Raw genomic sequence first — 84,202 nt, 5'->3', positions numbered from 1 at the left:
CACAGCTCGAAAGAGCGCCACTATTCCTTCGCTGTGTCGCCTTGCCTGAGGCAATTTCAGGCTGCTCTGCTGTTCGCTTATTAAACTATATGGTGCTCTTGTGCTTGCTGATAACTGTGCAGCGGATCTTCCGGCAAACCGGGGCGGGCGAACGGGATGCAATTGATAAATAACGAGAATAATTCGGCTTGTGAGCCAATCTCCAGTTTGCGGTAGATGTTTTTGCGATGGATTTTGACAGTGCCGTCTGAGGTTTGTAGTTTCTCCGCCGTCAGCGCTGAAGAATAACCGCGCAGCAGATACCAGAGCACATCACGCTCGCGTGGCGTCAATAAAGAGCTGGCGAAATTAGACAGCGTGGCTTCGACCTGTAAATGGGTTTGGTCTGAGCTATTGGCAAGTGGCAAGGGGGTGGCCAGCTGATGGTGGCGGGTCAGCGCGGCGTCGAGCACCGGCATCACCATATTCAGTGCCTGCACATCGGCGCGGCTGAAGGTATTGCTGTTGATATTGCGCTGCATGAAAAAATTCAGCGCTGTGTTGTCGTCAATGCGCCACAGCACATCAATCGAATCGGCCACACCGATTTTGCTGTAAAAGGCAGTGTAATAACTGCTTTGATAAAAATCGTCTGGCGCCACGTCAGCCAGCCAATAAGTGCCGCTTGGGCAGCCTTTTAAAAACAGCTGATACTGTGGGTCCAGCGCATAAGGCCCGGTGGAATAAATATCGGCGTGTAAACTGCGGTCAAACGGATGGAAGCGATGCAGCAGGCTTAACGGTTTTTGCTGGCGGTAAAACACCAGAAGTCCGCTGGAGTCGACCGGACAGACGGCTTCGAGCACATCCAGCACAGCAGCAAAAAAGCCCGGTTTACCCAGCTGCTGCCACAAAGCGACCTGCGCATCCAGCATGCGTTGATCCCAAATCAGCGCCAGCGAACCCCGATGATAAACTTCCGATTTTGCGCGCACACCGTCTCCCTGTCACATAAGCCAAAGCTGAAGTGTCACCTTAACGCTTTTTTCTGTGACTGCCTATAAGCCAAAAGGTGGGGTTGAGATGAGTGTTTTGAAATTGTCGTCAGACGAGAACCGCCCAGACAATGAAGAGCTGCAACGAGTAATTGAAGGATAGCAGCCGGAATGCTGCTATCCATGCGGTATTAGAGTTGCAGTGTTAATCATTCCGCATGTGGACAATTTTCAGTTGCTCTGACACTTGGGCAGCCTTCACTCTTTTTCGATGCTGTCACAAAGTCCTTTAGCCTGGCAAAAAGGGGCTTTGAAAATCCGAATATCCGATTGATTATCGCGAACTGTGACTGCGCCGTGCCCTAAGGTCATTTCCAGAAATACTGAGTCGCCAACGTTTTTTCCATCCAACGCCCGGATCGGCACCAGTACATCAGGTCGGATATTGGCGTTGTACCGGACCGCTTCTGGTACTTTGACGGCCATATCAAATCCCAGCGACTCTACGATACGGCTCACCAGTCGTTTGGCTTCTTCCTGTAGTTTTTTGATAATTTGTGGTGTAAGTCGATCAAGTACCTTCAGAATGTATGGCAACTTTACATCCACAGTGACAACCGGATTCAGCTTGTCCCGGTCGGGATGTGCGTAGAGGCGTTTGGTGAACACGTTGTATTTGCCATATAACTTCATGTCATCGAGACGGAACGTGACGTAGAGATTTACCACAGAGTCAGTCATTTTCGCGTTGGCTTCCAGGCCAAAGTTGTCAAAAATGACCGGGACAAACCCCTCGTTGTCGACGGTACCATTGATTAACAAATGTATGGAGCCATTATATTGCGCATCCAGCCGGACTATTTTGTCCATATTGGCATTCGCCTGAAAATTGTAGAATTCCTGCGTCATGCTTTCTCTAAAGTTGTCGAGGATATAGCTGGTTTGTTCTGCCGCAACACTGTGCAGCTCGTCGTAGACTTGGTTAGGGAAACTGTCTCGGGTCGTAATACCTTGCACGTAGCATTCACGATTGGAGATTAATACTGGTCTAATCACGTAGTTCTTCGGAGAAGTTTTCAAAGTATCAACGATGTTTGCATTCACTTTGCTGCAGGACTGGGTTTGTGGCACCCCGGGAACAGCATTTGCAGCAAAACTCAAGGCGATGCCTGTCATAGCCGCCAGATATTGCAGCCTGTATTGGGTGGTCTTCATGATTATGCTCCATGCACAGTAACGGGAAATATCAATCAGGGTCTGATTGGCATGATATGGACTCATTGCTGAAAAATTCAGCAGCGCCAGCTTAGATTAAGTTTTAGGGGCGGTGGCTATTTGGCGAAGCGATGTAAGGAAATTATATGCTTTTTGTAAATTTATTGGTTTTAGCTGCATGGTGCAAAGTTGAGGGTTTTCACCTTTGACACAATCTGAAGGCATCTTAGGGCCGTTTTGTCTCCTTTCGTCGCTCAATGCGATGGCGATGCAGTCCTGTTGCACCATATATAAAAAAACAGCGGCCGAAGCCGCTGCAATTGATTTTTTAGTCCGTCACTGACAGGATAAACTGGCTTTACCAGCCAAACCCGGCACTAAGCGGATATCCGACAGTTGCACTTTATTGGCGGCTTTGCTGCTTAACACAAAACTTTGCTGCACTTTGCCAAAGTCGGTGCCTTTAAAGCAGGCGAGGTCAATGCTGAGGGTTTGCCAGCCGGTTTTGCCCTTAAGCAGCGGCGTCAAGTCCACCGAGCCGCCACATTGTTCACCGCAGCCGAGGCTTAAGTTCAGGCCTTGCACGGGTTGTAATGGGTTGATTTGTAATTCCAGCACGGCGTTGCTTTCACGGTAGCCACGCAAATCGCGCGGGAAATTACTGGCCAGCGCCACGGCGTTATCTAACTTGCCACCGAAGCTGATTTCGCGGCCATCTTCCTGCACACGCCGGTCTATTGATTTAAAGCTCAGGTCTCCCAGTGTCTGCACATTGGCGCTGACCGGGGCCATTTGTTCACCGCTTTTGAGCCAGAACTGCCACGGCGCTTTGGCTGCACGTTCAAATAACGGCAGCGGCTCGTGCGCGCCATTGCCACCGGCGGCCTGTTCCGGCAACGTTTTACTGAGTGGCCCGCTGTCTTTGCTGGCGTAGCTTAAGCCAAAACCATAAGGGAGCAGGGGCGTCTGACCGTCGTTCAGATTCACTTTAAATTGCGTCGGCGCTGCCGGCCAGCTGTAGCTGAGCTTGCCGTGGAAGTCATATTGCACTTTATCGTTGGCGGATTTCAGCAAGACATCGGCGATGCCGGCGCCTTCACTGCCCGGTAACCAGGCCGCGACAAAAGCGTCGGACTGATTCAGCTCGGGATTGATCCACAGCGGCCGGCCACTTAAAAACACACTGACCACCGGAATGCCTTGTTGTTTCAGTGACTTTAATAACGCTAACGCCGTTTTATTGCCACGCTGGAATTCCAGATTGTCGATATCACCGTTGCCTTCGGCATAAGGCTCTTCGCCAAATACCACCACAGCCACATCGGGTTTTTGCTGGAAACTGCCGTCTTTGGACAAACTGATTTGACCGCCGGCGGCTTTGACCTGTGCGGCAAAACCCTGATAAATCGAACTGCCGCCGGGGAAGTCGCTATTAACGTTACCAGTGCCTTGCCAGCTAATAGTCCAGCCGCCGCTTTGTTGGCCGATGTCATCAGCGGCAGGGCCCGTCAGCAGGATCTTCGCTTTGGGGGATAACGGTAACAGCGACTGATTGTTTTTCAGCAATACCAGCGATTTACGCACTGCATCCCGTGCCACAGCGCGGTGCTCAGCGGCGCCTATCAGTTCCAGTTTGCCGGATAACGCGCGCTTGGCCGGGCCTGGCCGGTCAAACAAACCGGCGCGTAGTTTCACCCGCAGAATACGCCGCACCGCATCGTCGATGCGGCTTTGCGCAATTTCGCCACTTTTCAGCTGCGCCAGCAGATTGTGATACAGCGGTTTCCAGGCGCTGGTTGGCACCATATAAACATCGAGGCCGGCATTGGCAGCCTGGGCGCAGTTTTCGTTAGTACAGCCCGGAATTTGGCCGTGGCCGTTCCAGTCGCCGACCACTAAGCCGTCAAAACCCAGCCGTTGTTTTAATACTTGTGTCAGTAAATACGGGCTGCCGTGGTTTTTCTCGCCATGCCAGCTGTTAAAAGATGCCATGACGGTTTGCGCACCAGCCTGCAGACCGCCGACATAACCCTGGGCGTGAATGTCGATCAACTGTTGTTCGCTGGCGATATTGTTGCCCTGATCAACACCACCTTCCGTGCCGCCGTCACCGAGGAAATGTTTGACCGTGCTAATCACATGGTGATCGGTAAGGAATTTCCCCCCCGGCTCACCCTGTAAGCCGCGGACTATGGCCGCAGCATAATCGCGCACCAGCGCCGGATCTTCGGCGTAGCCTTCATAAGTGCGGCCCCAGCGGTCATCCTGTGGCACTGCAACTGTCGGAGCGAAGATCCAGTCAATACCGGTAGCCCGGACTTCAACCGCGGTGGCACGGGCAATTTGTTCAATCAGTTTGGGTTCTCGCGCAGCACCGAGGCCAATATTGTGCGGGAAAATGGTCGCGCCGATGACGTTGTTGTGGCCATGCACTGCATCTGTGCCCCACATAGTCGGAATACCGCTGCCGTCCTGACTGGCATCAATAGATGCCTGATACATGGCTTCGGCCAGTTTAATCCAGTCGGCTGGTGTCGCGTGTTTGTTATTGGCCGGGAACGAGCCTCCGCCATTGAGATAAGAACCAAAGCCATATTTGCGCATGTCTTCGACGCTGATATCGCGGATCTCCGGTTGGATCATCTGAGCAATTTTTTGCTCCGGCGTCATGGCGGCGAGGATTTTCTCCAGCCGTTGTTCCAGTTTGGCATCGACCGGCACGGCAGAAGTCAGCACCGGCCAGCGCTGAATATCCCGTGCGGACGAGGTCGCACTGTTTGCTGCCGCGGCTGTGGCGTTTGCGGAACCAGCGGTTAACGCCAAAGTGACCGCCAGGGTCAATGGCGCAAAGCGGTGAGTGAATGTCGCAAAGCTATGGGTGGCAGATGCCACAGAAAAAACCGGCAATGCAGGCAGCATAAAACAAAGTCCCCATGATGAAGTTGGCCGGACGCCGTGCTGCGGTATCTGCTAACAGCAAGTTGCGTGGCCATAATGATGTTTTGAAAGCGCTTACAGATATAGCATCAAATGCAGCGCTGTCAAAGTGCTTTTTCCGTCGGGGCTGGCAGTGGGGTGGGCATAACTTCAACAGATAACGCTGGATATGTAACCGGTTACTAGAATATAAGTCTTTATAAAACATATGGATACTATGCATTACGTTTTTTGTATTGACGGGTTATAAAAAATCAACTAATGTCCTGAAAGCGCTTTCAGAAGTGTGTCAGGGCAGTATCAACACCAAAGAAAAAGGCGCAAGGTCTGCAGTTCAGGCAGACAAACGAAGCCAGATAATAAAAGTCGACAGGGAAACTAAATGAATCCAACTACATTTCACAAAAGCAGACTGGCCACCAGCATTGCACTGGTGCTCGGCGTCGCGATGCCCGGTTATGCTGCGGCGGACGATGCTGCGGCAGCCAAAGAAGACAAAATTGAGGTGATTACGGTCACCGGTATTCGCGGCAGTCTGATCAAATCGATGGACACCAAACGCGAATCTGAAGGTATCCTCGATGCGATTTCAGCTGAAGATATCGGTAAATTCCCTGACACCAACCTGGCAGAATCGCTGCAGCGTATCACCGGTGTGTCGATTGACCGCGTCAACGGCGAAGGCAGTAAGGTGACGGTGCGTGGTTTTGGCCCGGATTTTAACCTGGTAACCTTAAACGGCCGCCAGATGCCGGTGACTACAGGCTCGCGTTCGTTTGATTTTGCCAACATTTCTTCTGATTCGATCAGCGGTGTGGAAGTGCACAAAACCGCGCTGGCGTCGAACCCAACCGGTGGTATCGGCTCTACTATTGACGTGCAGACGCTGCGTCCGCTGGACTCACCAGGTCAGAAAGCCATTGCGAGCGTCGCAGCTGTCGATGACCGCTCGACTGATAAAGGCAGTGCTACACCAGAAGTGTCAGCGTTGTATTCGAATACCTTTAACGACAACAAATTCGGTATTTTGCTGTCAGGTTCTTATCAGGAACGTGAAAGCGGTAACCAACAAGCCAACGTCGGCACCGGCTGGCGCAGCTTCTTAGGCAAAGTGGATGATAACTGGGGCGCCGGTACCGCAGAATGGGGCGGCGTGCCACAAGGTAATCAGGTCAACCGTCCAAGCGCTGACGAAGTGTATTCAGTACCGCAAACCACCATCTACAAATTTGAAGAACAACAACGTAAACGCACCAATGGCCAGTTAGTGCTGCAATACAGCCCACGCGATGAGATCAAAGCGACGCTGGATTACACCTATATGCGCAACGATATCGACACCCAATATAACGACGTGTCGGCCTGGTTTACTTTTGCCCCTTCATCCAGCGTCTGGACCGACGGTCCTATTTCTTCGCCGCTGGTATATTCCGAAACCTATGATGCCAAACAAGATTTGTCGATGGGTGCCGGTGATTATGGCGTGCGCAATGAAAGCGGTTCTTTAGGCTTTAACCTGGAATGGGAAGTCAACGACAATCTGAGCCTGACCTTTGATGCGCACAAATCTGAAGCCGAAAACAAACCAAACAGCCCGAACGGTTCCAACAGCAGTTTAAGTACTGCAGGTTTTGTCCGTACTTATGCCGCGACGGATTTCAGCGGTGATTTACCAGTGCTGGCAGTCGGTGGCGGCAATGCCGTGACGCCGCAGGATATGCGTGTGACCGGCTCGGTATTTGGTAATGCCCGCAATAAATCTGAGATCGATCAGGTGCAATTTGACGGTGATTACACGCTGAATGATGAATCGAATATCGATTTTGGTATTGCGCTGACGACTGTCGACAACCATTCACAGTCCGTCAACGTGCAGCGCAACGACTGGGGTGGCGTCGGTAAAGCCGGTGATTTAGATCCAAGCTGGTTCCCGGCTGAAACTATCCACGACAAATTCACCGCCAATGGCGGCAATTTCTCCGCGTTTTCTGGCAAAAGCTTTGATGTGCTGAACAAAATCTTTATGTGGGATTTTGAGCGGGTGCGGGCACAAGCGGAAAAACTGTACACACCAGCGGGTTACAAAGGCAAAGGTGACTGTGGCACAGATTTCTGCCCGTCTTCTGACTACGCCAGTGATGTCGACCGTTACACCGAAGAAGAATCACAATCAGCTTATGTGCAGTACAACTACCGCAATGACTGGAAAGGCAAACCGTACGATCTGCATGTCGGTTTACGTTATGAACAAACTGACGTGACCTCGACTTCTGCCGTTGCAGCATACGATCGTGCCGACTGGATTGCCGATACCGAAATTGCGCTGCATGCCAGCGGTAAACGGGAATTCCAGACGCAACAAGGTGATTACGATTACCTGTTGCCAAGCATCAACTTCAATATCGAAATCGTTGAAGATGTGATGTTGCGTGCGGCGTATAGCGAAACCATTGGCCGGCCGGACTATGTGTCGATTCAGGGTGGTACTGTGGTCGGCACGCTGGCGAACCGTTCAGGCGGCGGCGGCTCTGCCGGTAACCCAAGCCTGTTACCACTGGAATCGCAGAACTATGACTTCTCGGCCGAATGGTACTATGCCGAAGCAAGTTACTTGTCTGCTGGTTATTTCCGCAAAAACGTCACCAACTTTATTACCAACCTGAAAGTCGATTCGACCATTTATAATCTGGCGAACCCGGCAGATGGTAAAAAGTATCGTGAAGCTTTAGCCGCCGTAGGCGCTGATGCGGCAGCGATCCGCAACTGGATCTTTGCGAATTACCCGAACGACCCGAGCGTGAACGTGCCAGGTAAAGTCATCAGCGGTAAAACCGGTGAAGACAATACGATGATCTTTAAAATCGACACACCATCGAATGGCACTGAAGAAGAGACCATCGACGGCTGGGAGTTTGCCATTCAGCACGCCTTTGGCGAAAGCGGTTTTGGCACTATCCTGAACTACACCATGGTCGATTCAGGCGTGGAATATGACAACTTTATCCTGAAAGACCAGCCGGCGCTGGTTGGGTTAAGTGATACCGCTAACGCTATTCTGTTCTATGAGAACAATGGTCTGCAGGCTCGTATTGCTTACAACTGGCGGGATGAGTTCCTGAACTCCCGTGGCCAGGATACCGGCTCAAATCCGAAATACACTGAAGCTTATTCACAAATTGACGCGTCGGTCAGCTATGACCTGCCGCAAGTCAAAGGCTTAACTGTGTATCTCGAAGCGCTGAACATCACTGACGAGTACATCCGTGTGCATGGCCGGGCGAAAGAGCAGGTGCTGAACCTGACTGAAGCCGGTGCCCGTTATAGCATCGGTGCCCGTTACAGCTTCTAATTGAAGCTGTAACAGCAGAGCACAGGATGTGCTCTGCTGAATTGTAAGCGCTCTCTTGTTTGCAACCATACTTTGTTGCATGCTGCAGAGCGCTTTTTTTTCGGCTGAATTCTTTGGGATTTGCCATGTTCTACTCATGCATAGTTGTAAAAGGTCATGCCGATGCCTAGCTGTCCTCCTGCAAAAACTGAAGTGCTGATTGTTGGTGGTGGTGCTGCCGGCTGGTTGACGGCTGCGGTGTTGAGTGCCACCCACAACCTCGATGAAGGTGTACTGGCGGCGCAGCCGCGGGTGCAGGTCACTGTGCTGGAATCGCCTGATGTGCCGACTATTGGCGTGGGCGAGGGCACCTGGCCTTCAATGCGCCAGACGTTAAAGCTGATTGGCCTGTCTGAAACCGAATTCTTCCGCTGCTGCGACGTCAGCGCCAAACAAGGCTCTTTGTTTGTCGACTGGTCTGAGCCGGGCAGTCATTATTTACACCCATTCACGTTACCTGCGGGCTGGCCGGAATTTAATCTGGCCAGTTGCTGGTTACCTTTTGCCGGCGACATCGCTTTTGCCGATGCCGTTACCACGCAATATCAGTTAAGCCGTGCCGGCCTCGCGCCGCGTTTGCCGCAGGCGCCGGATTATCAGCCGGTACTGAATTACGGTTACCACTTAAACGCCGGGAAATTTACCGAGTTGTTGCAGCGCCATTGTCAGGACAAACTCGGCGTCCGTTATGTGCCGGCGCACTTAAAAGAAGTCGTGCTGCGCGCTGACGGCGCTATCGACAACCTGCTGGCGACCCCTGCAGGTAGCTCAGATCTCTGTGCTTATCAGGCTGATTTGTATGTCGATTGCACTGGTATGCAATCCTTGTTGCTCGGAAAAGCACTGCAGACGCCGCTCACCAGCGTCAAACATATCCTGTTTAACGACCGCGCTTTGGCGGTGCAGGTGCCGTACCCTGATGCAGAGACACCGATAGCCGGCAATACAATATCAACGGCCCAAGACAGCGGCTGGGTGTGGGATATTGGCCTGCCGACCCGCCGTGGTGTCGGTTTTGTGTATGCCAGCGACTATTGCAGTGATGACGAAGCGGATGCATGTCTGCGCGCTTATCTGAAAAAAACGGCGGGCAGCGCTCAAGCCACGCTGTTTTTTGCAGAGCAGGCAGAGCCGCGTCAGCTGCAATTTCAGCCGGGTTATCGCGCTGCGTGCTGGCAGCATAACTGTGTCGCCGTTGGCATGGCGGCCGGTTTTATTGAACCACTGGAAGCCTCTGCGCTGGCCTTGGTGGAGTGGAGCGCGAAAACGCTGGCTGCCGCTTTACCGCTGGACCCGGCCTTGTACAGTCTGGCTGGCGCCAAAATGAACCGGACTTTCCTGCGCCACTGGCAACAAATTATCGAATTCCTCAAGCTGCATTATGTGTTGTCCAAACGCGACACGCCGTATTGGCGGGCGCACCGCGACAGCGCGTCTATTCCGCAGACTTTGCAGGACCAGCTGCAGCTTTGGCAGCAGCAAGTGCCGCAACCGCTTGATTTTGCATATCAGGATTTGCTGTTTCCCGCCGCCAGCTATCAATATGTGTTGTATGGCATGGGTGCGCTGACACAAACCTTGCCGGCCAAACCGTCGCAACAGGCACGTGCCCGCGCGTTGTTTGCGCAAAACTATCAGGATTTAACCAGGCTGCAGCAACTGCTGCCGGATAACCGGCAATTGCTGCAACAGCTGGCGCTGAAAAACCAAAACTAAAAACCAAAACTAAAAAATATGAAGAGAAGGATTGCCGCATGACCAACACTGTTTTATTAAATGCTGCCGACCACGCTGAGCTGCGGGTGATCACGGCGCGTGGCGCTGAATACGGCGACAATCAATGGTTTGCCACCACATTCCCGCTGGAGTTTCGCAGTTGTGCCGCCTGTTATCCGCTGTTCTTCTTTCGAGACAACCAAAGCCAACAGCAAACTTCGCAAATATATCCAGTCGCGCTGTTTGGCTTTCGCCATGGTGAAAATCTGTTTTTACAAGATGGCTGGCAGGAACAATATCTGCCGCTGTCGGTACGCCGTCAGCCGTTTTTAATCGGCCGTCAGCAAGTGCGGGAAGATGGCATGGTGCGTGAACAACGCGTTTTGCATATCGCTTTGGATCATCCGCGGGTCAGTAAAAATGAAGGCGAACCACTGTTCCTGCCTTATGGTGGCCAGACGCCGTTCCTGCAGGATATGGCTGGCATGCTGGAAACTTTGCATTTGGGTATGCAGGATGCGCATAACTTTGTCGCGCTGCTGGAGCAATATCAGCTGCTCGAACCGGTGACGGTCAATGTCACTTTAAAAGACGGCAGCAGCCATCAGCTGGTCGGTTTTTTAACCATTGCCGAGGAGCAGCTGGCCAATCTTGATGGCGCAGCACTGGCGCAATTGCATCAGCACGGTTATCTGCAGGCGATTTACCTGATGATTGCGTCCCAAGCGCAGATCCGCCAGCTGGTGACGCTGAAAAACCAGCAGTTGGGGTTGTAAAGCATGCAGCCGGTGACGGAACTGCAGCTCAATCACGAGCCAGGCAAGGTGCCGGATGCGGCTCTGCTTGCCGGCACTTTACAAATGCATCTGCAAAACGCCGAAGTGCCGCTGGTGCTGCGTGGTCTGTGTCGCGACTGGCCGCTGACACAGGCCGGCTTAAAAAGTCCGGCGGCGGCTTTGGAATTACTGCAAATCTACAGTGCCGGTTTACCGGTGAGCGCCTGTTATTTGCCGCCTGAAACCCAGGGCCGGGTGTTTTATAACGCGGATTTTTCTGGCTTTAACTATCAGGGCGGCCCGCTGCCATTTGCTGATTTGTGCCAGCGCCTGCTGGACCCGGCACTAAGCGCCAGCGGCGCCTCGATTTATATGGGCTCAACTGAAGTTGGTCAATATTTCCCTGGCATCCGCGAACAGCATCAGTTGCCGCTGGAAGGCTTGCTTAATGGGGGGCCGGGCGCAGCGCAGGCTTTAGTCAGTATCTGGCTTGGCAGCAAAAGCCGCATTGCAGCACATTATGATTTCCCGCATAACCTCGCCTGTAATCTGGTTGGCCACCGTCGTTTTACTTTGTTCCCGCCTGAGCAGGTGGTGAATTTGTATCCGGGGCCAATGGAATTTGCGCCGGGCGGGCAGGACGTCAGTCTGGTCGATTTCGCGGCGCCGGATTTTGGCCGTTTTCCGCGTTTTGCCGACGCTTTGGCCGCTGGTTTTCAGGTGACGTTAGCGCCCGGCGATGTGCTGTTTATGCCGTCGATGTGGTGGCACCATGTTGAAGCGCTGGATGACTTAAATTTACTGCTGACGCACTGGTGGCGCGACACGCCGGCATATCTGGGGCGGCCGAATAATGCGTTGCTGAGTGCCATGCTCAGCATCCGGCATTTACCCAGAGCGCAGCGTAAAGCCTGGCAGGCGTTATTTGACTACTACATTTTTGCTGACGAGCCAGGCGGTGGCGCTGAGCTGCCACCGGCGGCGCAGGGCTTATTGCGTCAACCGCTGGATGAAGCCACGGCGCGAGCGCTTCGAAGCCTGATTATTCAGAAATTACAACGATAAAAACAACAGGATTGGACAGATGCAGATGATGAAAAAACAACGGGTAGTGATCGCTGGTGGCGGCACTGCAGGCTGGATGACCGCGGCAGCGCTTGGCAAACTGATGGGCAAACAGCTGGATGTGACGCTGGTCGAGTCTGACGAGATTGGCACTGTCGGTGTTGGCGAAGCGACTATTCCGACTTTGCATCTGTACCATCGCCTGCTCAATATCAACGAAGCCGACATGATGGCTGCGACCAACGCCACTTTTAAGCTCGGCATCATGTTTGAAAACTGGCGCGACGTGGGCAAAGACTATCTGCACTCCTTTGGTTTTTTAGGCAAAGATTGCTGGGCCTGTGGTTTTCAGCATTTCTGGCTCAAAGGCCGTGACATGGGTTTGGCCTCCGAGATTGGCGATTATTGCGCTGAGCATCTGGCGGCGCGCGAAGGCCGTTTTGCGGCGCTGGCCGGGCAAGACCAAAACCATGCTTACCATTTTGATGCCAGCCTGTATGCCAAATTTCTGCGTGGCATTGCCGAAACCCATGGCGTCAAACGCATCGAAGGGAAGATTGCTGAGGTACAACAACATGTATACGGACAACAGCATCCGCAAAACGGCTTTATCAAAGCGCTGTTGCTCGAATCCGGTCAGCTGCTCGAAGGCGATTTATTTATCGATTGCACCGGCTTCCGGGCCTTGTTGATTGAACAGACCTTAATGACGGGCTACGACGACTGGACGCATTGGCTGCCGTGCGACAGCGCTGTGGCCGTGCAAACGGTGTCGAATGGTACACCGGTGCCTTACACCCGCTCGATTTCGCATCCGGCCGGCTGGCAATGGCGTATTCCGCTGCAAAGCCGGGTCGGCAATGGTCTGGTTTATTGCAGCAAATATCTGTCCGATATGGACGCAAAAACCTTATTAAAAGCCAATATACAGGGTGAGATGCTGACCGAGCCGCGGCTGATTAAATTCCGCACCGGCACGCGGCGTAAACACTGGAATAAAAACTGTATTGCCATTGGTTTGTCGAGCGGGTTTCTGGAGCCGCTGGAATCGACCAGTATCCACCTCATTCAGCGCAGTATTATTCGTTTGCTGCAGATGATGCCGGCCGGCGATGTGGTGCAGGCTGATGTCGATGAATTTAACCAACAGACCAAAATCGAGATGGAAAACATCCGCGATTTTATTATTCTGCACTACAAAGTGACGGAGCGCAGCGACAGTGCCTTCTGGCGGCATTGCGCGGCGATGGAGGTCCCGCCATCGCTGGCTCACCGCATCGAGATGTTTGGTGAGGCTGGTAAAGTCTATAAATTTGCCCAAGAACTGTTTGGTGAAAGCTCCTGGCTGCAGGTGATGCTGGGGCAGGGCCTGATGCCGAAACAACATCATCCGATTGTTGATTTGATGCCGCAGTCTGAACTTGCGCAGTTCCTCAGCAATATCAAAACCAATGTGGCGCGGCAGGTACAGGCCTGGCCGCCGCATTATGATTTTGTACAGCATTACTGTAAAAGCCGGATGATGTGAGGTGTATGCCTTTAATCCACAAGCAAAGCTGCACTGGCTGGAACTGGGCCAAAGCCGTACACGTGCTTTATTGATTGACGATGCGCTGCTGGACCTCACGCAGATCCGTCGTGACGCCGCAGCAGCGCAATTCAGCCATGACGCGGGGTCTTATTACCCCGGTGTTCGCGCCGAGTTGCCGCAGGCTTATGCCCGTACAGTGCTCGAAGCCGTGTATCCGCTGTTGCTGCAGCTGGTGCAGCCACCGCCGGATCACCGGTTGGTGCCGCAGCAGTGGTATTTGTCGTTGCTGACGACGCCGGCAGAGCAGTTGCAACCGCTGCAGCGCCTGCCGCATTTTGACAAAGCCGAACCGCTACATCTGGCGATTTTGCATTATCTGGCCGAAGGTCCGCATGGCGGCACCGGTTTTTTTCGCCACGAAGCGACTGGTTTTGAAAAAATTGTGCCGACGCAGCAACAGCAATATTTCAGCACACTACAGCAACAGCTAATGGCTCAAGGCGGGGCAGCATCTGGTTTTCCTTCTGCTGAAACACCGTTTTTCAGCCTGTATCAGCAGCTTGCTTATAAACCCAACCGCTTATTGATTTATCCTGGTCATTTGCTGCATTCCGCTCTGGTGAAGCCGGCGACCGACTTGTCGGCAGATCCGCTGAACGGCCGGCTGACCGCCAACTTGTTTGTGCAGTTTCAGCCCAAAGCTTCCCAGTGATTTTTTCGCTTATCTAGCACTGTACTGAAAGCGCTAACAAAGCGTTTTTTTACGCCAATTACTGAATAAAAGCCGCGAAATTTCAAACTGCTTGCTTTGTCTGCTTGACCATTCGCTGAGCAGTTGTTACAGTCAATTGAAAGCGCTTACAAATTAAAGTCTGTGACCTGCCAACCATGCAGTGTCACAGCCGAACCCGGTCCTGGGATCTGACAACACGACCTTGCAGCAAAAGCAAAGAGACAAGCATGACATTAAAACTGCCCGCGGATTCCCGCATTTTAAACACCGATTTTGTCTTTGGTGTTGCCACATCTTCTTTTCAGATTGAAGGCGGCCTGGACAGCCGTTTACCTTGTATCTGGGATACCTTTTGCGCAACTCCTGGCGCTATTCGCGACGGCAGTCACGGCGCTTTGGCTTGTGATCACGTCCGTCTGTGGCGCGAGGATGTAGAGCTCATTCAGTCACTTGGCGTGGATGCCTATCGGTTATCTTTGTCCTGGCCGCGGGTGATGCTGCAAAATGGTGAACTCAATCCAAGCGGGGTGGCTTTTTACCGCGACCTGCTCGGTGCGTTAAAAGCGCAGGGCATCCGTACTTTTGTCACGCTGTATCACTGGGACTTACCGCAACATCTGGAAGACCAGGGCGGCTGGCGCAATCGCGACACCGCCTACGCTTTTGCCGATTACGCCGACAAAATCTCCAAAGCGCTGGCGGATCTGGTTGATGCCTGGGCCACGCTGAATGAACCGTTTTGCAGCTCTTATCTCGGTTATGAAATTGGCGTGCATGCGCCAGGCTTAAAAAACAAAGGCTGGGGCCGGCAAAGCGCGCATCATTTGCTGTTGGCGCATGGCCTCGCCATGCCGAAATTGCGGCAAAACGCGCCGCAGGCACAGCATGGCATTGTGTTAAATTTCACGCCTTGTTATGCCGAAACGGATGCGCCGGCTGACGTGGCGGCGGCAGATTATGCTGACCAATATTTTAATCAGTGGTATATCAAGCCTTTGTTTGATAAAGCTTATCCGGCTTGTTTCAGTCAGCTTTCGGCCGAAGAACAGCCGCAAATTCAACCTGGCGATTTTGACATTATCGCCGCGCCGCTGGATTATCTTGGCATCAACTTCTACACCCGCCATGTCTACCGCGCTGATGCGGAACTGGGTTTTGTCGTGGTCGATCAGGTTGGTGTCGCCAAAACCGATATTGGCTGGGAAATTTATCCGCAGGCTTTTACCGACCTGCTGCTGGATTTACACCGTCGTTACCCGTTACCGCCGCTGTACATCATGGAAAACGGCGCCGCCGGTGCTGATGAACTGGTCGATGGCCAGGTGCAGGACGACATGCGGCTTGGTTATTATCAGCAACATTTGCTGGCGCTGGATACTGCGATGCGGCAAGGTGTGGATGTGCGGGGCTATTTTGCCTGGAGTCTGATGGATAACTTTGAATGGGCCGAAGGGTATCTGAAGCGCTTTGGTATTGTTTATGTGGACTACGCCACACAGCAGCGCGTGATCAAACAAAGCGGTTTAGCCTTTCGCGACCTCAGCTTAAGCCGCAAAGGCTAAGCGCAAATAATAAAAAACGGCGCCAACGATGCGCCTGATAAAACTACAACAAATCAACAACTTTGACAGGGTGGCTTATGCTCAGCAAGCGGGAGAAGATCGCGTACGGTCTTGGCGACACCGCCAGTAATATCGTGTTCCAGACGGTCATGATGTTTCTGACTTATTTTTATACCGATATTTTTGGCTTAGCGCCGGCTTATATTGGTTTTATGTTCCTCGCCGTGCGCATTATTGATGCAGTCACAGATCCTATTATGGGCGCCATCGCCGACCGCACCCACAGCAAACACGGTAAGTTCCGGCCTTATATCCTGTGGGGCGCTATTCCTTTTGGCATTTTAAGTGTGCTGGCTTTTACCACGCCGGATTTGTCCGACCAGGGCAAAATGATATATGCCTTCGTCACTTACACGCTGTTGATGCTGGTGTATACCGCGGTGAATATCCCATACTGCGCTTTAGGCGGAGTGTTAACGGCCGATCCGCAGGAGCGGGTGTCGGTGCAGTCGTATCGGTTTGTCTGTGCTTTTATCGGTGGTCTGTTGGTGTCGGCTTTGACTTTGCCGCTGGTAGATTATTTTGGTGACGGCGATAAAGCCAAAGGTTATCAGCTGACTATTCTGCTGATGAGCGTGGCGGGTGTGGTGATGTTTTTACTCTGTTTTGCCGGCACGAAAGAACGGGTGCAGACGGTGGTTGAGCGCAAAACCAATTTCCGCGAGGATTTTAAAGCCTTGTGGCAAAACGACCAGTGGCGGGTGTTATCGGTCGCCGCGCTGTTTTTGTTGACCGGTAACGTGCTGAAAAACACCATGGCGATTTATTACGTTAAATATTATTTGGGCGCGCCGGATGACATCACCTTATTCATTACGCTGGGCATGTTCGGCAGTATGCTCGGGTGCATCGTCGCCAATCCGCTGGCGAAAAAAGTCGAAAAAGTGAAGGCTTACATTGGTTTACAACTGGCGGCGGCGTTTTTCTGTGCGCTGAGTTACTGGATCGCCGCGGATCAGCTAAGCCTCGCTTTTGCCGTCTTTATCGCCTGGAACTTCTGTTTTAATGCGGCCACGCCGTTGTTGTGGGCCAAGATGGCTGATACGGTCGATTATGGCGAGTGGAAAACCGGCATCCGCACCACCGGCATGGTGTATTCGTCGATTATTTTCTTTATTAAACTCGGGCTGGCACTGGGTGGTGCCGCAGCTGGCTGGCTGTTGGCTGGTTATGGTTATCAGGCGGATACGGAGCAAACGGAGACGGCCCGCAATGGCATTTTATTGTCATTCAGCTTGTTCCCGGCTATTGGTTCAGTCATTGTTGCCATCGTGATGCGGCATTATCTGCTGGATACCGCCAAAGTGACGGCAATTCAGGCGGAACTGAAGCAAAGCGCCGGCTAAATTGTCAAAGAGGCACAGCTAAAAAGCTGATACTATTGGGTTTATCAAAGCACAGCTTGGGGGCTCATCACACCGATGGCTACGATTTACGATGTCTCACTGCGCGCCGGCGTGTCGCTGGCGACAGTGTCCCGGGTCATTAACAAAAACAGCAATGTCAGCGAAAAAACCCGGCAGAAAGTGCTGGATGCGATGGCAGAGCTGGATTACCGGCCCAATACCATTGCCCAGTCGCTGGCGTCCAATGTGTCCAATAGTGTCGGTGTGCTGGTATCACAACTGGACGGTCCGTACTACGGCCCGATGATGGCGGAAATTGAAGCCGCACTGCGTGCGCAAAATAAACATGTGATCATCGCAGTAGGTCACAGCGACGCGGCGGTGGAGCAGGACAGCGTCGAGTTTCTGCTGAGTCGCGGTTGTGATGCGCTGATTCTGGATGTTGAAGCGGTGTCGGATGAGTATCTGGTGCAGCTCAGCCAGCGCTCAGTGCCGATTGTGCTGATCAACCGCTACATTCAGGCAATGGAACCACGTTGTATTTACCTCAATAACGAATTAGGCGGTTATCTCGCCACTCGCCATCTGGTGGATTTAGGCCATCGCAGTATTGCTTATATCTCAGGGCCAAAAAATAAACACGACGCGATGGAGCGTTTAGTTGGTCATCAGCGCGCCTTGGCTGAAGGCGGTCTGGTGTATGACCCGGCGCTTTATATCGAAGGTGATTATAAAGAAGAAGGCGGTGAGGCTGGCATGCTGGCATTACTGCAAACCGGTAAGTCGTTTACAGCGCTGGTCTGTGCCAACGACCAGATGGCCTCCGGTGCTATCGCGGTTTGCCTGCAACGCGGTCTGGTGATCCCACGGGATCTGTCCGTCATTGGTTACGACAACATTCCGTTCGCAAAATACATCTCGCCGAAACTCACCACCGTCAATAACCCTATCCATGAAATGGGCAAGATGGCGGCGTTGTGGGTGTTGCGCCATGTGTATGCCGACGACCAGACGCAGGTTCATAACGTGTTTGAACCAGAATTGGTGGTGCGTGGCTCGGCCATTCGCGCGTAATAATACATTTCGGAGCCTTGAACCATGACTGCGTCCCGCCGGTTTACTGCAAGTCTGCTTGCCCTGTTATTGTTTCCTTTCGCCGGACTTGCTGCAGTGCAGGCTGCAACACCCTGGCCGGCCGAGCTGCCACAACAGCCGGTGGAAGTGCGGGACACGGCGATGCTGCAGGTGATTGATGCGGGCGCAACACTGGAGATTTTGTCCAGCGGCCATCAGTGGGCAGAAGGGCCGGTGGCAGAACCCGGCAGCGGCGCTGTGTTGTTTTCTGATGTGCCAAAAAATCAAATCTGGCGCTGGGCGCAAGCCACAGGTGCAACCTTATATCTGAGCCCGTCTGGCGCGACCGGCTATAAGCCATCGGTGCTGAAAGAAGGCAGCAACGGGCTGATTTTTAATAAAAAAGCTGAGCTGGTGCTGGCGCAGCATGGTGACCGCCGGTTGGCAGTGCGCACCGCGCAGCAAGGACAACAAGCGACTTTCCGCACTCTGACTGAGCACTATCAGGGCAGAGCTTTTAACAGTCCAAACGATGTGATTGAACTGAAAGATGGCCGCTATTTATTTACTGACCCACCTTATGGTTTAAAAGACGGCGACCAGTCCACTGACAAACAACAAGCATACAATGGGGTGTATCAGCTCGCGTCCGATGGTGTGGTGAGCCTCATCAGCAGTGTGTTGACCCGGCCAAACGGGCTGGCGGTCTCCGCGGATGAACAGTTTTTGTATGTGGCCAATTCTGATCCCAAGGCGGCGCAGTGGTGGCGTTTTCAGCGCAACAGCAATGGACAATATCAGCATGGCGTTGTATGGCTGGATGTGACCGCAGAAGTGGCCAAAGCCGAAGGCTTACCGGATGGTTTAAAAGTGCTGCCGAATGGCATCTTACTGGCAACAGGGCCTGGTGGTGTGTGGGTTATTAACGCAGATCGGCAAGTGCTGGGACTGATCAAAACCGGCGTGGCGGCGGCTAACGTGGCGCTGAGCCTGGACCGGCAATATCTCTATATCACCGCCAGTCAATATCTGTTGCGGATTAAGCTCAAAACTTAAGCGCAATATTTAATAGGCGACATTTCGCATTGACGCTCTGGTCTGCATGGTTTTTGTCAAGCAACTCTGGCATAGTGCTTTTCAGCTCCGCAGTTGTCAGGGTTTTCGCCGATGCGTCGTTTTTTCTGCACTGTTCTGTTTTTTATCGCAGGCCCTTTGTATGCGGCTGCCACGCTGCAGCTGCTGACCGAACATTTTCCGCCCTATAACTATCAGGATGGCGACCGCATCACCGGCATCAACGCCGAAATTATTCATCGCCTGTGTGAAATCACTAATACAGAATGCGGCATGCAGCTTTATCCCTGGTTACGGGCTTATGAGTATGCATTGCAGAATCCGCAAGGTGGCCTCTTTACCACATCGCGCACGCCGGAGCGACAGGCTAAGTTTCAGTGGGTTGGGCCATTGGCATCGTCCAGAGCTTTTTTATACCGCTTAAAAAGCCGTCCGCAGGTCAATCCCAAGGATTTACAGCAAGCACAGCAATTTGGCATCGCAGTGGCGCGGGGCGACGTTTACGAAGAATTTCTGCTGCAGCATGGTTTTGTCCGCGGCAAAAATTTGTTGGACTTCCCATCAAAGTCTGCACCTATTGCACTGTTTTTACAGGGGAAAGTCGATTTGATTATCGGCTCCGAACTGGTGATGCCGGCCTGGCTGGCGGCGCATCAGGCCAGCGTCGACCAGGTAGAGCCGGTGCTGGAGCTGGAAACCAAAGGCGATAATTATCTGGCGCTGAATCTGGCGGTACCGCCGGCGCAGGTCGACGCCTTACAGCAGGCGCTGGATGAGATGAAACGCAGTGGCGAATATCAGCGCATTGTGGCGCGGCTATTTGTCGAAGCGATGCCGAAAGTACAGGCTAATAAAATTAAAAACTCCGTAAATAACTGAATTGAATTAATTTATTTAATTACGCTGAGATCTGCTGTCATTGAATGCTGACAGTGGTCAAGCGGTCTGTTTTGCCGCTTTGGCCGCGACTTTGATCTATATCAACAAAATCCCCCGCTGTGGCCTTTATCGTGAAGTGGTTATTAAATTTACAATATATTCACTTTTTGGAGCCGACATGCAGCTTAATCCACTGGGTCTGCGGGGCATCGAATTTACCGAATTCGCCGCCGCCGACAGCAGCTATTTACATCAGGTTTTTCAGGCTTTTGGTTTTTCCAGAACCCGGCAGTTCAAAGGGAAAGCCATTGATTATTATCAGCAAAATGACATTCATATCTTATTAAATCGTGAGCGCAGTGGTTTTTCAGCCGACTTCAGTCGCGCCCATGGCCCAGCTATTTGTGCTATGGGCTGGCGGGTTGATGATGCTGTTGCCGCAAGGCGTATCGCGCTGGAGCGTGGCGCCCGTGGCGCAGATCCGGCAGCGACTGACCTGCCATATCCGGCCATTTACGGCATTGGCGACAGCCTGATTTATTTTATTGACCGCTGTCACGCCACAGGTTCGATTTATCAGCGTGATTTTGAGCCACATGATGAACCGGCGATTGTTGAAGATTTAGGCTTCAGCTGTATCGATCATCTGACCAACAACGTGGTGAAAGGCACCATGCAGCATTGGGCAGATTTTTATAAAAATGTGTTTGGTTTCACTGAAGTGCGTTATTTCGATATCAAAGGCCAGCAAACGGCGTTGTTGTCTTATGCATTACGCTCGCCGGACGGCAGTTTTTGCATTCCAATCAACGAAGGTAAAGGCGATGATCGCAACCAAATCGACGAATACTTGCGTGAATACAATGGCCCCGGTGTGCAGCATATCGCTTTTCTGACCGACAACATTCTGGATTCACTCGACAAGCTGGATCATCAGGTGATTGATACGCTGGATATCCATGACGACTATTACGCCAAAGCTTTTGCCAGGGTGCCGCAGGTGCGAGAAGACAAACAGCGGATCCAACAACATCAGGTGCTGGTGGATGGCGATGATGACGGTTATTTGCTGCAAATTTTCACTAAAAATCTGTTTGGGCCGATTTTTGTCGAAATTATTCAGCGCGTCGACAACTTAGGGTTCGGTGAAGGCAATTTCCAGGCGCTGTTTGAATCCATTGAACGCGACCAGCAAAAACGGGGGTTGTTATGACCATGCCTTTAACCAGCAGTATTAAAGTCCGGCAAATCCATCATGTGGCCTATCGTTGCCATGACGCAAAAGAGACAGTGCAATTTTATCATCAGGTGCTGGGCATGAATTTTATGCTGGCCATTGCTGAAGATCAGGTGCCCTCGACCAAAGCGCCGGACCCTTATATGCACGTGTTTTTAGACGCCGGGCAGGGCAATATTCTGGCGTTTTTTGAATTGCCAAATTCACCCAAGATGGGTAAAGACCCACATACACCGGACTGGGTGCAACATATAGCGCTGCAAGTCGAAGATGAGGCTGCCTTACTGGCCGCCAAAACGGAGTTGGAACAACGCGGTATCGCCGTTGTCGGGCCGACCAACCATGAAATTATCCGCTCGATTTATTTCTTTGACCCCAATGGCCATCGCATTGAACTGACCTGTGTCACTGCGACTGCTGCCATGCTGCAACAGCTTGATGCGGTGAAGTGGCAGATGCTGGAGGAATGGTCGCAAACCAAAAAGGCGCCGAAACAGGCGGCCTGGCTGCATCAGCAGGAATTTACCGAACCTGCCTGAATCCCATCATTTAAAACCACAGTTTGAGGCCTTGTACCAGCGCGGGATAAATCTGCTTCCGCGCTTTTCTCGTCAGAAACTGCGCCGGATCAATATTTGCGACAGGCAGAGCTGGCAAAATCATCCATACTGCAATTCGGTGCGTAAATGTTATGGATTTGGGCGCAAACCAAATCCCGACAGCCGTTTCTGCCAAACATTTTTCGACAGCAAACAACAAAAACCTGATATCTACCGTGCAACAGGAGCAAGCAATGTCTCAACTTGATCGTCGTTCCTTTTTAAAACTCTCTTCCGCAACATTAATTGGCGTCACTATGGGCGGCGTCAGCCTCAATGCCGTGGCGCAGGAAGCCGTCAAAGCTGATGATCCGATGGCTGTGGCCATGAAATATGTCGCTAAATCCACCACTGCGGACCAAACCTGCGGCAACTGTATGCATTTTGCCAAAGATGCCAAAGGCGATACCGGCGGCTGTGCTATCTTCAGTGGCAAGTTAGTGGCCAAAGGCGGCTGGTGTGCAGGCTGGATGAAAGCCGCTTAATTGCAATCTGTCACAGCCCGATAAAAAAGCGCCGCCGGCGCTTTTTTTCTGCCGCAAAACCTTGCAGGCAATACCAGACATAAATGCTTTGCTGATCGAACTGCGGTTTAACTGCGTAAAAGCCGCGCTGTTGTGCACAGTCCGCCTCGCCGGAACTGGCTAACTTCTGGCATAATTCAGTGAGCATCTGCTCTGGAGTCTCTATGACGGGAATGGTTTTGATCACCGGTGCGGCGCAGCGGGTTGGGTTACATTGTGCACTGGGGCTGCAACAGGCCGGCTATCAGGTGATTGCGACTTACCGTCAACCAAAAGCCGGCGTGGAGCAGTTGCGCCAGGCCGGGGTTATTTGTCTGGCGCTGGATATTGAGCCGAACAGCGATTTAGCACTGCAGGTTGCTGAAATTGCCGCTGCAGTCCGCAATTTGTGTCAGCAGTATGAGTTGCCACTGCGCGCCGTGATCCACAACGCCTCCAGCTGGGCCGGTGAAGCCGAATCCGATAGCGATTTACTGACGCAGCTTAGAGCCGACGCTGCAGTTTTTGACGAGATGTTCCGCATCCATACCAAATTGCCTTATCTGCTGAGCCGTGCGCTGGCACCGCTGTTAACTGCAGCTCAGGGGCAACTGGCTGACATTATCGCCATCAGCGATTTTGCCGTGAATACCGGCAGCTGTAATCATATGGCGTACGCGGCTTCCAAGGCCGCACTGGAGAATCTGGTACTGTCACTGGCGCGCCAGTTGGCGCCACAAGTGAAAGTCAATGCGATAGCGCCGGCCTTATTGATGTTTAATGACGACGACAGCGCCGAGTACCGCGCTTTTACGCTGAAAAAATCGCTGATGGAAATAGAGCCAGGGCCAGCGGAAGTGCTGCAAAGTATTTTGTATCTGCTACAAAGCCGGTATATCACCGGCCGTGTGCTGGCGCTGGATGGCGGCCGGCATCTGAAGTTGCCCTGACCCCGATGCAGCAGCATGCGCCGCTGCCGCGTATTCAGCGGCCGTATTTTCGTAATGGCCCGCAGCACCGTGCCGGCGCAGATGTCAGTTTTGGCGATATCGTCAAAATCTTTGATTTTCGCCGGATTAAAATCGGCCGCTGGGTTAACGCGATGGAGACCCAGCTGGCGGCTAATCTGTTTTTTGATGCACTATCGGACCTGCAATTGTTATTGCAGGTGCCGCCGCAGGTTATTTCGCTGAATGGTTCACTGGCGCTCAGTTTTGGGATTGGTGGCGAACCCGGCACCTGTGCCTTTTATCAACCACAAGGCCGGTTGCTGGCTTTGTCTAAAAACGCCGGTGGCGGTTCGCTGGCGCACGAGTGGTTTCATGCTTTTGACCACCATATCGCCAGCCGTTTGTGCACCGACGTCAAAGCCACAGCTTTCGCCAGCAGCAGCTGGTTGCATGGCGCAGCCATACAGTCACACCCGCTGAATCAGTTGTTAGCTGCAGGTTTCGCGCATTGTTTGCTTTCGCCGGATGGCGAACAGCCGTCGGCGTATTTTCAGCGTAGTGCAGCCGCCGACCGCAGCAGGGGCACTTTGTACTACGCGCTGCCGGAAGAGCTTTGCGCCCGCGCTTTTGAAAACATGTTGCAGCGCCAGAGTCTGCAAAACAGTTTTTTGGTCAGCGGCACGATCTTCTCATCACGCCGGGGAAAACACAGCACAGAGCCATCACAACTGCAGCTACAACAACAGCATGCGGCGCTGTATCCGGATGCCAATGAAAGCAGTCAGTTAGCGGCTAGTTGGCTACAGTATTTTCAGCGCCTGGGTCAGGCGCTGTCTCGCCCCGCAGTGAATCAGAACGTCCGCTAAAGCTGCCTGGCCAGCAAACTGACATAGTTTTTCATTTTGTGGTCATCCAGATGCTGGCGCAGCGCCGCTTCCGCCTGGTTGGCATCACATAACACCTGGTCCAGCAGCATCAGCCAGCGCGGCGGATTAAGCTGCAGCTGGTCCAAATCATCAAAATAATACAGCTGGCCGCTGTGCCGGTAATCAGGCAACGGCGGCAGTTTGGGCACTATGTCGCGTTGATTCACGTAACGGCGATAAAACGGCAACAGCTGCGCTGTGATGGCCTGACTTAACTGCACATCACCGACTTTAGGCTGGCCAAAAGTCACCACACCGGCAAGTTTGCTGCCGGGTTTTTGACTGAGTTTAAGCGCCAGTAAAATGGCCAGTGCGCCACCTAAACTATGGCCGGTGATCCACAGCGGCCGCTCCAGTCCTGCCTGTGGCTGTTGTTGTTGCAGATCCGCAAGGATAGCGTCGGCCTGAGTACAGAAGCCCTGATGGGCTTTGCTGTTACTACCCAAAGGCCAGTTGACCAGTGGACACTGCGCATCGGTACGGATATCGGCCAGTTTGCCTTCAGTACCGCGGCAAATCAGCACATCATAATCAGCGCCGCGGGCGTACAGATACTGCGTATCCTGTCCGACCGACCTGAGTTGTCCGCTTAGCAGAAACGTCTGCAATTCCAAATCCAGCTGGGGTCCATCCAGATACACCAAATCTGATAACCGCGCGAGTTGTAGGTCCATCGCCGCCAGCGGGTTTAGTTTTTTGCTGGTCGCGACCACTGCACTGCTGTTCATCACAGGTGCTGCGCTGGTTGTATTGCTATCCAGTGCTTCAGCAGCAGCCTCGCTGCTCGCTGCAGTACTTGGCCGGAATTTTTGTTTGACCGCCATCAGTTTCTGCAAAATATCAAACCAGAACGGAGCGCCTAACGATAGAGCGAAGCCGGTCAGCAAATAACCAAACCAGATACCGGGGGCTTGCCAGGGCCAGGACCAGTTGTCCTGATGACCCAGCAATGGCGCGGTTTGCGTCAGTTGTTGCTTCAGGGCCAGCGTGTCCATACATTGGGTTTTGTCTTCCCGGCACAGTTCTGTCGCCAGTTGTGGATTGGCTGCCAGATTTTCCGCCAGTAATACCGCTTGCTGGCGGGCGAGCGGATCTGAGAATAATTTTTGGTACAAGGCGATGGAATCTACATTCATGCCGATGGCGACGACAAGACCAATCACCAATTGCAGGATGCCCAATTTGCGCTTAAACCAGCCGACAGCCCGGTCGCAGCGGTCATTAAACCAGTCCTGGACCAAGTGCTGAAATTGCTTTGGGTCCGCATGCGCTTGTTGCCAGAAATGCAGCAAACTACTGCGGGTAGCTGAATCTGGCAGCTGTTCCAGCCGCTGTTGGATCTCCAGTGGTGATTGACTGAGTTGCGACAGCGGAGCGCCGAGCTGTTGTTCCAACAATACTTCAGTGGCGATATCCGCCGGAATATAAGAGGGCAGGCCAAAACCAAGGCGTAGCCAGAGTTTGCGCACGGCATTACCAGGGGCATCATATTGCATCAGCTGACGGATGCGGGGATGTAAATAAAAGGCTGTGGTGCGGGTTTTGCCGATAAGACCGGTAAACACCTGGCGCAAATTCCGGCCGCGCATACCGGACGCCTGACTAATACCTTCACCAATAGCGGTAACCAATAAACTCAAAGTCAGATAAATTCCGACCAACCCGATAAAAGCATCGAGCATTTCCAGACCAGACATAACCCATTCCCTGTGCCGCTGAACCGATGTTCGAGCTTAGCTGGAATTTATCAGACTGCCCAGTCGGGTTTACAGCGGAAGGCAGACGCCGGGTGACAGCGTCTGTGACAGGTATGCAAAGCCGGATCAGCAGATCCGGCAGCGGAAGTTCCGGCCTTTAATACCGGCACTGATGAGTTTCAGCGCATGTTTGGCTTTGGCCGCAGGCACGGCGACATAAGAGTGAAATTCAGTAACCTGAATTTTGCCAATCTGGTTGCCGTCGATTTGCTGGTCGACCGTCAAAGCACCGACAATATCGCCGGCGCGTAATTTGTGTTTTTTGCCACCGTCGATCCAAATCGCCGCCATCGCCGGGGCACGCGGCGGCCGCTGGCGCAGTGAAGCGTCCGGCAGCGGCAACAGTTGTTCGGCTTGTGGATACAAATCTGCCAGCAATGCACGCTTATAATCGTCAGCCGGGGCCACCAGGCTGACCGCGAGGCCAGAGGCGCCGGCGCGGCCGGTGCGGCCAATGCGGTGCACATGGGTTTCAGTGTCATGCGCCAGCTGCACATTCACCACTAAATCCAGCCCCTGAATATCCAGACCACGCGCGGCGACATCGGTCGCGACCAGCACGTTGGCGCTTTGGTTGCTGAAGCGGATCAAAGTCAGATCGCGGTCACGTTGTTCGAGGTCGCCATGCAGTGCCAGAGCGGCAAAACCCTGATCGGCCAGGTACTGCCACAGCTCATGGCATTCGCGTTTTTGGTTACAGAACAACACGGCAGAGACCGGCTGATGTTGTTTCAGTAACAACTCAACCGCGGCAAAACGCTGTTCCGGGCTCACGGCATGAAATTGTTGCTCGATGGCGGGTTTGTTGTCGGCAGTTTCTATCTGCACCCGCGCTGGCTGTTTCAGGTAACGGCTGGCCAGCTGTTCAATTTGTTTGGGGAAAGTGGCGCTGAATAACAGCGTCTGGCGGCTCGCCGGTGTCTGCTGCACTATGGCATCTAAACTTGGCGCAAAGCCCATTTCCAGCATGCGGTCGGCTTCGTCCAGCACCAGCAGGTTCAGATCCTGCAGTTGTAACGAGCCTTTTTGCAGATGTTCTTCAATCCGGCCCGGCGTGCCGACAATGATGTGGGCGCCGTGTTCCAGGCTACCCAGTTGCGGCCCAAACGGTACACCGCCGCATAAGGTCAGCACTTTAATATTGTGAATGGCCCGGCCTAGCTTGCGAATTTCGCTGGCGACCTGGTCAGCCAGCTCGCGGGTTGGACACAACACTAGGCTTTGAATGCGAAACCGTTTGACGTCGAGTAACTGCAACATGCCAAGGGCAAAAGCTGCTGTTTTACCTGAGCCTGTCTGCGCCTGTGCAATCAAATCCTGTCTGGCCAGGATCAGCGGCAAACTAGCCTGCTGCACTGGCGTCAGGGTAGTGAAACCAAGGTCGTTGAGGTTTTGTTGCAGTTCAGGTTTCAGCTGGATGTCGGTCGGATTCATCGGTCACTCGGCGCAGGGAAAAGAGCGGCGCAGTGTATAGATTTTCACCGCCGGGTCAATGTTTTTCGGCGGTTCCGGTTTCGTATATCCGGCTGGATGCGTGGGGTAGCGACACCATCAGTATTGTGTGTTTTGTCCTTAGCCGGCTTTTAAGAAGCGAAAAACACTGCTGTAATACAAATCTGGCTGATCCAACCAGCCATAGTGCGCACATTGCGGCAACAGCACTAGCTTAGCATTGGAAAAACTGCCGGCAATAGTTTGCGCGGTCTCAGTGCTGATAATGTCATTTTCGCCCTGTAGCACCAGCACTGGCGCGTTGAACTGCTTGAACTGTGCTTTGAGGTCAAAATGGTTTTTTTCCAGGTCGGCAAACATCAGCTGATTGATCGTCAGATTAACGACTTTTAGCCGGGCAGCAATCAGCGGTGCTTTGCTTTTGTCGACGACATAAGCGCGGGCCCGCAGCTGCGCCAATGTGTCCCGGGTACTGTCCGAATCGTCACCGCTGCGCTGACGCAGCTGATACATCTGCAATCGGATTTGTTCCTGCAGACTCAGATTGTTTAACAGCCGTTCGGCGATCTGGTCGCGAAACTGTAAATCCAGGCCACCCGACGATGAAAAAATCAGTTTGCTGATATATTGCGGATATTTCGCCGCATAAGCGGCGCCCAGCATGCCGCCAAAAGAGTGGCCCAGTACCACCCATTTCTCGATGTGCAGTTGTTGGCGCAGCTGTTCGATATCCTGCACCATCAGTGCTAACTGGATGGTTTCGGCATTAATACTGGCTAGCCTGGAGTGACCAGTGCCACGCTGGTCAAACAAAATGGTCTGATAACCTTGTGCCGCGATGGTTTTTGCCACAGCTTCAAAGCCGGCACTATCCAGGCCTGGGCCGCCATTGATGATCAACACCGGGGTACCGCTGCCAAAAGTCTGGTAATAAATATTGCCGGCATAACCGGACTCTGCCTGCGCCACAGCGGCGAAACTCAGCAGCAATAAGACTAAGCCACGTTGGATGTAACTTATGAGAATAGAGACCACCGACGGAACCTCAGCACGATCATCATTAAAACCGGCATTACGTTAGCAGGTTCGCCACATACTGGCAGCGGTTTTGCGGGAATGGCTTTGTAACAGAACTTGTCTGTCTTCAGTTAGCTTTGGCTGCAGGCAAAAAAAAGCCCCCGAAAACGGGGGCAAAGAGCGGGTGTCGAGTTGCTCAAGGGTCTTACTAACGGAACATGAACTGGAAAACGTCTAACGATAAAACTTGGTTACTCATCGCTGTTCATAAAACCCAGCAGCTGCAGCAGGCTGGTGAACAGGTTAAAGATAGAGACAAACAAACTGACTGTAGCCATGATGTAGTTGGTCTCACCGCCATGCACAATCTCACTGGTCTGATACAGGATCATGCCGGACATCAGCAGCACAAACATTGCAGATACCGCCAGGCTTAAGGCCGCAATTTCAAAAAAGACGGCACCCAGACCGGCCAGAAAAGCGACCAGGATGCCGACGGTTAGGAAACTGCCCATAAAACTGAAATTGGTTTTCTTCACTAACGCGTAGGCTGACAGCGCGAAGAAGATGGCCGCAGTGCCTGCCATCGCCAGCATTACAATCTCACCACCGTTTGGCAGCGCCAGATACCGGTTGATGATAGGGCCCAGGGTGTAACCCATAAAGCCGGTCAGACCGAAGACACCGACCAGACCCATAGCGCTGTTGCGGAATTTGGTGGTGAAAAATAACAAACCAAAATAACCCACCAGTGTGATCAAAATGCCTGGGTGCGGCAGATTCATACTGGCGCTGATGCCAGCTGTGACAGCACTGAATGCCAAAGTCATCGCCAGCAAGGAATAAGTGTTACGCAGAACTTTGTTGGCCTGTTCGACGCCGAGAGCGCCGCTGTAGGCCTGTTGATGATATGTCGTCATATGCACTCCGGATTAAAAGTCACTGTTGCCAGCTGATTTAAACTGACTGCATTAAAACAAAGATTGTGTCATTCGGTAAAATCGAATATATCTAATAGCAAATCAGTTTTTAACTTACATGGTGAGTGCATGACACCGGTCAATTTTAATCAGCTGTATTATTTTTATCTGGTAGCAAAAGAGGGCAGTATCGCCAGAGTCAGTGAACAGCTGCATGTCACAGCACAAACCATTAGTGGTCAGCTGGCCGCTTTGGAGCATAGCACCGGGACGGCGTTGTTTGTCCGCAATGGCAAAAAATGGGGCCTGACTGAACTGGGTCGTGTGACTTATCGTTATGCGGAAGACATTTTCCGTTTAGGTGATGAACTACGTGCAGTGCTAAAAGGCAACCACGGCGTGCAATGGCAGACGTTTACCGTTGGTGTGACCGATGTCCTACCCAAGGCCTTTATTTATGAAATGTTAAAGCCGGTGTTTACTTTGCCGGAGCAACTGCGGCTGATTTGTGTCGAGGGTGAACAAAGTCAGTTATTGGCAGATTTAGCGCTTAATAAACTGGATTTAGTACTGACAGATCAGCCGCTGTCGCCGTCCAGTCCACTGAAAGCTTATAGTCATCAGATCGTCGAATCCGGCACCAGTTTTTTTGCCAGTCCACCACTCGCGACCAGATTAAAAGCCGTCAGTTTTCCGGCCTGTTTACATCAGCAGCCGTTGTTGTTGCAAAGCAAAAGGTCGATTATCCGTCAGCGGCTGGATGCCTGGTTTGCGCAATGCGCAGTCAGTGGGCAGATCATTGCTGAGTTTGATGACAGCGCGCTGATGAAGGCTTTTGGTCAACAGGGACTTGGTATTTTTTCCGCGCCGAGCCTGATTGAAGAGGCGATTTGCCGCCAATATGAAGTCGAGGTGATCGGTCGCACTGATCAGGTGAAAGAAGTGTTTTATGCAATTTCGCCGGAGCGTAAATTAACGCATCCGGCGGTATTACAGCTGGTGCAGGCATTGGCACAGGGCGGTTAGTGTGCAAATCGGCCGAGTTGCTGCTGGGTTTCTGCTGTGGCTTTTAATAAAGTCTGGCCGGCGGTTTCAATCGATGACATTTGCTGATAAGCGCTGGTAGTGCCTTGCTCAATGGCGCTTAAATGCTGGTGCGTTTGCTGATAACTTTGCTCCAGATCTAATACTGAGCCAGTGATCTGCTGCACACCTTGTTTGGCCTGGCTCAACTGTTGTTGCAACTGGGCAAATTCACTGGCCGTCATGCCAATCGATTGTTGGGCCTGACCGGCCTGCTCGTTCAGTCGCTCTGATTCGGCGCGGGTATCGCGCACCAGTCGCTCCATATCATTGAGGAAGCCGGAAATTTGCCGGGTTGCTTCATTGACCTTCGCCGCCAGGGTGCGGACTTCGTCAGCAACGACTGCAAAACCGCGGCCGGCGTCGCCGGCCCTTGCCGCTTCAATCGCAGCATTAAGTGCCAGCAGGTTGGTCTGATCCGAGAAGTTCTCTACCATTTGCAGAATTTGTCGCACATTTTCTGAATTTTTCTGCAGCCCTTCGACTGTCGCACCAAAGGTTTCCAGCAACTGAACTATGCCGGATAACTGCGTTGAAATGGCCTGCATGCCGCTACTGGCGTCCGCGGCTTTGGTCACTGTGGTCTGGGCAATCTGATTCATCTGGTCACCGGTGCTGACAATGGCAGCCAGCTGGTCCAGCACATGGTCGCTTTCACTGCGGATTTTTTCGCTGCGCTGCTCGGTTGCCTGCAGGTGGCTACGGGTAGTTTTGACCGCACTGCTGACTTGTTCGTTAATCTGGTGGGTATGTTGGGCCTGCTGATGTAACTGAGTGAGCAAATCGGCGAGCTGGCTGACAAACTGGTTGTATTCTTCAGACAAGGTCCGAAACTCGTCATAAGTAAAAGCGGGCAGCCGGTGATTTAAGTCTGTGCCGTTTTGATTGGCTTTTTGTAGCGCCTGCACCAGTGCCTGCACTGGCCGCACTATCAGGTAAATCAGATAACCGATGGTAAATAAAAATGCCGCAGTCCCCAGCAGTAGTGTGGTCCACCAGGCACTGCTGGCACCGCCGGTATCCGGATAAGCAAAATACAGTGCCAGCCAAAAAATAATGGTTAAAAAACCGATGTTACCGATGATTTTTTTGCTGAGACTATCAAAAAAGGTGCGTTCTACCGTGGTATACAGACTTGAAAACCAACCCATGCCGGACTCCCGCTAACTGATTGTGGCTGTTGCAGAATCTACCATAGCAAAGTTTCAGCAGTTTGCGGTAAATCAGCCTTCGCTATGATTGGCCATAAATTTGCGACAAAAAAAGGCTGCCCGGGGGCAGCCTGATTCAGTTGGACCATCAACATTTAGATTTTATTCAGAGACGTTCCAGCACGGCCTGAGTAAAATCTGTGGTGCCGTGTGTACCGCCGAGGTCGCGTGTGGTGCGGTCGCCGCTGGCGATCACATCTGTCACTGCGGCCAGAATGCGCTGCGCTTGGTCTTTCATACCGAGATATTCCAGCATTTGGATCGACGCCAGGATCACTGAACTTGGGTTGGCCAGATTTTTACCGGCGATATCCGGCGCACTGCCATGCACTGCTTCGAAAATTGCACAATCTTTGCCGATGTTGGCGCCAGGTGCCATACCCAGACCACCGACCAGACCGGCGCAGAGGTCAGACAGAATATCGCCAAACAGGTTGGTGGTGACAATGACATCAAACTGCTGCGGGTTCATCACCAGCTGCATGCAGGCGTTATCAACGATCATTTCAACTGTTTGAATATCCGGGTAACGGGCGGCAACTTCCCGCGCGGTCTTCAGAAATAAACCTGAGGTTGATTTCAGGATATTGGCTTTGTGGACAATAGTGACTTTTTTGCGTTGCTCACGACGGGCCAGTTCAAAAGCAAATTCAACGATACGCTCTGAGCCTTCGCGGGTGACGATGCTCATCGCTTCCGCTAATTCACCGTCGTTTTTGACAACCTGCCCAGCGCCTGAGTACATGCCTTCAGTGTTTTCACGCACTGTGATGATATCGATATTCTCGTAACGCGCTTTGGTGCCTTTAAAAGAGATCACCGGGCGCACGTTGGAATACAGGTTGAATTTCTTGCGTAAGGTCACGTTAATTGAGGTGAAACCTTCGCCAACCGGCGTCGTCAGTGGGCCTTTTAAGGTAATTTTGTTACGGGCAATGGCGTCCAGCGTGGCTTGCGGCAGTAATTCGCCAGTTTTCTCCAGCGCCGTCAGGCCGGCATCGACATATTCGTACTGAAAATCACATCCAACTTTGTCCAGAATCGCAATAGCGGCATCGACAATACTTGGGCCAATGCCATCGCCTTTGATGACAGTAATAACTTGTGCGCTCATAGCTAACCTTCGTGGTGGATTTGGCTGAAATAAATGCAGGAGTCTTGGGCTCTGCTGAGCCTCTGGTCTGAGGTCTGGACTCCGGCGGAACGGCGCGACTATAGCATTTTTCGTTATTCGTTACCAGAATGGCAAGGCAGTGGAGCTATAAGTCGTATTTATAATGGATATAGCGGAAAATGATGAAAGAAAACTACAGTTTGGGCTGGAGTGGCCAAAATGCGGTACAATGTTGCGTCAGTTGCTGCAACCATTCGCTTAATGGAATTGCAGGTAAATCAAGGGCATGGCGTGCATTTTTATAAAGTGCCTCAAGCTGTGCCGGTGCTGTGGTGCTGCCAAAAAAGTACAGTTCGGTCAGGGTCCAACTCAACTGAATTAACAGTTGAGCACTTTGCTGCTGGCTGTAGTCGGCTTGCAGGCCGACCGGACTGCGAAATTGCAGCACAGCGTCCTGCCAGAGCAGGCCAAAGCCGGTGGCGGCCAGCAACTGAGCTATTTGTTGCAGACTGTCGGGCTGTTGCCACAGCAGTTTGCGGCATGCCGTGGCCAGCGACTGTGCGGGCCGGGCATCGCGATGCAGTGGTTGATGCCGGAGTTCATCATGCTGTTGTAGCTGCAGGCTGACACAAGCCGCCATTAACCGGCTTTGCGGCACCGATAAATCCAGAGTTTTGGTCTGTTGTGCCAACAACCCCAGTGCTTGCTGTAACACTTGTTCCAGCTCTTTGAACCATTCCCGCCAGGGTTGGGCACATAAGGCTGTTTGTTGTGCCAGCCAGGATTGGCGCAACAACAGCGGTAATTGTTCAGTACCGATCAATGCCAGTGCATGCCGCACATCTGTGATGACGCTCTGCTGACGGCTTAGTTGTGACGCCGCCTGGCATAACAACTGGCAAAAGGCAGGGTGGCTTTGCAGAAAACTGACCTGACGGCTGACCGGCCATTCCGGATTGAGTTGCTGGATCAATGCCAAAGACATAGGTTCCGGATCAGCGGTTTCCAGCATGTCGCGTGCTTGCCGCACTAAAAGTGTTAACCAGGCCGGATCACGGCAGACTTTGGGGGGTAACAGCTGCAGGCCGGATCCTGTCAGTTCTGTTGGAGCTGCACTAAGGCTTTTTAAATTCAGGTCAAACAAATAACCTTTTAAATCCGGTTCGGCTTCGGTGATAAATGCCACGACACCGATGCTGTCGCTACAAAAACGGCCGAGCTGATGCAATGCCGCGCCGCTATGACTCAGCAAGGTCAGTAACTGCTGGGTCAGTGGATTTGCCTGACGCCACTGCTGGCGAAACAGTGTTTCAAACCCGATCTTACCGGCGGTATCAGGCGCGACCAGAGGCGAACTGAGTTGATAGACCAGCACCAGGACTGCTGCCAGCGGGTTCTGCTGCCAGATCGGGACCTGTTGGCGTAACCGGCAACAGCTGGCAAAGAGTTGCAGCCAGACGGCAGGTAACTGCTGCTGATGACGCCGCACTGTTAACAGCCATGGGTCTGCAAACAATTGTGGCTGGGCAAAGTCTTTACTGAACATGTCCGGCGTCAGACCGCTTAACGCGGCAAAACTGGCACTGAGCAACTGTTCCTGCAGCGCCAGCGGCCAGCGACCATGTTGCGCCAGCGTCAGGATCAGCACGGCCTGTTTCATCGCTAAATTCGCAATAGGCGGATGACCCGCAGAGGAGAGGGCTAACTGAGCCTGCAGCAACGCCGGCTGCTGTTGATAAAGCTGACAGAACTTTGGCGCTATCTGTTCACAGGCGAGTTGAAAGCGGCCAGTGCTGAGCAGCGTCTGCGCCTGCGGATACAAGCGTTGCAGGTACTGATATAGACTATTTAGCTGCTCGACGGCCTGACTCATTTTGTTCAGGGCCTGGCCGGTTGAGATTGGCGGAATTGTTGCAGCGCGGTATCACCGACCGCAATGAGCCGGCGGTTCAGATAAAGCAGCGCGGTACATTCGGTTTTCGTGGTAATGCCGTCGGATATGTCTCTTTGCGTGCGGTAATAGGCCAGCTGATACAGATCGGCGCCCAGTTGATAGGCTTCAGTGATATCGGGTCCACCGAGTTTTTGTCTGATTTGATCCTGAGTCACTGTGGAGTTCGGTGCTAAGTTGCTGATAAATTTTCGGTTATAAGCTTCGCGATCGGTCCAGGCCATAGAATCCGGATCATCCTGATAGATATTAAGTGCCAACCAGGTTGCCAGCGGATAGAACGCTACCAGCAAAGCCGCGAGCAATCCCCAACGCAGATACATTTTCATCACGGCACCACCGCGATTGGGTAACCAGCAATCAGAAGCAAACATTTTCCTGCTGTTTCAGTTGTCATGTGTAGACCTCCCATACAAAAAATCTGCCAAGTTGCATCATGCTGTCTCAGCATTACTGTGATCAGCACATAAAGCGGCGCGAAGCCCGGGCAATAACCAATATACAGGGGCCACAGCACTCCGGCGCGTTAATACGCCGGAGTGGAAGCTTCAAACGACGGGTGCTTTGTTTAGCGGCTGATTTGATAGCAGGGGATATATTTACTGCCGGGCAGTTTCATCCGCCCCTGTGCCACGAAGGCTTCCAGCAGGTTGTCCATCAGTTCCATCAGTCCTGGCTCACCGGACAGGATAAAAGGACCGTGCTTGCTGATAGCTCTGATGCCTTCATCTTTAACGTTCCCAGCGACGATGCCGGAAAATGCCCGCCGCAGATTGGCTGCCAGTCGGGCTTTGTCCTGCTCAAGATGCAGATTCAGACCCGCCATATTCTGGTGGGTTGGCGCAAACGGATGTTGGAAGTCATCATCGATTTGCAGTGTCCAGTTAAAATGATAGGCATCGCCGACAGATTTACGGTACTGACGAACATTCTGACAGCCTTGTTTCAGTTTTTGTGCAACCGCCACCGGGTCATCAATGATCACTTCAAACAAATCCAAAGCGGCTTTGCCCAGAGTTTTTTCGATAAAACTTTGTAATTCAGTGAAATAAGCAGCGCTCTGTTTCGGACCTGTCAGGATCACCGGTAAAACCTGCTGGCGGTTTTTCTCGTGCAGCATGATCCCAAGCAAATACAGCAATTCTTCCGCAGTCCCTGCGCCACCTGGGAAAATAATAATACCGTGGGCGGAGCGGATAAAAGCTTCCAGCCGTTTTTCGATATCCGGCAGGATCACCAGCTCATTGACGATAGGATTTGGCGGTTCGGCGGCAATGATGCTGGGTTCGGTTAGCCCCAGGTAACGGCCTGTGCTGATGCGTTGTTTGGCGTGACCAATAGTGGCGCCTTTCATCGGGCCTTTCATCGCGCCGGGGCCACAACCGGTACAGATATCCAGCCCACGCAGACCAAGCTGATATCCCACTTCTTTGGTGTACTTGTATTCAGTTTCGTTGATGGAATGTCCACCCCAGCACACGATCATATTTGGTGTTGCACCTGGAGCTATGACCTGAGCGTTGCGCAGAATATCAAACACGGTATGGGTGATGTGTTCGCTGTTATGCAAATCCAGCCGTTTTTCGTCAGCGCCCAGGCGAGTATGATAAAACAGAATGTCGCGTAGCACTGCGAACAAATGCTCATGGATGCCTTTGATCAATTCGCCATCCACAAAAGCGCCGGCCGGCGGGTTAAACAGCTCAATTTTGATGCCACGTTCTCTGGCAATTAAATTCACTGCGAAGTCTTTAAACTGGTCATAGATCTCAGCAGAACTGTCGGTATGACTACCAACATTCAGCACGGCGAGGCAACAGTTGCGGAATAATTTAAAAGTTTCACTGTGGGCATGTTGCTTCAGCTGATCAACTTCCAGCTGTGACAACAAATCCATCGCACCTAACGGGTTTAACTGTACATGCATCTTGCTCTCCTTGGACGGCACGGGGACCTGCATGGCGGGTTCAGGATTTCAGCACGACCTGATCACGCCCCTGACGTTTGGCGTCGTATAGCGCTTCATCGGCACGGTCAAAGGCTTCACGCCCTTCATCTGTCGGCTTGAGTTGGGTGGCCCCGAATGATATTGAGATAACAACTTTGGTATCTTTGAATTTAAACGGAATGCGTTTTATTTTTTCCCGTAACACATTCAGCGGGGTTTCCAGTTGCTCCAGCGGCGTATCCGGAAACAGCAAAATAAATTCTTCGCCACCATAACGGGCAATAAAATCAGCTTCCCGCATGCTTTGTTTCAGCGCTTTTGCGATGACTTTCAAAGTTTTGTCGCCAGCACTGTGACCATAAGTGTCATTAATCGTTTTAAAGTGATCGACGTCCGCCAGTACGATAGACAGCGGCGTGTTATAACGCCGGCTGCGTTTAAGTTCCAGCTCAAAGCGTTCATCAAAAGCCGCGCGGTTAGGTAACTCGGTTAACGCATCCTGCAAGCTGCGGAATTTCTGTTCTGCCAGGCGCTTTTTGAACTGGCGGGCTTCATCTTCCAGTTCTTTTAAGCGGCTATCCATTTCTTTGACAGAGACCAGCAGAATTTCACGCTCTTGTCTTTCAAGACTTTCCTTGTCTTTCAAAGAGTTGCTTAGCGTATTTAATTTATCAGTGACCAATAGCTGTAATTGCTCCAGCGAAGTGGCAGATTGCGTGTCGTGGCTTAACATACTGATTTGTTGCTCAATCTGTTGATTAAGCTGTGCCATCTTTTCGCGGATGTTATTGGTCGATTTCAGTGACGACACCAGCGAGTTTTGTACGCTGTTCAGTGCATCATTGAGTTTCAGCAGGAAATGCTGTGCCGACTGCCGCTCTTCATTGATGCTGGAAATGATGATTTCGATGGTACGCAGGCAGGCTTCCAGCAGTTTTTCGATACTGAGGTCGCCGAGCAGGCTGATCCGAATCGCATTAATAGCGTTAGCATATGTGCCTTCAAATGCCAGTTCACTGAGCAGATTAGTCAGTTCTACCGAGATCTGCCGGCAAATGACTTCATAGCGGGTACTGTCGCTAATCTCCTGTAAATCCAGACTTTGTTTGGCATTTAATGCCAGTTGGTACAGTTCGGTCAGATGCGTTAAGTGCGGAATGTAGGCATGAATGGTTGGTGCAGGTTCTTCGACCCGTGATAACAAATCCCGCAAATCACGTCTGAGCTGATTAGGCAGACCCCGTTGCTTCTGCAGCAGTTTTCCGGCCTCACTGATGGTGAGTTGTGCTTTGCGAACTTCTTGTTGTTGCCGGCTTTCCAGGGTTTTCAGATGTTCTGTTGTCGCATCAATTTGCGGTAACAGTTTTTCCAGATCTGTACCATTCCCCAGTTGTTGCCGCAAACGCGCGAGGCGGTTGTCCAGTTCAACATCAATACCTTTGCACACCAGCGACAATCTGGCGACAAACTGCGTCAAAATGACAAATTGACTCTCGTAGGTGTCTTCCAGCTGCTTGCGGGCTTTCACGGCAGTGGCCAGTTGTTGTTTCAGAGATTGTTCGGAATCCACGACTCAGATGTTCCCGTCAGTATCGGCGAAGAAGGCTGGGCTAAGTATATCGCTTATGCGCAAAAAGCACAGTCAAAAATAAGCAGGTTCAGAGCTGGTTTGCCCTCTGGTTTTTTTCGCAGATTCAATATGTTGTTTTTACCGGTAGCTGATGAGTTGTGTTCTGCATTGACTATCTTTCGAAACGAAACATGTAAGTGGCAGAAATAAATAAAGCCGGGACTCTGCAGTCACCGGCTTTATTCATCTCGGCTGTTCGATGACAGCACGAATTATTTTTTTGTCAGATAGTAGGGTAACCAGGTTTGCTCTTCAGCAGCGGTAAGCATGTTCATAACAACTTTCCTGTATCAGCATTAAGTCAAGCATTCGGTTGGGTTGATGTGTCTGGCACCAACGGATTTCATTTAATCATATTTCGATTCGAAAGTAAAAGTTATTTTGTAATATTACATGTTGGGTTACAAAAGTTTTGGCAGTGAAATTTGCCACCTTCAACGCAAAGGGCTGGTTTCGTGCGGTTTTATTGCTTAGGCTGGGGAAAAAACGGAGTCTTTATGCGCTATTTTGCTTTTTTAGTATTGTTGTGTCCTTTATTCGCCAGCGCCGCTGTCGATTATCAGATCAGTATTACAGAGCCTGATCAACATCTTGCCGACGTCACCATCCGCTTGCCTGCAACGCAAGCCGGCCCATTTGACCTGAAACTACCGGCCTGGCGCAGCGGCAAATATCAAATTCTTGATTTGGCCAACGGCGTGCGCCGCTTTGAAGCGCGTTTAGTGGATGGCGCACCGCTGCAGGTAGAAAAAACCGAAAAAAGCACCTGGCAATTGCAAGTGCCGACGGCCGGGACTATCGAGGTGCGCTATCAGGTTTACGCCAACGAACTCAATCAGCGTACCCGACATATTGATGACACTCATGCTTATATCAATGCGTCGGCTTACCTGATGTACCACGAAGCGCAGCGCAAAGAACCGGTGACTGTCAGTTTGCAGGTGCCGGCGAACTGGCGCAGTACCTCCGGCATGACACGGACCGGCGCGCACAGTTTTCAAGCGGCAGATTATGATGTGTTAGCCGATTCGCCGATTGAAACCGGCATCCATCAGAGTTTCAGTTTTAAAGCTGATGGCCGTGACTATGAAGTAGTGTTCTGGGGACAGGGCAATTTCGATACGGCGCAAACCGTCAAAGATCTGCAGAAAATTGTCATGCAGGCCAGCAGCATCTGGCAGGGTTATCCGTACCAGAATTACCTGTTTATCGTGCATGCCGCGACGGGCGCGCGGGGAGCCACTGAACATCTGAACTCGACGGTGATCCAACGTGATCGTTTCAGCTTCCGCAAACGTGAACATTACCTGGAATTCCTGTCGACTGCGGCGCATGAGCTGGTCCACACCTGGAACGTCAAAGCCTACCGGCCGGCAGAGTTGGTGCCGTACGACTATTTGCAGCCGAACTACAGCAAACTGCTGTGGATCTCGGAAGGCTCCACCAGTTATTTCCAGAATCAGTTGCTGTTGCGGGCCGGCCTGATGACGCCGCAAGAGTTTTATACTGACCTTGCCAAGCGCTTAAAACGGTTTGCCCGCACACCAGGACGTGAAATTCAGTCCGTGGCGCAAAGCAGTTTTGATAACTGGATTAGTCTGGGTGGTGACCATGCGGATAATTTCAGTGTGAACATTTACAGCGAAGGTTATCTGGTTAGCTGGATGCTGGACAATTTCCTGTTAAGCAACAGTGGGTTAAAGGCCAATTACCGCACTTTACACAATGAGTTATATCAGCGTTTTGGTAAAACCACCGCTTTTACCGCTGCTGATGTGCAGCAGATTGCGCTGGATTTAACCGGAAAACCGCTGCAAGAGTTCTGGGCCGCGCAGGTGGAAAGCCCGCTGGAACTGGACGCTGACGCGCTGCTAAAAGCGGCGGGTCTACAGCTGGTCAAACCCAAATCTACTGAACCCTTCAGTGGGCTGACGGTGCAGGCGCAGAAAGACCTGGCTGAAGTGACCAAAGTCGAGCGCGGCTCGCCGGCCTGGTTAGCTGATTTGTCAGTCGGCGATCAGATCATCGCAGTCAACGGCTTGCAGCTGCAAACAGAACTGGCGGAACGGTTAAAAGATTTCCCGGCTGGCAGCGCTGTGACCTTGACGCTGTTCCGCGATGGCCGGTTGCTGGAACGCCAGCTGACACCGCAGACGCAGCCGGCCGGCAACTGGCAAATTACGCCAGTGGCCAAACCCAGCCGTCAGCAAAAAGCGTATTATCAGGCCTGGCTTGGCATGGATTTACCGGCGGCCAAATAATCGAGAAGACAACTGAAAAAGCCCGCGCAGCGGGCTTTTTGCTATGCAGAATCCAGAATGTTATTGCCGGGTCAGGCGAATATTCGGCGGTGTGTAGGGAATGCTGCTTCGCAGTGGATTAATATCCAGGCCACCACGGCGCGTATAACAGGCATATACCGCCAGAAATTCGGGTGTCGCCAGACGCCAGATATCGGTATAAATGCGTTCTACACATTGCTCATGAAATTCATTGTGCTGACGGAAGCTAATCAGGTATCTGAGCAGGCTTTCGTGGCAAAGGGCCGGGCCTTTGTAGTGGATATACACGCTGGCCCAGTCCGGCTGCGAGGTGATCAGGCAATTTGATTTCAGCAGATGAGAATGTAATTTTTCTTCGACAATGTGGCCGGGCTCGGCCAGCCGCAATAATGCACCGTCATACTGATATTGGTTGATTTCGATATCCAGCTCGTCGATACAACGCCCCGGGATCCAGGTTGGCTGAAACGCCACCAGTTCGTTGACATGATGAATGGTCACGGCCACAGGCTTGCCGGCGCAGGCGGACAAATCCTGCTGCATGGTTTGATAAACCTGGCTGATATCCCGGAAGCGGGTTTGGTTAAAACTATTTAAGTACAGCTTAAAAGATTTGGACTCAATCAGGTTATCCGAGTCAAAAGGTACTGTCACCGTCAGCAAAGCCACCATGGGTTTACCTTTGCTGTTAAGCCAGGACAATTCATACCCGTGCCAGACATCATGACCGACAAATGGCAGCGCTGCATCCGCCGGCAGGCCTATCGCATCGCGCGCCAGCTGGCGGGGCACCGGTTGCAACAAGCCGGCATCATATTGATCGGCATAAGCCGTCACTTTGCCAAGGCTCAGATGGGCCAGGGCGGCTTCAGTTTGTTTTGTCATGATAGATCCGAAAAGCATAAAATGATCAGAAGGCAACTTTGCCCAGTTTATCACAGGAAGCGTATATCGATGTCCGAGTTACAGCAGCAGTTACTGCAATTGGCACAACAATCCGAGGCTTTGGCACGGCAACGCGGCGAACAATGGCAGGCCTGGGCCGATCCGGCCGAATTATCGCCAGCACAGTTTGGCGAAGTCACCGACGAACAAGTCGCCTGGTGGCCGGTCGCGCAAACGCAGCCGCTTGATTTTGCCGGTATTGAACAAGGCCTGGATCTGCCGTTGCATCCATCCATCAAAGAGTTCTACGCCACATTGTGGGGAGCAGATCTGCCGGTGGCTCATCCACGTGGCCCTGCCAGTCTTTTGTTACTTTGGCATCCGGGCGATTTTGTCCGCTTACAACAGAACTTAATCGCCCATGTGCTGATGAAGCGCCGGCTGAAGCAACGGGAGACGTTATTTTTTGCCGTGACCGACGAGGAAGATACGATGTTGTCGGTGCTCAACAGCAGTGGTGAAGTTTTTCTGGAACACACCGGGCAGGAAGTCAAACAGCTGCTGGCGCCAGACTTATTGAGCTTTTTGCGCCAGCTGCAGCCTGCTTGAAACAGCAATTATCCCTGACAATGCCACGCGATGTTGCTGACCAGCAAACAGCGGTCACAGCGAAAGTCAAAGCGTTGATGCCAGGGGTCGGACAGTAGCCAGTCATCACCACATCCCGGACAGCGGCGTTGTTGTTCTGCTGCACAGTCAGTGCTGCTGCCCCGATACAAAGCGTAATACACCGGTTTAGCGATGCGCTGGCTGATACCACGGGCAAAAGCGCGGCCCTGACGGTTAAGCTGACTACCAAAATTTTGCAATGCGCGTTCAGCGGGTTTGAGCAACACACTGTTCTGCTGCATCTGAACTTCGTCCAGCGCCTGATATTGCAGCTGCCAGCGGATCAAATCCTCAAAACCGGAGCTTGTGCCAAAATGGTACAAGGGCACAGGCGCAAAATGCTCGGCACAGTAAAGCACTGAATTCATTTGGGCAAAGCGGCAATACAGGATGTATTGCTCTGCGCTCGGGCAGGGATCGGTGTGATTCGACATCAGGTCGACACCGGCGATTTCTGCTTTCGGATACGCCAGCCCCGCCTGCTGCAATGCGTGCAGCGCTTGCCGGCCTGCATCGCTGTGATGGGCCATCAACAGTGCATCCTGAGCAGGAAGCAAAACCCGGCTGACAAAATGATCCTGCTGCAGCACAGTCGGAAATTCGCGGCCAAGGATCTGGCCCTGAAAAATCAGCGCTTCCAGATAACGACGAATGGCCGCTTCGGCGGCGTCATAGCTGGTATCACCGATGACCCTGAACGCTAAATCCGCGGCGAACATCAGTTTTTGCTCTGTAACAGCTGCAGGATTAAATCCAGCTTGTGTTCGAGCCTGTCGATATCGGTCTGCCAGTCTGGTGTCGCGTTGGTTGTCGGTAGTGCTGCTGCGGTTGCCGGTTGCTCCGGTCCTTGTTGGATTGGACTGCCTTGTGCACGCCAGCTTTGGTAAGCGCTGAACAGTTCACTCGGGTTGATTCCACCACCTAAACGGGCCCTGACCAGCGCCAGACTCGGTGATTTGCCTTCCTGCTGTAGTTGGCTGGCGACAATGCTAATTCTGCTCAGTAATGTGCTCATTAAATTTCGTTACATTGGCTAATTAGTGGTTTAATTTACCACTTTATTTTGATATCTCGCGAGCGATTCATAGTAAGCTATTGATTAGTATGACTTTAAAAGTTGGCACTCACCTTGCTGTTCGGAAACATCAATTCAACTACCGAATTGTTATTGAAATAAAAGGAAAACAATTATGCATGCATTCTTCAAATTAATCGCCGCAGTTGCAGTGATCAGCAGTTTATCCGGGTGTGTTGTAGCAGTAGGAAATGACGATTTTGACGATGATGATGACGGTAATAACTGGCGAAAAACTCAGCAATACAACCAGAACTATGTCAGCGCATTAAAAACCGGCACTGATATTGGTGCTGTCAGACAGAATCTAGGCACGCCAGCATTCAGTGAGTCTTTTAATAAACAAGGCGAAACCGTAGAAGTGCTGTTCTACCGCACCCACCACAGTCACAGTGACGGTATGACCAGCAAAGATGAATGCACTGCACTGATCTTTAAACGTGGTCTGTTAGTCGGTTGGGGCGACAAAGCCTACCAGAATCTGTAAAAGCGACGATCCACAGAAAAGCCGGGAGATTTGACAGAACCGTCCCCCGGCTTTTTCCTTTGCCCTGATGCCAGTGCAAACTTGCAGTTCTGTTTTGCCCTGCTATCGTCAGTGAACTAATCACAAGGGGCGTGGCATGAACCGTAATATATCGCTGGATTTCTCCAAGTGCCGTATCGAGCAACTCAACGCTGAACAACTCCGACAAGCTAGTTCCATTCTCTACAGTGCATATCATGACGACCCGTTATTTATGCAGATTTTTCAAGCCGATAAGCCAGATTTCGAAGCCCGTTTACGTGCCGCTATCCGGGAAGAACTAGCCACTTTTTGGGATAAACAACAACCGGTACTGGGCTTGTTTTGTGATGAGCAACTGCTGGGGGTAGCCTGTCTGACTGAACCTGACGCCGGGTTTCAGGGCGAACGTTTGTGGCACTGGCGGCTGAAGATGTTGTTGACTGCGGGCTACTTATCCAGCCGGCAAATGCTGGATAAAGAGAAAAAAGTCCACGAAGCGATGCCAGCCGCTTCCTACCATATGTTGGCGTTTATAGCACGTAATCCCGCTTATTATCATCCTGATGCGATGAGTCATTTCCTAAATGCTATTGATCACTGGGTTGACCAGCATCCAGGATCTGAAGGCGTTGGAGTCTTTGTCACACTGGACAAATATCTGCCTTTTTTTCATCAGGACCAGTATAAGGTGGTCGGACAACTTGACTTCCAGAAGGTCAGCGGTAAATTGCTGTTCAGAAGAAGGCAACAACTGCAGGAATCCTGATGTCAGGCCAACCATTCAAAACTTTTCGAGATTTTTATCCGTATTATCTGCAGGAGCATCAGCGGCCACTATGTCGCGCTTTGCATTATTGTGGCAGTACGCTGGTATTGTTCATCTTGGGATACGCAATTTTCAGTGCCGAGTGGCAGTTACTTTGGCTGATGCCTGTTGCCGGTTATGGCTTCGCCTGGGTGGGGCATTTTTTTGTTGAACACAACAAGCCAGCGACCTTCCGTTATCCGGTTTACAGTTTGGTTGGCGACTGGGTGATGTATGCTGAGTTTCTCACTGGACGCCTGGCCGCCAGCTTAGCGGCATCAGACCCGAAACGGCGGTAGTTTAAAGTCAGCCAGACGCAGACCTTTCATCCAGAGCTCGGCCTGGTAACGGCTTTCTCCATCACCGCTGAAATCAATCAGGTACAAAGTCCGTAAGCCTTTACGTTGATTGAGCTTTACCCAACGATGACCATCTCTGGCACAGTCCAAAAATTGTACTTGCTGCTGCTGACAAAGCTGTCGGGCCAATGCTGTGGCGCGTTCGTCCTGCCGGCGTTGCATTAAAAACAGATAAGCGACCAGCATCAGCGCCAGTAATACTGCAATTGAACTCATATTAGTTCCTCCTGGTTGCGATCATGTGGCTGATGAACTGCAAAAGCAAGCCTTGTGCTAAAATCCGCGGCCTTTGATGCGGGGAGTTTCAGATGAAGTATCAACAGACTCAACACTTATTGTTGGCGATCCAGGCTGAGTTGTGTCATTTACAGTGGTGGACTGCTACGCCGCCAAGTGCCACAGCACTTGCCAGTCAGGCGCCATTTTGCTGCGATACCATGCCGCTGCAGCAATGGCTGCAATATGTTTTGCTGCCACGGATGCAGGCGCTTATCGATGCGCAATTGCCGCTGCCTGCACAAATCAGCATCTGCCCCATCGCCGAAATTGCTTTTGCTGAATCAGGCACTGCGGCCTTTCCTTTGATCAATCTGCTCGGCGATTTGGATGAATTACTCAGTGGCAAACGGGAGCAAAGCATTGCAAGAGTCTGAGTTTAAGCATCCCCTGGAGCTCCTCTATCAGGACGAATGGCTGGTTGCCGTGAATAAACCAGCCGGTATGCTGGTGCACCGCTCTTTTCTGGACAAACACGAAACTGAATTTGTGCTGCAGCGTTTGCGCGACCAGCTCGGTCAGCATGTGTTCCCGCTGCACCGGTTGGACAGGCCAACCTCTGGAGTCCTGTTGTTTGCGTTGTCCTCTGACATTGCGAGACAAATGAGTGAACAGCAACATCTTTGGCAGAAGGCTTATCTGGCTGTGGTGCGCGGTCATCTGAAAGAGCCGTTACTGCTGGACTATGCATTAAAAGAGCAGCTGGATGCTATTGCCGATAAATTTGCCCGCACGGATAAAGCTGCTCAAGCTGCACAATCAGCCATCTGGCCGCTCGAGCACATTGAATTACCGTACGCGGTAGGACGTTATGCAACTGCCCGCTACAGCTTATTAGCCTTGCAGCCATTAACCGGGCGCAAACATCAGTTGCGCCGCCACTGCGAGCACTTATTTCATCCGATTGTCGGTGATACCACCCACGGCGACGGCAAGCACAATCAATTATTTCGTCAGCAATTTAACTGTAAACGTTTGATGTTGCATGCGGCCCGTTTGTGTTTCCGGCATCCGGTCACTGATCAAGATGTGGTGGTCCATGCCGCCTTGCGCGATTTTGCTGCCGTGTTGTCGCAACTAGGCTTTTGTTTTGATGAAGCTGCCGCAAGCAGCGCCTTATCTGCCCTAGACGCCCGATTGTTAGCAATCCGGCAGGATTAAGCTGGCGAATAACGGTTTTCAGTGAATGAAAGACCATATTTTATCAGTTTCAGACTGAGTTCCGATTCGTTTAAACCGAATATCGCAAATTTATGTTAATTGGTCTCAGTTCAGTAAATGCTTTTATGTTAAATAATAATAAATAAATAAGAAATTTAATATAAATCAATTTTTTTGCTTCATCTGTACTCATGCACGGGGCTAATGGAAAAAAACTTTTATATACATAAACTTACAGGTGTGGTGGTCTCAAGGAAAGGTACCAGGTTAAGCCAATTTTCGTGGCAATTTCTTACCTTATTTGTGAATAGTTGTAATTTGAATGGAAATTTTACGCGGAATTTTCATTTTTTTTGTCTTTTTCAGTGCCTGCTATGGGTATTTTGTTGATATACAGAAACTGTCTGTTCATGGTAATAGTAGTAGAGGAACGGAAAGTTCCTGGATAACAACAAATTGGAGAATAAGAAATAATGAAATCCAACAATGGAACATGGCGCTTCAAGCGCTCGCTGGCTGCGCTGGCGGTGTCGACAATCCTTGGTATGTCTGGTGCAGCGTCCGCTGCAGGCTCTACAGGTACAGTAATAGGTGCGATTTCTGGTGTTCCGGCCAGTGGTTACACAGTCACTATCAAAAACCCAAGCATTGGTTTTAGCCGTGAAATTCAGGTTGATGCATCTGGCTCATTCCGTTTTCCACAGCTGGCCATCGGTGATTATGAAATCGTCGTGACAAAAAATGGCACTTTAGCCGGTCAGCAAAAAGTCCGCGTGACTGTTGGCGGCACTGCGAATGCCCGTTTTGATTTAGGCGCGCCGTCAGGCGTTGAACGCATTGAAGTGACGGGTGCCCGCGTGTCAGCTGTGGATTTAACCAGCGCTGACTCAGGTCTGACTATCGGTGAAGTAGAGTTTGACCGTTTACCGGTTGGCCGTGATATCACATCAGTTGCCCTGTTAGCGCCGGGCACCATTAAAGGTGAATCACAGTTCGGTAACCTGGCTTCTTTCTCTGGTTCGTCTGTTGCAGAAAACGTATGTTATATCAACGGCATGAACGTCACAGATCCAGACAAAGGCCTGGGTTGCGGTTCTATCCCGTTTGAATTCTATAAAGAATTCCAGGTGAAAACCGGCGGTTATTCAGCCCAGTACGGTCGCGCAACCGGTGGTGTGATTAACGCAGTATCTAAGTCAGGTACTAACGAGTTTGAATTCGGTGCAACTGCTTATTATCAACCAGACTATCTGGGTGATGGTACTGAGCTGACCAACTACGCTGGCGCTGTATTCCGCGATACTACTAAAAACAAATACACTGAAACCAACGCGACTATCTCTGCAGCGGGTCCAATCATCAAAGACAAGCTGTTCTTCTACGCTATCTACAACCCACGTAGTTTTGAACGTAACGAAGCTTATGCATCAAACGCCCGTACTACCGCAACCAACCGCTGGCGCGAAACGGACAGCAATGACGCATTCTGGGGCGGTAAATTAGACTGGGAAATTAACGATTCACATCGTTTATCCCTGTTTGGTTTCTCAAATGACCAAAGCCGTGACCGCACTCAGGTCAACTACAACGCACTGACAGACACTGTCACTACACCTTCAAATCGGATTTTCTCGGACGAGATTCAAGAAGGTGGTACCAGCAGTTCATTAAGTTATAGTGGTACTTTCAGCGAGACGTTTAACGTATCGGCCATGGTTGGTACCTACAAAACTGAATCGAGCGTGATCCCAGGTAACACAGAATGTCCTTCAGTTACTGACTCACGGCCAAACCAGGCGAACCCACTGTTGTCTTGTGGTTCAGGCACTGGTATCGACAGCAACGAAATCGAACGTGAAATCCGCCGGATTGACTTTGAATGGGCATTCATGGATGGCCATTTATTACGTTTCGGCTATGACGGCGAAGAAATCAAAGCCAACCACATCACAGCTCCGGCCGGTGACGGTACCTATGCGTACAACACTATTGCTGCTGGTGCGACCATTGGTGGTACAAACTACACAAACAACACTACCGCAGCGCATGACTATGTGTCTAAACGTGTGTTTGCCGGTGGTGGTGCATTCTCTACTGAAAACTACGCAATTTACGTGGAAGATCAGTGGACTATTAACGAACAATGGTTTGCGACTATCGGCGTACGTTCAGACGTTGCTGAGAACAAAGGCAAAACTGGTGTCACCTTCGTAGAACTGGATGACCAGATCGCACCACGTTTGGGTCTGACTTACGATCCAAACGGCGATGGCAGCTCTAAAGTATTCGCGAACTACGGTAAGTATTTCTTCCCAATTCCGGTGAATACTAACTACCGTACAGCGTCTGGTATCCGCGACGTGACTGAATATTACCGTTTCACCGGTATCAATTCAGCCAACAACACGCCGACTGGCCTGACACTGTTAGATACGCACATCAATGGTACTGGTGCTATCCCAGATCCAATTCTGTCAGCAGCTCCTGAGTATTCAGCGCAATCTGTCACTGAGTATATCCTGGGTTACCAACGTGAACTGAACGAAGAATATACCGCAATGGTGCGTGGTACTTACCGTACTACTGACAACATGGGTGATGACTACTGTGACCGCGAAATCGACCCAACGGGTGACGGTAACATCTGTACACTGTTTAACCCAGGTAAAGGTCATACCTTCGGTAAAGACGAAAACGGTGACGGTAAAGTAGATCCGGGCTCAGTGAAATACTATTCAGCTGAGGAACTGGGTTTACCAGAAGGTAAACGTGATTATGCTGCGGTTCAGTTCGAACTGTCTCACCGTTCAGAAAACCTGTCATGGACTGCACAATACGTCTGGTCACATAGCTACGGTAACAACGAAGGCGGCGTAAACTCTGATAACTATCAGACAGATACCGGCGTATCTTCATTCCTGGACTTCAAAGCCAGTGCTGAAGGTTCAAACGGTAACCTGCCAAACGACCGTCGTCATGCGTTTAAACTGTATGGTTCATACTCACTGACTGATAACTGGAGCGTAGGTCTGAACTCTTCATTGGTTTCAGGTCGTCCGGTGTCTATGCGTGGTCTGAGCTTCCCGGTGAACAGCCCGATCCCACAACCAGGTTACGGTGACACATACTACGTCTACAACTCAACAACCAAGACTTACATCTTTAACCCACGCGGTTCTAAAGGTGAAACTCCTTGGCTGTTTAACTTAGATGCGTCAGTGTCTTACGCCTTTACTTACAACCAGTTACAAGGCCGTGTCAGCTTAGACATGTTCAACGTACTGGATACTCAACAAGTTCAGTCAGTCAACGAACTGGGCGAGACCGTTTCCGGTACTCAGAACCAATTCTATGGCATGGCGAACTCGTTCCAGACTCCACGTCAAATCCGGCTTGGCGTGTCTCTGGACTTCTGATGAGTTAAAACAGCCTGCGCTTGCATAAAGTGCACGCTGTTTGCTGTACCTTACAATAAGTGATTGTCAAAGCCCGCTGTCCCTCCCTCAGCGGGCTTTTTTTATGTGGCGCCAGTGATTCGCACGCAATGAATGGCTTCAGTATTAGGCTGCGGCTGTTCGTTACATCAGCGGCGAAACTACGGGCAAAAAAAAAGCCCCGCGGTCTGCAGGGCTCTGTCGATTGACCTGATTAATCAATACTGCGCAGCAGGGCATTAATGCCTACTTTGGCGCGGGTCTGGGCATCAACTTTTTTCACGATAATCGCCGCATACAGGCTATGCGTACCGTCTTTAGACGGAATGGAGCCTGGCACAACTACGGCACCCGCCGGCACACGGCCATAAGTGATTTCACCGGTTTCACGGTCGAAAATCCGCGTCGACTGGCTGATGTAAACACCCATCGACAACACCGCGCCTTCTTCGACGATCACACCTTCAACCACTTCAGAACGGGCGCCGATAAAGCAGTTGTCTTCAATGATCGTAGGATTGGCCTGTAGCGGCTCTAACACGCCGCCGATGCCGACACCGCCGGACAAGTGCACGTTTTTACCGATTTGCGCACAAGAACCTACTGTTGCCCAGGTGTCCACCATAGTGCCTTCACCGACATAAGCGCCGATGTTGACGTACGACGGCATCAACACCACGTTTTTCGCAATATAGCTGCCTTTACGCACAGCCGCAGGTGGCACGACACGCACGCCTTCAGCGACAAACTGTTCATGACTGTAGCTGGCATATTTCATCGGCACTTTGTCAAAAAAACGGTTTTCCGCGCCGTCCATCACCTGGTTGTCATTGATACGAAATGACAGCAGCACCGCTTTTTTCAGCCATTGGTGGGTTACCCATTCGCCGGAGATCTTCTCGGCAACGCGGGCCTGACCAGCATCGAGTAGGGCGATAGCGTTGTTGACGGCCTGGCGGACTTCGTCACTGACGGTGGATGGAGTGATCGACAAGCGGTCTTCAAATGCTTGCTCGATAATGCTTTTTAAATCAGACATGGTCTTTCTTCAGCCTTCTGTAACATCGGTGAGTTGTTCCACCAGGACCCGGCGTAAATTTGCCTGCTCATCAGCTGACAATGCCTGGTCCTCGCGGGTTGAAATCATAAAAAAGTCTTCGGCGCGCTCGCCGATGGTGGTGATTTTCGCGGCGTGAATGTTGATATCACACTGTGCAAACACCTGACCAATAGTCGCCAATAAACCCGGCATATCCAGCGCCGCCAGTTCCAACATAGTGCGGTGTTTATTTTTGCCGGGCAAAAACACCACCTTCGGCGGCACGTGGAATGCTTTTAGTTGCTTGTTAATCCTGACCTTAGCATTGAGCAGAAGTTCCGGCTGGCCAATCGCTTGCTCCAATGCCTTTTTGATGCTTTGAATGCGTGAGGTGGACGTCACGGCATTGCCGTTTTGCTCCAGCACAACAAAAGTATCCATGGCATAACCATCTTTATTCGTCATGATTTGCGCATCAAAAATGCTGACTTTTTTGCTGTCGAGCGCCGCGACCATCCGGGCAAACAGCTTCGGCTGGTCAGCGGTATACACAAAGATCTGCGTGCCGCCGCGCATGGCGGTGGGGCTGACTAACACCAACGGCTTGCTGAAATCCGCATGCGCCAGTAAGTGCTCGCTGTGCCAGGCAATCAGCTTAGGATTATAACGGGCAAAATAATCAGCTTTAAATTTGGCCCACAACGGCAGCACTTTATCTTCGGTGATGCCGATTTCAGCCAGCAGACGCAAGGCTTCGGTCTGGTGCTCGCGGATTTGGTCGCGCAGGTCCATCGGTTTTTCCAGACCACGGCGGAACGCTTTTTGTGTGCCGAGATATAGCTCACGCAGCAACGAGCCTTTCCAGTCATTCCACAGATTGTCGTTAGTGGCGCGGATGTCGGCCAGTGTCAGGCAATACAGATAATTCAGTCGGGTTTCGTCGCGAACTTTGTCGGCAAATTCGGCGATCACGGCAGGATCGTGAATATCCCGGCGCTGCGCTGTGACCGACATCAGCAGATGTTGCTCGACCAGCCAGACAATCAGCTTGGTATCAAATTCACTGAGTTTGTGCATTTTGCCAAACTCGCGGGCGTCGATGGCGCCGAGCTCGGAGTGGTCGCCACCCCGGCCTTTGGCGATATCGTGGAAAATGCCGGCTAAATACAGCAGTTCCGGTTTTTCCAGCCGTTTAACGATATCAGTACAAAGCGGGAATTCGTTGGCAAATTCCGGTTCAGTATAACGATGCAGATTCTTCAGCAAACGGTGCGTATGCTCATCGACCGTGTAAGCGTGAAATAGATCAAACTGCATCTGGCCGACAATATTACGCCAGGCTGGAAGATATGCCGCCAGAATGCCATGGCGGTGCATCAGCGTAATAGCACGGTCCATGCCCTGCGGGTGTCGGATGATCGCCATAAACAAATCACGGCAACCCTGATAATCCTGCAAATCGCCCATCAGCCGACGCCGCACCTGGCGCAGCAGCCGCAGCGTTTCGGAGTGGATGCCCTGGATATTCGGTTGTTCGGCGATATGCCAAAACAGTTTCAGAATATTTTCGCGCCGGGCGAACACGGCTTTATCGGTGGCATAAATCAAATGACCATGTTGCTCAAACACATCATCAAGTTTTTGTACCTTGAACTTGCTGTGACTTTTCAGGATGTTGCCTTCAAAGTGCTGTAACAGCATTTCGTTCAGTTCGCTGACGCGCTGCACAGTACGGAAAAAGCGTTTCATCATCCGTTCGACTGAGGCTTTGCCGTCATCGCCAAAACCGAGCCAGCGGGCCACGGCTGGCTGATAATCAAACAAAATACGGTTTTCATTACGGCCGGCTTCCAGATGCAGTGCAAAGCGCATCTGCCACAGGTAGGCCTCACATTCCATCAGCTCCTGATATTCATCTTCGGTCAGGTAGTGATGCGCGACCAGTTCGCGCATGGTGCGGGTGCGGAAGTGTTTTTTCGCCACCCAGCCGACGGTCTGAATATCACGCAGCCCGCCCGGATTGGCTTTTAAATTTGGTTCCAGGTTGTAAGCAGTACCGTGATATTGTGCGTGGCGACCTTGTTGTTCGTGGCGTTTGGCCTGAAAGAAGTCTTTACTCGGCCAGAAACTGTCTTTGCTGACTTCCAGTGCCAGCTGCTCGAATAACTGCTGATTACCGCTGAGAAAGCGCATTTCCATCAGGTTGGTGGCGATAGTGATATCGTCACGGCCAAGCGTCAGGGTTTCTTTGATAGTGCGGACGCTGTGACCAACTTCGAGGCGTAAATCCCACAAAATAGTGACAAACTGGCCGATTTGTTCCTGCTGCTCGCGGCTTAAGCGCGATTCGGTCAGGATCAGCAAATCAATGTCGGAGTAGGGGTGGAGTTCGCCGCGGCCATAACCGCCCACCGCGATTAACGTCAGGCCTTTGTGCTGATGCAGCTGATAATGGCGCCACAGCTGCTGCAGCACTTCATCGATAAAACGGGCACGGGCCCGTACCAGCGTGGCCACACTTTGCGTGGCGGAAGCGACTTTCAGCCAGTCGAGAAAGTCACAGAAATGTTTTTTATAACCGTCGAGGGTAAACTGGCCCGGGACTGTTTTTTCAAAGACCATAGCCGTTGTCATGCGCTGTTACCCTGTGCTGACAGGGACTGCGCTCAGGCGTCCGCTGTCAGGATCCGCTCAATAGTGTCATCTGATCGCAACGTCAGAATTTCACAACCCGTGTCCGTCACCACAATAGTGTGCTCGAACTGAGCGGATAAACTACGATCTTTCGTTACAACCGTCCAGCCGTCTTTCAGTAATTTACTGTGGCGCTCACCGGCGTTGACCATAGGTTCTACCGTCAGGCACATGCCGGTTTTTAACACCTCACCGGTGTTTGGCCGGCCGTAATGCAGCACTTGCGGATCTTCATGGAAGATTTCACCGATGCCGTGGCCACAATATTCCCGCACGATCGAGTAGTTATGCTTTTCTGCATGAACCTGAATCACATGGCCGATATCGCCCAGGCGCGCGCCGTTTTTGACTTTTTTCAGGCCCAGATACAGACATTCCTGCGTCACACGGATCAGCCGGTCCGCCAGAATGCTGGGTTTGCCGACGACAAACATTTTGGAGGTGTCGCCATGAAAGCCGTCTTTAATGACAGTAATGTCGATATTGACGATATCGCCGTCTTTTAACACCTTGTCATCCGCCGGAATACCGTGACAAATCACATGGTTGACCGACGTACAAATCGATTTGGGGAAACCGTGGTAATTCAGCGGTGCCGGGATAGTTTTTTGCACATTCACCATATAATCGTGGCAAATGCGGTCCAGCTCGCCAGTCGTCACGCCCGGTTTGACATAAGGCTCGATCATTTCCAGCACTTCTGCGGCCAGACGGCCTGCAATGCGCATTTTTTCGATTTGTTCCGGGGTTTTGATCGTGGCGGCCATCAGGTTCTCTCTGCTGTAAAACTACACAATTCATTGTGTTTGCGGGGCACCTATGGTATAAAGCGCGCCGCAATTTGGCAAATAAAGCCGACGAAATTCTGCAAAGATCAGTCAGCGCCAAGATTGCACAACCAAACTTAAGTTAAACAACACACATACATCGTCACATAAACCGGGGTGCTGAAGCATGCTTCAGTCGGATTTATGGGGTGTATGGAGGCCTAACCCCTTACTAAGGAATTACTCAAATGGCTAAAGTTTCAATGCGCGATATGCTCCAGGCGGGCGTACATTTCGGTCACCAAACCCGTTACTGGAACCCAAAAATGAAGCCTTTCATTTTCGGCGCCCGTAACCGCGTTCATATCATCAACCTGGAAAAAACTGTTCCAATGATGAACGACGCACTGACTTTCATCCAGTCAGTGGCTGCGAAGAAAGGCAAAATCCTGTTCGTAGGTACCAAACGCGCTGCTTCTGAAGCAATCAAAGACGCTGCAAAACAAGCTGATCAGTACTACGTCAACCACCGCTGGTTAGGCGGTATGCTGACTAACTGGAAAACTGTGCGTCAGTCCATCAAACGTTTAAAAGACCTGGAAGCTCAGAGCCAGGACGGTACTTTCGACAAGCTGACCAAAAAAGAAGCTCTGGACCGTACCCGTGAAATGGACAAACTGGAGAAGAGCTTAGGCGGTATCAAAGATATGGGCGGTCTGCCAGACGCTCTGTTCGTTATCGATGCTGACCACGAACACATCGCGATCAAAGAAGCCAACAACCTGGGTATCCCAGTGGTTTCTATCGTTGATACCAACTCTGATCCAAAAGGTGTTGATTTTGTTATCCCAGGTAACGATGACGCGATCCGCGCTATCCAGCTGTACCTGAGTGCCGTAAACGCTGCTATCGCAGAAGGCCGTGATAAAAACATCGAAGTTCAGGCTGAAGCCGACAACTTCGTTGCAGCTGAGTAATACAGCTGCATGGGGTCTGTCATCTGATTGACCCCATTCACCTTTTAATCTGACAGGGGCTTAGCCCCTGTTTGTCTAACCCGATTGAAACGAGGAATTCCCCATGGCCGTAACTGCCGGTATGGTTAAAGAATTACGCGAGCGCACTGGCGCTGGCATGATGGACTGCAAAAAAGCCTTAGAAGAAACCAACGGTGATATCGAAGGCGCAATCGAATTAATGCGTAAAAACGGTCAGGCCAAAGCTGCCAAGAAAGCAGGCCGGATCGCTGCTGAAGGTACTGTACTGACTCGCGTTGGTAACGGTTACGCAGTTGCAATCGAATTTAACTGTGAAACAGATTTCGTTGGCCGTGACGCCAACTTCCTGGCATTCGCAAATGCCGCTGCTGATCTGGCTCACGCTAACAAGCTGTTCACTGTAGAAGCATTAAGTGCTGCTTCTCTGGGTGACGCTACTGTTGAAGAAGCCCGCGCGACACTGGTTGCCAAAATCGGTGAAAACATCGCTATCCGTCGTATCTCTGTAGCACAGGGCGACGTGATCGGTCAGTACACGCACTCAGGCCGTATCGGCGTGTTAGTGGTACTGGAAGGCGGCAACGAAGAAGTCGCAAAAGACGTTGCAATGCACGTTGCTGCGAACAACCCTTCATTCCTGACTCCAGATTCAGTTCCGGCTGAAGTTGTAGCAAAAGAGCAGGAAATCCAGATCGAAATCGCTATCAACAGCGGTAAGCCAAAAGAAATCGCTGAGAAGATGGTTGCTGGCCGGATGACGAAGTTCACTGGCGAAGTTTCTCTGACAGGTCAGCCATTCGTGAAAGACCCAGCCATCACTACTGGTGACTTCCTGAAGCAACACGGTGCGAAAGCTGTCAGCTTCATCCGTCTGGAAGTAGGCGAAGGCATCGAGAAGCAGGAAACTGACTTCGCAGCTGAAGTTGCTGCTCAAATCGCTGCAGCGAAGAAATAATCGCGCTTCAGCATGCTGCTGAAACCGACTACACTAACCGCGACTGGCTTGCCAGCCGCGGTTTTTTTTAAGTGAAACCTGTGCAAACTTCGGGTCATCCGCAAGTCTCGCCACAGCTGTTTCATTGCATTCTATGAATTTAACTGACCAGCACAATGGGGATCCTATGAGCATCAATCCAAAACCTACCTACAGAAGAATCCTGTTAAAACTCAGTGGTGAGGCCCTGATGGGCGATGAAGGCTTTGGCATTGATCCCAAAGTGCTGGACCGGATGGCCGCAGAAATCAAAGAGCTGGTTGAACTTGGCATTCAGGTTGGTATCGTGATTGGCGGTGGTAACATTTTCCGCGGCGAAGGCCTGGCCAAAGCTGGTATGAACCGCGTGGTCGGTGACCACATGGGTATGCTGGCGACCGTAATGAATGGCCTGGCGATGCGCGATGCGCTGCACCGTGCTTTTGTCAACGCCCGCCTGATGAGTGCATTCCCACTGAATGGTGTCTGTGACAACTACAGCTGGGCTGAAGCTATCAGCCTGCTGAAATCTGGTCGCGTGGTGATTTTCTCTGCCGGCACCGGTAATCCATTTTTTACTACAGATTCTGCAGCCTGTTTACGTGGCATTGAAATTGAAGCCGATGCGGTATTAAAGGCAACTAAAGTAGACGGCGTTTATTCCGCTGATCCGGTCAAAGATCCAACGGCAACTTTGTATGCCAGCCTGACTTATGATGAAGTTCTGTCAAAAGAGTTAAAAGTCATGGACTTAGCGGCGTTTACTTTAGCGCGTGACCACAACCTGCAAATCCGTGTGTTTAACATGAACAAACCAGGTGCACTGAAGCGCGTGACGATGGGCGAAGCTGAAGGTACAGTGATCGACCACGCTGAAAATTTACAGTAAACTACCGGCACTTTTTTCGAGCCGACAGTACGCGAAGGAACAACGAAGTGATTAACGATATTCTGCAAGACAGCAAAACCCGGATGGAAAAAAGCGTCGAAGCGCTGAAAAACCAACTGTCAAAAATCCGCACCGGCCGTGCTCACCCGAGCCTGCTTGATGGTATTCAGGTGTCTTATTACGGTGTAGATACACCACTGCGTCAATGTGCGAACGTATCTGCTGAAGATTCCCGCACTCTGATGATCACAGTTTTTGATCGTTCGATGATTCAGGCCGTGGAAAAAGCCATTATGCAATCTGATTTGGGCTTAAATCCAATCGGTGCCGGCACCAGTATCCGCGTGCCATTACCAGCGCTGACTGAAGAGCGTCGTCGTGATTTGGTCAAAGTGGTGCGTGGTGAAGCTGAAGGTGCACGTGTTGCGGTCCGCAATATCCGTCGTGATGCCAACGCCGACTTTAAAGCGTTACAAAAAGACAAAGAAATCAGTGAAGACGATGAACGCCGCGCAGTGGATGAAGCGCAGAAGCTGACAGACTTATTCATCAAGAAAATTGATGAAGTTCTGGCAGCAAAAGAAAAGGAACTCATGGAAGTCTGATGACTGTCCATGGCTGATGGAAAGCGCCGTGCAGACCCCTTCGCGGCGCTTTTTTGTTGATAAAAACAGCATTTAATGCGGAACTCTCGACGGATGACAATTTCAAGCACGACGATGGATCAGGCGCTGCCCCGGCATGTTGGTATCATCATGGATGGCAACGGACGCTGGGCGGAACGGCAAGGCAAACCGCGGGTTTGGGGCCACAAAAAAGGTGTCGACGCAGTGCGTCGGGCCGTCAGTTTTTGCCGCCGGCTGAATATTCCGTCGTTAACTCTGTTTGCTTTTAGCAGTGAAAACTGGCGCCGGCCAGAAGATGAAGTCAGCAGCCTGATGGAACTCTTTATGTTTGTGCTGCAAAAAGAAATCAAACTGCTGCATAAAAATCAGGTCCGGTTAAAAATCATCGGTGATTTATCGCGTTTCAGCACTAAGTTACAAACCAAAATCGCTGAAGCTGAAGCTTTGACCGCCGGTAACACCGGCCTGACTCTGAACGTAGCCGCCAACTATGGTGGCCGCTGGGACATTGCACAGGCCGCGCAACAACTTGCCCGGCAGGTTGCCGCCGGTACTTTGCGTGCCGATGACATCGACGAAAAATTACTCGCCAGCCATATCCAAATGCACGACCAGCCGGAACTGGACCTGATGATCCGCACTGGTGGTGATATCCGCATCAGCAACTTTTTGCTGTGGCAGGCTGCCTATGCGGAGCTGCTTTTTATTGATACCTTATGGCCAGATTTTGACGATCAGGTGTTTGCTGACGCTATTGCCAGTTTTGTCAGCCGCGAACGTCGTTTTGGCTGCACCGGTGCGCAAATTCGCGAGCTGGCCGCAGCAACTGTACAAGGATAACGATTTTGTTTAAACAACGGGTGATCACAGCTTTAGTGCTGGCACCGCTGGCGCTTGGTGCGGTGTTTTATTTACCGCCAGTCGGCTTTGCTATTTTTCTTGCTACTGCTTTTTCAGTAGCCGCCTGGGAGTGGGCCGGTTTTTGTGGCTGGCATACCCTGAGCAGTAAAACCGCTTTTACCACGTTAATCGCAGTGCTGTATGGCGCGGTTTACCTTGCGACACCGGCCGCTTTGCACTGGCCGGTTCAAAGTAATTACACCGTTGAGGCGCTTCTATGGCTGGGTGTGATCTGGTGGTTAATTGCCGTCTTGCTGGTCTTGAGCTTTCGCACATCGCAGCAATTCTGGGCGCAGTCCCGTGTTATCAAAATTCTGATGGGTGTGTTGACCTTAGTGCCGAGTTTCACCGCGATTTGGCTGGTGCGTCAGGTCAATTACGAACAGTCGAGTTTTACCGGCGCCTGGCTAATTTGCCTGATGCTGGGCCTGGTCTGGGCCGCCGATATCGGCGGTTATGTCATCGGTAAACCTTTTGGCAAACACAAATTAATGCCAGACGTCAGTCCGGGCAAAACGCTGGAAGGTTTTGCCGGCGGTCTGGTTTTTGTGCTGTTGTTAGTCACCGCCGTCGCCGCCAGCCAGCAATGGCCAGAGCAAACCGTGCTGTGGTTTGGTGCTGCAGTGATCCTGACTGTTTTGTCGGTATTCGGTGATTTATCGGAAAGTATGTTTAAACGGGTTGCCGGCCTCAAAGACAGTGGCAGTATTTTCCCGGGCCATGGCGGTATGCTAGACCGTATTGACAGCCTGACGGCGACAGCGCCGTTATTTGCTATTTTTGTCGCGCTGTTTGGTGGCTTCTGATGCCAAAGCAGGTGGTGATTTTAGGTGCGACCGGTTCTATTGGTTGCAGCACGCTCGATGTGGTTGCCCAGCATCCTGAGTTGTATCAGGTACTGGCGCTGACCGGCGGAAAACGCGTCGATGTGCTGCTGCAGCAATGTATCCAGTTCAAACCACGTTATGCAGCCTTAACAGATGCTGCAGATGCCGCTGCATTGCGCAGGCAGTTACAACAAGCTGGTGTTGCTACCGAAGTGTACAGTGGAGCGCAGGCGCTGGCGGACCTTGCAGGTCATCCGGATGCCGATATCGTGATGGCAGCCATTGTCGGCGCAGCTGGTTTGCTACCAACCCTTGCTGCAGTAAAAGCTGGTAAGACAGTGTTGCTGGCAAACAAAGAAGCACTGGTGATGAGCGGCGAACTGTTTATCCGCGCCGTACAGCAACATGGCGCCACTTTGCTGCCGATCGACAGTGAACACAATGCCATTTTTCAGTGTCTGCCGGCGCCTTTGCAGCAGCAATGCTATCAAAGCCGACTGGCAAGCGCCGGGATCGCTAAAATTCTGCTGACCGGCAGCGGGGGGCCGTTCCGGCAAAAGCCGCTGGCTGAATTTGACCAAATCACGCCGGAGCAGGCGGTCGCCCACCCGAACTGGAACATGGGCAAAAAGATTTCGGTCGATAGTGCGACCATGATGAATAAAGGCCTTGAGTTTATCGAGGCACGCTGGTTGTTTAATTGCGCGGTCAGCGATATTCAGGTGGTCATTCATCCGCAAAGTATTATCCATTCGATGGTGCAATATACCGACGGCTCGGTGCTGGCACAGCTTGGCAATCCGGATATGCGCACACCTATCGCCCATGCGCTGGCGTTCCCCGAGCGCATCGCCTCCAATGTCAAACCGCTGAACTTTTTTGACGTGCCGTCTTTTACCTTTGAAGCGCCGGATTATGGCCGTTACCCTTGTTTATTGCTGGCGCAGCAAGCCTGTGCCGCCGGGCAGGGCGCTACCACAGCGTTAAATGCGGCGAACGAAATTGCGGTTGAGGCTTTTTTAAACCGGCAAATTCGTTTTCCGCAAATCGCTGCGCTCAACGAGCGGGTACTGGCGCATTTCGCCGCCCGTAATGTTGCCGAACTGGAAGAGATTTTGGCGCTGGATGCTCAGGCCCGTACTTATTCGCAGTTGTTGTTAAAGGATTTTGTCTGATGCCTGATTTTCTGTGGAATTTGCTCAGTTTTGTTGTTGCGCTGGGTTTGCTGGTGACAGTGCACGAATTTGGCCATTTTGGGGTGGCACGTAAAAACGGCATTCTGGTGAAGCGTTTTTCGATTGGTTTTGGCAAAACTTTGTTCAGCTGGCGCGACCGGCAAGGTACGGAATTTGTCATTGCCGCCATTCCACTTGGCGGTTATGTGCGGATGCTTGATGGCCGCGTCGACCCGGTGTTACCGCAGTTTGCTGACTTGGCCTTCGACAGCAAAACAGTGCCACAGCGCATGGCGGTGATTGCCGCCGGCCCGGTCGCCAATTTCCTGTTTGCTATTTTCGCGCTGATGCTGATGTATCTGATTGGTGTGCCGAGTTTGCGCCCAGTGGTGGCTGAAGTCGCCCCGGATTCCATCGCTGCCAGAGCTTATGTACCGAACCAGCAGATCATTGCAGTCAATGGCGAAGCAGTGCAGGACTGGCAGGGTGTGCAGCTGCTGTTACTCGAACAGATTGGCCGCGACAGCGTGACGCTGACGATGGCGGATGATATCGACAGCCCTGGTGCTGAAGTACAGCTGGATTTAACTGGCTGGAAGTTTGACCCTGAACATGATTCGGTATTTGGCAGTCTGGGGATTGTGCCGGTGCAGGCCAGGCCTTTGCTGGAAGTGGGCCTGGTTCAGCCAAACAGCCCGGCCGCTGCGGCCGGCCTGCAATTAGACGACAAGCTGCGGGTGCTCGAAGGTGTGGCACTGACAGACTGGGCCAGCATGGTCAAAGTCATTCAGAACAGCCCGGGCAAGACGCTTACGCTGTTAATTGAACGGGCAGGCCAGCCGGTGACGCTGAGCGTCACGCCGGCGTCGCAACAAACCGCTGATGGTTTTCATCAGGGCTTCCTTGGCGTGTCGCCAAAGGTGCAACCGGTCGACCCGCAGTACATCCGCAACTTGCAATACGGCCCGCTGGAAGCCGTCTGGCAGGGCGTGCAAAAAACCTGGCAACTGGTGCGCTTAAGCTTTTCGATGGTAGGCAAACTGATTTTCGGTGATGTGTCGGTCAAACATTTAAGCGGACCCATTTCGATTGCCCAGGGCGCCGGTAGCAGTGCAGACCTTGGTTTAATTGCGTTTTTGTCCTTTCTGGCTTTAATCAGCGTCAATCTTGGCGTGGTAAATTTACTGCCGCTGCCTATTTTGGACGGCGGCCATTTAATGTATCTTGTCGTGGAACTAATACGCGGCAGGCCGGTCTCTGAGAAAGCGCAGGAGACAGGTTTTAAAATCGGAGCCTTCGTTCTGCTGATGTTAATGGGAATTGCGCTGCTCAACGATATTTCTCGTTTGTAATAACTAATCATAAGTAGTCCAAAACAATGACAATTAAACGATTAGTAGCTGCGATGTGGCTGGCCTCTGCCAGCGCGTCGGTGCTCGCTGAACAATCTTTTACTGTACAAGACATTCAGGTGGAAGGCTTACAACGCGTCGCTTTAGGTGCAGCCCTGAATAATTTACCGTTTAACATCGGTGACACAGTTACAGAATACACCTTATCTAAAAGTATCAAGACCTTATATGCAGCCGGCCATTTTGATGAAATCACAGTGCTGCGTGATGGCAATGCCATCATTTACCGGGTTAAAGAACGTCCGACTATCAATGCCGTAGAATTTGACGGCAACAAAGACATCAAAGAAGAGCAGTTACAGGAAAGTCTGACCAACCAAAAAATTATCGTTGGTGAGCAGCTGGATAAAACCATTATCCGTGAACTGGAAAATGGCCTGACTGAATTCTTCCATGGCGTCGGTAAATACAACGCCAAAGTCGAAATCAAACTGACTTATCTGCCGCGGAACCGGGTCAACCTTAAGCTGGAATTTAAAGAAGGCGATGCCGCCTCGGTCCGCCAAATCAATATCGTTGGTAATGAGCTGTTCAGTGATGAAGAGATCATGAAAGACATCGAGTCGATGGTCGATTTGCCTTGGTGGCGTTTTATGTCTTCTGACCGTTATCAGAAAGATACGCTGAAGGGCGATCTGGAGAAGATCCGTAGTTTCTACCTGGACCGTGGTTACCTGCGTTTTGATATCGAAGCCAACACAGTGGCAGTCAGCCCGGACAAAAATTCGGTCTACGTAACCTTACAGGTTACTGAAGGCGTGCAATACACCATTAAAGGTATCGAGTTTGTCGGCGACCTGATTGGTCAGGATGAACTGATTAAAGCCATGCTGCCGTTAAAAGACGGCCAGCTCTATAACGGCGCGCTGGTGACTTATACCGAAGAAAGTATCGCTAAATTCCTGGCGAGCTTCGGTTATGCCAACTCGAAGGTCCGCACCAGCACCAATATCAATGACGACACCAAAGAAGTGGCATTGTCGATTAATGTCGCTCCGGGCAAACGTGTTTATGTCAACCGTATTTCTGTGACCGGTAACGCGTCGACCAAAGACGAAGTTATCCGCCGTGAGATGCGTCAGATGGAAGGCTCCTGGTTGTCCAATGACCGGTTGGAGATGTCCAAGCTCTTTATTCAACGTCTGCCGTACATCGAAAAAGTAGAGTTTGAAACCAAAGACGTGCCGGGCGTGGATGACAAAGTCGACGTGACTTTTAAAATCAAAGAACGGCCGTCAGGCAGTTTCAACGCCGGTGTGTCTTTTGGCAGCTACCAGGGCCTGGCGTTCCAGTTCGGCGTGGAGCAACAAAGTTTCCTCGGTAGTGGCAATTCGGCTGGTATCAGTTTTAATACCAACAAGTACCAGAAATCCGTCAATTTATCTTTTACTGACCCGTATTTCACGCTGGATGGCGTGAGTCTCGGTGGCTCAGTATTCTATTCTGACTTCGACGGTAGCCGCGCAGGTCTCGAGGCTTATAACCAGAAGAGCTACGGCACAGGGGTGAACTTCGGTTATCCGCTAAACGACTTTAACCGGTTGAATTTTGGCGCTAACGTGGTGTGGAACGACATCAATTCCATTCAGGAATTTGACCAAATCCGGCACTTCCGTGGTGTATTGATTGACGCTGCCAATCCAGATGCGGCCTACAAGTTTACCAACTATGAACTGCTGGCCGGTTGGGTGATGAGTACGTTAAACCGCGGGACATTCCCGACGGACGGGACTTACCTTGGCGCCAACATTAAAGTGACGACGCCAAACTCGGATTTAACCTACTTCAAAACCAACTTTGAAGCGCGGCATTATATCCCACTGAGCAGTGACCATGCCTGGTCGTTCCTCAGTAAGCTGGAACTGGGTTACGGTAACGGTTATGGCGACAACAATGGTTATGACCATACGTTGCCATTTAACGACAGTTTCTATGCCGGTGGTCAGAACTTCCGTGGCTTCGAAAACCGCGTCATTGGTCCGCGTGCCGTCTATCGTTACGTCAGCGCCATTCCGGGTTTACCGGATCCGTTTAACGGTTCATCCGGCGGTCTGCCAAATTCGTCAAAGTATGATACCTATCAGGTTTCTCGCCGTTCTTTCGGTGGTAACGCGATGGCGATCGGTACACTCGAGCTGATTGCGCCGACCCCATTCCTGAAAGAGGATTACGCCAACTCAGTACGGACCAGCTTGTTCGTTGATGCCGGTAACGTCTGGGATACCGAATTTGACATCAGCCGCTACGACGGCTTAACGCAGGCACTGGATTCTTCGTACTACCAGCCGGGTTTGCTGGATTATTCAGATGCAGGTATGATGCGCGTTTCGGCCGGTTTAACAGTGCAATGGATCTCTCCGATGGGCCCATTAACCTTTAGTCTCGCGAAGATCATCCGCAAATATGAAGGTGATGAGCAAGAGAACTTTAGCTTCAACATCGGTACTACATTCTAAAAAATATTATTCGAGGTAATAGGAAACATGTTCAAGTCAGCTTTTTCTAAAACAGCATTGTTAGTGGCCGGTGTGATGATGGCGGGTGCCGTCTCTGCCAAAGAAATGAAAGTCGGTTTTGTTGATGTACGTGAAGTGTTTTCGCAACTGCCACAAGCAGCGAAACTGCAGGAAACGATGAAAGCCGAATTCGGTGGCAAAATTGCTGAAGTACAAAAACTGGAAAAAGACATCGCCTTCAACGTTGAGAAATTCAAACGTGATGGTTCAACGATGAGCGAAGACCAGAAGAAAAAACTGCAGGAAGATATCGGCAAACAACAGCAGCAGTATGAGCAACTGGCTCGTCCGCTGTCTGAACAAATCCGTGCCCGTGAGACGGAAGAGCGCAATAAACTGCAGGCGCTGATCAAATCAGCCATCGACCAAATCGCCGCAAAAGAACAGTACGACGTCGTTCTGAATGCTGAAGCTGCAGTGTATGCCAAGCCAGAGTACAACATCTCTTCAGCTGTGGTTGCACAGGTTAGCAAAGCGAAATAATGCCAGCTTTTACCCTGCTCGAATTGGCTCAGCTGTTATCAGCTGAGCTGCACGGAGACGGCGCTGAAATCATCAGCGCCGTTGCTACTTTAGAAAATGCTGCTTCCGGGCAGATCACTTTTCTGTCCAACAGTAAATATCGCAAATATCTGCAGCAGACCAAAGCGTCTGTGGTTTTACTGACTGCGGCGGATGTCGAATTTTGCCCGGTGGCCGCATTAGTGGTGCCTGATCCTTATGTCGCTTTTGCCAAAGTGGCACAGCTACTGGATACCACACCGCATGCCGCGACAGGGATTGCACCAACAGCGCAGGTCGCTGCCGATGTTAGGCTGGGACGCGATGTTGCCATTGGTCATCATGTGGTGATTAGCGCCGGCGCTGTGATTGGCGACAACGTCCAGATTGGCCCTGGCTGTTTTATCGGTGAAGGAGCTGTTATCGGTGCTGGTTGTAAAATCTGGGCCAATGTCAGTATTTATCACCGGGTGCGGCTGGGCGCAGATTGCATTGTGCACAGTGGCGCTGTGCTGGGTGCTGATGGTTTTGGCTTTGCCAACCAGCGCGGCAACTGGCTGAAGATCCCACAAGTGGGCACCGTCGTCATTGGTGACCGCTGCGAAATTGGTGCCAGCACCACAATTGACCGCGGCGCTTTAGAAGATACCGTCATTGGTACTAATTGCATCATCGACAATCAGGTACAAATCGCCCATAACGTACAAATCGGCGACCATACCGCCATTGCCGGCTGTACTGTGGTGGCGGGCAGTACTAAGATTGGCAAATATTGCATCATCGGTGGCGCTTGTGCCATCAATGGCCATATGGAGATCTGCGACGGCGTGCAGATCACCGGCATGTCGATGATCATAAAATCCATCACCGAAAAAGGGATTTACTCGTCGGGGATGCCAGCTGCGACCAACCTGGAATGGCGCAAAAACAGTGCGCGTTACCGGCAGCTGGATCAGATGTATCAGCGTTTGCGTGAACTGGAGCAGCAAGTCGCTGCCCTGACACCTGCCGCCGGCCCGGCTGCTGAATAAGCACCGGACGGCAACGCTTCTTTTCAGATAGAGGAATCATTTTGGCTACTGCATTAAACACACTGGAAGTCCAGGAAATCATGGCATTGCTGCCACACCGTTACCCGTTTCTGCTGATTGACCGCGTACTGGACTATGTCCCCGGTGAAAGCCTGACGGCGGTGAAAAATGTCACGATTAACGAACCGATTTTCACCGGCCATTTCCCGAATCTGCCGATTTTCCCAGGTGTGTTGATCCTGGAAGCCATGGCGCAGGCCACAGGTTTGCTTGGTTTCAAAACGGTCAGCGAGCGCAAAGAAAACGAACTGTATTTGTTTGCCGGCATCGACGAAGCGCGTTTCAAAAAACCTGTGGTACCGGGTGACCAGTTAATTCTCGAAGTGAAGTTCCTGGTAGAAAAACGCAATATCTGGAAGTTTTCTGCCGAAGCCAAAGTCGACGGGCAGGTCGTTTGTGCCGCCCAGATTATGTGTGCCAGAAGAGAGCTTTAATATGATCCATCCAAGTGCGGTGATTGAAGCCGGCGCCAAAATTGGCGCGAATGTCCGGATCGGACCTTTTTGTTATATCGGCGCCAATGTTGAGCTCGGTGACAACTGTATTCTGGAATCCCACGTGGTGATCAAAGGCCCAAGCCGTATTGGCACGGGCAACCATTTTTTCCAGTTCTGCAGTATCGGTGAAGCCTGTCAGGATAAAAAATACCGCAACGAACCGACGCAGCTAATCATCGGCAACGACAACGTGTTCCGGGAAAACTGCACTGTGCACCGTGGCACTATTCAGGATAAAGGCATCACGCAAATTGGCAGCCGTGGCCTGTATATGAACAGCAGTCATGTGGCGCACGATTGCGTCATTGGTGACGATGTCATTTTCGCCAGCGGTGCTCAGGCGGCAGGCCACGTGCATATTGGCGATTGGGCTATTCTCGGCGGCATGAGCGGTATCCACCAGTTCTGCCATATCGGTGCCCATGCCTTTATTGGCGGCGGTTCTATTGTGGTGAAAGATGTGCCGCCTTATGTAATGGCACACGGCTCACACGCGGTGCCGCACGGCATCAACAGCGAAGGCTTAAAACGCCGTGGTTTTACTGCCGAAGTCATTCTGGAAATTCGCCGCGCTTATAAAGTGTTGTACCGGCAAGGCCTGACGGTACCGGAAGCGCTAGCTGAATTGCAGAGCAAAGCGGCTGAACTGCCGCAGTTAAAAGCTTTTACTGACTTTATTGAAAACGCATCACGCGGCATTGTTCGCTAGCTGCATCTTTCACTCATAGTGGCGCCGGGCTGCCCAGCTGCAGTTCCGGCATTCACCTGCTGTTTGTTTCAGGATGAACCTCGTGCAAAACTCTCCGCTTCGAATTGGCCTGATTGCCGGTGAACATTCCGGCGATATCCTCGGTGCTGACCTTATCCGCGCATTAAAACAACGTTTTCCGGACGCTGAATTTTATGGCATCGGCGGCGAGCGCATGCGCGCGCAGGGTTTTACCGCTGTGTTTGATATGGAAGAGCTGGCGGTGATGGGCATTGTCGAAGTGCTGGGCCGCTTGCCACGTCTGCTGCAGGTGCGCCGTGAGATCCTGGCGCATTTTCAACAACATAAACCCGATGTATTTATTGGCATCGATGCACCGGATTTTAACCTGCCGGTCGAGCTGAAACTGAAGCAAGCCGGTATCAAGACCATTCAGTATGTCAGTCCGTCGGTCTGGGCCTGGCGGCAAAAACGCATTTTTAAAATTGAAAAAGCCACTAACCTTGTGCTGGCATTGTTGCCGTTTGAAAAAGCTTTTTACGACAAATTTGCTGTGCCTTGCGCTTTTGTCGGCCACACACTGGCAGATCAGATGCCGGTGGAGCCTGATAAAATAGCCTTCAAAACGGCTTTAGGCTTTAGTGCAGATCAACCATTGCTGGCGCTGATGCCCGGTAGCCGCACTAATGAAATCAAATTGCTGGCGCCGGATTTTTTCCGCGCTGCAGCGGCTTTACAGCAACAGATGCCGGGTTTACAGCTGGTCTGTAATATGGTGACAGCGCAAAAAGCTGATTTATATCAGCAGATTAAGGCGCAAGTTGCGCCCGATTTAAATGTGAAGCTGCTCATCGGCCAGGCGCGTGAGGTGCTGACAGCCGCCGATGCGGTTTATATTGCCTCCGGCACTGCGACGCTTGAAGCCATGCTGGCAAAAACGCCGATGGTGGTGGCTTATAAGACCAACTGGCTGACCTATCAGATAGCCAGACGGATGGTCAAACTCAAACATTTTAGCTTACCGAATTTATTGGCCGACAAAGCGCTGGTGCCGGAACTGCTGCAGGATGCGGTCACAGTGGAAGCCTTAGTCGCGCAGATGCAGCCGCTGCTTGGCAGCAAAGGGCATGACACTTATCAGGATTTTGTCGCTATTCATCAGCGCATTCGTTGTGATGCCAGTGCCACAGCGGCCAAAGAAGTCGCTTTGTTGTTAAACCGCACATCATCTGGAGATGTCGCATGACTTTAGAATTTAACCGGCCGCCATTTACACTGATTGCTGGCGTGGACGAAGTCGGGCGGGGGCCTTTGGTCGGCGCAGTGGTCACTGCCGCAGTGATCCTTGACCCGGCGAATCCAATCATTGGCTTAAATGATTCAAAAAAACTCAGTGAAAAGAAACGGTTATTATTGGTTGATGAAATCAAAGCCAAAGCATTAAGCTGGAGCCTCGGCCGTGCCGAAGTGCATGAAATCGATGCGCTGAATATTCTGCACGCCACTATGCTGGCGATGGAGCGGGCGGTAGCGGGTCTGCATATCCAGCCGGAATGGGTGTTGATCGACGGCAATCGTATCCCGGATGGACTGAAAGGCCGGGCCACTGCGGTGGTGAAAGGTGATAGTCTGGTGCCGGAGATCAGTGCGGCTTCAATTCTGGCGAAAGTGGCGCGCGATGCTGAGATGAAAGCCTTGCATCAGCTGCATCCGCAGTATAATTTTGCCGGGCACAAAGGTTATCCGACGGCCGAACATCTGGCGGCAATTCAGCAATATGGCATTTTAGCGGAGCATCGCCGCAGTTTCCGGCCGGTGCGCGAGCTGTTATAACCACGGCCTTTGGTGCGTGGCGGAGCATTGATGGAACCGATTTTTGTCCACCTGCGGGTGCACAGCGATTTTTCGATGATCGACGGTTTGTCGAAAATCAAACCTATTGTTGGTGCCGCGAAAAAGCAGGCGATGCCAGCATTGGCGCTAACCGACCAGATGAACATGTGTGGTCTGGTGCGGTTTTATTCGACTGCACACGACGCCGGTATCAAGCCGATTGTTGGCGCCGATTTATGGGCGCAGCATCCGTTATTCCCCGGCGAAGCCTGCCGTTTATTAGTGCTGGCCGCCGATAACGACGGCTACCAGAACCTGACCATGTTGTTGTCCAAAGCCTATTTACGCGGGCACGTCGACAACAAACCGCAAATTGACCACGACTGGCTGGCCGGACATCACCAAGGCCTGATTGTTATTTCCGGCGGCAAAGACGGTCCGCTCGGCAAAGCTTTAATCAAAGGCAATCAGGCCAGTACTGATGCGCTGGTGCAGTTTTACCAGCAGTATTTCCCCGACAGTTTTTTCCTTGAACTCATTCGCACCGGTCGGCCGGACGAAGAGTTATACATTCAACATGCCGTCACGCTGGCTGAAAACACCGGTTTGCCGGTGGTGGCGACCAATGAAGTGGTGTTTTTAACGCCCGATGATTTTTCTGCCCACGAAATTCGTGTCGCCATTCACGATGGCTATACGCTTGAAGATAAACGCCGGCCAAAAAATTACAGCGAATCCCAGTATTTACGCTCGGCTGATGAAATGGCCGCGTTGTTTCACGACATTCCTGAGGCGCTCGCCAACTCAGTCGAAATCGCCAAACGCTGCAATGTGACTATCCGGCTTGGCGAATATTTTTTACCGGCCTTTCCGACCGGCGGCATGACCGATGCCGACTTCCTGGTACTGAAATCACGCGAAGGTCTGGAAGACCGAATGAAAATTCTGTTTCCGGACGAAGCAGAGCGGGCGGAAAAACGTGTTCCGTATGATGAACGTCTGCAGATTGAACTGGACGTGATAAACCAGATGGGTTTCCCGGGTTACTTTCTGGTCGTGATGGAGTTTATCCAGTGGTCGAAGGATAACGATATTCCGGTAGGCCCTGGTAGGGGCTCAGGCGCCGGTTCTTTGGTGGCTTATGCGCTGAAAATCACCGATCTGGATCCGCTGGAATTTGACCTGCTGTTTGAACGTTTCTTAAACCCGGAACGGGTATCAATGCCGGATTTTGACGTCGACTTCTGTATGGACAGACGCGACGAAGTGATTGAACACGTCTCGGACATGTACGGCCGTGAGGCGGTATCGCAAATCATTACTTTCGGTACTATGGCGGCCAAGGCGGTCATTCGCGACGTTGGCCGGGTACTGGGACATCCTTATGGTTTTGTTGACCGTATTTCAAAGCTTATTCCGCCAACACCGGGCATGACGCTGGAACAGGCCTTTGTTGAAGAGCCGCGCCTGCCGGAGCTGTATGCGTCGGATCAGGAAGTGAAAGACCTCATCGACATGGCGCGCCGGCTCGAAGGTGTGACCCGTAACGCCGGTAAACACGCCGGTGGTGTGGTGATAGCGCCGACCAAAATCACCGATTTTGCGCCGGTGTACTGCGACGCTGAGGGCAATAACCCGGTTACCCAGTTTGATAAAAACGACGTGGAATATGCCGGTTTAGTTAAGTTCGACTTCCTCGGCCTGCGCACGCTGACCATCCTGCAATGGGCGGTCAACATGGTGAACGACCGGCTGAAAAAAACCAATCAGCCGCTGGTCGACATCAACCATATTCCGCTGGTTGATCGGAAAAGTTACGACATGCTGATGAAAGCGGAAACCACAGCGGTATTCCAGCTTGAATCGCGCGGTATGAAAGATTTGATCCGCCGGCTGCAGCCTGACTGCTTCGAAGACATGATAGCGTTGGTGGCGCTGTTCCGGCCAGGTCCGCTGCAATCGGGCATGGTGGATAACTTCATCGACCGTAAACGCGGCCGTGAAGAAATTTCTTATCCGGATGCGACCTGGCAGCACGAGTCACTGAAACCTATTCTGGAACCGACTTACGGCATCATTCTTTATCAAGAGCAAGTGATGCAAATCGCTCAGGTCTTGTCGGGTTATTCGCTCGGTGGTGCTGACTTATTACGCCGTGCTATGGGTAAAAAGAAACCCGAAGAGATGGCCAAGCAGCGCGACACTTTCCAGAACGGCGCTGCGGCGAACGGCGTAGATCCGGAACTGGCGATGAAGATCTTCGATTTAGTGGAGAAATTCGCCGGTTACGGTTTTAACAAATCGCACTCTGCCGCTTATGCCTTAGTGTCTTATCAGACGCTATGGATGAAAGCGCATTATCCGGCCGAATTCATGGCGGCGGTGATGTCGGCGGATATGGACAACACCGACAAAATCGTCACGCTGGTCGACGAATGCGAAAATATGAAACTGAAGTTGCTGCCGCCTGATGTCAATTCCGGCCAGCACAAGTTTACCGTCAACACCGACGGCCATATTGTTTACGGCATCGGCGCCATTAAAGGTGTCGGTGAAGGCCCGATTGAAGCCATTATTGAGGCACGCGAAGCCGGTGGGTCTTTCCACGATTTATTTGATTTCTGCCATCGCGTTGACATCAAACGGCTGAATAAACGCGTGATTGAAAAGCTTATTCTGGCCGGCGCTATGGATAAACTGGGGCCGCACCGGGCTGCGATGATGGCAAGTCTTGAAGAAGCGATGAAAGCGTCGGAGCAACAAGCCAAAGCGCAGGCGATGGGGCAGGACGACTTGTTTGGTTCTTTAGCGCCAGAGCCGGAAAATTCCGCCAAAGCCTTTAAAGTGGTGCCGCCCTGGCCGGATGAAGTCTGGCTGGAAGGCGAGCGCGAAACGCTGGGGCTGTATTTAACCGGGCACCCGATCAACCGTTATCTGGCCGAGATCCACCATTATGCCACGGCGCGGTTAGTTGATTTTACGCCGACGCGGCGCGATCAGACGGTGCACGCCTGCGGCCTGGTGGTCAATGTGCGGGTGTTGGTCAACAAAAAAGGCCGGCGCTGGGCTTTAGTGCAGCTGGATGATAAATCGGCGCGCTTAGATGTACGTTTTTTCCCCGAACAGTTCGAGAACTTCGAGCATCTGCTGCAAAAAGACAAAGTTTTGGTGGTATCTGGACAGGTCAGCTTTGATGATTTCAGCGGCGGCCTTACAATGACCGGCCGCGAGGTGGTTGAGATCACCCAGGCCAGGGAAAAATGCCTGAAACATTTGTTTGTCAGTATTGATGCTGACAAACTCAATCAGGACCGACTGCAGCAGTTGCGGCAGGTCCTGAACGAATTTAAAGCCGGGACAGTGCCGGTTAAATTACGTTACCAGCGCACGGAAGGCGCAGTGACGCTGGCACTGGGCACCGATTGGTGGATCACACCCACAGACGCTTTGTTGCATCAGTTAAAACAATTAGCAACAATACAACTTGAATTTAATTAGGTAGGTAGTGACAGTCGATGATGCTGAATTATTTAGAGTTTGAGCAACCGATTGCGGAACTTGAAGCAAAAATAGAAGAACTGCGCAAAGTCAGCCGTAACGGTGAGTTTGACCTGGGCCTCGAAGAGGAGGTCAACAAGCTCAAAGAGAAAAGTCTGACGCTGACCAAAAAGATTTTTGCTGAGTTAGGTCCATGGCAGGTCGCCCAGTTAGCCCGCCATCCGCTGCGTCCTTATACGCTGGACTATATCAAACATATTTTTACCGATTTTGACGAGCTGGCCGGCGACCGCGCTTTTGCCAATGACCCGGCTATTGTCTGTGGTACTGCCCGTTTAGGCGATCGTCCGGTGATGATTATCGGTCATCAGAAAGGCCGCGATACTGCCGAGAAAATCAAACGTAACTTCGGTATGCCTAAGCCGGAAGGTTATCGCAAAGCGCTGCGCATGTATGAAATGGCGGAACGCTTTAACATGCCGATTATCACTTTTATCGATACGCCGGGTGCATATCCAGGTATCGGTGCGGAAGAGCGCGGTCAGAGTGAAGCTATTGCCCGTAACCTCAAAGTGATGGCTGGCCTCAAAGTGCCGGTGCTCTGTACTGTGATTGGTGAAGGTGGTTCTGGTGGCGCATTGGCCATTGGCGTCGGTGACCAGGTTAACATGCTGCAATACAGTACCTATTCGGTGATTTCGCCGGAAGGTTGTGCGTCTATTCTGTGGAAAAGCGCGGAAAAAGCGCCACTGGCGGCAGAAGCGATGGGCGTGACAGCGCCACGCATCAAAGAGCTGGGGCTGATTGATGAAATCATCAACGAACCGCTCGGTGGTGCGCATCGTTCGCACGAGCAAATTGCCCAAGGCGTTAAAGCTGCGCTGGTACGTGATTTAGCCAAGCTGGACAAATTCTCAGTGGCTGAATTGCTGGACCGGCGTTATAAACGCCTGATGTCCTTCGGTTATTGCTGATAAAGCTCAAAGGAAAGCCGCCGTCAGGCGGCTTTTTTATCTCAATGCCACTGAACCCTGAACTTCACTCCACGACACAACCACTGCAGCAACGGCTGCAGCAGGCGGTGCTGACTGCATTGAATGCCGCCGCAAAGCCAAGACTGTTGCTGGCGCTGAGTGGCGGGCTGGATTCCATAGTGTTACTGCATCTGCTGGCCGGTTTGCGCGAGACTGCGGGCTTTGAACTCAGCGCTGCTCATGTGCACCACGGCCTGCAGACGCAAGCGGATGAGTGGGTGGCTTTTTGTCAGGCGCAGACGGCGGCTTTACAGGTCGATTTTCAGGTCTGCCACGTCAAGCTCACAGACCCGCAGCGCAATATCGAACAACAAGCCCGTACGTTACGTTATCAGGCGTTGGCGGCTTTGTTGGATGCCGACACTGCATTGCTGACCGCACATCATGCCGACGATCAGCTTGAAACCATCTTACTGGCACTGAAACGTGGCAGCGGGTTGCAAGGGCTCAGTAGCATCGCCGCGCAAAAGCCTTTTGCCGGTACTGTGTTGCTGCGGCCATTGCTGGCTTTTAGCCGTGCTGAGCTTGAGCAGTATGCCGTTGACATGCAGCTGTCATATGTCACAGATCCGAGTAATCAGGACGACAGCTTTGACCGCAATTTTCTGCGCCAGCATGTATTGCCGCTGTTGCAGCAACGTTTTCCGGCCATCAGTCAGACTACTGCGCGCAGTTGCCAGCTGTTGCAGCAAAGTCTGGAGTACCAGCAACAACAGCTTGCGATTGAACTGCCCAAAGTGCTGCGACAGCAACAACTGGATTTAACTCAGCTGGTACAGCGGCAAAATCCGCAACGGGATTTATTACTGCGTTTTTATTTCAGTCGCTACGATTTAGTGCCCTCTGCTTTGCAACTTCGCGAGTTTGGTCAGGTGTTCCTGGAGTCGGCGCCCGATGCGCAGCCGCTACTGCAATGGGGTGACTGGCAATTACGCCGTTTTAATGGCTTGTTGTATCTGCTCGACGCCACGGCGCAGTTTGAATTGAATGCTGTGCCAGCAAACGGCATCAGGCTGATGCCGGAACAGCAGCTGCAGTGGCAGCATTGGCAGTTTTGCTGGAGTCAGAGTGCGCAGCCACCCGCAGCAGATTGGCACAGTCTGCCGCTGGCGCTTGTTATGACAACGCAGCTGGAAATTCATACCGGACAGCTGAATCAGCGCTTTAAATCAGCTGGGAGTAATCACAGCAAGGCGTTAAAAGACTGGTGTAAGTTGTGGGAAGTGCCGCCCTGGCGACGTGGCTCCATGCCGTTTATCATCGCCGGACAGCAAAAACAGATAGTCGCAGTGCCGGGTTTTGCCAGCCACTGCAGCGCAGCCGAAGCGCAAAGTTGGCTGCACAGCAAAAGCTAAGCAGCCTCAGCCGTTTATCACATCAGCAACAGTTGCACGTTGTGTTGACGCCGTGCGCACCACATTTTTACCGTTTTGCTTGGCTTCATACAAGGCCGCGTCGGCGCGATTAAAAATCGCTTTGGCTGATTCGTCAGCCAGATGCGATGCTAAACCGGCACTGGCTGAGACGCCAAACTTCACACAAATATGATGCTGGCTGATGGCCTTGACCAGCCGGTGTGCGACCAGCTCTGCGCTTTGCGCATCTTCAGCCGTTAACAGCACAGCGAATTCGTCGCCACCAAAACGGAACAGGTTATCGCTGGCACGCAGAGTGCTGCGCATGGCATCAGCGACGGCCAACAATACTTCATCACCGGCATGGTGGCCAAAGTTGTCGTTAACCTGTTTGAAGTTGTCTAAATCGAGCAGGATCAACACCAGCGGCTGCTGCTTGCGTTCAGTCAGTTGCAAGGCTTTATGGATTGCATCGTCAAAAAACCGGCGGTTACCAAGCCCGGTCAATGTATCGCGCAGCGCCAGCTGCTGCAGACGGGTGACGATCAGCGCATTGCGTAGTGGAAATAACCATTGCTGTTCCAGTTCCAGCAGCTTGCGCTGTTGCATCGGAGTGACCGGCTGTTCGCTTTGATAAACCAATTCAGCCAGACATTGTTCATTCAGCACCAGCATACTGCGGTATTCATGCAGGCCGTTGTAGGAACCGGCGGCTTTGTACTCACCAACTGCTGTCAGCAGCGTCAGTGCCGTCACCGGCAATATTTTGCCAACTGCCATCGAAAACATTTGCAGCTGCTGAGCGAGCTCAAGTGTGGTCTGCAATTGTTCCGGTAAGGCTGCGCCCAGCTTACTGGTCGCACCGGACCAAAGCGGTGTGCTGGTGATACCGGCGTAGCTGGGCACATGCTGTAATGACATATCGGAAAAGCTGAAAAGTTCCATCAGCGACTCCCCAAAGCGAATGATAATTCAGCAAAGCAGGTTTTGTGCCACTAATAGTAAGTAATTGTAATGCAATAAATAATGCATTTTGATTGCGAGAACGAACTGGCGTTTTGCGGCAGCTTGCTGCCGCTTCTGACTATTCTTTGGCGCTCAGAAACGCCATCAGGGCATCGATTTGCGCCATCGCATCCTGATAACCCAATTCAATCAGACGTTTGGTGAAGCTTTTTTCAAATAGCAGGTAACTGGCCAGGCTGGAATCCGAATGTTGTTTAATGCCGATAGTGCGCAGCAGGGAGCGGATGGCCATCGGTAGTGCCAGAAAATGTTCACTGGCCAGCGCGTTAAAATTAATGGATGGATTAATCAGGTAACTGTGCACCGGTTTTAGCTCCGACGCTATCTGGTGCTGTTGCAAGGTTTCCAGCGTTTTGTTGACCCGTTGCATCCGTTCTAAATCGGCATTGAGCGTGTCGGAAAAGATACTGTCGAGTAAGTGGCCAGCGATAGTCGACATGTTGGGGTGATGTGGCATTTGTTGCAGATGTTCACGCCGCCGTGGTTGTTCCAGGCCGACGATCAGGATGCGATCGGCGCCAAGATGAATAGGCGCGCTCAGCGGTGCCAGCTGATTGACCGAGCCATCACCAAAATACTGCTGATTGATCCGCACCGATGGCATCACCAGCGGAATGGCTGCAGACGCCATTAAGTGATGGATACCCAATAAAGTTCGTTGGCCGCAGCGGCGCGAACGCTGCCACTCCTGTGCCTCGCGACTCTGGAAAAACGTGATGGAATCACCGCTGTTGTAACAGCTGGCCGTAACGGAAACGCTGTCGAGGTAGCCACCCATAATATTGCGGTCAAGCCGTTTTAAGTCGAGCATTTCGTTCAGCAGATGCTTCAGCGGCTTGCTGTCGAGCATCGACACCGGTTTATGATTGGCGTAGTCGGCCTGAAAGGCACTCAAAAAGCCCCGGATCAAATGCCAGGTGGCACGGACATAGTCGGAGTAATACACTTGGCCGGTATGAAAATTTTTCCACACCCACTCCAGTTTTTTCACGCCAAGCTGGAAACAACTGGCATAGCAGGCAATGGCAGTGCCGTTGATGGCGCCGGCTGAAGTGCCGCAAACAATCTGAAAGGGGATGCGGCTGTTGCGCGGATATTGCTGGGCAATCGCCTTCAGCACACCAACCTGATAAGCGGCACGGGCGCCGCCGCCGGTTAATAAAATCGCAGTTTTTGTCGATTTTGTTTTATCTGTCATAGAGATAACAACATACGTCTGAATTGGCTAACTATTAACGATTGGTCGGTATCTTGCAATGCCCGGAACAGGCCACGACATAACATCCGCTGAAAAAATTGAAACTTTTCAATACGTCAGCGCACTAAAAACGTTAAGTCTGCGGTAAAGTAAAATAGATCCGACTAACAAGGAGTCGTCTGCACATGTCTCAACAATCCTCGTCTAAACAAGATTCTCCCAGCTCCACTAGCTGGATTGCGCCCGTTGTCGTGCTGGCGATGATTGCCGCGGCTGCCTGGTATTTATTAAAACCAGCGCCTCCGCCGCCAGTGGCGGTCGCTCCGGTCACGGCAGCGCCTGCGCCGGTAGAAAATAAAACGGCGGAACCCGCGGACAAACTGACACCGCAGCCTACCGGTGACGATAAGCTGGCAGAAGCCGCCGATGACGCTGGTGTCGATGTCGGTGTCGAAACAGAGGTGGTTGCAGCTGCGCCGCTGCCGCCGCTGGACCAGTCTGATGAAATGGTGCGGACTGCATTTTTCGGTTTAAACTGGAAGCCAGGTTTGTCATCGCTGTTTTTAAATGAAGAGATGATCCGCCGTTTTGTCGTGCAGGTCGACAATATTGCCCAGGGCCGGCTGATTGCTGAACAAGCGCTGTTTAAAGGGCTCAGCAAAGATTTTGCCGCCAAAACCAAGGGGCAGGGTTATCAGCTTGATAAAGCCAACTATCAGCGTTATCAGCCATATCTGGATTTATTAGAAAGCGTGCCGCCGCAGCAGGTCGCCGCTTTGTACAAACAGTTTTATCCGCTGTTGCAGGCGGCATATCTGGAGCTCGGTTATCCGGACCAGCAGTTCGATGATCGGCTGCAGCAGGCAATCAAAGTGCTGTTAAGTGCGCCTGAAATCACCGACGAGCCTGATTTGACTCTTTCTTCTGTGCATTATTCCTTTGCCGATGCTGAGACTGAGCAGTTGGGGCTGGCGCAAAAACAAATGGTACGGTTAGGCCTGGCCAATCAGCAACGGCTGAAACTGTTGTTAGTCCAGTATCAGGCAGTGCTGAAACGATGACGGGGCCAATCCCGCAATTGCCCACAGCGCTGCCACGCCATGGCAGCAGCCGCGCCCAGCGCCTCGGTTGCTGGGTGTTGTTGCGCCTCGGCTGGCAAATTCGTGGTGAGTTGCCGGCCGTCCCCAAGCTGGTTGCTGCTGTCGCGCCGCATACGTCGAACTGGGACTTTATCGTCGCTTTTGCTGCCAGTCTGGCGTTGGGTTTAAAGATTTCATTTCTGGGCAAACACAGCATTTTTGTCTGGCCCATCCGTAATTTTCTGCTGCGTTTTGGCGGCATTCCGGTGGAACGCAGTCAACGTCACGGCATAGTGCCGCAACTGGTCGCAACTTTTGCCCGCGAGCCGAAACTGTTGCTCGGCATCGCGCCGGAAGGTACCCGTAAAAAAGTCACACAGTGGAAGTCTGGTTTCTGGCAAATCGCTAAGCAGGCCGGTGTGCCCATTCAATTGATTGGGCTCGACTTTGCCAGCAAATCGATAGTATTTGGGCCTTTACTGCAGCCCGGTGATAGTTTCGAAGCGGATTACCCGTTGATGCGTACTTTTTTCGCGCAGATGCAGCCGCGGAACCCGGAGAACTTTTGACGTTAAAACGGGTTTAGCTACAGCACTTTGCACAACTTTTGTCCGCTAGTTTGGCTTTTTAGTGCAGCCGGCTGATTTTCGGTTGCAGGGGATGGCGCTTTTGCGCATAATGCCGCCGCACTCATTGTTGACGCCCGTCAACAACACTATGGTGGCCTTATTGGTCCTCCCGCAATAGTAGTTCGTGAACCCGGTCAGGTCCGGAAGGAAGCAGCCGCAGCGAATGATCTATGTGCCGGGATGTGGCTGGTAAGGCTACCACCCAAATTCCCCCGGCTTTTTATGTTTTCCAAAACCAACCTTTTGCAGACTGACGTCGGTTTATTGCTGCGCTTGTTGCTGAATTTGCAATTTACGCTGGAAATCTTTGGTCACTATCGGTAATGCCGCCAGCACAACCGCTGGATCAAGCTGATGTTGTTCCAGCAGCATAATCAGGTCGACCGCCAGTTTGACTGCCGGCGGCGCCTGATCTAATGGTGGGGTTGTTGCACTCATGCTTCGGCAGCGGCAACCGTTTCTGCTTTTTTATTATCTGGGCTGTCGAGGAAAGCGCGGGCTTTGGCCACAGCGTCTTTGACCCGGGTGACCATCTCGAAACGTTCGGTTTGTGGCAGGTAAAACGCCATATCCACTTCATAACGAATATATTTACACGGCAGCTGATTGAGCACGATACAGCACAAATCAGCCAGATATTCGCTGTCGTGTTCGTCGTCGAGGCCAAGCTCGGTTAAATGGTCCAGCATCAGTTTTTCGTAATAGTTATGGATATCGTCATGTAATTTCATCAACTACTCCCGTGTGTTGAGTATATGCTGCCAGAGGCAAGGGCTATCCAGCCAGCATAACCATTAGTTGGCAAAAACGCCACCGGACTGACCAGCGCTGCGGTACCGGCACTGCCAGCTGACAGCCGGCAGTCAGCACGTTAGACTAGCCCGTCTTCCTCAGGGCCTTGGGCCGGAATTATTAAAATGCAAAAAAATACCACTCCCTGCTATTACGGCGATTATCTGCAACTGGACAAAATCCTGGCAGCGCAGGCGCCGGAAAGCGCGCGTTATGGCAATGAAGCGCACGACGAAACCTTGTTTATTGTGGTGCACCAGGTCTATGAACTCTGGTTCAAACAAATCCTGCACGAATTAAAAGCCGTGTTGACGGTATTTGCCGAACCCGTCGTCCATGACCAGCAACTGACCGGTGTGGTGCATAAACTCAAGCGGGTGATCACGATTCAGCAGTTGCTGAACCAGCAAATTGGCGTGATGGAAACGATGACGCCGCAGGATTTTATGTCGTTTCGCGATTATCTGGTGCCGGCGTCCGGTTTTCAGTCGGTGCAGTTTAAAATGCTGGAAATTGGCCTTGGCCTTAAAAGTGAATTCCGCATCGATTTTGACAAAAACTCGTTTTATAACCGCCTGAATGATAGAGATCGCGAGTTCCTGCAGAGCTTTGAAAACTTGCCGTCGTTATTTGAGCGGGTGCAGGCCTGGTTGGAACGCATGCCATTTTTAGAATTAGGCGATTTCAGTTTCTGGCAGATGTATCAGCAGGTGACGGCGCAAATGCTGGATGAAGATCAGCAGACAGTGTTATCCATCGAAGCGCTGGCGGCCCCGGAGCGGCAATTGCAACTCGATGAAATTGAACGCACCCGCGCTAAGTTCAGCGCCTTGCTGGACGGCGACAAGTATGCCGAGTTACAGCAGCAAGGGAGTTTCCGCTTAAGCCAGCGCGCCATGCTCGGCGCTTTGTTTATCAGCCTGTATCAGGAAGAGCCGGTGTTTAACCTGCCGTTTCAGGTGCTGACCTGTCTGACCGAAATTGACGAGAACCTGACGATTTGGCGTTACAAACACGCGATGATGGTGCAGCGCATGCTCGGGACTAAAATTGGCACCGGCGGCTCCAGTGGTCATGACTATTTAAAACGCACGACGGAGAAAAACCGCATTTTCACTGACCTGTTCCATATGGCGACCTTCCTGGTGCCAAAAGCCAGTTTGCCGGTGTTACCTACACCAGTGCGCCGTCAGCTTGGTTTTTATTTCTCCGGCGATAACAGCTAACAAGGCCAGTTCAGCGCCTGTGTGGGCGTATACACCGCGCAGGCGGCCTGAAACAGCTGACTGTGTACCATGGTCAGTTTGTTGATATTCCGCTGATAACCGCCGCCAATTACTGCTGCGACCGGAATACGATGGTCGCGGCAGCGCTGTAACACAAAAAGATCGCGCTGATACACGCCGCTGGTGCTGATCTGTAGCAGCCCTAAGTCGTCGTCCTGATGAATATCGACACCAGCGTCATACAGCACTAAGTCGGGCTGATGCAGCCGCAGCAGATAGTCAAAACTGCTGTGCAGTGCATCGAGATAAGCGCTGTCCTGGCATTGGGTTGGCAAGCCAATATCCCAGTCGGAATGTTGTTTGCGTGCCGGGAAATTTTTTTCGCCGTGCAGCGATGCTGTGACGACACGGCGTTCGTCGGCGAATAACAGCGCAGTGCCATCGCCCTGATGCACGTCGCAATCAAAAATCAGCACTTTGTCGACGCCTTGTTGCAAGGCTACTGCGGCGGCCACTGCCAGGTCGTTAAACAGGCAAAAACCAGCGCCTTCGCCGGCAAAGGCATGATGGTAACCGCCACTTAGATGCAGTGCTATACCGTGCTGCAGCGCCAGCTGCATGGTGCGGATAGTGCCACCGACCGATTGCAGGCTGCGCTTGATAAGAAATTCGGACCAGGGGAAGCCAATCCGCCGCATGGTTTTAGCATCGAGTGTCCCACGGCTTAATGCATCGATATAATCCGTCTGATGCACCAGCGCGAGCTGCGCCGCAGTTGCTGGCGCAGCATCGCAGTCAAACCAGTTGGCAGGTATGCCCGCCTGCAATAAATGCTGATACAAAGCGCGGTATTTACCAATCGGATAACGATGGCGCTCCGGCAAAACTAAATCGCTGTAACAGTCGTGGTATACCAGCGGCAGCATCAGGATTTGCGGCCCCGCTGTTCATACCACTGGATCTCGGCTTCCAGCGCGCTGATCGCTTTACGGCAGCGGCCGAGCCTTGCATGCAAAGCGAGTTGTACCGCCGGCGGTTGTTGCTGCTGCGCTGATTCCTGCACCATGTCCTGCAGGCGGCGCTCGAACCCACGATACTCGGCCAGCTGCTGATGCATGGCTTGTGCGGTACCACCCAGTTGGGCTAACAGCTGACCGGCCTGATGCCGGGCGCTGTTATCGGCCGGCGCTTTGCTGCGGGTGGTACGCCATTTCGGCGCCTGTTCTTTTTGCCTCACATCCTGGCTGGCAAAGGCCTGCATCAGCGCCTGCAGCTGCGCTGCCAGCTTTTCGCACAGCAGCTGTTGTGATTGCATAACCTGCGGTTTGCCCTGATAGGATTTGATGCGCTGACACAGCTGCATACTTTCCTGAACATAATCAAGCAGATGACGGGAGCGGGTCTGAAACAGCTGGGAAGAAAAACAATCGCGTTGTTGCCAGTCTGGCAGCTGTTGATCCAGCTTACCGGCACGGGCGGCCAGCGTCAGCAATTGCTGTTCAAGCTGTTGCAGCAGCTGCTGTGTTGCCATTAAGCTGCACTCCATTGTTGCCACAATAAACGCGAGGCGATTGCCATCACCATCAAAATAAACAAAGGTTTAATTAATTTGCTGCCAAAGCGGATAGCGGTGTGAGCACCTAAATACGACCCAGCCATCAGACAAATACCCATCGCAATGCCGAGCTGATAATGAATGTGGCCGAGCAGACCAAAAGTGACTAATGCAACGCCGTTAGAGATAAAATTCATGGTGCGGGCCAGGCCGCTGGTAAGCAGCAGATTAATTTTGTACAGCGCCATGCTGGACACCATCCAGAACGAGCCAGTGCCAGGCCCGGCGATACCGTCATAAAAGCCCAGCACAAAACCCTGAATGCGTTGCGTCCAAAGATGCCGGCGCGTTTGTCGCGGCAACTGCTGCTGGTCATCATGCGGCACTTTGGCGAACAAACTATAAATGGCTGCCAGCAATATCAGTACCGGTAAGACTTTTTCCAATGCCGCTTTACTGATTTGATCAACCACCAGCACACCAATACAGGCGCCGACTGCGGTTGCCAATAAGGCATGGCGCCAGAACATCGGGTCAAACAGTTTTTTCTTGTAGTAAGTGTAAGAGGCGGTCACCGAGCCAAAAGTCGCGGCCAGTTTATTGGTGCCCAGCACCAGATGTGGTGGCAGTCCGGCGGTGAGCAGCGCTGGGACGGTTAACAAACCGCCGCCACCGGCGATGGCATCGATAAAACCTGCGGCAAAGGCCACTGCACACAACAGCGAGAGTGTGACCGGGTCGAGCAGAACTTCCATAGTTATTGATCTATTTGACGTTGAAAGGGCGGCAAGGCATTGAGCATGGCGCTGCCGTAAGATTTAGTCACCAGGCGGCGGTCCAGAATGACGATGCGGCCGTGGTCTTGTTCCTGCCTGAGCAGTCTACCACAGGCCTGTACCAGTTTGCGTGCGGTGGCCGGCACAGTCAGCGTCAAAAATGCATTGCCGCCGCGTTTGGTAATGGCTTCTGCCATCGCCTCTTCAAACGGTGAAGTTGGCACCGCAAACGGTAGCTTGGTGATCACCAGATTGGTCAGTAACTTACCGGGTAAATCCAGGCCTTCAGAAAAGCTTTGGGTACCAAACAGAATACTGCCGTTGCCACCGTCGATTTTACTTTTGTGTAAATCCAGTAACGCTTGCCGGCTGGCTTCGCCTTGTACCAGCAAGCTATGGCCTTGTTGTCGCAGGGCTGCAGCAACCTGCTCCATTTGCCAGTAAGAGGCAAACAACACCAGATTGCCCTCAGACGGCTGCAGAAAATCAGCCAGCCGCCGGCACA

General features: G+C 51.9%; 74 protein-coding genes and 1 other RNA gene (1 of these 75 cut by a window edge). 47 read left to right on the top strand and 28 right to left on the bottom strand.

Annotated features, from left to right (window positions below):
* Positions 1-80 precede the first annotated feature (80 nt).
* From ABNT34_RS05985 to ABNT34_RS05975, 3 genes are all read right to left on the bottom strand, one after another.
* Complete coding sequence (locus tag ABNT34_RS05985; protein WP_348729712.1) at positions 81-974, bottom strand: helix-turn-helix transcriptional regulator; 894 nt, start codon at positions 972-974, stop codon at positions 81-83.
* A gap of 258 nt (positions 975-1,232) precedes the next feature.
* A complete protein-coding gene (locus ABNT34_RS05980; RefSeq protein WP_348729710.1) occupies positions 1,233-2,189 on the bottom strand; it encodes a hypothetical protein in 957 nt (318 codons plus the stop codon).
* 336 nt (positions 2,190-2,525) lie between these two features.
* Positions 2,526-5,081: an exo 1,3/1,4-beta-D-glucan glucohydrolase gene (locus ABNT34_RS05975; RefSeq protein ID WP_348729708.1), complete on the bottom strand. Its 2,556-nt coding sequence runs from the start codon at positions 5,079-5,081 to the stop codon at positions 2,526-2,528.
* Between the two features lie 427 nt (positions 5,082-5,508).
* Between ABNT34_RS05975 and ABNT34_RS05970 the strand changes: the two genes are divergently transcribed.
* The 16 genes from ABNT34_RS05970 to ABNT34_RS05895 all read left to right on the top strand — a co-directional run bounded on the left by ABNT34_RS05970 (position 5,509) and on the right by ABNT34_RS05895 (position 24,485).
* Positions 5,509-8,475 carry a TonB-dependent receptor gene (locus ABNT34_RS05970; protein WP_348729706.1) on the top strand — a complete coding sequence of 989 codons (2,967 nt, stop codon included), beginning with the start codon at positions 5,509-5,511 and terminating at the stop codon, positions 8,473-8,475.
* Positions 8,476-8,637: 162 nt separating this feature from the next.
* Positions 8,638-10,230: a tryptophan halogenase family protein gene (locus ABNT34_RS05965; RefSeq protein WP_348729704.1), complete on the top strand. Its 1,593-nt coding sequence runs from the start codon at positions 8,638-8,640 to the stop codon at positions 10,228-10,230.
* A 38-nt stretch (positions 10,231-10,268) separates the two neighbouring features.
* Positions 10,269-11,006, top strand: a complete 738-nt coding sequence (locus ABNT34_RS05960; RefSeq protein ID WP_348729702.1) for a SapC family protein — start codon at positions 10,269-10,271, stop codon at positions 11,004-11,006.
* Between the two features lie 3 nt (positions 11,007-11,009).
* On the top strand, positions 11,010-12,071 hold the full coding sequence (locus ABNT34_RS05955) for a cupin-like domain-containing protein (RefSeq protein WP_348729700.1): 1,062 nt from the start codon (positions 11,010-11,012) through the stop codon (positions 12,069-12,071).
* Between the two features lie 19 nt (positions 12,072-12,090).
* On the top strand, positions 12,091-13,599 hold the full coding sequence (locus ABNT34_RS05950) for a tryptophan halogenase family protein (protein ID WP_348729698.1): 1,509 nt from the start codon (positions 12,091-12,093) through the stop codon (positions 13,597-13,599).
* Position 13,600: 1 nt separating this feature from the next.
* The gene (locus ABNT34_RS05945; protein WP_348729696.1) at positions 13,601-14,314 is read left to right on the top strand and encodes a DUF6445 family protein; all 714 of its coding nucleotides are present in this window, start codon (positions 13,601-13,603) and stop codon (positions 14,312-14,314) included.
* A gap of 248 nt (positions 14,315-14,562) precedes the next feature.
* Entirely contained in the window at positions 14,563-15,897 is a 1,335-nt protein-coding gene (locus tag ABNT34_RS05940; protein ID WP_348729694.1) for a GH1 family beta-glucosidase, read from the top strand.
* Positions 15,898-15,974: 77 nt separating this feature from the next.
* Positions 15,975-17,303 carry a glycoside-pentoside-hexuronide (GPH):cation symporter gene (locus tag ABNT34_RS05935; RefSeq protein ID WP_348729692.1) on the top strand — a complete coding sequence of 443 codons (1,329 nt, stop codon included), beginning with the start codon at positions 15,975-15,977 and terminating at the stop codon, positions 17,301-17,303.
* 75 nt (positions 17,304-17,378) lie between these two features.
* A complete protein-coding gene (locus ABNT34_RS05930; RefSeq protein WP_348729690.1) occupies positions 17,379-18,377 on the top strand; it encodes a LacI family DNA-binding transcriptional regulator in 999 nt (332 codons plus the stop codon).
* A 24-nt stretch (positions 18,378-18,401) separates the two neighbouring features.
* Positions 18,402-19,433 carry an SMP-30/gluconolactonase/LRE family protein gene (locus ABNT34_RS05925; RefSeq protein ID WP_348729688.1) on the top strand — a complete coding sequence of 344 codons (1,032 nt, stop codon included), beginning with the start codon at positions 18,402-18,404 and terminating at the stop codon, positions 19,431-19,433.
* Positions 19,434-19,544: 111 nt separating this feature from the next.
* Positions 19,545-20,330, top strand: coding sequence for a transporter substrate-binding domain-containing protein (locus ABNT34_RS05920; protein WP_348729686.1), 786 nt, complete (start codon positions 19,545-19,547; stop codon positions 20,328-20,330).
* 178 nt (positions 20,331-20,508) lie between these two features.
* Entirely contained in the window at positions 20,509-21,543 is a 1,035-nt protein-coding gene (hppD, locus tag ABNT34_RS05915; protein ID WP_348729684.1) for a 4-hydroxyphenylpyruvate dioxygenase, read from the top strand.
* Positions 21,540-22,106, top strand: coding sequence for a VOC family protein (locus tag ABNT34_RS05910; protein ID WP_348729682.1), 567 nt, complete (start codon positions 21,540-21,542; stop codon positions 22,104-22,106). Before hppD ends, ABNT34_RS05910 begins: the two co-directional genes overlap by 4 nt.
* Before the next feature lie 254 nt (positions 22,107-22,360).
* Complete coding sequence (locus tag ABNT34_RS05905; protein ID WP_348729680.1) at positions 22,361-22,651, top strand: high-potential iron-sulfur protein; 291 nt, start codon at positions 22,361-22,363, stop codon at positions 22,649-22,651.
* A gap of 203 nt (positions 22,652-22,854) precedes the next feature.
* Positions 22,855-23,619, top strand: coding sequence for a dihydromonapterin reductase (gene folM, locus ABNT34_RS05900; protein ID WP_348729678.1), 765 nt, complete (start codon positions 22,855-22,857; stop codon positions 23,617-23,619).
* A 5-nt stretch (positions 23,620-23,624) separates the two neighbouring features.
* Entirely contained in the window at positions 23,625-24,485 is an 861-nt protein-coding gene (locus tag ABNT34_RS05895) for a CLCA_X family protein (protein WP_348729676.1), read from the top strand.
* Here the strand turns inward: ABNT34_RS05895 and ABNT34_RS05890 are convergent.
* The 4 genes from ABNT34_RS05890 to ABNT34_RS05875 form a co-directional block, all read right to left on the bottom strand.
* The gene (locus ABNT34_RS05890) at positions 24,482-26,242 is read right to left on the bottom strand and encodes a lipase family protein (protein WP_348729674.1); all 1,761 of its coding nucleotides are present in this window, start codon (positions 26,240-26,242) and stop codon (positions 24,482-24,484) included. The genes ABNT34_RS05895 and ABNT34_RS05890 overlap by 4 nt on opposite strands.
* Before the next feature lie 126 nt (positions 26,243-26,368).
* Entirely contained in the window at positions 26,369-27,736 is a 1,368-nt protein-coding gene (dbpA, locus tag ABNT34_RS05885) for an ATP-dependent RNA helicase DbpA (RefSeq protein ID WP_348729672.1), read from the bottom strand.
* Between the two features lie 138 nt (positions 27,737-27,874).
* On the bottom strand, positions 27,875-28,789 hold the full coding sequence (locus tag ABNT34_RS05880; RefSeq protein ID WP_348729670.1) for an alpha/beta fold hydrolase: 915 nt from the start codon (positions 28,787-28,789) through the stop codon (positions 27,875-27,877).
* Between the two features lie 233 nt (positions 28,790-29,022).
* The gene (locus ABNT34_RS05875) at positions 29,023-29,691 is read right to left on the bottom strand and encodes a Bax inhibitor-1/YccA family protein (RefSeq protein ID WP_348729668.1); all 669 of its coding nucleotides are present in this window, start codon (positions 29,689-29,691) and stop codon (positions 29,023-29,025) included.
* Between the two features lie 129 nt (positions 29,692-29,820).
* Here ABNT34_RS05875 and nhaR point away from each other — a divergent pair, with 129 nt between their 5' ends.
* Positions 29,821-30,717: a transcriptional activator NhaR gene (gene nhaR / locus ABNT34_RS05870; RefSeq protein WP_348729666.1), complete on the top strand. Its 897-nt coding sequence runs from the start codon at positions 29,821-29,823 to the stop codon at positions 30,715-30,717.
* On the opposite strand, the gene ABNT34_RS05865 is transcribed toward nhaR, so the two are convergent.
* The 6 genes from ABNT34_RS05865 to ABNT34_RS05840 form a co-directional block, all read right to left on the bottom strand.
* The gene (locus ABNT34_RS05865) at positions 30,714-31,925 is read right to left on the bottom strand and encodes a methyl-accepting chemotaxis protein (RefSeq protein WP_348729664.1); all 1,212 of its coding nucleotides are present in this window, start codon (positions 31,923-31,925) and stop codon (positions 30,714-30,716) included. The genes nhaR and ABNT34_RS05865 overlap by 4 nt on opposite strands.
* A gap of 166 nt (positions 31,926-32,091) precedes the next feature.
* Entirely contained in the window at positions 32,092-33,099 is a 1,008-nt protein-coding gene (locus tag ABNT34_RS05860; RefSeq protein ID WP_348729662.1) for an isocitrate dehydrogenase, read from the bottom strand.
* A 193-nt stretch (positions 33,100-33,292) separates the two neighbouring features.
* Entirely contained in the window at positions 33,293-34,972 is a 1,680-nt protein-coding gene (locus tag ABNT34_RS05855; protein ID WP_348729660.1) for a hypothetical protein, read from the bottom strand.
* 5 nt (positions 34,973-34,977) lie between these two features.
* Positions 34,978-35,424 (bottom strand): DUF3192 domain-containing protein, encoded by a 447-nt coding sequence (locus tag ABNT34_RS05850; protein ID WP_348729658.1) that lies wholly within the window; start codon positions 35,422-35,424, stop codon positions 34,978-34,980.
* Between the two features lie 194 nt (positions 35,425-35,618).
* Entirely contained in the window at positions 35,619-36,977 is a 1,359-nt protein-coding gene (ppnN, locus tag ABNT34_RS05845; RefSeq protein ID WP_348729656.1) for a nucleotide 5'-monophosphate nucleosidase PpnN, read from the bottom strand.
* 40 nt (positions 36,978-37,017) lie between these two features.
* Positions 37,018-38,568 carry a diguanylate cyclase gene (locus ABNT34_RS05840; RefSeq protein ID WP_348729653.1) on the bottom strand — a complete coding sequence of 517 codons (1,551 nt, stop codon included), beginning with the start codon at positions 38,566-38,568 and terminating at the stop codon, positions 37,018-37,020.
* A 557-nt stretch (positions 38,569-39,125) separates the two neighbouring features.
* On the opposite strand from ABNT34_RS05840, the gene ABNT34_RS05835 reads away from it, so the two are divergent.
* The gene (locus ABNT34_RS05835; RefSeq protein ID WP_348729651.1) at positions 39,126-40,889 is read left to right on the top strand and encodes a PDZ domain-containing protein; all 1,764 of its coding nucleotides are present in this window, start codon (positions 39,126-39,128) and stop codon (positions 40,887-40,889) included.
* A 60-nt stretch (positions 40,890-40,949) separates the two neighbouring features.
* Here the strand turns inward: ABNT34_RS05835 and queF are convergent, their stop codons facing one another.
* Entirely contained in the window at positions 40,950-41,795 is an 846-nt protein-coding gene (queF, locus tag ABNT34_RS05830) for an NADPH-dependent 7-cyano-7-deazaguanine reductase QueF (RefSeq protein ID WP_348729649.1), read from the bottom strand.
* Between the two features lie 69 nt (positions 41,796-41,864).
* On the opposite strand from queF, the gene syd reads away from it, so the two are divergent.
* Complete coding sequence (syd, locus tag ABNT34_RS05825) at positions 41,865-42,404, top strand: SecY-interacting protein (protein WP_348729648.1); 540 nt, start codon at positions 41,865-41,867, stop codon at positions 42,402-42,404.
* 8 nt (positions 42,405-42,412) lie between these two features.
* On the opposite strand, the gene ABNT34_RS05820 is transcribed toward syd, so the two are convergent.
* Both ABNT34_RS05820 and ABNT34_RS05815 read right to left on the bottom strand, forming a co-directional pair.
* A complete protein-coding gene (locus ABNT34_RS05820) occupies positions 42,413-43,183 on the bottom strand; it encodes a DUF2310 family Zn-ribbon-containing protein (RefSeq protein WP_348729646.1) in 771 nt (256 codons plus the stop codon).
* A complete protein-coding gene (locus tag ABNT34_RS05815) occupies positions 43,183-43,479 on the bottom strand; it encodes a hypothetical protein (protein ID WP_348729644.1) in 297 nt (98 codons plus the stop codon). Before ABNT34_RS05815 ends, ABNT34_RS05820 begins: the two co-directional genes overlap by 1 nt.
* Before the next feature lie 175 nt (positions 43,480-43,654).
* Here ABNT34_RS05815 and ABNT34_RS05810 point away from each other — a divergent pair, with 175 nt between their 5' ends.
* The 3 genes from ABNT34_RS05810 (at position 43,655) to ABNT34_RS05800 (ending at position 45,151) form a co-directional block, all read left to right on the top strand.
* A complete protein-coding gene (locus tag ABNT34_RS05810) occupies positions 43,655-44,026 on the top strand; it encodes a DUF3192 domain-containing protein (protein WP_348729642.1) in 372 nt (123 codons plus the stop codon).
* A gap of 136 nt (positions 44,027-44,162) precedes the next feature.
* Entirely contained in the window at positions 44,163-44,813 is a 651-nt protein-coding gene (locus ABNT34_RS05805; protein ID WP_348729640.1) for a GNAT family N-acetyltransferase, read from the top strand.
* Positions 44,813-45,151, top strand: coding sequence for a DUF962 domain-containing protein (locus tag ABNT34_RS05800; protein ID WP_348729638.1), 339 nt, complete (start codon positions 44,813-44,815; stop codon positions 45,149-45,151). The genes ABNT34_RS05805 and ABNT34_RS05800 overlap by 1 nt, the downstream gene beginning before the upstream one ends.
* Here ABNT34_RS05800 and ABNT34_RS05795 read toward each other — a convergent pair.
* Positions 45,131-45,427, bottom strand: a complete 297-nt coding sequence (locus tag ABNT34_RS05795) for a DUF3301 domain-containing protein (protein ID WP_348729636.1) — start codon at positions 45,425-45,427, stop codon at positions 45,131-45,133. The genes ABNT34_RS05800 and ABNT34_RS05795 overlap by 21 nt on opposite strands.
* 92 nt (positions 45,428-45,519) lie before the next feature.
* Here ABNT34_RS05795 and ABNT34_RS05790 point away from each other — a divergent pair, with 92 nt between their 5' ends.
* From ABNT34_RS05790 to ABNT34_RS05780, 3 genes are all read left to right on the top strand, one after another.
* The gene (locus tag ABNT34_RS05790; RefSeq protein ID WP_348729634.1) at positions 45,520-45,864 is read left to right on the top strand and encodes a YqcC family protein; all 345 of its coding nucleotides are present in this window, start codon (positions 45,520-45,522) and stop codon (positions 45,862-45,864) included.
* Positions 45,851-46,648 carry a tRNA pseudouridine(65) synthase TruC gene (truC, locus tag ABNT34_RS05785; protein ID WP_348729632.1) on the top strand — a complete coding sequence of 266 codons (798 nt, stop codon included), beginning with the start codon at positions 45,851-45,853 and terminating at the stop codon, positions 46,646-46,648. Before ABNT34_RS05790 ends, truC begins: the two co-directional genes overlap by 14 nt.
* 473 nt (positions 46,649-47,121) lie before the next feature.
* A complete protein-coding gene (locus ABNT34_RS05780) occupies positions 47,122-50,064 on the top strand; it encodes a TonB-dependent receptor (RefSeq protein ID WP_348729630.1) in 2,943 nt (980 codons plus the stop codon).
* 232 nt (positions 50,065-50,296) lie between these two features.
* Here the strand turns inward: ABNT34_RS05780 and dapD are convergent, their stop codons facing one another.
* From dapD to map, 3 genes are read right to left on the bottom strand one after another with little or no spacing between them, the layout of a single operon-like run.
* On the bottom strand, positions 50,297-51,121 hold the full coding sequence (gene dapD / locus ABNT34_RS05775; protein WP_031571612.1) for a 2,3,4,5-tetrahydropyridine-2,6-dicarboxylate N-succinyltransferase: 825 nt from the start codon (positions 51,119-51,121) through the stop codon (positions 50,297-50,299).
* Between the two features lie 9 nt (positions 51,122-51,130).
* Positions 51,131-53,755: a [protein-PII] uridylyltransferase gene (gene glnD, locus ABNT34_RS05770; RefSeq protein WP_348729628.1), complete on the bottom strand. Its 2,625-nt coding sequence runs from the start codon at positions 53,753-53,755 to the stop codon at positions 51,131-51,133.
* Between the two features lie 32 nt (positions 53,756-53,787).
* Positions 53,788-54,582 (bottom strand): type I methionyl aminopeptidase, encoded by a 795-nt coding sequence (map, locus tag ABNT34_RS05765; RefSeq protein ID WP_348729626.1) that lies wholly within the window; start codon positions 54,580-54,582, stop codon positions 53,788-53,790.
* Between the two features lie 248 nt (positions 54,583-54,830).
* Here map and rpsB point away from each other — a divergent pair, with 248 nt between their 5' ends.
* The 18 genes from rpsB (at position 54,831) to tilS (ending at position 75,416) form a co-directional block, all read left to right on the top strand.
* Complete coding sequence (rpsB, locus tag ABNT34_RS05760; protein ID WP_031571617.1) at positions 54,831-55,559, top strand: 30S ribosomal protein S2; 729 nt, start codon at positions 54,831-54,833, stop codon at positions 55,557-55,559.
* A gap of 103 nt (positions 55,560-55,662) precedes the next feature.
* Positions 55,663-56,535 carry a translation elongation factor Ts gene (tsf, locus tag ABNT34_RS05755; RefSeq protein ID WP_031571619.1) on the top strand — a complete coding sequence of 291 codons (873 nt, stop codon included), beginning with the start codon at positions 55,663-55,665 and terminating at the stop codon, positions 56,533-56,535.
* Between the two features lie 166 nt (positions 56,536-56,701).
* On the top strand, positions 56,702-57,442 hold the full coding sequence (pyrH, locus tag ABNT34_RS05750) for a UMP kinase (protein ID WP_208932338.1): 741 nt from the start codon (positions 56,702-56,704) through the stop codon (positions 57,440-57,442).
* A gap of 47 nt (positions 57,443-57,489) precedes the next feature.
* Positions 57,490-58,047 (top strand): ribosome recycling factor, encoded by a 558-nt coding sequence (gene frr, locus ABNT34_RS05745; protein ID WP_348729623.1) that lies wholly within the window; start codon positions 57,490-57,492, stop codon positions 58,045-58,047.
* Positions 58,048-58,140: 93 nt separating this feature from the next.
* Complete coding sequence (gene uppS, locus ABNT34_RS05740; RefSeq protein ID WP_348729621.1) at positions 58,141-58,908, top strand: polyprenyl diphosphate synthase; 768 nt, start codon at positions 58,141-58,143, stop codon at positions 58,906-58,908.
* A 5-nt stretch (positions 58,909-58,913) separates the two neighbouring features.
* On the top strand, positions 58,914-59,774 hold the full coding sequence (locus ABNT34_RS05735) for a phosphatidate cytidylyltransferase (RefSeq protein ID WP_348729619.1): 861 nt from the start codon (positions 58,914-58,916) through the stop codon (positions 59,772-59,774).
* The gene (ispC, locus tag ABNT34_RS05730) at positions 59,771-60,970 is read left to right on the top strand and encodes a 1-deoxy-D-xylulose-5-phosphate reductoisomerase (RefSeq protein ID WP_348729728.1); all 1,200 of its coding nucleotides are present in this window, start codon (positions 59,771-59,773) and stop codon (positions 60,968-60,970) included. Before ABNT34_RS05735 ends, ispC begins: the two co-directional genes overlap by 4 nt.
* Entirely contained in the window at positions 60,970-62,322 is a 1,353-nt protein-coding gene (rseP, locus tag ABNT34_RS05725) for a sigma E protease regulator RseP (RefSeq protein ID WP_348729617.1), read from the top strand. Before ispC ends, rseP begins: the two co-directional genes overlap by 1 nt.
* A gap of 26 nt (positions 62,323-62,348) precedes the next feature.
* On the top strand, positions 62,349-64,838 hold the full coding sequence (gene bamA, locus ABNT34_RS05720; protein WP_348729615.1) for an outer membrane protein assembly factor BamA: 2,490 nt from the start codon (positions 62,349-62,351) through the stop codon (positions 64,836-64,838).
* A gap of 27 nt (positions 64,839-64,865) precedes the next feature.
* On the top strand, positions 64,866-65,381 hold the full coding sequence (locus ABNT34_RS05715) for an OmpH family outer membrane protein (protein ID WP_031571634.1): 516 nt from the start codon (positions 64,866-64,868) through the stop codon (positions 65,379-65,381).
* Entirely contained in the window at positions 65,381-66,430 is a 1,050-nt protein-coding gene (lpxD, locus tag ABNT34_RS05710; RefSeq protein ID WP_348729613.1) for a UDP-3-O-(3-hydroxymyristoyl)glucosamine N-acyltransferase, read from the top strand. Before ABNT34_RS05715 ends, lpxD begins: the two co-directional genes overlap by 1 nt.
* Positions 66,431-66,471: 41 nt before the next feature.
* The gene (gene fabZ, locus ABNT34_RS05705; protein WP_348729611.1) at positions 66,472-66,924 is read left to right on the top strand and encodes a 3-hydroxyacyl-ACP dehydratase FabZ; all 453 of its coding nucleotides are present in this window, start codon (positions 66,472-66,474) and stop codon (positions 66,922-66,924) included.
* 1 nt (position 66,925) lies between these two features.
* Positions 66,926-67,696: an acyl-ACP--UDP-N-acetylglucosamine O-acyltransferase gene (lpxA, locus tag ABNT34_RS05700; protein WP_348729609.1), complete on the top strand. Its 771-nt coding sequence runs from the start codon at positions 66,926-66,928 to the stop codon at positions 67,694-67,696.
* Between the two features lie 73 nt (positions 67,697-67,769).
* Positions 67,770-68,942 (top strand): lipid-A-disaccharide synthase, encoded by a 1,173-nt coding sequence (lpxB, locus tag ABNT34_RS05695; RefSeq protein WP_348729607.1) that lies wholly within the window; start codon positions 67,770-67,772, stop codon positions 68,940-68,942.
* Complete coding sequence (rnhB, locus tag ABNT34_RS05690) at positions 68,939-69,529, top strand: ribonuclease HII (RefSeq protein ID WP_348729605.1); 591 nt, start codon at positions 68,939-68,941, stop codon at positions 69,527-69,529. The genes lpxB and rnhB overlap by 4 nt, the downstream gene beginning before the upstream one ends.
* 30 nt (positions 69,530-69,559) lie before the next feature.
* Positions 69,560-73,027 carry a DNA polymerase III subunit alpha gene (gene dnaE, locus ABNT34_RS05685; RefSeq protein ID WP_348729603.1) on the top strand — a complete coding sequence of 1,156 codons (3,468 nt, stop codon included), beginning with the start codon at positions 69,560-69,562 and terminating at the stop codon, positions 73,025-73,027.
* Between the two features lie 17 nt (positions 73,028-73,044).
* A complete protein-coding gene (gene accA, locus ABNT34_RS05680) occupies positions 73,045-74,001 on the top strand; it encodes an acetyl-CoA carboxylase carboxyl transferase subunit alpha (RefSeq protein WP_348729601.1) in 957 nt (318 codons plus the stop codon).
* A 44-nt stretch (positions 74,002-74,045) separates the two neighbouring features.
* Positions 74,046-75,416 carry a tRNA lysidine(34) synthetase TilS gene (gene tilS, locus ABNT34_RS05675; protein WP_348729600.1) on the top strand — a complete coding sequence of 457 codons (1,371 nt, stop codon included), beginning with the start codon at positions 74,046-74,048 and terminating at the stop codon, positions 75,414-75,416.
* Positions 75,417-75,422: 6 nt separating this feature from the next.
* Here the strand turns inward: tilS and ABNT34_RS05670 are convergent, their stop codons facing one another.
* Both ABNT34_RS05670 and ABNT34_RS05665 read right to left on the bottom strand, forming a co-directional pair.
* The gene (locus ABNT34_RS05670) at positions 75,423-76,361 is read right to left on the bottom strand and encodes a GGDEF domain-containing protein (protein WP_348729599.1); all 939 of its coding nucleotides are present in this window, start codon (positions 76,359-76,361) and stop codon (positions 75,423-75,425) included.
* Positions 76,362-76,500: 139 nt separating this feature from the next.
* On the bottom strand, positions 76,501-77,640 hold the full coding sequence (locus ABNT34_RS05665; RefSeq protein WP_348729597.1) for a patatin-like phospholipase family protein: 1,140 nt from the start codon (positions 77,638-77,640) through the stop codon (positions 76,501-76,503).
* A 185-nt stretch (positions 77,641-77,825) separates the two neighbouring features.
* On the opposite strand from ABNT34_RS05665, the gene ABNT34_RS05660 reads away from it, so the two are divergent.
* The 3 genes from ABNT34_RS05660 to ffs all read left to right on the top strand — a co-directional run bounded on the left by ABNT34_RS05660 (position 77,826) and on the right by ffs (position 79,543).
* Complete coding sequence (locus ABNT34_RS05660) at positions 77,826-78,701, top strand: DUF3014 domain-containing protein (RefSeq protein ID WP_348729595.1); 876 nt, start codon at positions 77,826-77,828, stop codon at positions 78,699-78,701.
* Positions 78,698-79,288 (top strand): lysophospholipid acyltransferase family protein, encoded by a 591-nt coding sequence (locus ABNT34_RS05655; RefSeq protein WP_348729593.1) that lies wholly within the window; start codon positions 78,698-78,700, stop codon positions 79,286-79,288. Before ABNT34_RS05660 ends, ABNT34_RS05655 begins: the two co-directional genes overlap by 4 nt.
* Positions 79,289-79,446: 158 nt before the next feature.
* An RNA gene (gene ffs, locus ABNT34_RS05650) (signal recognition particle sRNA small type) lies at positions 79,447-79,543 on the top strand.
* Between the two features lie 66 nt (positions 79,544-79,609).
* On the opposite strand, the gene rsmS is transcribed toward ffs, so the two are convergent.
* Positions 79,610-79,786, bottom strand: coding sequence for a pleiotropic regulatory protein RsmS (rsmS, locus tag ABNT34_RS05645; RefSeq protein WP_348729591.1), 177 nt, complete (start codon positions 79,784-79,786; stop codon positions 79,610-79,612).
* Positions 79,783-80,079 carry a late competence development ComFB family protein gene (locus ABNT34_RS05640; protein WP_348729589.1) on the bottom strand — a complete coding sequence of 99 codons (297 nt, stop codon included), beginning with the start codon at positions 80,077-80,079 and terminating at the stop codon, positions 79,783-79,785. The genes rsmS and ABNT34_RS05640 overlap by 4 nt, the downstream gene beginning before the upstream one ends.
* Positions 80,080-80,265: 186 nt before the next feature.
* Between ABNT34_RS05640 and ABNT34_RS05635 the strand changes: the two genes are divergently transcribed.
* Positions 80,266-81,366 (top strand): tryptophan 2,3-dioxygenase family protein, encoded by a 1,101-nt coding sequence (locus ABNT34_RS05635; RefSeq protein ID WP_348729587.1) that lies wholly within the window; start codon positions 80,266-80,268, stop codon positions 81,364-81,366.
* Here the strand turns inward: ABNT34_RS05635 and ABNT34_RS05630 are convergent.
* The 4 genes in view from ABNT34_RS05630 to dinG are tightly spaced (at most 2 nt apart) and all read right to left on the bottom strand, a layout consistent with a single transcriptional unit that may run on beyond the window.
* Entirely contained in the window at positions 81,363-82,292 is a 930-nt protein-coding gene (locus ABNT34_RS05630; RefSeq protein ID WP_348729585.1) for a histone deacetylase, read from the bottom strand. The genes ABNT34_RS05635 and ABNT34_RS05630 overlap by 4 nt on opposite strands.
* Positions 82,292-82,897: a primosomal replication protein PriC gene (gene priC / locus ABNT34_RS05625; RefSeq protein ID WP_348729583.1), complete on the bottom strand. Its 606-nt coding sequence runs from the start codon at positions 82,895-82,897 to the stop codon at positions 82,292-82,294. The genes ABNT34_RS05630 and priC overlap by 1 nt, the downstream gene beginning before the upstream one ends.
* Positions 82,897-83,676, bottom strand: coding sequence for a TSUP family transporter (locus ABNT34_RS05620; protein ID WP_348729581.1), 780 nt, complete (start codon positions 83,674-83,676; stop codon positions 82,897-82,899). The genes priC and ABNT34_RS05620 overlap by 1 nt, the downstream gene beginning before the upstream one ends.
* Positions 83,677-83,678: 2 nt before the next feature.
* A protein-coding gene (gene dinG / locus ABNT34_RS05615; protein ID WP_348729579.1) for an ATP-dependent DNA helicase DinG crosses the window boundary here: on the bottom strand, positions 83,679-84,202 show its final stretch. Its footprint extends 1,507 nt past the window's final position; 524 of the gene's 2,031 nt are visible here — the last part of the coding sequence; its start codon lies off the right edge, out of view — the gene reads right to left on this strand; its stop codon occupies positions 83,679-83,681.

This window comes from Rheinheimera texasensis (genome assembly GCF_964031785.1).
Lineage (GTDB): Bacteria > Pseudomonadota > Gammaproteobacteria > Enterobacterales > Alteromonadaceae > Pararheinheimera > Pararheinheimera texasensis_A.
This window is presented reverse-complemented; position numbering and strand designations above follow the sequence as displayed.

Coding starts and splice junctions, on each gene's coding strand:
- ABNT34_RS05820 (WP_348729646.1), bottom strand. CDS start 43,183: ATGTTCGCCGCGGATTTAGCGTTCAGGGTCATCGGTGATACCAGCTAT.
- priC (WP_348729583.1), bottom strand. CDS start 82,897: ATGGCAACACAGCAGCTGCTGCAACAGCTTGAACAGCAATTGCTGACG.
- accA (WP_348729601.1), top strand. CDS start 73,045: ATGATGCTGAATTATTTAGAGTTTGAGCAACCGATTGCGGAACTTGAA.
- map (WP_348729626.1), bottom strand. CDS start 54,582: ATGGCCGCCACGATCAAAACCCCGGAACAAATCGAAAAAATGCGCATT.
- hppD (WP_348729684.1), top strand. CDS start 20,509: ATGCAGCTTAATCCACTGGGTCTGCGGGGCATCGAATTTACCGAATTC.
- ABNT34_RS05960 (WP_348729702.1), top strand. CDS start 10,269: ATGACCAACACTGTTTTATTAAATGCTGCCGACCACGCTGAGCTGCGG.
- dnaE (WP_348729603.1), top strand. CDS start 69,560: ATGGAACCGATTTTTGTCCACCTGCGGGTGCACAGCGATTTTTCGATG.
- ppnN (WP_348729656.1), bottom strand. CDS start 36,977: ATGCATGTACAGTTAAACCCGTTAGGTGCGATGGATTTGTTGTCACAG.
- ABNT34_RS05890 (WP_348729674.1), bottom strand. CDS start 26,242: ATGTCTGGTCTGGAAATGCTCGATGCTTTTATCGGGTTGGTCGGAATT.
- ABNT34_RS05955 (WP_348729700.1), top strand. CDS start 11,010: ATGCAGCCGGTGACGGAACTGCAGCTCAATCACGAGCCAGGCAAGGTG.
- nhaR (WP_348729666.1), top strand. CDS start 29,821: ATGACACCGGTCAATTTTAATCAGCTGTATTATTTTTATCTGGTAGCA.
- ABNT34_RS05795 (WP_348729636.1), bottom strand. CDS start 45,427: ATGAGTTCAATTGCAGTATTACTGGCGCTGATGCTGGTCGCTTATCTG.
- ABNT34_RS05910 (WP_348729682.1), top strand. CDS start 21,540: ATGACCATGCCTTTAACCAGCAGTATTAAAGTCCGGCAAATCCATCAT.
- ABNT34_RS05635 (WP_348729587.1), top strand. CDS start 80,266: ATGCAAAAAAATACCACTCCCTGCTATTACGGCGATTATCTGCAACTG.
- ABNT34_RS05620 (WP_348729581.1), bottom strand. CDS start 83,676: ATGGAAGTTCTGCTCGACCCGGTCACACTCTCGCTGTTGTGTGCAGTG.
- ABNT34_RS05780 (WP_348729630.1), top strand. CDS start 47,122: ATGAAATCCAACAATGGAACATGGCGCTTCAAGCGCTCGCTGGCTGCG.
- ABNT34_RS05965 (WP_348729704.1), top strand. CDS start 8,638: ATGCCTAGCTGTCCTCCTGCAAAAACTGAAGTGCTGATTGTTGGTGGT.
- rsmS (WP_348729591.1), bottom strand. CDS start 79,786: ATGAGTGCAACAACCCCACCATTAGATCAGGCGCCGCCGGCAGTCAAA.
- lpxD (WP_348729613.1), top strand. CDS start 65,381: ATGCCAGCTTTTACCCTGCTCGAATTGGCTCAGCTGTTATCAGCTGAG.
- ABNT34_RS05850 (WP_348729658.1), bottom strand. CDS start 35,424: ATGTTTGCTTCTGATTGCTGGTTACCCAATCGCGGTGGTGCCGTGATG.
- ABNT34_RS05920 (WP_348729686.1), top strand. CDS start 19,545: ATGCGTCGTTTTTTCTGCACTGTTCTGTTTTTTATCGCAGGCCCTTTG.
- dbpA (WP_348729672.1), bottom strand. CDS start 27,736: ATGAATCCGACCGACATCCAGCTGAAACCTGAACTGCAACAAAACCTC.
- bamA (WP_348729615.1), top strand. CDS start 62,349: ATGACAATTAAACGATTAGTAGCTGCGATGTGGCTGGCCTCTGCCAGC.
- ABNT34_RS05790 (WP_348729634.1), top strand. CDS start 45,520: ATGAAGTATCAACAGACTCAACACTTATTGTTGGCGATCCAGGCTGAG.
- uppS (WP_348729621.1), top strand. CDS start 58,141: ATGACAATTTCAAGCACGACGATGGATCAGGCGCTGCCCCGGCATGTT.
- ABNT34_RS05935 (WP_348729692.1), top strand. CDS start 15,975: ATGCTCAGCAAGCGGGAGAAGATCGCGTACGGTCTTGGCGACACCGCC.
- ABNT34_RS05630 (WP_348729585.1), bottom strand. CDS start 82,292: ATGCTGCCGCTGGTATACCACGACTGTTACAGCGATTTAGTTTTGCCG.
- rpsB (WP_031571617.1), top strand. CDS start 54,831: ATGGCTAAAGTTTCAATGCGCGATATGCTCCAGGCGGGCGTACATTTC.
- ABNT34_RS05815 (WP_348729644.1), bottom strand. CDS start 43,479: ATGAGCACATTACTGAGCAGAATTAGCATTGTCGCCAGCCAACTACAG.
- folM (WP_348729678.1), top strand. CDS start 22,855: ATGACGGGAATGGTTTTGATCACCGGTGCGGCGCAGCGGGTTGGGTTA.
- ABNT34_RS05855 (WP_348729660.1), bottom strand. CDS start 34,972: ATGAGTCAGGCCGTCGAGCAGCTAAATAGTCTATATCAGTACCTGCAA.
- ABNT34_RS05865 (WP_348729664.1), bottom strand. CDS start 31,925: ATGGGTTGGTTTTCAAGTCTGTATACCACGGTAGAACGCACCTTTTTT.
- ABNT34_RS05895 (WP_348729676.1), top strand. CDS start 23,625: ATGCAGCAGCATGCGCCGCTGCCGCGTATTCAGCGGCCGTATTTTCGT.
- ABNT34_RS05810 (WP_348729642.1), top strand. CDS start 43,655: ATGCATGCATTCTTCAAATTAATCGCCGCAGTTGCAGTGATCAGCAGT.
- glnD (WP_348729628.1), bottom strand. CDS start 53,755: ATGACAACGGCTATGGTCTTTGAAAAAACAGTCCCGGGCCAGTTTACC.
- ABNT34_RS05905 (WP_348729680.1), top strand. CDS start 22,361: ATGTCTCAACTTGATCGTCGTTCCTTTTTAAAACTCTCTTCCGCAACA.
- ABNT34_RS05940 (WP_348729694.1), top strand. CDS start 14,563: ATGACATTAAAACTGCCCGCGGATTCCCGCATTTTAAACACCGATTTT.
- ABNT34_RS05835 (WP_348729651.1), top strand. CDS start 39,126: ATGCGCTATTTTGCTTTTTTAGTATTGTTGTGTCCTTTATTCGCCAGC.
- lpxB (WP_348729607.1), top strand. CDS start 67,770: ATGAACCTCGTGCAAAACTCTCCGCTTCGAATTGGCCTGATTGCCGGT.
- ABNT34_RS05655 (WP_348729593.1), top strand. CDS start 78,698: ATGACGGGGCCAATCCCGCAATTGCCCACAGCGCTGCCACGCCATGGC.
- ABNT34_RS05800 (WP_348729638.1), top strand. CDS start 44,813: ATGTCAGGCCAACCATTCAAAACTTTTCGAGATTTTTATCCGTATTAT.
- ABNT34_RS05925 (WP_348729688.1), top strand. CDS start 18,402: ATGACTGCGTCCCGCCGGTTTACTGCAAGTCTGCTTGCCCTGTTATTG.
- ABNT34_RS05875 (WP_348729668.1), bottom strand. CDS start 29,691: ATGACGACATATCATCAACAGGCCTACAGCGGCGCTCTCGGCGTCGAA.
- queF (WP_348729649.1), bottom strand. CDS start 41,795: ATGACAAAACAAACTGAAGCCGCCCTGGCCCATCTGAGCCTTGGCAAA.
- rnhB (WP_348729605.1), top strand. CDS start 68,939: ATGACTTTAGAATTTAACCGGCCGCCATTTACACTGATTGCTGGCGTG.
- ABNT34_RS05805 (WP_348729640.1), top strand. CDS start 44,163: ATGAACCGTAATATATCGCTGGATTTCTCCAAGTGCCGTATCGAGCAA.
- ABNT34_RS05860 (WP_348729662.1), bottom strand. CDS start 33,099: ATGAGCGCACAAGTTATTACTGTCATCAAAGGCGATGGCATTGGCCCA.
- ABNT34_RS05640 (WP_348729589.1), bottom strand. CDS start 80,079: ATGAAATTACATGACGATATCCATAACTATTACGAAAAACTGATGCTG.
- syd (WP_348729648.1), top strand. CDS start 41,865: ATGTCCGAGTTACAGCAGCAGTTACTGCAATTGGCACAACAATCCGAG.
- rseP (WP_348729617.1), top strand. CDS start 60,970: ATGCCTGATTTTCTGTGGAATTTGCTCAGTTTTGTTGTTGCGCTGGGT.
- pyrH (WP_208932338.1), top strand. CDS start 56,702: ATGAGCATCAATCCAAAACCTACCTACAGAAGAATCCTGTTAAAACTC.
- ABNT34_RS05715 (WP_031571634.1), top strand. CDS start 64,866: ATGTTCAAGTCAGCTTTTTCTAAAACAGCATTGTTAGTGGCCGGTGTG.
- ABNT34_RS05980 (WP_348729710.1), bottom strand. CDS start 2,189: ATGAAGACCACCCAATACAGGCTGCAATATCTGGCGGCTATGACAGGC.
- ABNT34_RS05950 (WP_348729698.1), top strand. CDS start 12,091: ATGCAGATGATGAAAAAACAACGGGTAGTGATCGCTGGTGGCGGCACT.
- ABNT34_RS05670 (WP_348729599.1), bottom strand. CDS start 76,361: ATGGAACTTTTCAGCTTTTCCGATATGTCATTACAGCATGTGCCCAGC.
- tilS (WP_348729600.1), top strand. CDS start 74,046: ATGCCACTGAACCCTGAACTTCACTCCACGACACAACCACTGCAGCAA.
- lpxA (WP_348729609.1), top strand. CDS start 66,926: ATGATCCATCCAAGTGCGGTGATTGAAGCCGGCGCCAAAATTGGCGCG.
- ABNT34_RS05970 (WP_348729706.1), top strand. CDS start 5,509: ATGAATCCAACTACATTTCACAAAAGCAGACTGGCCACCAGCATTGCA.
- ABNT34_RS05660 (WP_348729595.1), top strand. CDS start 77,826: ATGTCTCAACAATCCTCGTCTAAACAAGATTCTCCCAGCTCCACTAGC.
- tsf (WP_031571619.1), top strand. CDS start 55,663: ATGGCCGTAACTGCCGGTATGGTTAAAGAATTACGCGAGCGCACTGGC.
- ABNT34_RS05930 (WP_348729690.1), top strand. CDS start 17,379: ATGGCTACGATTTACGATGTCTCACTGCGCGCCGGCGTGTCGCTGGCG.
- ABNT34_RS05665 (WP_348729597.1), bottom strand. CDS start 77,640: ATGACAGATAAAACAAAATCGACAAAAACTGCGATTTTATTAACCGGC.
- dapD (WP_031571612.1), bottom strand. CDS start 51,121: ATGTCTGATTTAAAAAGCATTATCGAGCAAGCATTTGAAGACCGCTTG.